This window comes from Streptomyces bugieae (assembly GCF_036352915.1).
GTDB classification, from domain to species: Bacteria; Actinomycetota; Actinomycetes; order Streptomycetales; family Streptomycetaceae; genus Streptomyces; species Streptomyces endophytica.
In genome coordinates this window covers 1-87006 of sequence record NZ_JAZBJP010000034.1, presented here as the reverse complement: position 1 = coordinate 87006, position 87006 = coordinate 1, and the positions used below count along the sequence as shown (strand labels likewise).

At 73.2% G+C, this 87006-nt stretch carries 79 protein-coding genes; 44 read left to right on the top strand and 35 right to left on the bottom strand.

Annotation, left to right across the window (positions count from 1 at the left end; all coding sequences use genetic code 11):
- Positions 1-231: 231 nt before the first annotated feature.
- Positions 232-573 carry a chorismate mutase gene (locus tag V2J85_RS33580; RefSeq protein ID WP_261954796.1) on the bottom strand — a complete coding sequence of 114 codons (342 nt, stop codon included), beginning with the start codon at positions 571-573 and terminating at the stop codon, positions 232-234.
- Between the two features lie 217 nt (positions 574-790).
- On the opposite strand from V2J85_RS33580, the gene fdhD reads away from it, so the two are divergent.
- A complete protein-coding gene (gene fdhD, locus V2J85_RS33575) occupies positions 791-1639 on the top strand; it encodes a formate dehydrogenase accessory sulfurtransferase FdhD (protein WP_330823680.1) in 849 nt (282 codons plus the stop codon).
- 6 nt (positions 1640-1645) lie between these two features.
- On the opposite strand, the gene V2J85_RS33570 is transcribed toward fdhD, so the two are convergent.
- Positions 1646-2092, bottom strand: a complete 447-nt coding sequence (locus V2J85_RS33570; protein WP_330823679.1) for a MarR family winged helix-turn-helix transcriptional regulator — start codon at positions 2090-2092, stop codon at positions 1646-1648.
- A 135-nt stretch (positions 2093-2227) separates the two neighbouring features.
- Between V2J85_RS33570 and V2J85_RS33565 the strand changes: the two genes are divergently transcribed.
- A complete protein-coding gene (locus tag V2J85_RS33565) occupies positions 2228-3169 on the top strand; it encodes a quinone oxidoreductase family protein (RefSeq protein ID WP_330823678.1) in 942 nt (313 codons plus the stop codon).
- 235 nt (positions 3170-3404) lie between these two features.
- A complete protein-coding gene (locus V2J85_RS33560) occupies positions 3405-5381 on the top strand; it encodes a sialidase family protein (protein WP_330823677.1) in 1977 nt (658 codons plus the stop codon).
- On the opposite strand, the gene V2J85_RS33555 is transcribed toward V2J85_RS33560, so the two are convergent.
- Positions 5264-6406 carry a bile acid:sodium symporter family protein gene (locus tag V2J85_RS33555; RefSeq protein ID WP_330823676.1) on the bottom strand — a complete coding sequence of 381 codons (1143 nt, stop codon included), beginning with the start codon at positions 6404-6406 and terminating at the stop codon, positions 5264-5266. The genes V2J85_RS33560 and V2J85_RS33555 overlap by 118 nt on opposite strands.
- Before the next feature lie 215 nt (positions 6407-6621).
- On the opposite strand from V2J85_RS33555, the gene V2J85_RS33550 reads away from it, so the two are divergent.
- From V2J85_RS33550 to V2J85_RS33515, 8 genes are all read left to right on the top strand, one after another.
- Positions 6622-7485 (top strand): LysR family transcriptional regulator, encoded by an 864-nt coding sequence (locus tag V2J85_RS33550; RefSeq protein WP_261954802.1) that lies wholly within the window; start codon positions 6622-6624, stop codon positions 7483-7485.
- Positions 7486-7746: 261 nt separating this feature from the next.
- Positions 7747-9573, top strand: coding sequence for an AMP-dependent synthetase/ligase (locus tag V2J85_RS33545; RefSeq protein ID WP_261954803.1), 1827 nt, complete (start codon positions 7747-7749; stop codon positions 9571-9573).
- Positions 9574-9682: 109 nt separating this feature from the next.
- Positions 9683-10690 carry a hypothetical protein gene (locus V2J85_RS33540; protein ID WP_330823675.1) on the top strand — a complete coding sequence of 336 codons (1008 nt, stop codon included), beginning with the start codon at positions 9683-9685 and terminating at the stop codon, positions 10688-10690.
- Positions 10691-10704: 14 nt separating this feature from the next.
- A complete protein-coding gene (locus V2J85_RS33535; protein WP_315975434.1) occupies positions 10705-11538 on the top strand; it encodes an aldo/keto reductase in 834 nt (277 codons plus the stop codon).
- A 180-nt stretch (positions 11539-11718) separates the two neighbouring features.
- The gene (locus tag V2J85_RS33530) at positions 11719-12510 is read left to right on the top strand and encodes a VOC family protein (protein WP_261954805.1); all 792 of its coding nucleotides are present in this window, start codon (positions 11719-11721) and stop codon (positions 12508-12510) included.
- A 117-nt stretch (positions 12511-12627) separates the two neighbouring features.
- On the top strand, positions 12628-13725 hold the full coding sequence (locus V2J85_RS33525; RefSeq protein ID WP_419836859.1) for a DUF1266 domain-containing protein: 1098 nt from the start codon (positions 12628-12630) through the stop codon (positions 13723-13725).
- A gap of 30 nt (positions 13726-13755) precedes the next feature.
- Positions 13756-15135: a cryptochrome/photolyase family protein gene (locus V2J85_RS33520; RefSeq protein WP_330823673.1), complete on the top strand. Its 1380-nt coding sequence runs from the start codon at positions 13756-13758 to the stop codon at positions 15133-15135.
- A 118-nt stretch (positions 15136-15253) separates the two neighbouring features.
- Positions 15254-16198, top strand: a complete 945-nt coding sequence (locus V2J85_RS33515; protein WP_261954808.1) for a YihY/virulence factor BrkB family protein — start codon at positions 15254-15256, stop codon at positions 16196-16198.
- A 40-nt stretch (positions 16199-16238) separates the two neighbouring features.
- Here V2J85_RS33515 and V2J85_RS33510 read toward each other — a convergent pair whose 3' ends face one another.
- The gene (locus V2J85_RS33510; protein WP_261954809.1) at positions 16239-16550 is read right to left on the bottom strand and encodes a 4a-hydroxytetrahydrobiopterin dehydratase; all 312 of its coding nucleotides are present in this window, start codon (positions 16548-16550) and stop codon (positions 16239-16241) included.
- Positions 16551-16677: 127 nt separating this feature from the next.
- On the opposite strand from V2J85_RS33510, the gene V2J85_RS33505 reads away from it, so the two are divergent.
- Positions 16678-17496 (top strand): helix-turn-helix domain-containing protein, encoded by an 819-nt coding sequence (locus tag V2J85_RS33505; RefSeq protein WP_261954810.1) that lies wholly within the window; start codon positions 16678-16680, stop codon positions 17494-17496.
- 12 nt (positions 17497-17508) lie between these two features.
- On the opposite strand, the gene V2J85_RS33500 is transcribed toward V2J85_RS33505, so the two are convergent.
- The 6 genes from V2J85_RS33500 to V2J85_RS33475 all read right to left on the bottom strand — a co-directional run bounded on the left by V2J85_RS33500 (position 17509) and on the right by V2J85_RS33475 (position 23789).
- Positions 17509-17883, bottom strand: a complete 375-nt coding sequence (locus tag V2J85_RS33500) for a nuclear transport factor 2 family protein (RefSeq protein ID WP_261954811.1) — start codon at positions 17881-17883, stop codon at positions 17509-17511.
- 136 nt (positions 17884-18019) lie between these two features.
- The gene (gene rfbB, locus V2J85_RS33495) at positions 18020-19000 is read right to left on the bottom strand and encodes a dTDP-glucose 4,6-dehydratase (RefSeq protein ID WP_330823683.1); all 981 of its coding nucleotides are present in this window, start codon (positions 18998-19000) and stop codon (positions 18020-18022) included.
- Between the two features lie 48 nt (positions 19001-19048).
- Complete coding sequence (locus V2J85_RS33490) at positions 19049-20437, bottom strand: amino acid permease (protein WP_261954812.1); 1389 nt, start codon at positions 20435-20437, stop codon at positions 19049-19051.
- Between the two features lie 342 nt (positions 20438-20779).
- A complete protein-coding gene (locus V2J85_RS33485; RefSeq protein ID WP_261954813.1) occupies positions 20780-21940 on the bottom strand; it encodes an MBL fold metallo-hydrolase in 1161 nt (386 codons plus the stop codon).
- Between the two features lie 70 nt (positions 21941-22010).
- On the bottom strand, positions 22011-23225 hold the full coding sequence (locus V2J85_RS33480) for an aminotransferase class I/II-fold pyridoxal phosphate-dependent enzyme (RefSeq protein ID WP_330823672.1): 1215 nt from the start codon (positions 23223-23225) through the stop codon (positions 22011-22013).
- Between the two features lie 117 nt (positions 23226-23342).
- Entirely contained in the window at positions 23343-23789 is a 447-nt protein-coding gene (locus V2J85_RS33475) for a GNAT family N-acetyltransferase (RefSeq protein WP_261954815.1), read from the bottom strand.
- A 48-nt stretch (positions 23790-23837) separates the two neighbouring features.
- Here V2J85_RS33475 and V2J85_RS33470 point away from each other — a divergent pair, with 48 nt between their 5' ends.
- The 3 genes from V2J85_RS33470 to V2J85_RS33460 all read left to right on the top strand — a co-directional run bounded on the left by V2J85_RS33470 (position 23838) and on the right by V2J85_RS33460 (position 26744).
- Positions 23838-25319 carry a bifunctional phosphatase PAP2/diacylglycerol kinase family protein gene (locus V2J85_RS33470; protein ID WP_261954816.1) on the top strand — a complete coding sequence of 494 codons (1482 nt, stop codon included), beginning with the start codon at positions 23838-23840 and terminating at the stop codon, positions 25317-25319.
- A gap of 123 nt (positions 25320-25442) precedes the next feature.
- Positions 25443-26258 (top strand): class I SAM-dependent methyltransferase, encoded by an 816-nt coding sequence (locus V2J85_RS33465; RefSeq protein WP_330823671.1) that lies wholly within the window; start codon positions 25443-25445, stop codon positions 26256-26258.
- A gap of 126 nt (positions 26259-26384) precedes the next feature.
- The gene (locus V2J85_RS33460; RefSeq protein ID WP_261954818.1) at positions 26385-26744 is read left to right on the top strand and encodes a VOC family protein; all 360 of its coding nucleotides are present in this window, start codon (positions 26385-26387) and stop codon (positions 26742-26744) included.
- 67 nt (positions 26745-26811) lie between these two features.
- Here V2J85_RS33460 and V2J85_RS33455 read toward each other — a convergent pair whose 3' ends face one another.
- Both V2J85_RS33455 and V2J85_RS33450 read right to left on the bottom strand, forming a co-directional pair.
- Complete coding sequence (locus V2J85_RS33455; RefSeq protein ID WP_261954819.1) at positions 26812-27735, bottom strand: NADP-dependent oxidoreductase; 924 nt, start codon at positions 27733-27735, stop codon at positions 26812-26814.
- 97 nt (positions 27736-27832) lie between these two features.
- Positions 27833-29962 (bottom strand): DUF5107 domain-containing protein, encoded by a 2130-nt coding sequence (locus V2J85_RS33450; protein WP_330823670.1) that lies wholly within the window; start codon positions 29960-29962, stop codon positions 27833-27835.
- A 284-nt stretch (positions 29963-30246) separates the two neighbouring features.
- Between V2J85_RS33450 and V2J85_RS33445 the strand changes: the two genes are divergently transcribed.
- Positions 30247-30582: a DUF6204 family protein gene (locus V2J85_RS33445; RefSeq protein ID WP_330823669.1), complete on the top strand. Its 336-nt coding sequence runs from the start codon at positions 30247-30249 to the stop codon at positions 30580-30582.
- Positions 30583-30604: 22 nt separating this feature from the next.
- Here the strand turns inward: V2J85_RS33445 and V2J85_RS33440 are convergent, their stop codons facing one another.
- The 5 genes from V2J85_RS33440 to V2J85_RS33420 form a co-directional block, all read right to left on the bottom strand.
- Entirely contained in the window at positions 30605-31024 is a 420-nt protein-coding gene (locus V2J85_RS33440; RefSeq protein ID WP_330823668.1) for a glyoxalase superfamily protein, read from the bottom strand.
- 5 nt (positions 31025-31029) lie between these two features.
- On the bottom strand, positions 31030-31611 hold the full coding sequence (locus V2J85_RS33435; protein ID WP_261954823.1) for a GNAT family N-acetyltransferase: 582 nt from the start codon (positions 31609-31611) through the stop codon (positions 31030-31032).
- Between the two features lie 58 nt (positions 31612-31669).
- On the bottom strand, positions 31670-33139 hold the full coding sequence (locus tag V2J85_RS33430; protein WP_261954824.1) for a CoA transferase: 1470 nt from the start codon (positions 33137-33139) through the stop codon (positions 31670-31672).
- A 135-nt stretch (positions 33140-33274) separates the two neighbouring features.
- On the bottom strand, positions 33275-33514 hold the full coding sequence (locus V2J85_RS33425) for a hypothetical protein (protein ID WP_261954825.1): 240 nt from the start codon (positions 33512-33514) through the stop codon (positions 33275-33277).
- 161 nt (positions 33515-33675) lie between these two features.
- A complete protein-coding gene (locus tag V2J85_RS33420) occupies positions 33676-34245 on the bottom strand; it encodes an RNA polymerase sigma factor (RefSeq protein WP_261954826.1) in 570 nt (189 codons plus the stop codon).
- A 130-nt stretch (positions 34246-34375) separates the two neighbouring features.
- Between V2J85_RS33420 and V2J85_RS33415 the strand changes: the two genes are divergently transcribed.
- Positions 34376-34513 (top strand): hypothetical protein, encoded by a 138-nt coding sequence (locus tag V2J85_RS33415; protein WP_199812519.1) that lies wholly within the window; start codon positions 34376-34378, stop codon positions 34511-34513.
- 9 nt (positions 34514-34522) lie between these two features.
- On the opposite strand, the gene V2J85_RS33410 is transcribed toward V2J85_RS33415, so the two are convergent.
- Entirely contained in the window at positions 34523-35419 is an 897-nt protein-coding gene (locus V2J85_RS33410; protein WP_330823667.1) for a DUF2867 domain-containing protein, read from the bottom strand.
- A gap of 45 nt (positions 35420-35464) precedes the next feature.
- On the opposite strand from V2J85_RS33410, the gene V2J85_RS33405 reads away from it, so the two are divergent.
- The 3 genes from V2J85_RS33405 to V2J85_RS33395 all read left to right on the top strand — a co-directional run bounded on the left by V2J85_RS33405 (position 35465) and on the right by V2J85_RS33395 (position 37683).
- Positions 35465-36070, top strand: a complete 606-nt coding sequence (locus V2J85_RS33405; RefSeq protein WP_261954828.1) for a TetR/AcrR family transcriptional regulator — start codon at positions 35465-35467, stop codon at positions 36068-36070.
- A 195-nt stretch (positions 36071-36265) separates the two neighbouring features.
- Positions 36266-37453, top strand: coding sequence for a cytochrome P450 (locus V2J85_RS33400; protein ID WP_330823666.1), 1188 nt, complete (start codon positions 36266-36268; stop codon positions 37451-37453).
- Positions 37454-37488: 35 nt separating this feature from the next.
- Entirely contained in the window at positions 37489-37683 is a 195-nt protein-coding gene (locus V2J85_RS33395) for a ferredoxin (protein ID WP_030412947.1), read from the top strand.
- Between the two features lie 120 nt (positions 37684-37803).
- Here the strand turns inward: V2J85_RS33395 and V2J85_RS33390 are convergent, their stop codons facing one another.
- The 4 genes from V2J85_RS33390 to V2J85_RS33375 all read right to left on the bottom strand — a co-directional run bounded on the left by V2J85_RS33390 (position 37804) and on the right by V2J85_RS33375 (position 44053).
- Complete coding sequence (locus V2J85_RS33390) at positions 37804-39675, bottom strand: CocE/NonD family hydrolase (RefSeq protein WP_419836858.1); 1872 nt, start codon at positions 39673-39675, stop codon at positions 37804-37806.
- Between the two features lie 118 nt (positions 39676-39793).
- A complete protein-coding gene (locus V2J85_RS33385) occupies positions 39794-41821 on the bottom strand; it encodes a S9 family peptidase (RefSeq protein ID WP_330823664.1) in 2028 nt (675 codons plus the stop codon).
- A gap of 44 nt (positions 41822-41865) precedes the next feature.
- Complete coding sequence (locus tag V2J85_RS33380; RefSeq protein ID WP_261954832.1) at positions 41866-43227, bottom strand: M20/M25/M40 family metallo-hydrolase; 1362 nt, start codon at positions 43225-43227, stop codon at positions 41866-41868.
- Positions 43220-44053 carry a M55 family metallopeptidase gene (locus V2J85_RS33375; protein WP_261957352.1) on the bottom strand — a complete coding sequence of 278 codons (834 nt, stop codon included), beginning with the start codon at positions 44051-44053 and terminating at the stop codon, positions 43220-43222. Before V2J85_RS33375 ends, V2J85_RS33380 begins: the two co-directional genes overlap by 8 nt.
- A gap of 349 nt (positions 44054-44402) precedes the next feature.
- Here V2J85_RS33375 and V2J85_RS33370 point away from each other — a divergent pair, with 349 nt between their 5' ends.
- The gene (locus V2J85_RS33370; protein WP_261954833.1) at positions 44403-45284 is read left to right on the top strand and encodes a helix-turn-helix domain-containing protein; all 882 of its coding nucleotides are present in this window, start codon (positions 44403-44405) and stop codon (positions 45282-45284) included.
- 308 nt (positions 45285-45592) lie between these two features.
- Positions 45593-46483, top strand: a complete 891-nt coding sequence (locus tag V2J85_RS33365) for a class A beta-lactamase-related serine hydrolase (protein WP_261954834.1) — start codon at positions 45593-45595, stop codon at positions 46481-46483.
- 33 nt (positions 46484-46516) lie between these two features.
- Here V2J85_RS33365 and V2J85_RS33360 read toward each other — a convergent pair whose 3' ends face one another.
- From V2J85_RS33360 to V2J85_RS33350, 3 genes are all read right to left on the bottom strand, one after another.
- Positions 46517-47311 carry a PAS domain-containing protein gene (locus tag V2J85_RS33360; protein ID WP_330823663.1) on the bottom strand — a complete coding sequence of 265 codons (795 nt, stop codon included), beginning with the start codon at positions 47309-47311 and terminating at the stop codon, positions 46517-46519.
- A gap of 147 nt (positions 47312-47458) precedes the next feature.
- Entirely contained in the window at positions 47459-50008 is a 2550-nt protein-coding gene (locus V2J85_RS33355; RefSeq protein WP_410011245.1) for an MFS transporter, read from the bottom strand.
- Between the two features lie 326 nt (positions 50009-50334).
- Positions 50335-50778, bottom strand: a complete 444-nt coding sequence (locus V2J85_RS33350) for an SRPBCC family protein (RefSeq protein ID WP_330823662.1) — start codon at positions 50776-50778, stop codon at positions 50335-50337.
- A 174-nt stretch (positions 50779-50952) separates the two neighbouring features.
- On the opposite strand from V2J85_RS33350, the gene V2J85_RS33345 reads away from it, so the two are divergent.
- Positions 50953-52032: an Rv2578c family radical SAM protein gene (locus V2J85_RS33345; protein ID WP_330823661.1), complete on the top strand. Its 1080-nt coding sequence runs from the start codon at positions 50953-50955 to the stop codon at positions 52030-52032.
- An 18-nt stretch (positions 52033-52050) separates the two neighbouring features.
- Here V2J85_RS33345 and V2J85_RS33340 read toward each other — a convergent pair whose 3' ends face one another.
- Positions 52051-52410, bottom strand: a complete 360-nt coding sequence (locus V2J85_RS33340; protein WP_330823660.1) for a MerR family transcriptional regulator — start codon at positions 52408-52410, stop codon at positions 52051-52053.
- 123 nt (positions 52411-52533) lie between these two features.
- Positions 52534-53376: an SDR family NAD(P)-dependent oxidoreductase gene (locus V2J85_RS33335; RefSeq protein ID WP_419836857.1), complete on the bottom strand. Its 843-nt coding sequence runs from the start codon at positions 53374-53376 to the stop codon at positions 52534-52536.
- Between the two features lie 190 nt (positions 53377-53566).
- Between V2J85_RS33335 and V2J85_RS33330 the strand changes: the two genes are divergently transcribed.
- Positions 53567-54166, top strand: coding sequence for a GNAT family N-acetyltransferase (locus tag V2J85_RS33330; RefSeq protein ID WP_261957355.1), 600 nt, complete (start codon positions 53567-53569; stop codon positions 54164-54166).
- A gap of 67 nt (positions 54167-54233) precedes the next feature.
- Here the strand turns inward: V2J85_RS33330 and V2J85_RS33325 are convergent, their stop codons facing one another.
- Positions 54234-54920, bottom strand: a complete 687-nt coding sequence (locus V2J85_RS33325) for a HEAT repeat domain-containing protein (protein WP_261954838.1) — start codon at positions 54918-54920, stop codon at positions 54234-54236.
- 392 nt (positions 54921-55312) lie between these two features.
- Here V2J85_RS33325 and V2J85_RS33320 point away from each other — a divergent pair, with 392 nt between their 5' ends.
- From V2J85_RS33320 to pssA, 10 genes are all read left to right on the top strand, one after another.
- On the top strand, positions 55313-57133 hold the full coding sequence (locus tag V2J85_RS33320) for a 3-hydroxyacyl-CoA dehydrogenase family protein (RefSeq protein ID WP_330823659.1): 1821 nt from the start codon (positions 55313-55315) through the stop codon (positions 57131-57133).
- 136 nt (positions 57134-57269) lie between these two features.
- Positions 57270-58073, top strand: a complete 804-nt coding sequence (locus V2J85_RS33315; RefSeq protein WP_261954840.1) for a TetR family transcriptional regulator — start codon at positions 57270-57272, stop codon at positions 58071-58073.
- A 49-nt stretch (positions 58074-58122) separates the two neighbouring features.
- Positions 58123-60594: an AAA family ATPase gene (locus V2J85_RS33310; protein WP_330823658.1), complete on the top strand. Its 2472-nt coding sequence runs from the start codon at positions 58123-58125 to the stop codon at positions 60592-60594.
- A gap of 509 nt (positions 60595-61103) precedes the next feature.
- The gene (gene ccrA, locus V2J85_RS33305) at positions 61104-62441 is read left to right on the top strand and encodes a crotonyl-CoA carboxylase/reductase (protein ID WP_261954842.1); all 1338 of its coding nucleotides are present in this window, start codon (positions 61104-61106) and stop codon (positions 62439-62441) included.
- Positions 62442-62456: 15 nt separating this feature from the next.
- Positions 62457-64493: a protein meaA gene (locus V2J85_RS33300; protein WP_261954843.1), complete on the top strand. Its 2037-nt coding sequence runs from the start codon at positions 62457-62459 to the stop codon at positions 64491-64493.
- Positions 64490-65452: an HpcH/HpaI aldolase/citrate lyase family protein gene (locus tag V2J85_RS33295; RefSeq protein WP_261954844.1), complete on the top strand. Its 963-nt coding sequence runs from the start codon at positions 64490-64492 to the stop codon at positions 65450-65452. The genes V2J85_RS33300 and V2J85_RS33295 overlap by 4 nt, the downstream gene beginning before the upstream one ends.
- A gap of 5 nt (positions 65453-65457) precedes the next feature.
- Positions 65458-65982 carry a MaoC family dehydratase gene (locus V2J85_RS33290; RefSeq protein WP_261957356.1) on the top strand — a complete coding sequence of 175 codons (525 nt, stop codon included), beginning with the start codon at positions 65458-65460 and terminating at the stop codon, positions 65980-65982.
- Between the two features lie 5 nt (positions 65983-65987).
- Positions 65988-67193 (top strand): acyl-CoA dehydrogenase family protein, encoded by a 1206-nt coding sequence (locus V2J85_RS33285; RefSeq protein ID WP_261954845.1) that lies wholly within the window; start codon positions 65988-65990, stop codon positions 67191-67193.
- 169 nt (positions 67194-67362) lie between these two features.
- Positions 67363-68010 (top strand): phosphatidylserine decarboxylase, encoded by a 648-nt coding sequence (locus tag V2J85_RS33280; RefSeq protein ID WP_030412970.1) that lies wholly within the window; start codon positions 67363-67365, stop codon positions 68008-68010.
- Positions 67997-68857 (top strand): CDP-diacylglycerol--serine O-phosphatidyltransferase, encoded by an 861-nt coding sequence (pssA, locus tag V2J85_RS33275; RefSeq protein WP_261954846.1) that lies wholly within the window; start codon positions 67997-67999, stop codon positions 68855-68857. Before V2J85_RS33280 ends, pssA begins: the two co-directional genes overlap by 14 nt.
- 83 nt (positions 68858-68940) lie before the next feature.
- On the opposite strand, the gene V2J85_RS33270 is transcribed toward pssA, so the two are convergent.
- Positions 68941-70065: a glycerate kinase gene (locus V2J85_RS33270; RefSeq protein WP_261954847.1), complete on the bottom strand. Its 1125-nt coding sequence runs from the start codon at positions 70063-70065 to the stop codon at positions 68941-68943.
- A 184-nt stretch (positions 70066-70249) separates the two neighbouring features.
- On the opposite strand from V2J85_RS33270, the gene V2J85_RS33265 reads away from it, so the two are divergent.
- Both V2J85_RS33265 and V2J85_RS33260 read left to right on the top strand, forming a co-directional pair.
- Positions 70250-70762, top strand: a complete 513-nt coding sequence (locus tag V2J85_RS33265; protein ID WP_261954848.1) for an NUDIX domain-containing protein — start codon at positions 70250-70252, stop codon at positions 70760-70762.
- Between the two features lie 38 nt (positions 70763-70800).
- Positions 70801-71628 (top strand): nucleotidyltransferase domain-containing protein, encoded by an 828-nt coding sequence (locus V2J85_RS33260; protein WP_261954849.1) that lies wholly within the window; start codon positions 70801-70803, stop codon positions 71626-71628.
- A gap of 204 nt (positions 71629-71832) precedes the next feature.
- On the opposite strand, the gene V2J85_RS33255 is transcribed toward V2J85_RS33260, so the two are convergent.
- Positions 71833-72468, bottom strand: a complete 636-nt coding sequence (locus V2J85_RS33255; protein ID WP_261954850.1) for an NAD(P)-dependent oxidoreductase — start codon at positions 72466-72468, stop codon at positions 71833-71835.
- Between the two features lie 156 nt (positions 72469-72624).
- Here V2J85_RS33255 and V2J85_RS33250 point away from each other — a divergent pair, with 156 nt between their 5' ends.
- Positions 72625-73284, top strand: coding sequence for a TetR/AcrR family transcriptional regulator (locus V2J85_RS33250; RefSeq protein ID WP_261954851.1), 660 nt, complete (start codon positions 72625-72627; stop codon positions 73282-73284).
- Positions 73285-73643: 359 nt separating this feature from the next.
- On the opposite strand, the gene V2J85_RS33245 is transcribed toward V2J85_RS33250, so the two are convergent.
- From V2J85_RS33245 to V2J85_RS33230, 4 genes are all read right to left on the bottom strand, one after another.
- Complete coding sequence (locus V2J85_RS33245) at positions 73644-74189, bottom strand: methylated-DNA--[protein]-cysteine S-methyltransferase (RefSeq protein ID WP_330823681.1); 546 nt, start codon at positions 74187-74189, stop codon at positions 73644-73646.
- A gap of 19 nt (positions 74190-74208) precedes the next feature.
- Complete coding sequence (locus V2J85_RS33240; protein ID WP_330823657.1) at positions 74209-75681, bottom strand: AlkA N-terminal domain-containing protein; 1473 nt, start codon at positions 75679-75681, stop codon at positions 74209-74211.
- Positions 75682-75840: 159 nt separating this feature from the next.
- On the bottom strand, positions 75841-76839 hold the full coding sequence (pip, locus tag V2J85_RS33235; RefSeq protein WP_330823656.1) for a prolyl aminopeptidase: 999 nt from the start codon (positions 76837-76839) through the stop codon (positions 75841-75843).
- A gap of 318 nt (positions 76840-77157) precedes the next feature.
- Positions 77158-77991 (bottom strand): NAD(P)H-binding protein, encoded by an 834-nt coding sequence (locus tag V2J85_RS33230; protein WP_315975436.1) that lies wholly within the window; start codon positions 77989-77991, stop codon positions 77158-77160.
- 258 nt (positions 77992-78249) lie between these two features.
- On the opposite strand from V2J85_RS33230, the gene V2J85_RS33225 reads away from it, so the two are divergent.
- Genes V2J85_RS33225 through V2J85_RS33205 form a run of 5 tightly spaced genes read left to right on the top strand, consistent with a single transcriptional unit; the run spans position 78250 to position 84077 of the window.
- Positions 78250-79035, top strand: coding sequence for an SDR family NAD(P)-dependent oxidoreductase (locus V2J85_RS33225; protein WP_261954854.1), 786 nt, complete (start codon positions 78250-78252; stop codon positions 79033-79035).
- A 38-nt stretch (positions 79036-79073) separates the two neighbouring features.
- Positions 79074-80045, top strand: a complete 972-nt coding sequence (locus V2J85_RS33220; protein WP_261954855.1) for an aromatase/cyclase — start codon at positions 79074-79076, stop codon at positions 80043-80045.
- Between the two features lie 34 nt (positions 80046-80079).
- Positions 80080-81384, top strand: a complete 1305-nt coding sequence (locus V2J85_RS33215; RefSeq protein ID WP_330823655.1) for an activator-dependent family glycosyltransferase — start codon at positions 80080-80082, stop codon at positions 81382-81384.
- A 48-nt stretch (positions 81385-81432) separates the two neighbouring features.
- A complete protein-coding gene (locus tag V2J85_RS33210) occupies positions 81433-82785 on the top strand; it encodes an activator-dependent family glycosyltransferase (RefSeq protein WP_261954857.1) in 1353 nt (450 codons plus the stop codon).
- Positions 82767-84077, top strand: coding sequence for an activator-dependent family glycosyltransferase (locus V2J85_RS33205; protein WP_330823654.1), 1311 nt, complete (start codon positions 82767-82769; stop codon positions 84075-84077). The genes V2J85_RS33210 and V2J85_RS33205 overlap by 19 nt, the downstream gene beginning before the upstream one ends.
- Here the strand turns inward: V2J85_RS33205 and V2J85_RS33200 are convergent, their stop codons facing one another.
- A complete protein-coding gene (locus V2J85_RS33200) occupies positions 84078-84842 on the bottom strand; it encodes an NAD-dependent epimerase/dehydratase family protein (RefSeq protein WP_261954859.1) in 765 nt (254 codons plus the stop codon). It abuts the gene before it with no gap.
- A 213-nt stretch (positions 84843-85055) separates the two neighbouring features.
- Between V2J85_RS33200 and V2J85_RS33195 the strand changes: the two genes are divergently transcribed.
- Positions 85056-86015 (top strand): NAD-dependent epimerase/dehydratase family protein, encoded by a 960-nt coding sequence (locus V2J85_RS33195; RefSeq protein WP_330823653.1) that lies wholly within the window; start codon positions 85056-85058, stop codon positions 86013-86015.
- A complete protein-coding gene (locus V2J85_RS33190; RefSeq protein ID WP_261954861.1) occupies positions 86012-86839 on the top strand; it encodes a phytanoyl-CoA dioxygenase family protein in 828 nt (275 codons plus the stop codon). Before V2J85_RS33195 ends, V2J85_RS33190 begins: the two co-directional genes overlap by 4 nt.
- The last annotated feature ends 167 nt before the right edge of the window (positions 86840-87006 follow it).

The following is an 87006-nucleotide window of genomic DNA, read 5'->3' as shown; positions in this document are numbered from 1 at the left end:
TCACGGGAGGGGACGGGCCGGAGGGGCCGGTTGTGTGGACGTAAAGCGTCAGCAGTCCACACAACCGGCCCCGGAGGCCCGTCACCGCACCCAACAACCACCCAGCCCGCCGCAGGCGCAACGGCGAGCAAGACCCGCGGCGGGAGAGACGGGTACGTGGGAGGCGCCGCAAAGCGCAGCGCCCCGCGGCGGGACAGCCAGGTACGTGGGCGGCAAAAGCCACGCGCAACGTCACGCGTGGTTCTGTCGGGCGATCGCCTTATGGTGGCGGACCACTTCATCGATGATGAAGTTGAGGAACTTCTCCGCGAACGCCGGGTCCAGCCGGGCGTCCTCGGCCAGGCGGCGCAGGCGCTCGATCTGGGCCGCCTCGCGGGCCGGGTCGGCGGGCGGCAGGCTGTGCCGGGCCTTGAGTTCGCCGACCTGCTGGGTGCACTTGAAGCGCTCGGCGAGCAGATGCACCAGCGCGGCGTCGAGGTTGTCGATGCTGCCGCGCAGATAGCGCAGTTGCTCACGGGCTGCCTGGTCGGCGACGCTGGCCGCTTCGCCGGCCGCCGGTGTCCCTTCGCTCATGTGCCTCTCGCCATCGTCGGTACTTCGCTGGTGATCGGATGCAGATTACCCGGCCGAGGGGCGCCGGCCGGGTACGGTCTCGCGGATCGGACCACCCGGGACGTGGTCGGTCGCCGCCAGGCGTCCGTGCGTTCACGGCCGGGGTGCGTCGTGCAGGACAATGAGGTCGTGAAGCGCTTCGACCACCAGCACATACCGAACCGGGACTGAGGACGACATGGGACGAGTCACGGAGCGACGCAAGGTCATCCGCATCCGGGACGGGGCGGTCTCCACCCGTCCGGACACGCTCGTCGCCGAGGAACCCCTGGAGATCCGGCTGAACGGGAAGCCGCTGGCGATCACCATGCGCACCCCGGGCGACGACTTCGCGCTGGCGGCGGGATTCCTGGTCAGCGAGGGGGTGCTGGGCGGCGCCGGCGATCTGCAGAACATCCTGTACTGCGCGGGCGCCACGGCGGACGGCGCGAACACGTACAACGTGGTGGACGTGAAGACCGCGCCGGGCGTGATCCTCCCCGACATCACCCTTGAGCGGAACGTCTACACGACCTCGTCCTGCGGACTGTGCGGCAAGGCGAGTCTGGACGCGGTGCGTACGACGGCCCGCTGGCCGATCGACGACGCCCCGCCGCTACGGCTGGCGCCGGAGCTGCTGGCCGGACTTCCCGACCGGCTGCGGGCGGCCCAGCGGGTCTTCGACCGGACCGGGGGGCTGCATGCGGCGGCCCTGTTCAGCGAGGACGGCGAGCTGCTCGACATACGGGAGGACGTGGGGCGGCACAACGCCGTCGACAAGCTGATCGGCCGGGCGCTGCAGAACGGGCAACTGCCGCTCTCCCGGGCGGTTCTGCTGGTTTCGGGCCGGGCGTCGTTCGAGCTGGCGCAGAAGGCCGTGATGGCGGGGATTCCGGTGCTGGCCGCGGTCTCGGCGCCCTCGTCGCTGGCCGTGGACCTGGCGGCCGAGACGGGTCTGACCCTGGTGGGCTTTCTGCGGGGTGCGTCGATGAACGTGTACGCGGGTGAGCACCGCCTCGCGCTGCCGGCGACGGCCGCGACGGGCTGAGGCCGGTCACCGGTCCGGCGCGGCGATCTTGCCGAGCAGGGTGATCAGCTGGGCGCGTTCGTCGGGGGTCAGGGACGCGGTGAGTTCCGCGTTGGCCTGATCGCCGAGCTGCTGGGTGCGGCGGAGCCGCTGTCTGCCGGTGGTGGAGATCTCGACGGCGTTCTTGCGCCGGTCCTTGGGGTCGGGGGTGCGGGTGACCAGTCCGTCCCTCTGCAGGTCGTTGACCAGCGTGACCATGTCCTTGGGGTCGATGCCGACGGTCCGGCCGAGTTCCGCCTGGGAGACCGGGCCGAGCTCGTCGACCGCCGACAGGACGGCGTGGTGCATCATCCGCATGCCCTCGGTGGCGAGGGCGTCGGCGACCAGGCGGTGGCCGCGGGCCGCGGCGCGGCCGAGCAGCCAGCTGGGGAGGGCGCGGATACGGCTGGGGGCGTACGGGGTGTCGTCGGACATGGGACCACCGTAGCGAATTCCGTGGGGAGCACCAACGAAAAAACGTTGGCACCCCCCACGGTTTGTGGTTATCGTTGGGGCACCCAATGAAACCGGCCGGCGCTCGTCGGCCGACTCTCCTGGAGGTGCCGGCCCATGCGCCGAGTCCGATTCCATTCCTACGGCGGTCCCGAGGTCCTGCGCGTCGAGGAGGCCGAGGCGCCGGTGCCCGGTCCCGGTGAACTCCTGGTCCGCACCGAGGCGATCGGCGTCACGCTGCCGTGCGTGCGGCGGGTGCGCGGCGACGGCAAGGGCGGCGGCGATCCGCTGCCCTCGATGCCCGGCGGGGAGATCGCCGGCGAGGTCGTCGCGCTCGGTCCGGACGTCACCGGCTTCGCCGTGGGCGACCGCGTCACCTCGGTCACCCTCACCGGCTCGTACACCGAACTCGCCCTGGCGCCCGCCTTCCTGGCGAGCCGGATACCGGACGGGGCGAGCGCGGTGGAGGCGGTGGCGCTGGTGCGCAGCGGGCATGTCGCGCTCGCCGCACTGAGCACCGCGAACCCGCAGGGCGCCGAGTCGGTGCTGATCACCGGTGCGGCCAGCGGCACCGGGCACCTCGCGGTCCAACTGGCCAAGTTGCAGGGGGTGCCGCGCGTGGTGGCCGCCGTCAGTTCGGCCGCCAAGGCGGAGTTCCTGTACGGCCTGGGCGCCGACGAGGTGGTGACGTACGACCAGGAGTCCTGGGGCGAACCGGTGGACGTGGTGCTGGACGGCGTGGGCGGTGAGGTGCTGCCGTGGGCGCTGGCCGCGGTGGCCGAGGGCGGCCGGCTGGTCTTCTTCAACTCCGGTGGCGGGACGATCCCGGCGTACGAGCTGCTGGCCGGTTCCAGGACCGTCATCGGGCTGACCATGCGCCGGTTCACCACCGTCCACCGGGAGCGGTACGAGGCCCACCGCGAGCAGCTGTGGGAACTGGCCGGTTCCGGGCGGCTGCGGGCCGTGGTCCATGCCGAACTCCCGCTGGCGGACGCCGCGAAGGCGCACGAGATCATCGAGGGCCGGACCAACCTCGGCAAGGTCGTGCTGCGGCCGTGAGCACCGGCGACCGGCGAGCTCGCAGGCCGGGAGGGCGGCGGATGCACGGCCCGGAGGGCGGGGCGGAGAGCGGGGCAGGTGCGGCCGGGCGGGTGAATTCCGGCTGGGGCAGGGAGAACCGTCGCACGCTCCTTGTCGCGGTCCGCACGCGGCAGTAGCTTCCGTCAGGGATGCACATAGGACGTGGGATGTCCTGATGACCCGACCGCCGATCCCTCGAAGGGCAGGCCGGACCATGACGTCAGTTCTCCGCGCACACCCCAGCCCCCGCCGCAGATCCAGGCGCCGCCGCGCCGCCCTCCTGCTCTCCGCGCTGACCGCCGCGGCCCTCTCCCTCCTGCCGAACTCCCCCGCCCAGGCCGCGCCTGACGCGGCGTCGGACGCGCCCGGTTCCGCCGTGGCAGCGCCGCCGGCCGGCGGCTTCGAACAGCAGGTCCTCTTCAAGGCCGCCCAGGAACAGGGCTACTTCTGCTTCCGGATACCGGCCGTGGTCAGGTCCACCCACGGCACCCTGCTCGCCTTCGCCGAGGGCCGGCGGCACGACTGCGGCGACTCCGGCGACATCGACCTCGTCCTCAAACGCTCCACCGACGGCGGCCGCACCTGGGGCCCGCTCCAGGTCGTCAACCGCGGCGGCGGCGACACCCACGGCAACCCGGCGCCCGTCGTGGACCGCCGTACCGGCCGCATCGTCCTCGCCGAGACGTACAACAAGGGCCGTACCGACGGCCTCAGCTGCGACGTGCCGTGCGATCGCACCCCGCACCTCCAGTACAGCGACGACGACGGCGCCACCTGGTCCGCGCCGCGTGATCTGACGTCCGACATCCGACCTGCGCAGTGGAATTCCTGGTACGCCACCGGCCCCGTGCACGGCATCCAGCTCACCCGCGGGCGGCACGCGGGCCGGCTGGTCTTCGGCATCAACGCCGAGAGCTACGCGGGCAACCGGGTCACCGCCAACCACGCCGCCCTGGTCCACAGCGACGACGACGGGGACACCTGGAAGGTCGGCGCGCTCGACACCTGGCCGATCGCCGCGGACGGCACCTTCCGGCAGAAGCCCTCGGAGATGACGCTGCTGGAACGCTCCGACGGCGCGATCTACGTCAACGGCCGCGAACAGGACGGCACGGACCTGGGACATCGGACGTGGGCGGTCAGCCGCGACGGCGGCGACTCCTTCGCCGCCCCGTTCCGCGCCCTCCCCGACCTCTACACGCCGATGGTGCAGGCCTCCGCGCTGCGCCTGCCGCACTCGTCCGCCGCCGGCGGCCGCAGCCGCACCCTCTTCGCCGCGCCCGCCGACCCCGACCGCCGCCGGACCATGACCATCCGCTCCTCCTGGGACGAGGGCCGCACCTGGGAGGGCGTCGACCGGGGTGCCCGGGTCACCACCGACTGGTCCGGCTACTCGGACCTGGTCGCCGCCTCCCCCGACGTCACCGGCCTGATGTACGAGGGCGGCCGGGTCGACGCCCGGGACGAGATCCGCTTCGTCCGCTTCACCGAGGAGTGGCTCGGCCCGCGCCGCGGCCCCGACCCGACGACCCGCGACACCGCCCCCGGCGCCCGGCCCGCGCTCGTCCTCGGCGGTCCGCGGCGCACCGACGGCCGGTTCGGCGGGGCGCTCGACTTCGACGGCAAGGACGACGCCGTACGCCTGCCGTTCCGCACCTCCCTCCCGCTGGGCACGCACGACTTCACCTGCAGCCTGTGGTTCCGCTACGAGGCCGGGACCGGGGAGCAGCCGCTGCTGTGGATGGGCGGCGTGGGCACCAGGGCGCCCCAGGTCGCGCTGGAGGGCGATCCGGCGAACGGCAGGATCGTCGCCCGGCTCACCGCCGTCGACGGCGCCCAGCCGGCCGCCACCGCCCAGGCCCTCACCAACGATGCCTACAACGACGGCGACTGGCACCATCTGGCGCTGCGCCGCACCGGCGGCCGCCTGCTGCTCACCGTCGACGGCACCGAGACCACCGTCGTCCCCGACGTCCCGGGGTCGGTCAGCCGTGGTTCGGTCTTCGGCGTCCACCTCGGCCAGAAGCCGGACGCCCGCGCGCAGTTCACCGGCGCGCTGGACGAGGTGCGGGTCTACCGCCGGGCGCTGACCGACGCGGAGCTGTCCGGCGTCCGCGAGGACGACGCCTCGGTGCCCGCGCCGCTGGTGCTGGGGCTGTCGTTGGACCGGGTGACCGGGCCGGGCAGGTAACTGCCGCCCTCGGCCGCCGCGGCGGGATCGCCCTCCCGCCGCGGCTCCGGTTCCGGTTCCGCGCCCCACCGCCGGGCCACCACCGCACACACCATCAGCTGCATCTGGTGGAAGAGCATCAGCGGCAGCACCGCCAGGCCGGCCTGGGCGCCGAACAGCACGCTGGCCATCGGCAGACCGGCCGCCAGGCTCTTCTTGGACCCGGCGAAGGTGATCGCGATCCGGTCCGCGCGGCCGAAGCCGAGCCGGCGCGCGCCGTACGACGTCCCGGTCAGCATCACCGCGAGCAGCACGGCCTCCACGCCCAGCAGGCACAGCAGCCGCAGCGGCGAGACCTGGTGCCAGATGCCCTGGACCATCCCGGTGCTGAAGGCGCTGTAGACGACGAGGAGTATCGAGCCGCGGTCCACGTAGCCGAGGGCCTTCTTGCGGCGGGTGAGGAACGGCCCGATCCAGCGGCGCAGCAGCTGCCCGGCCAGGAACGGGAGCAGCAGCTGGCAGACGATCGAGACCAGCGAGCCGGCCGAGAACCCGCCGCCGTCCCCGTGCAGCACCAGCCCGGCGAGCAGCGGGGTGACGACGATGCCGACGAGGCTGGAGAAGGAGCCGGCGCAGATCGCGGCCGCGACGTTGCCGCGGGCGAGGGAGGTGAAGGCGATCGACGACTGGACCGTCGAGGGGACCAGGCACAGGAACAGCAGCCCGGTGTAGAGGGCGGGCGGCAGGACGTACGGGACGAGCCCGCGGGCGGCCAGGCCGAGCACCGGGAAGACGGCGAAGGTGCAGGCCAGGACGGTCAGGTGGAGCCGCCAGTGACGCAGGCCGGCCATCGCCTCGCGGGTGGAGAGCCGGGCGCCGTAGAGGAAGAAGAGGAGCCCGACGGCTCCGGTGGAGGCGCCGTCGGCGACCGTGGCGGCCGGTCCGCGGGCGGGCAGCAGTGCGGCCAGGGCGACGGTGCCGACCAGCGCCAGGATGTAACCGTCCACGGGCAGCCACGAGGGCGGCTTGGGCAAAGGGCGGCGCATGGTCTCTCTTCGGTGGTCCGGCGGCTGGCGGGCGGTGCGGGGCGGACGGTGCCCCGTCCAGGGTGCCGGGCAGTGCGGCGATCGGGAAGCCCTCTTACCGTGGTCACTGTCATCATGGATCGCGATGGGGCTCGGATTGCGATGGGCCCGGTGGCCCGATGGTGTGCGGGTCCCTGATCCCCGGGCGCCGGCCGCCCCCGTCCCCTGGAGGCGTCATGTTCGAGCCCATGCAGCTGCGCACCTTCCTGGCGGTGGCGCAGACGCTCAGCTTCACGCAGGCCGCGCAGCGGATCGGACTGCGGCAGTCCACCGCGAGCCAGCACGTGCGGAAGCTGGAGGAGGCGGCCGGGCGGCGGCTGTTCGTCCGGGACACCCACGGCGTGGAGCTGACCGAGGACGGCGAGGCGATGCTCGGGTTCGCGCGCACGATCCTGGAGGCGAACGAGCGGGCCGCGAGCTTCTTCGCGGGGACCCGGCTGCGCGGGCGGCTGCGGTTCGGCGCGTCCGAGGACTTCGTGCTGACCCGGCTGCCGGAGGTCCTCGAAGGGTTCCGGCGGGACCACCCCGAGGTCGATCTGGAGCTGACCGTGGAGCTGTCGGGCACGCTGCACGAGCTGCTGGCGGCCGGGCGACTGGATCTCGTGCTCGCCAAGCGGCGACCGGAGGAGACCGGCGGCCGGCTGGTGTGGCGCGACCGGCTGGTGTGGGTGGGCGCCGAGCGGCTGCGGCTGGATCCGCAGCGGCCGGTCCCGCTGGTGGTCTTCCCGCCGCCCGCGGTGACCCGGGCCCGGGCGCTGGAGGCGCTGGAGCGGCAGGGCCGGGAGTGGCGGATCTCCTGCACCAGCGGAAGCCTCAACGGGCTGATCGCCGCAACCCGGGCAGGTCTGGGCGTTATGGCGCATACCAAGGGCATGATCCCGCCAGGCCTGGTTCAGATTCCGCCACGGTCGGGTCTGCCGGAACTGGGAGGCGTGGATTTCGCTCTTCTCCATGGGCGGCGCGATCGCGCGGCCCGGGGTCCGGCGGAGGCACTGGCCGAGGCGATCCTGGCCGGCGGCGACCGGCTGCAGCTTCCGTAACGGCCTGACCACGGATGTTCCGCGAACAGCGCGGGTGATCCGGTGTCAGGTGCAGAGATTTGGTGCAGATATGGTCCCGGCGTCGTGATCGTACGGCGTTGAACAGCCCGGATCGTGTCCCTGCTTCTCCGAAGTCATCCGTTTTCTCCTCTTGGCGCGTTCCCGCGGGGACACCTGCGCGCCATGGCAGGGGCCTGCCGGACCTCGTCCCCGTGGGGTACGGTCGCGGCCTTGTGAGCAACACCACGAGGAGCTAGGTCATTGCGCGAGTTCACCGTCCCCCCTCTGGCGACCGCGCCCCGGGTCGGCGGGCTGGCGGATGCCGTGTACGACAACGCCGAGGCCGATCCCGGACGCGTCGCGCTGGCCCGCAAGGACGACGCGGGGAACTGGCAGGACGTCACCGCCGCCCAGTTCCGGGACGAGGTGATCGCGCTGGCCAAGGGCCTGCTCGCGCAGGGCGTCCGGTTCGGTGATCGGGTCGGCATCATGTCCCGCACGCGCTATGAGTGGACCCTGTTCGACTTCGCGCTGTGGTCGATCGGCGTCCAGTCCGTGCCGCTGTATCCGACGTCCTCCGCCGAGCAGGTCTTCTGGATGCTGCACAACGCGGGCGTCTCGGCGTGCCTGGTGGAGCACGAGGACCACGCGATGACCGTCGGCTCGGTCATCGACCGGCTCCCGCAGCTGCGCAAGCTGTGGCAGCTGGACGCCGACCCGGTGGCCGAACTGACCGCGGCGGGTGCGCACATCGACGACGACGTGGTGCACCGCCACCGGATGGCGGTCACCCCGGACGCCACCGCGACGATCATCTACACCTCGGGCACCACCGGCCGACCCAAGGGCTGTGTGATCACCCACGCCAATTTCATGGCCGAGTCCGACAACATCGTCATGCGCTACGAGACGGTCTTCACCTCGAAGCCGAACGACGAGGCGGCGACCCTGCTGTTCCTGCCGCTGGCGCACGTCTTCGGGCGGATGGTGCAGGTCGCCGCGGTCCGCGGCCGGGTCAAGCTGGGCCACCAGCCCGAGCTGGCGGCCCGGGCGCTCCTGCCCGACCTGCAGACCTTCCAGCCGACGTTCATCCTGGCGGTGCCGTACATCTTCGAGAAGGTCTTCGCCGCGGCCCGGCGGAAGGCCGAGGCGGAGGGCAAGGTCGGGCCGTTCGACAAGGCCGTGGAGATCGCGGTCCGTTACGCCGAGGCGCAGGAGAACAAGGCGTTCGGCACCGGCCCGGGCCCCGGCGCCTCCCTGCGGATGCAGCACCAGCTCTTCGACAAGCTGGTCTACAGCAAGGTCCGTACGGCGATGGGCGGCCGGGTGCGGCACGCGATGTCCGGCGGCTCGGCGATGGGGCGCCGGCTCGGGCTGTTCTTCGCCGGTGCCGGGGTGCGGATCTTCGAAGGCTACGGCCTGACGGAGAGCACCGCGGCGGCCACCGCCAACCCGCCCGAGCGGACCCGCTTCGGCACGGTCGGCACGCCCGTCCCCGGCACGACCGTGCACATCGCGGAGGACGGCGAGATCTGGCTGTACGGCGGGCAGGTCTTCCACGGCTACCACAACGACCCCAAGGCGACCGACGCGGTGCTGCACGACGGCTGGTTCTCCACCGGTGACCTGGGCGCCCTCGACGAGGACGGGTATCTGACGATCACCGGCCGGAAGAAGGAGGTGCTGGTCACCTCCGGTGGCAAGACGGTCTCGCCGGTGTCCCTGGAGGAACGGGTGCGGGCGCATCCGCTGGTCGCGCAGTGCATCGTCGTCGGCAACGACCGGCCGTTCATCGCCGCGCTGGTCACCCTCGACCCGGAGGCCGTCGCGCACTGGCTGACCATGCGCGGCAAGCCGGAGATGCCGCCGTCGGACCTGGTGCGCGACCCGGACCTGGAGACCGAGATCCGGCGCGCCGTGGTGGCCGCCAACACGCTGGTCTCGCAGGCCGAGTCGATCCGTACGTTCCGGATACTGGCCCACCAGTTCACCGAGGAGCACGGGCTGCTGACGCCGTCGCTGAAGCTCAAGCGCAAGGCGATCGAGACGGCGTACTCGGTGGAGGTGGACGCGCTGTACAAGGGCTGAGGCGTCCCGGGCCGGGGGGGTCGGCCCGGCCCGGCTCCCCCGTGCGGCGGAGCCGGATCGGTCCCGGGCACGAGGACCCGCGGGCCGGCGGCGCAGCAGACTCCGCCGCATGGACTCTCGCCGTCTCCCCCTCCTCGGCCGGATCGCGGTCGTCGCCTGCCTGCCCTATCTGGCGCTCAAACTGCTGTGGGTGCTGGGTTTCGACGTCGGTGTGGTCGACAACCACCGCATCGGCCGCGCCGCCTGGTTCGCGGCCAACCTCTTCACCTTCCTGCTCGACGCGGTCGCGGCGGCGGTGGCGCACACCCTGACCCGCCCGGGCGGCCGGCGTGCCCCGGCCTGGCTGCTGGCCTTCCCGCTGTGGATGGCCTCCGGGCTGCTGGTGCCGCTGCTGACGGGGCTGGTGGGCGGCAGCGTCGCCGGTCTCCTGACGGGCCGGCCGAATCCGCTGGCGGCCGGGGACTTCCTCGCGCCGTGGGTCTTCGGGGTGGTCTACGGCGGCTTCCTCGTGGAGGGCGTGACCCTGCTCGGCGCCTTCGCGGTGTACGCGCACCAGCGGTGGGGCGGTCTGCTGCGGCGCCCGGTGGACGCGCTGCCGGACACCGGCAGCCGGGCGCTGCAGCGGATCTTCCTGGTGCCCGCGGCGGTGCTGCTCGCCGTACTGGGCGGGGTGCGGGTGCTGTGGGGCGCGGGCTCGACGCTCGGGGTGCCGGCGGGTGACGCGGCCGGGCGTACGGTGCTGAGCGCCGCGGCGGACTGGTCGCAGGGCCTGCTCTCGCTCGCCGGCGCGGCCGGGCTGCTGCTCCTGGTCCTCCCGCGGCTCGGGCCCCGGCTGCGGGTGCGGGTGCCGCTCGCCCTGGCCTGGACGGGCGGGGCGTCGGCGTTCGCGTGCGGCGGTTGCCTGTGGCTGGGCCGGGCGGTGGCCGACGGCCTCTCCCCCGGTGCGCCGGCGGTCTCCGGCGGGCTGCCCGGCCTGGTGGGTGCGCTGGAGCTGTTCGCCGGGGTGGTGGTGCTCTGCGCGGGGAGCTTCACTCTCGGCGAACTCACGGCCGGCGTGCGCGGGAATGCGCCGGGGCGGATGATCGTTGAACGATTCGGAACACGAACGTCGACGTAAGGACCGATCCCCCCGTGAGCAAGGTTCCGTCCATCACGCTCAACAACGGCATCGCCATGCCGCAGCTCGGCTTCGGCGTCTGGCAGGTCGAGGACGACCAGGCGTTCACCGCCGTCGGCCAGGCCCTGGACGCCGGTTACCGCAGCATCGACACCGCGGCGATCTACGGCAACGAAGAGGGCACGGGCAAGGCGCTCGCCGCCTCGGGCATCCCCCGGGACGAGCTGTTCGTCACGACCAAGCTGTGGAACTCCGACCAGGGCTACGACGCGGCGCTCCGCGCCTTCGACGCCTCGCTGACCAAGCTCGGCCTGGAGTACGTGGACCTCTACCTCATCCACTGGCCGGTCCCCTCCAAGGACGCGTACACCGAGACGTACAAGGCGTTCGAGAAGATCCTCGCCGACGGCCGCGCCAAGGCCATCGGCGTCTCGAACTTCCTCCCCGGGCACCTGGAGCGGCTGCTGGGCGAGACCTCCGTCGTCCCGGCCGTCAACCAGATCGAGCTGCACCCGCATCTCCAGCAGGAGGAGTCCCGCGCCTTCCACGCCCGGCACGGCATCGCCACCGAGGCCTGGTCGCCGCTCGGCCAGGGCCGGGGCCTCCTCGACGACCCGACCATCGGCCGGATCGCCGCCAAGCACGGCAGGACGCCGGCCCAGGTGGTGCTGCGCTGGCACCTCCAGATCGGCAATGTCGTCATCCCGAAGTCCGTCACCCCCTCGCGGATCGTCGAGAACATCGACGTGTTCGGCTTCGAGCTGGACGGTGACGACCTCGCGACGCTGGCCGGGCTGGACACCGGCGAGCGCCTCGGCCCGGACCCGGCCACGTTCGACGTCGCCTGAGCCCCGCGCACACGGCGCCTCCCGGACTCCCGGGCGGCGCCGTGTGGCGTGCCCTCCGGCCCGAGTGGCGGGGTCGGCGGACGGCAGGAAGTGTGGAGGGATGAGCGTGCGGCGTCTCCCGGGCGCACCCGGCGGGCGGTTCGCGCGGCCCGGACCGCCCCTGCCCCCGAGGAGGCCACGATGCCCGACGTCACCTCTCCCTACCAGCCCGGGACCCCCTGCTGGGTCGACCTCGCGGCCCCCGACCAGCAGGCCGCCATCGATTTCTACGCGAGCGTCTTCGGCTGGACCGGTGAGATCGGGCCTCCCGAGACCGGCGGTTACGCGGTGTGCCGGCTGAAGGACAGGCCGGTGGCCGGCATCATGGCCGCGATCGCGATGGACAACCAGCCTCCGCCGCCCACGGTGTGGACGACCTATCTCGCGGCCGACGACGCGGACACCGCAGCGGAGGCGGTCAGCAAGGCCGGCGGCACGATCCTGATGCCCGTCACGGACGTGATGTCGCTCGGCCGGATGTGCATCGCGGCCGATCCGACGGGCGCGGTGTTCGGCGTCTGGCAGGCCGTCGACTTCCCCGGCGCGGGCATCGTCAACGAGCACGGCGCGCTGATCTGGAACGAGCTCAACACCACCGACCGTTCCGCCGCGGCCGCCTTCTACCGGGCCGCGCTGGGCATCGAGGACGTCCCCCTGCAAGGGGCTGACAACTATTACGCGCTCAAGGTGCACGACCGTGCCGTGGGCGGGATGCAGCCGATGTCCGAGCAGATGGCGCCCGATACGCCGTCGCACTGGCTGGCGTACTTCTCGGTGGCGGACACCGACCGGACGGTCGAGAAGGTGACCGCGGCCGGCGGTGCGGCGCTCCAGCAGCCGTTCGACATGATGGCCGGCCGGATGGCCGTGGTGACGGACCCGCAGGGCGCCACCTTCGCCGTGATCACCCCGAATCCGCTGAACCAGGGCTGAAGACCCCGGCCGGGCCGTCGGGTCGGGGTCGCAAGCGGCCTTGCCGGGCCGGCAACCCCGAAGTCCACGGCGCGCGGCGGTGATCGTAGGGTCGGAGCCGTGGCAACTCCTGGATGGATGCCGCCGACGGACACCGAGCGGCGGCTGTGCGAAGCGACGGCGCGTGGTGACGGGGACGGACAGGTCGCCGCGATCGCGGGCGAGGACCTGTATCTGGCGGCCCCGCAGCAGGGTCAGGACCCGCTGCCCGTCTACGACGATCCGGCGGTGGGCGGGACGTGCATCCCCGTCCTGACCCGCGGCATGCTGCCGCCGTGGCAGCCGCAGCAGTTCTTCGACCGGGTGTCGCTGGAGGAGCTGGCGCAGGACTGGCCGAACGACAAGTGGCGGCTGGCGGTCAATCCGGGCACGCCGTGCGCCGCGTACCTGGCGGCCACGCCCGCCCACCGGGCCGGCTGGCTGCGGATCCGGGCCCAGGTCGGGGTGCGGCCGGGCGGGCTGCTGGTCACGCACTTCGGCGGTCCGCTGCACGGGCCGGTGGCGCGGGGGCTGGCGTGCGGCGCACCGCTGGCGGTGCACCACAGCGTGCCCTGGAACGAGCTGGGGACCGCGTTCCTCGACCCGGCGGCGGATGCCGCGACGCTGCGCGAGCAGTGGTCGGTGACCGATCCGGTGGGCTGGCAGCAGCGCCTGGAGGAGCTGCTGGCGGGCCGGTTCGCGCCGGCGGACGCCGAGGCGGCGCTGCGCGCCCGGGCGGACCGGCGCGGCGCGGACGGCGGGGACGGGGACGGGCACGGGGAACGGGAGGCGGCGGACGCCGCGCCGGCCGCCGCCGGCCTCACTGCCGCGCCGGGCCTGCCCGAGCTGGTGACCCGGTACGAGGAGCGGTTCCGTGCCGACGGGCTGCTGCCGGCCGGCGGCCAGGTGGTGTCCGTGGTGGCGCTGGACCTCGCCCATGCCGTGGCCCTGGTCCGGTGGGGCCTGGGCGCCCGGCTGTGCGCGCCGCCGCAGGCCGAGCAGGCGGTCCAGCGGGCCGCGGCACGGGCCGGGGAGGTGTACGGCTCGTGGGAGGAGTTCGCCGCGGGCTACGCGCTGGGCCGGGTGCTGGCCTTCGACAACGGCTGGTTCGGTGCCGCGTACGCGGAGACGGTGCATCTGCACCGGGTGCTCACCCAGGACGCGTCCTCGCCGTGGCGGGGCCTGCCGTTCGCCTGATCCCGCCGCGGCCCGGTGTAGAGATGGGCCATGGATGTGGCGATCTGTCTGTTCAGTTCCGATCTGCGGGTGCACGATCAGCCGGTGCTGCGGGCCGCGTTGCGGGCCGCCACGCGGGTGGTGCCGCTGTTCGTGGTCGATACCGGCATCGCGCGGGCCGGGTTCGTGGTGCCCAACCGGGCCGCCTTCCTGGCCGGTGCGCTGGCGGACCTCGATGCGCAGCTGCGTGAACGGGGCGGCCGGCTGGTCATCCGTACGGGGGACGTGGTGGCCGAGACCTGCCGGGTCGCGGCGGAGACCGGGGCCGGGGAGGTGCATCTCGCGGCCGGGGTGAGCGGCTATGCGCAGCGCAGGGAGCGGCGGTTGGCCGAGGCGCTGGCCGGGGACGGGCGGGCGCTGGTCGTCCACGACGCGGTGATCACCGCTGTGCCGCCGGGTGCGGTGCTGCCCACCGGACCGGGCCGGGACCACTTCGCGGTCTTCACCCCGTACTTCCGGCGCTGGCGGGCCGAGAGGCCGCGGGCGGTGCTGCCGGCCCCGCGGTCGGTGCCGGTCCCGGACGGGGTGCGGTCCGGGGCGGTGCCGTCGGCGAAGGAGCTGTGCCCGGGCGGGTGGCCGTCGCCGGCGCTCCCCGAGGGCGGCGAGCGGGCCGGCCGCGGCCGGTTCGCGTCCTGGCAGCGGTCCGGTCTGGCCGCTTATGAGGAGCGGCACGACGACCTCGCGGGCGATGCCACCTCGCGGCTCTCGCCGTATCTGCACTTCGGCTGTCTCTCGCCGGTGGAGCTGGTGCACAAGGCGTCCGGGCGTTCCGGGGCCGGGCCCGAGTCCTTCGTACGGCAGCTGGCCTGGCGGGACTTCCATCACCAGGTGCTGGCCGCCCGCCCGGACGCGGCGGCCGCCGACTACCGCGCCCGGGGTGACCGGTGGCGGCGGGCGGACACGGAGGTGGCGGCCTGGCAGGAGGGCCGCACCGGGATCCCGGTGGTCGACGCGGCGATGCGGCAGCTGCGGCACGAGGGGTGGATGCACAACCGGGCCCGGATGCTGGTGGCCAGTTTCCTGACCAAGACCCTGTACGTGGACTGGCGGGTGGGCGCCCGGCACTTCCTGGACCTGCTGGTGGACGGCGATGTGGCCAACAACCAGCTGAACTGGCAGTGGATGGCGGGGACCGGGACCGACACCCGGCCCAACCGGGTGCTCAATCCGCTCGTGCAGGCCCGGCGGTTCGACCCGGAGGGTGAATATGTGCGGCGCTGGGTCCCGGAGTTGGCGGACCTCAAGGGGGCCGCCGTGCACCGGCCGTGGCGGCTCGACCCGCCCGCGCGCGCCGCGTACGACTACCCGGAGCCGCTGGTGGACCTGGCGGACGCGGCGCTGCGGTTCCGGCGGGCGCGCGGGCAGGAGTAGCCGTACGGGCGGGAACATCGCCGCGCCGCGGCCCGGTGGGCGGCGGGCACCGTGGCGTGGACGGTCCCGCCGCCGGGGGATGATGCAGGACGTACCGACGGAGAGGACGGATGACGACATGGGCGACAGCGGGATGCGTCGCGGGATGGACCGGACACTGCTGGACCGGGCCCTGGGGGCGGCCGGGCCCCGGCAGCCGGCCACCCGTCCCACCTGGGCCCAGTGCCGCAACGCGCTGCGCCGGACACCGCTGTCGGTGTGGCACGACGACGTCACGGACTGGGCGGCGAGCCTGACGTACTACTCGGTGCTGGCGCTGCTGCCGACGCTGATCCTCACGGTGTCCCTGATCGGCCTGGCCGATCCGGCGGCCACCGAGCAGCTCGTCGACCAGATCAGTTCGCTGGCGCCGGCCGGGTCGGGCGGGACCGTGCACCGCGCGCTGGCCACCATGGCGCGGCAGCGCACCGCGGCGTGGGTGGTGGTGGGCGGTGCGCTGGTCAGCGCGTTGTGGTCGTCGTGCAGCTATCTGGCGGTGTTCCGCCGGGCGCTGCACGCCATGCACCGGACGAAGGACGACCGGCCGCCGTGGCGCAAGGCGCCGCGCATCCTGGCCACCGCGCTGCTGCTGATGGCGCTGCTGATCAGCAGTGCGGTGGCGCTGCTGGTGAGCGGGCCGATCGCGGCCTGGGCGGGCCGGGCGCTCGGGCTGGGCGATGCCGGTGAGGCCACCTGGAACCTGCTGAAGTGGCCGCTGCTGCTGGTCCTGGCGGCCGTGCTGGCCATGGTGCTGTTCCGGTCCGGGCCACCGAGTTCGCGCGGGGTGCGGCGGGCGGCTCCCGGCGGGGTGGTCGCGGTGCTGCTGTGGCTGGTGTCGTCGGCGGGCTTCGCCGTCTACGTCGACTGCGTCGGCACCTTCAACCGGCTCTACGGCTCGCTGGCCGGGCCGGTGGTGTTCCTGATCTGGCTGTGGTTCTCGCACCTGTCGCTGCTGTCGGGCGCGCAGTTCAACGTGGAGCTGGCCCGGGCGGGCCGGGTGGTGAAGCCGCGCTCGGGCGACTGAGCGCGGCCCGCCCGGGGGGGCACGCGGGTGCCCGCGCCGGTCAGTGCGCGCCGTGTGCCCCGGCGATCTCCTCGATGCGGCGGGCCAGACCGAAGTCGAGGTCGGTGACCCGGCCGCCGATGCTGTGGGTGTTCACCGCGACGGTCAGCCGGTTGTAGCCCAGCGTCAGATCGGCGTGGTGGTCCAACTCCTCCTGGATACGGGCGATGTGCATGACCATCACGGCCGCCGGGAGGTGTCCCGGGAAGTGGTAGCTGCGGCGCAGCAGGTCGTCCTCGACCGACCAGCCCGGCAGCTCCGCAAGCCGCTCCTCGATCTCCTTCTCACCGAGCGGTTCCACCTGGGCGCCCATCGCGTTCCCCTCTCACCGGTGCCGTCGTGCCGCCGCCCGGCGCGATGACGTCCCGTCACCACGGTCCGCGGACGGTTCCTGACAATTCGATCGTACGTCGGACCGCCGATCGATTACGGTCATCGCCATGACGACTGTTGCCGCGCCGGCCCCGCCGGAGACGAGCACGGGTGTGGGCGCGCTGCTGCGCGAATGGCGTGACCGGCGCCGGATCAGCCAGCTGGAGCTGGCGCTGCGCGCCGACTCCTCCGCCCGGCACATCAGCTTCATCGAGACCGGCCGCTCCCGCCCGAGCCAGGAGATGGTGCTCCGCCTGGCCGAACACCTCGACGTGCCGGTCCGGGAGCGCAACGCGCTGCTGATCGCCGCCGGCTACGCCCCCACCTTCCCCGAGACCCCGCTGGACGACCCCGCCATGGATGCCCTGCGCTCCGGTCTGGACCGGCTGCTGTCCGGCTACGAGCCGTTCCCCGCGCTGGTGGTCGACGGGCTCTACACCGTCCAGGCGGCGAACCGCGGCATCACCATGCTGCTGTCGGACGTCGACCCGGCCCTCCTGACGCCGCCGCTGAACGCCATGCGGATCACCATGCACCCGGACGGCCTGGCGCCCCGGATCCGCAACTACCTGGAATGGCGCGAGCATCTGCTCGGCCAGATGGAGCGCCAGCTGGCCCTGATGCGGTCCGCCCCGCTGCGCGCCCTCTACGAGGAGGTGAGCGGCTATCCGCTGCCCCCGGGCGGCCGCGAGCGGGCGTCCTTCGGCGGTCACGCCCCGTTCGCCCTGCCGATGATGATCGAGCACGACGGCCGGGTGCTGTCCTTCATCTCGACCATCGCGACGTTCAACACCCCGATGGATGTGACCGTTTCCGAACTGGCGGTGGAGACCTTCCTCCCCGCCGACCCGGAAACGGTCAGTTATCTGCGGACACAGGCCGGATAGCGGGCCCGCCCGTCACATGGCGGGCACCCGGTCCAGGAAACCCACCACGGTGCGGATCCGCCCGTCGTCGGCCAGCCGCACCACGTCGAACCCGGCGACCGGCGCCGTGCCGTCCGGCGCCACCAGCTCCCAGCCGAACCGCGCCACGTCGTGGTGCCCGTCCACGTCCCCCAGCTGCCGGAAGACGAACCCCGGGAACTGCGCGTGCGCCCCGGTGATCACCGCCGCCAGCCCGTCCTGGCCGGCCACGTCGGCCAGCGGGTCGGTGTAGGTGGCTCCCTCGTCGAACGCGGCGGCGACGGCCTTGCCGAGCGCCTCCTCCTCGGTCGCGTTCCACGCCTCGAAGTAGCGTGCCACCGCGTCCGCGTACCGCTGCTGCTCCGTCATGATCTGCTCCTCGTCACGTTCGCACCACGAATGGGATCCCGGTTCGCGGGCCGGAGTGCGCCGGCTCGTGAACCGATGCCCTCAGCTTGCCGGGCGGCGCGGCCGGGGTCGATGACGTCCGAGGTAATGGCCCTCGTCAGCGGGGGTGCGGGGCGCGCAGCGGCTGCCACCAGCCGGGGTTGTCGCGGTACCAGGCGACGGTGCGCAGCAGTCCGGTGCGCAGCGGCACCTCGGGGGCGTAGCCCAGCGCGCGCAGCTTGCGGTCGTCGAGGGCGTAGCGGCGGTCGTGGCCGGGCCGGTCGGCGACGTGGCGGATCCGGTCCGGGCCGGCGCCGCAGGCGTCCAGCAGCAGCTTGGTCAGGTCCAGATTGGTCAACTCCTCGCCGCCGCCTATGTGGTAGACCTCGCCGGGGCGGCCCCGTTCCAGTACGAGCTGGATGCCGCGGCAGTGGTCGTCGACGTGCAGCCAGTCGCGGACGTGCCGGCCGTCGCCGTAGAGCGGCACGGTCCCGCCGGACAGCAGGGAGGTCACGAAGAGCGGGATGACCTTCTCCGGGTACTGGTACGGCCCGTAGTTGTTGCTGCAGCGGGTGATGCTCGCGTCCAGCCCGTGGGTGCGGGCGTAGGACCGGACGAGGAGGTCGGCGCTCGCCTTGGTCGCCGCGTAGGGCGAGTTGGGCAGCAGCGGGCTCTCCTCGGTCCACGCGCCGTCCTCGATGGAGCCGTACACCTCGTCGGTGGAGATCTGCACGAAGCGCGGCACGCCGGCCCGGCGCACCGCTTCCAGGAGGGTGTGGGTGCCGAGCACGTTGGTGCGGACGAAGGCGTCCGCGCCGGCTATGGAGCGGTCGACATGGGACTCCGCGGCGAAGTTGACCACCGCGTCGTGCCCGGGCAGCAGGTCGGCGAGCAGCGGGCCGTCGCAGATGTCGCCCCGGACGAAGGTGAAGCCGGGGTGGTCGCGCACCGGGGCGAGGTTGGCGGGGTTGCCGGCGTAGGTGAGCTTGTCCAGCACGGTGACCCGGACCTCCCCGGCGCCGGGGTACGCCCCGCCCAGCAGGCCGCGCACGTAGTGCGAGCCGATGAATCCGGCGGCACCGGTGACCAGCAGGCGCATCACGGTGTCCGCTCCGTCGGGGCGTCCGGGGCAGGGGCCCCGGTGCGGTCACCCGGCAAGGCGCGCGGGCTCCTGGTCGTCCGTGCGGGCGGCTTCGGGGCCCGCCGCATCGGCCGTGGGGGTCTGGCGGGCGGTGCGGCGGGCGGCCATCCAGGCGTAGACGAGGATGCCGGCGAAGAGGAACAGCACGCCCTGGTAGATCGCGGCGTAGCCGGCGCCGGCGACGAGCCAGAAGGTGAAGCCGAAGGCGGCCAGCGCGAGGGTCAGGTCGCGGGCGAAGCGGGCCGGGCGGACCTGGTCGCGGCGGCCGGTGAGGAGGAAGTAGACCTGGGCGCCGGCGGCGAGGAGGTAGGGGACGGTGGCGGAGAAGGTGGTGATCAGCACCAGGATCTGGAAGACGCCGCCGGTGCCGAGGACGTAGTTGACGACGGTCAGCGCGCTGGCCAGGATGCCGGCGGCGAGCACGCCGAAGGTGGGGACGCCGCGGCGCTTGATCAGGAACGGCGCGGGGAAGAGGCCGTCCTTGGCGGCGGCGTACGGCGACTGGGCGCTCATCAGCGTCCAGCCGTTGAGCGCGCCGATGATCGAGACGACGGCGGCGCCGGCGACGAGCGTGCCGCCCCAGTGGCCGCCGAACATCGCGTTCACCGCGTCCGAGAAGGGCGCCGTGGAATTCACGAGCTTGGTGTGCGCGACGGTCCCGAAGACCGCGACGGTGCCCAGCAGGTAGACGACGGCGGCGCCGACGGTGCCGAGGACGGTGGCCCGGCCGACGTTGCGCTCCGGGTCGCGGACCTCGCCGGCGCTCATCGCCGCGGACTCCACGCCGACGTAGGAGTAGAGCAGGAGCGCGGCGGCGGCGGACATCCCGCCGAGTGCGCTGCCGTGGCCGGCGTGGAACGGGCCCAGGTTGTGCGGGTCGAAGAAGAACAGGCCGACGACCGCGATGAAGAGCAGCGGGACGAACTTGAGGACCGTGGAGACCAGTTGGACGGCGCCCACGTAGCGGGTGCCGGCGAAGTTGGCGAGGGCCGGGAGCCAGAGGGCGGCGAGCGCGACCAGGAGGTCGGTGCCGGCGGAGGCGTGGCCGGGGACGAGGACGTGCACATAGCCGACGGCGGCGACCGCGAGGGCGGCGTTGCTGACCCAGGTCATCGTCCAGTACGACCAGGCCGAGAGGAAGCCGGCGAAGTCGCCGAACGCCTCGCGCGCGTAGACGTAGGGCCCTCCGGTGTCCGGGTGGCGCTCGGCGAGCCGGCCGAAGACCAGGGCGAGGGCGACCGCACCGAGGGTGAGCACGCCGAAGGCGACCAGGCTGACGGTGCCGAAGGGGGCCACGGAAGCCGGGAGGAGGAAGATGCCGCCGCCGATGATGTTGCCCATCACCAGGCAGGTGGCGGTTCCGAGACCGAAGCGGCGGGTGTGCCGGTCGTGCATGGCGTGGTGGGCCTCTCGTCGTGCGCGGTTCACCCGGGGTTACCGAGCACCGGTAATGGTCGGTGATCGAACGGCCGGGGCCCAAATCAACGGGATTTGTGCGGCGGAGGGTGGTCCGGCGCGGCAAAACCTTCGGGGGGCGGGACGTCGGGCCGTAGTTCGTCCGCGGTGGCACCGTCCGGGCCGGCCGGCAGCCGGCCCGCACGAGGTCGCCCGGGCCGGTCCCGTGGCGCCGTGGGAAGACGTCGGCGTGGATCGCGGTACGGCCGGCGATCATGTCGCCGATGACCGCCGCGACGCACGGGGGGCCGTCCCGCCGCGGTCCCGGCCGTACCGTCCCGGTCAGCGCTCCGCCAGTACCCGGGACGCCCCCACGGCCAGGTCCCACAGGTCCTCGCGGGGGCGGCCGGTCGCCTCCCAGGCGGCGCGGACCCGGCGCAGCGGTTCCAGCGGCGGCTCGCCGGAGAGCAGGAACGTCGACCAGTGCATCGGCACCAGGGCCCGGGCGCCCAGGTCCTGGCAGGCCCGGACCGCCTCCTCGGGGTCGGTGTGCACCGGGCGCAGCATCCAGCGCGGGTCGTAGGCGCCGATCGGCAGCAGGGCCAGGTCGATGCCCGGGTAGCGGCGGCCGATCTCCTCGAACCAGTGGCCGTAGCCGGTGTCCCCGGCGAAGTGGACCCGCCGGCCGTCGGGGGCGGTGAGCAGCCAGCCGCCCCACAGGGAGCGGCAGGTGTCGGTGAGGGTGCGCTTGCTCCAGTGGTGGGCGGGGACGAAGTCGAGGCGCACCGGGCCGCCGGGCGCGGGGAGTTCGACCGCCTCCCACCAGTCCAGGTCGGTGACGTGGCCGAAGCCGCGCCGGCGGGCCCAGCAGGCCAGTCCGGCGGGCAGCAGCAGCGGGGTGTGCCGGGGCAGCCGCTTGAGGGTGGGGATGTCGAGGTGGTCGTAGTGGTTGTGGCTGATGAGGACGGCGTCGATCGGCGGCAGGTCCTCCCAGCGGACGCCGACGGGGGTGACCCGGGGCGGGGTGCCGAGGATCTTGCGGGACCAGACCGGGTCGGTCAGGAGGGTCAGTCCGGCGATCCGGATGACCCAGCTGGCGTGGCCGGCCCAGGTGAGGGCGACGGTGGTGGGGCCGGCGGCCGGCAGCGGACCGGGCTCGAACGGCAGCTGCTGGATCTCCCGCAGGGTCTCGGGGGCCGGGCGCAGCTTGCCCTCGCGGGCGATCCGGGCCAGCGCGCGGACACCGGGCAGCGGGGCGGTCAGCCGGTCGGTGAAGTCCCGGGGCCAGGTGCGGGTTTCGCCCAGCGGGCGGGGCTCGGACAGGGGCGACGGGGTGTCGGTGACCGGTGCCCGGCCGGCGGCCGCGCCGGGGGCCGGGGCGATGCCGGTGGCCGCTCCCCCGTCCGGTCCCCCGCCCGGTCCGGCTCCGGTGCCCGGTCCGGTGCCGGTGCCGTCCCGGTCGGCGGACTGCTCGGCGAGGGAGCGCTCGGTCTGTTCGGTCATCGAGGGGCTCCATTCGGTGGACAGAACCGGGGCGGTTCGGAACGGGGTCGGGGCGCGCGGGTGCGGCGGATCAGCCGTCCCCGGCGGCCGTGAGCGCGGCCAGGGCACGCGAGAGGGCGGTCAACGCCTCGGTGATGTGCGGGAGTTCCAGCGGGTCGGGGGCGTCCAGGACGCGTTGCCGCAACTCCTGGTCGGCGCCCAGCAGGGCCTCGGCGCCCAGCCGGACCCGCAGCGCGCCCGGGTCGTCGCCGAAGCGGTGCCCGCCGCGCGCCGCCCAGGGCGCCAACGCCCGTTCCAGCGCGCTGGATTCGGCGATGCCGTGGGTGGTGAGGGGGCGCCGCAGCGGCTCCAGGTCGGCGTAGAGATGGCTGCCGGCGCGCGGTGGCCGGCAGAGGGCGCCCGCCTCGGTGAGGGTGTGGTGGAGGGCGGCGGTGAGCACGCCGTGGATCCGGGCGACGGTGGCCGTCCGGGCCCGTACGGTGTCGGGCTCGCCGAGCGCATGGGTCACGGCGCAGGCGAGCGGCCCCGGCAGCGGGGTGCGGAGCGCGCCGAGCGCCTCCAGGGTCGTGGTGCGCAGCTCGGCGCCCGGGCCGGTGTCCGGGAAGCGGGCCAGCGCGGCGGGCCAGGAGGCGGGCAGCAGCGTGGCCCGCAGGTCGCTGATCACCACGACCTCGCCGGGCAGCATCTCGGCGGGGCTGAGCAGCACGGTGTCGTGCGGTTCGTGCAGCAGATCGCGGCGGGTCTCGTCGCTGAGGACCCACAGCCCCTCCTCGGCCGCCGCCTCGCACACCTCGTGCAGCTGCTCGGGCGCGGGGCAGGTGCCGGTCGGGTCGTCGGGGACGGAGAGCACCAGCACCCGCGGGGAGTCGCCGTGCTCGCGGGCCCGGCGGACGGTCTCCAGCAGCGCGAACGGGTCGGGCAGCCCGCCGGACTCCGCGGGCACCGGCGCCCGGTGCACCGCCCGGCCGAGCAGCCGGGCGGGGGGTGCGTACGACTCGGAGCAGGGCCGGGGCAGGACCACGGCGCCGTCGGCGGCGGCGTACAGCGCGAGCAGCAGTGGGGCCGCCCCGGGCGCGGCGAGGATCTGGCCGGGGCCGGTGGCCAGGCCGCGGCGTTCCCAGTAGCCGGCGGCGGCGGAGCGCAGCGGGGCGCCGCCGCCGGGGGGTTCGGCGTCGGTACGGCCGGCGGCCGCGGCGAGGTGCGCGGCAAGGTCCGGCAGGACCGGCAGGCCCACCAGAGGGTCCGGGTCCGGCTCAGGCCGCGGATCGGGGGCGGTCCGCTGCATCCGTACCTCCACTCCACGACGGCGGGTCGATCGTGGGCCCATCACATGATGGGCGGCCCCGTCCACCTTCGCAGATCGCGCCGGTGCCGCCCGGGGGCGACACGTCAGCGACCGGGCCTAATGGCCGGTGCCGCCCGCTCGCTCGTAGCGGTGCACCGTCACCCTCTCCCCCGCTCCCCAGTCCTGCTGCTCGGTGGCGCGGCGGACCCAGCCGCGCCGCTCGTAGAGGGCGATGGCCGCGGTGTCGGTGGCCTTCACCTCCAGCACGGGGCGCAGGCCGCGGGCCGCCGCGGCGTCCTCGACGGCCCCGAGCAGACGTCCGCCGTGGCCCGCGCCGCGGGCTCCGGGGGCGACGTAGAGCCGGCTGACCTCGCGTCCGCACAGTGCGCCGTGGCCGACGATCCGGCCGGCCGACAGGGCGACCCAGGCGGCGGTCAGTCCGTCGGGGGTCAACCAGCGCGCCGGGTCGTCCGGCCAGTGGTGCGGATATCCGCTGTACGCGTGGACCTCGGCCAGAACGGCCGTGCACGCGTCGAGGTCGGTGGCCCTGCGTCTTCTCAGCACCGGAAGATGGAAGCACAGTTCCGGGCGGGAGGGGGTAGGAGGTGCCGCATGCGAACGCTCCTGAGCAACCTCGACCGGCGGACCTTCGACCTGATCGCCACCCGCCAGTGGCCCGGGGCCCAGCGGGTGCTGCCCCGGCTGACCCGCAGCGCCGATCACGGGCTGCTGTGGTTCGGCATCGCGGCGGGTGCGGCGGCGCTGGGCGGGCGGCCGGCGCGGCGGGCCGCGCTGCGCGGGGTGGCGTCCCTGGCCGTGGCCTCGGCCACGGTGAACACGCTCGGCAAGCGCTCGGTGCGCCGGCAGCGGCCGCTGCTGGACGCGGTGCCGGTGATCCGGCAGCTGACCCGCCAGCCGTTCACCTCGTCCTTCCCGTCCGGGCACGCCGCCTCGGCGGCGGCGTTCGCGACCGGGGTGTTCTTCGAGAACAAGTGGTGGGGCCTGGCGCTGGCGCCGGTCGCCGCCTCGGTGGCGTTCTCCCGCATCTATACGGGTGTGCACTATCCGGGTGATGTGCTGGCGGGTGCCGCGCTGGGCGCGGGTGCGGCGTTCGCGGTGCGGGGCCTGGCGCCGACCCGCGCGCAGCTGGCACCGCCGGCCCGGCCGCGTGCGGAGGCGCCCGCGCTGCCCGGCGGCCGGGGGCTGGTCGTGGTGGCGAACCCGAGCTCCGGGCAGCGCACCGGACAGCGCCCGGACCGGGCCGCCGAGGTGCACGCGGTGCTGCCGGAGGCCGAGGTCGTGATGTGTGACGGGCCGGACGGGCAGCCGATGGACGAGGCGCTGGAGGCCGCGGCGGAACGGGCCCGGGAGCTGGGCGGCGCGCTGGGGGTGGTCGGCGGGGACGGCACGGTCAACGCCGCGGCGACGGTCGCGGTGCGGCACGGGCTGCCGCTGGCGGTGCTGCCCGGCGGCACCGCCAACCACTTCGCCTACGACCTGGGGATCGAGAGCTTCGCGGAGGCGGCGCGGGCCGTGGAGAGCGGGGAGGCGGTCGCGGTCGACGTGGCGCGCTTCCGGACCGGCCCGCACCGGGAGGGCCGGTATTTCCTCAACACCTTTTCGGTGGGCGTCTATCCGGAGCTGGTGCGGATCCGGGAGCGCTGGGCGGGCCGGATCGGTGCCTGGCCGGCGGGGGTGCTGGCGGCGTGGGAGGTGCTGCGCTCGGCGGAACCGATGTCGGTGCGGATCGGCGGCGAACGGCGCTCGGTCTGGACGCTGTTCGTGGGCAACTGCCAGTACCGGGGCCTGGGTTTCGCACCGGTGCGCCGGCACGACCTGGCGGACGGGGTGCTGGACGTACGGGTGGTGCACGGCGGCCGGCTGGCCCGCACCCGGCTGCTCGCCGCGGCCCTGATGGGCACGCCGCGCCGTTCGCCGGTGCTCGGCGAGGCGCGGCTGCCGCGGCTGCGGATCGGCGGGCTCGGGGACACCGCGGCGGTCGCGTACGACGGTGAAGTGGCCATGTCGGGCGGCGAGTTGACGCTGGAGAAGGAGCGCGAGGCACTGACGGTCTATCGGCTGCTGCCCGACTGAGCGGAACCCGGCGGGGCGGTCGCGAACGCCCAGCTCGCCCGTATCCTGAGACGGGACTCTCAAGATACGAGATCGACGCGTACCGTGTGGGTGTCACACCGACGCATGCGAAGGAGTGCCCCCATGCCGCAGGAGTCCGCCGTCTACACGCACGGCCACCACGAGTCCGTACTGCGCTCCCACACCTGGCGCACCGCGGCCAACTCGGCCGGATATCTGCTGGATTCGCTGAAGCCGCACATGCGGGTCCTGGACATCGGCTGCGGTCCGGGCACGATCACCGCCGATCTGGCCGCGCTGGCGCCGGACGGCCAGGTCACCGGGCTGGAGCGGGCACCTGAGGTGCTGGACCAGGCTCGCGCCACCGCCGCCGCGCGCGGGGTCGACAACGTCCGGTTCGTGGTCGGCGACGTCCACGCACTGGACTTTCCCGATGACACCTTCTGCGTGGTGCACGCCCATCAGGTGCTGCAGCACGTGGGCGACCCCGTCCAGGCGCTGCGGGAGATGCGCCGGGTGACCAAGCCGGGCGGGATCGTGGCCGTCCGCGATTCGGACTACTCGGCGATGACCTGGTACCCGGAGGTCCCGGGCATGACCGACTGGTTGCAGCTGTATCTGCGGGTGGCCCGGGCGAACGGCGGCGAGCCGGACGCCGGGCGCCGGCTGCACGCCTGGGCCCGGCGGGCCGGCTTCGCCCCGGAAGCGGTCACCGCCACCGCGGGCACCTGGTGTTACCGGACGCCGGAGGAGCGGGCCTGGTGGAGCGAGCTGTGGGCGGACCGCACGGTCAGCTCGTCGTACGCCCGGCTCGCGGTGGACGGCGGGCACGCCACAGAGGCCGAACTGCGGCGGATCGCGGAGGCCTGGCGGGCCTGGGGCGCCGAGGAGGACGGCTGGTTCGGCATCCTGCACGGCGAGCTCCTGTGCCGGGTCTGAGCGCGCCCCCGGCCTCCGGGCCGGGGACGGCCTCGGGGAGGCCGCGCTGTCCCGGTGCGGGTGCGGAGGGTCCGATCACGGTCAGGTGATCGCGCACCGGCCGGGGGCCCAACTAGGGTGGTTCATATGGACATTCTGGGGACCTCGCTGCGGGTGTGCGTCGGTGATCTCAATGCCGCGATCGGCGTCTACGAACGGCTGACCGGCGCGGAGGCGATCCGCTTCCAGCGCGGCGGTGTGTCGGTCGCGGCCGTCGGCTGCTTCTTCCTGATGAGCGGCCCCGAGGCGGAGTTGTCGGTGCTGCGGAAGATCACCGCGACGCTCGCCGTGGCGGACGTGGACGAGGCGGTGGCCGATCTGACGGCGGTCGGCGCGGACATCATCGCCGGGCCGGTGCCGACGCCGATCGGCCGGAACGTGGTGGCCCGTCATCCGGACGGTGCGATCTTCGAGTACGTCGACCGCAAACAGGCCGCCGGCGCCTGACGGAACTCCCCCGGCGGCCTGTTCCCCGTCCGGCGCGCCCGCTCGGGACGGCCGCGCGCGGGGTCTCTCAGGACACCTCCAGGACGATCTTGCCGCGGGCCCGGCCCGCCATGCTCCGCCGCAGCGCCTCGGGCGCCTCGGACAGCGGGTAGACCGCGTCGACGGCCACGGTCAGCTTCCCGGCGTCCGCGAGGGCGCCGAGGGCGGTCAGGCGGTCGCTGTCCGGGCGCACCCACACCAGATGGCCGCCCTTCTCCTTGACCTCGCCGTCGGCGATGGACGCCACCCGGCCGCGGTCCTTGAGCAGCTCCTGCGAGACGTCCACCACGCCGCCGCCGACGAAGTCCAGGGCCACGTCGACGCCGTCGGGCGCCAGCGCGCGCACCCGGTCGGCGAGCCCGTCGCCGTAGCTGACCGGCTCGGCGCCGAGGGACCGCAGGAAGTCGTGGTTGCGCTCGCTGGCCGTACCGATGACGCGGAGGCCCCGGGCGACGAGGATCTGCACGCCGAGCGAGCCGACGCCGCCCGCGGCGGCGTGCACCAGGGCAGTCTCGCCCGCCTTGGCGCCGACCCGATCGGCGGCCTGATAGGCCGTCAGGCCCGCGAGCGGCAGCCCGGCGGCCTGCTGCCAGCTGAGCGAGGCCGGCTTGCGCGCCAGGGTCCGCACCGGCGCGGCGACCAGCTCGGCGTACGTGCCGTGCTGGAGGTCGTCCTTGCGGACGTACCCGATGACCTCGTCACCGACCTCGTACTCGGGGACGTCCGCGCCGACCGCCTCGACCACGCCCGCCACGTCCCAGCCGGGAATGAGCGGGAAGTGGACGTTCAGCATCGGGTCGAGATGGCCCGCGAGGGCCTTCCAGTCCACCGGATTGACCCCGGCCGCCCGGACCCGGATCAGGACCGAGTCCGGGGCCACCTTCGGGTCGGGGAGGTCGGCGTAGGTGAGGACCTCGGGGTCGCCGTAGCGCTGCGTGCTGATTGCCTTCATGACCGGGCACAACACGGGGCGGTCCGGGATGATTCCCACCCCGCGCACACATTCACCGGATCGGCGGACGAGTCCTGCGCACCCGTAGGAGGGCCGGCTACACCGGCCGCATCCGGTACTCGTAGCGGTCCGGGAGCGGATGCGCGGACCGGGCCGCGGCACGTACCTCGTCGGTGACCGGCCCGCCGGCCGCGGTCAGCCGCTCGGCGATCGCGAACCAGGTGTCGCTGAGCGTCTCGTCGCCCTCGCGCAGATCGGCGATCTCGAAGCCGGCGTCGAAGACCTCCCGGGCCGCTTCCGGCCGGTCCTGGGCGAGCAGCACCCGGGCGGTCAGCAAGCGGAAACGGCCGTCGGCGGCGACGCGCTCCGGCAGCGCGGCCAGCAGTCGCGCGGCCTCCTCGGTACGTCCGGCGGTGAGCAGTGCGGGCACCGCCTCCCGGACGAGGGCGGGCAGTGCGGCACGCCAGGTACGGGCGGCCGGACCGTCCCCGACGGCCGCCGCGGACGCGGCGGCGCAGACCTGCGCGTACCGGTCGGCGGCCCGCGCCGGTTCGCCCGCCGCCCACTCGGCGACGGCCAGGCAGTAGAGCGGCAGGACGGATGCCTCGGGGTGGCCGGGCGGGGCGGCTGCCTCGGAAGCGGTGGCACCGCGCTCGTGCTTCCCGGCTCCTGCCTCGGGGTCGGTGGCCCGGCCCGGACCCCCGACCCCCTGCCCGACCGCGCGTTCCCAACTGCGGACCGCCTGGGCCCGGTCGCCGGCCTGCCACTGGGCGAGGCCGAGGTGGTGGTCGGTGGCCGGGCCCGGTGGGGCGGATTCCAGCAGGTCGCGCCAGGCCGGTGAAGTCGGCGCCGGGCCGGGCAGCGGTCCGCCGGGCGGCAGTTCACCGGTCCGCAACAGGGCCAGCCAGGGCTCCTGTTCGGGCCCGAGGGTGGCCGGGGCGAACGGCGTACCGGGCAGCGCGAAACCGGCCCGGGCCACCTCCAGCGCACCCCAGCCCGAACCGGTGGCCAGCGATTCCTTCGGCTCCCGGTCCGCGTACGGCAGCCAGGCCGCGTACGCCGCGTCGACGTCCGCGCGCGGCAGGGCCGCCTCCAGCCCGGCGGCGACCGCCTCGCGGGCCGCCGTCCAGTCCGCGCCGTGCACCACCGCGGGATCGGCGGCCAGCGGCCCGTACGCCTCCAGCCAGGTGAAGGCACCGCCGGCGTCCAGGGGTACGTGCTCCAGCTGGGTACGGGCGAGCCCGGCCTGGATCTCGGCGTAGCCGCCGGTGCCCGGCTCGGTGAGCCACTGCTGCCAGCGCCGCCCGGCCCGGCCCGTGCCCCACAGGAAGAGCTTGCGGCCGCGCAGTGCGTCGGTGGACGTCTGGACCAGGCCCCGGCCGGCCGCGTCGAGCGAGGTGATCCAGCGGCGGGCGCCGTCGGGCACCTCGTAGAAGTAGTCGGCCGGGAACGCGCTGCGCAGCGGGTACGTGCGGTCGGCGCCGTCCGACTCCGGGACCGGGACCCGGCGCAGGGTCCGCTCGTAGCCGAAGTGCCAGGCCGCGTCGGCGGGGGCCAGGACGCGGCTGCCCTCCTCTTCGGGGACCGCGATGTTGGACCACCAGTAGGCGGGCACGGTGTGGTGGTGCGGATTGCGGATCCGTACGCCCACGTGGAGGAAGTCGGAGCCGTCCGGCAGCCACAGGTCCACCTGGAAGGGCAGATCGCGCAGCCGCTCCCATTCCCACAGCCGGAGCATCTCGCCGCCGTCCGGTGCCGGGACCCGGGCGGCGTGCAGCGGGGCGCAGGAGAGGGTGGTGTGGCCGGTGGCGCCGATGTTCCATTCGATGCCGCCGGAGAACCACGCCCCGTTGAGGGCGAACGCGGCGGGCTGGAGCACCGGGTTCCGGTAGAGCAGTTCGCGGTCGGTGGGCTTGTGGCGCAGGGAGTACACCCGGCCGCCCAGAGCGGGCAGGACGGTGGCGCGCAGCCGGTCGTTCTCGATGACCAGCGCGTCGAGGTCGGTGCTGCGGCGGGCGCGGCCGTATCCGTCGCGCCGCGCGACCGGCAGGATCGAGGTCAGCGGCCGGTATCCGATCTGGCGCGCCATGTCGGCGGGCAGCCCGGCGTCCCGGGGGATCCGCACGCGGTGGAGGTCGTGGCCGCCCTGGAGGGCGGGGAGGGGGTTGTCCGGACCGAGGGGGGCGGCGGGAAGGGTCAGGGTGGTGCGTCGCACGCTCGTGGCCACGGCTGCCTCGCAAGGGGGGACCGGCCACCTCGGCTACGGCGGCCTCCTGTTGACCATGGAACCGCCTCCCCGCCGGTCTGAACAGGGCTTCTTCCGGCCCGTGGGGTCAGGGTTGCGCAAAGGAGGTCCCGGGGAACGGCGCGCTGCGGGCCGGGGAACGGTGGCGATGCCGCCCCGGGGGCGGTGCGATGCAAGCGCATCGGAAAATCGGGGGCGCCGGCGGACACGGCGGCATAGCCTGTCGCTCCCGGCCCGCTGACACAGCGACAGGAGACCCGAAGACCATGGCGACCCAGCACACCTACCGGGTGATCGTCCGCGGCAAGTGGGACGGCCTGACGGCCGCGTCCCGGGCGAAGCTGCTCGCCGAGGCCGACCGACACGGGCTGTCGCAGTACAGGTTCACACCCGAGGGCGTGCTGGCCTACGACGCCGCGCTGCACTCGTTCAGCTACCGCTGCGTCATCGTCTCGGACGCCGCGGACGGCGAGGAGATGGCGGCCGCCCTCGGCGAGGAGAAGGCGGAAGCGGCGCTGACCGCGGCCGGCCTCGGCTGGCGCGACCTGCGGTCCACGGCCACCGACATGGACACCATGAAGATCAACCGCAAGTCCCGGTGACCGGGGGCGAGCCCGGAGCGGGTCAGGGCTCCGGCGCCGGCTCCGCCTCGGGCTCGGGCTCCGGCTCCGGCTCCGGCTCGGTGAACCGCAGCCGGTTGCCGAAGGGGTCGAGGAGGGTGAGGGACCACCCGGTCTCGTCGTGCTCCAGCCCGGGCCGCAGATACGGGTAGTCCTTCGCGGTCAGCTCGGCGTGGAGCGCGCGCACCCCGGTCAGCTCCGTGTACACCACCCCGCCGGGCGTCCCGTCACCGTGGTGCTCGGACAGGTGCAGCACGAGGTTGCCCCGTGAGACCTGGGTGTAGAGCGGCATGCCCGGCTCGAAGCGGTGCTCCCAGTCGACGGTGCAGCCGAGGTAACCGACGTAGAACCCATGGGCCTTGGCCACGTCGAAGATGCGCAGGACCGGCACGGTGCGGCCGAAGGTCACGTCGGTGCCGGGCACCGGCGTCACTCCGTCCCGTCCGTGGCCGGCTCCGCGTCCGTGGCCGGTTCCGTGACCATCTCGCTGGTGATCGCCCAGCGTTCGTGGTCGCGCCAGGCGCCGTCGATGAACAGGAAGTCCGGGGAGAACCCCTCCCGGCGGAAGCCGGCGCGCCGGACGAGGGCGAGCGAGGAGGCGTTGTCCGGCTGGATGTTGACCTCCAGCCGGTGCAGGCCCAGCGCGCCGAAGGCGTGGTGGAGCACCAGGCGCAGGCCCTCGCTCATCAGGCCGCGGCCGGCGGCGTGCGCGAAGGCGCCGTAGCCGATCGCACCGCAGCGGAAGGCGCCGTGCACGATGTTGTTGATCGTGAGGTAGCCCGCGATCCGGCCGGTGGTGAGCTCGCAGAACAGGAAGCCCTCGCGCTGGGGTTCCTGCAGCCTGAGCAGGTAGGCGTCGAAGGCGGCGGCTTCGGCCGGCGGGTAGAGCCACGGCTGGTGCAGCTCGGCGCTGGCGCGCACCGCGGCGGTGAACTCGTCCCGGTCGGCGGCGGTGAAGGGCCGGATGCCCACCCGCGGTCCGCGCGCGAGGTAGCGGTCGTTGATCGTCACCGGCAAATCGTACGGACGGTCGTGCGGTACGGCCAGCGATTACGGTCAGCGCCGCATCTCAGCGCCACACCGGGGCGTCCGTGGCCACCCGGCCGGGTGGGGTCGCCCAGGTGTCCGGCGCGCCCTCGAAGGAGACCGGCGGCAGGGCGTGACGCAGGCGCCCGAGCGGACTGCCGGTCTCCCGGAGGTGGTCCGCCGGGTCGTACCCGCGGCCGCCGGGCGCGGCGGCATCGGCCGGCACACCCATGGGCTCGCTCATGAACCCGTTCACGGGGCCGTCCTCCCCCGCCCCGCCCGCCAGGCCGTGCATCAGCCAGTGGGCGGTGCGGGCCAGGGCGAGGGTGGCGAGGAACGAGCCGCCCGTGCGGGTCTGTTCGGTCAGTGCGCGGAGTACCGCGGCGGCCAGCAGATAGCCGGTGCCGTGGTCGAGGGCCTGGGCGGGCAGCGCGCCCAGGGTCCCGTCCGCGCCCGCCTCGACGACGGCGATGCCGGTCGCCACCTGCACCAGGCTGTCGAAGCCGCGCCGCCCGCCCCAAGGGCCGTCGTCGCCCCACGCGGAGAGCCGGGCCACCACCAGTCCCGGGCGGCGGGCGGCCAGCTCCTCGGGGGCCAGGCCGAAGCGGTCGAGGGCGCCCGGACGATAGCCGGTGACCACGACGTCGGCGTGGGCGAGCAGGTCCTCGAAGGTGGCCCGGCCGGCGGCCGAGCCGAGGTCGAGGGCGGTGGACCGCTTGCCGAAGCCGGTGTCGCTGTGCGCGTCCTGGCTCTCCGGGAGCTGCGGGGCGTCGATGCGCAGCACGTCCGCGCCGAGCAGGGCGAGCGTGCGGGTGGCGACCGGGCCGGCGATCACCCGGGTCAGGTCGAGGACCCGCAGACCGGCGGCGGGCCGCACCGGGTGCCCCGCGAGCGGCGGGAGTGCGCGCGGCGGACCGCCGGCGCCGAGCGGGCCGAGGGTCAGCAGCGGACCGGCGGCCGCCGCCGCGCCCTGCGGATGCCGGGCCCACTCCCCCGGCGTACGTGCCGCGACGGCCAGCCCGCCGGCCGCGTACACGGTCTCCTCGATCTCCTCGGCCGCGCGTCCGGCCAGTTCGGCCGCGACCTCCGGCACCCCGGCGCCGTCCGGCAGGCCGAGCGCCCGGAGCAACCGGGCGCGGTGGTGCGGGTAGTTGGCGTGGGTACGCACCCAGCCGTCGGCGGCCCGCCAGAAGCGGGACAACGGCGCGAACGTCGACATCGGACGGCCGTCGATCCGGAGGTGCCGTTCGCTGACGAAGGCGGTGGCGACCGCCCCTTCGTCGACGCGTACGGCGGGTACCGGGCCGCCTCGGCGGGCCGCCGCCAGCTCGGCCGCGGCGAGCGCGCACACGGCGACCGTGCCCCGCGCCAAGGCGCCCACCGGGAGCCGCGCCGGCAGCAGACCGTCCGGCCCGCGGTACGCAACGCGCTCGATCAGCCCCGGCTCGCCCCCGAGCGCCGCCCACGCCGACGCGGTGCCGCGCCCGCCCCCACCACCCTGTCGTTGCCCCATACAGGCAGTCTGCCACGGCCCCGGCACCCCGCCGGAACGCGCTGCGGTTCGGCTCCGGGCCCCGTCAACTCCGCACCCGCACGCCCCCCGTGGAGTGCGCATACGGACTCAGGGCCATCGGTGGGCGACCGGCCGTCACCTGCTCGCCGCCGGTCGGCCGAGGCCCGCCTCGCGTCCGTCGTCGTACCAGGACGCCGGCGAGAGGTCGGCGGGCCCCGGTGGTTCGGTGGCCCCGCGGAGGTCGGCTGCCGCCGCGAGGGACCCGTATCGCAGGTCCCAGTCGTGCACGGTGCGGGTGTCCGGCGGCACGAGGCGGTCCCCCTCTCGGAGGTAGGTCAGCAGCCTCTCGTGCGGAGAGGACTGACGTTCACTCATGGATGCTCCCCATTTCGGATGTGAAGGACCGGGGCGGGATAGGTCCCACCCTGAAGCCGCGTTGACGCACGGCCTCGGGGCGGGATCCAGCCCGGCAGGCGGCGCCGGGACGGTGGACGGGCGGCGGCCGCCAGAGGGTGCGGCCGCCGGGAGCCCGGGACCTACGCCGGTTCCAGGTCCTCGTCCTCCCGCCAGAACTTGGCCTTCGCCTCGGCCGCGGCCAGCTGCCGGCTCACCGTCGCCGAGGAGATCTCCAGCAGCTGCGCGATCTCGGTGCCCTTCAGGCCCCAGACATGGGTGAGCTCCCAGACCGCCGCCTGCCGCTCGTCGGCGATCGCCGCCTTCACCGACTCCAGCAGCTCCAGGTACTCCAGGCCGGCGACCGGGTCCGGCCCGAACCGCCGCCCGTGCTCGGGCGGTTCGTCGTACGGCCGCTCGCCCGAGGAGCTCTTGCGCCAGTGGTCCCGGAGCTTGTTGCGGGCCACCACGGTCGCGAAGACCAGGACCGGCTTCTCGAACCTCGTGCCCTTGCGGAACTCCTGGAAGATGGCGATGCACACCTCCTGGGTGATGTCCTGGGCCAGGTGGTAGTCGTGGGTGACCCGCGTGACCGAGGCGATCAGCCGCGGCTCGACGGTCCGCAGCGCCTCCATCAGCTCGGCCTCGCGCTCCTTGGACAGCCGGCGGGGTGACTCCGCGGAGTCGCTGCCGCCCCCTGAGAGCTGCCTCATGTGTCGTCCCTCTCCGCTGACCGGGTACCGCTCGGGGGTCCCGGGCTCCCTGGAAGGTCGCGGTGGGGGCCGGAAGTTTTTCATCGGGCCCGGGATGAAAATTCCGGCGGCCCCGGCGGGACTTGACGGTATGGACACTCGCACCGCACTCGCCCTCGTGCTCGGCGGCCTCGCCGTCTACCTCGCCTACGTCAACCCGGTGCTCGGCGCCGCCCTCGGCATCGGCGTCGTCGTGGTCACCTTCCTGCTGACGCTCCTGGAGAAGTAGCCCGACCGGTCAGGTCCGCACCGCCGCCTCCCGCTCGGCCGCGGTCGGTGCGGCGAGGGCCAGGCGGCGGTGGATGCGGCGGAGCATCGTGCGGGCCATGAAGGGGTGGACCCGGCGGACCACGGCGAAGTAGAGCCGGCCGGCCGTGTTGTGGATGCGGACGACCGTGCCGAGGGTGACGGTGCCGTCCGCGACCAGGAGCGAGGCGCGGAAGTCGAGGTGCCGGGCGTCCTCGCCGAGCAGCAGCTCCTGGTCCGTCCGGCCGACGACCGGGAAGGGCGCCCCGCGCAGGACGCCCTGCCACGCCTCCGGGGTGTCCGGCAGGCCGGGCAGGAGGTCCATCTGCCAGGCGTCCTCGAAGTCGGTGCGCGGGAACGCCCGGTGCGCGAGCCGTGCGGCGGCGGGCAGTTCGACGGCCCGGGCGCGGTCCCACGCCAGGCGGTGGAGCAGGCGGATCCACGGGGAGCGGCGGGGCGGCGGTATCTGCCGTCCCGTGGCGGCCCGTTCGATGTTGTCGAAGAGCTCATGGACGACGGTGCGGTGCATCGCGCGGATCGCGAGGGACCACAACAGCCGTCGAATCGGCGGGCGTTGGGCCTCCAGAAGATGCTCTACGCGGCAGCGGTCGGGGCCGTCGGGGCGGATGGTGACTTCGTGCCGGCCGGTGCTGCCGTCGGTGAAGTCGAAGCGGATGCGGCGGCCGGGCTCGTACGCGCCGACGCGGTAGCGGACGAAGCCGTGGCCGCCGTCCGCGCCGATACCCAGCGGGCGGTCGAAGCGCATCGGGGGCCAGGCCGGTGCCGGGAAGAGCGGGTCGTGGTCGCTGCCGAGCCGGTCGAGCAGGGCGCCGACGGCCTCTGCCGGGGCCTGGACGGTGCGGGAATGGACGTCGCGGACGGTACGCACGGAGCACCTCCATACGGTGGCGTATGTTTGACCGTACGGTACCGTATGGATATGGCACGACAGCAGCGGACGAAGGAATCCGGCGGCGTCCCCCGGCAGCGGCTGACGGCGCAGGACTGGGCCGACGCCGCCCTCGCGGCCATGGGCGAAGGGGGTCTCGCGGCGGTGGCCGTGGAGCCGCTGGCCGCCCGGCTCGGCACGACGAAGGGCAGCTTCTACTGGCACTTCGCCAACCGGGAGGCGCTGATCGAGGCCGCCCTGGAGCGCTGGGAGCAGCTCGGCACGGAGGCCGTGATCACCGAGGTCGAGGCCGAGCCGGACCCCGGCAAGCGGCTGCGTCGGCTGCTGCTGCACGCCACGAACCGGTCCGCCGAGGACCCCTTGGAGGTCTCACTGCTCGCGACCGCGGGCCAGCCCAGGGTCGCGGCCGCCCTGGCCCGGGTCACCGAACGGCGGATCGGCTATGTCGCCTCGCTCTTCGCGGAGCTCGGCTTCCCCGAGGAGGAGGCGCGCCGGCGCGGACTGCTGGCGTACACCGCCTACCTCGGGCACACCCAGCTGGCGCACGCCGTCCCGCGGAGCCTGCCGGACGCGTCCGCGCGCGAGCCCTATCTGGACGGCGTGATCGACATGCTGATGCGTCCGCTGTGACGACCGGCGACAGGAGGTTCAGGTGACCGAACTCGACCGAAGATGAACCAAGTTGGCCGAACTGTGCGTAGACGCGCCATGTGTCCGAGGCATGAAGTGGAGATCAGCGCGGCGAATACGGCGCGCTTGTGCGTTGACATCGCACACGCGGGTGGTTCGAGCTCGCTCGAACCCCCTCGTAACGGGAGGCATGTCGTGACCGAAGCCATTTCCTACTTCCAGGACCGCACCTGTCCCTACCACCCGCCCAGCGCGTACCGACCGCTCCGGGAGGGCGGCCCGCTGGCCCAGGTGACCTTCTACGACGGCCGCAAGGTATGGGCGGTGACCGGCCACGCCGAGGCGCGGGCGCTGCTGAGCGATCCGCGGCTGTCGTCCGACCGGCAGAACCCGGCCTTCCCGATCCCCGTCGAGCGGTTCGCCGCGATCCGCCGGGTCCGCACCCCGCTGATCGGGGTGGACGACCCGGAGCACAACACCCACCGCCGGATGCTGATCCCCAGCTTCAGCGTCAAGCGGACCGCCGCGCTGCGGCCGGACATCCAGCGGATCGTCGACGAGCTGATCGACCGGATGCTGGAGCAGGGACCGCCGGCCGAGCTGGTCTCCGCGTTCGCGCTGCCGGTCCCGTCCATGGTGATCTGCTCGCTGCTCGGCGTCCCGTACGCCGACCACGAGTTCTTCGAGGAGCAGTCCCGACGCCTCCTGCGCGGCCGCACGGCCGAGGAGGCGGAGGCCGCCCGGAGCGAGCTGGAGGAGTACTTCACCGGGCTGATCGCCGACAAGGAGAAGCGCCCGGGCGACGGACTGCTGGACGAGCTGATCGAGGACCGGCTGCGGGCCGGCGCGCTGGAACACGACGAGCTGGTCCGGCTCGCCATGATCCTGCTGGTGGCCGGTCACGAGACCACCGCCAACATGATCTCGCTCGGCGTCTTCACGCTGCTCGAACACCCCGAGCAGCTGGCGCGGTTGAAGGCCGAGGAGGGCCTGATCCCGGCCGCGGTGGAGGAGCTGCTGCGGTTCCTGTCCATCGCCGACGGCATGCTGCGGGTGGCGAAGGAGGACATCGAGGTCGGCGGACAGCTGATCCGCGCCGACGACGGCGTGCTGTTCCCGACGTCCCTGATCAACCGCGACGAGGACGCCTATCCCGCGCCCGACCGGTTGGACTTCGAGCGGTCCGCCCGGCACCACGTCGCGTTCGGCTTCGGCATCCACCAGTGCCTGGGCCAGAACCTCGCCCGGGCGGAGCTGGAGATCGCGCTCCGTTCGCTGTTCACCCGGATCCCGGATCTGCGACTCGCCGTACCGGCTGCCGAGATTCCGTTCAAACCGGGGGACACTCTCCAAGGCATGATCGAACTGCCGCTGTCCTGGTAGCGGCCATGACGGCGGACGAACGAAAGGGGTCCGGCATGCGGATCACCATCGACCAGGACGTCTGTATCGGCGCCGGCCAGTGCGCCCTGACCGCCCCCGCGGTGTTCGACCAGGACGACGACGGCTTCGGCCTGGTGCGTTCCGGCCGCGAGGACGGCGCCGGCGACCCGCTGGTGCGGGAGGCCGCCCGGGCCTGCCCCGTGCAGGCCATCACGATCACGGACGACTGAGCCGACCTCCCCGCGGACGGCGCGGCTGACGCGCGCGGCGGCCGGACGGCTTCCGGTGCCCGCGGCGCGCCCGCACCGTACCGCCCCGATTCTTGTTTCCCACGGCATCCACCTCATCCGCTACCGCACCACCCCTTGGGTGACCGGCAGTTCGAGGACCCCGGTGTCCCCGGGCGCGCTGGTGACCGTCACCGGCTTCACCCCGCGATTGCCCGCGTAGGCGGAGTCGCTCGCGGCGAGGGTGAAGCGCAACCGGTGCCCCGGCTCGTAACGGTGCACGATGCCCGGCAGTTCCACGGTGAACCGCCGCGTCGCATCGGGCACCCGGGCCGGGGCCACCAACCGGTGCACCAATGTCTGCTTACCGTCCGGCGCGACGTCGTAGAGCTTCGCGAAGAGCACGAGCTTGTCGGCCGCGTCGGCGGAGTGCTGCACCCGCTCGGTCCGCGGCGAGACCACCTTCAGGGTCACCCTGGGCGCGCCCACCACGTCCACCGGCCGGCCCGTGACCGGCCCGGACGTCCAGTCCAGATGCGTTCCGCGGGCGTCGAACGGTGCCGGGTCGGGCAGTCCGAGCATCCCGGCCAGCGAACTCTCCGAATGGCTGGTGGCGATCCGCAGATTGCGGTACTCGCGGCTGCCGCGCACCACCTCGGCCCGGTTGCCGACGAGCTTGCCGTCGCCGGACAGATACAGCCGCCGGCTGCCGCCCGCCGGGAAGGTGGCGGAGGTGGCGTAGGTGTTCCCGCCGGTCACCCAGTCCCGGTAGTACGCGAAGGCCGGCCCGGTGCCGGTGTGCGTGCGGTGCCGCAGATAGCGGTCGAACCAGGCCAGGATCCGGCGCCCGACGTAGCTGTCCTCCAAGTTGCCCTTGGCCAGGCTCAGTTCACCCTCGGGCGGGTTCTTGATGCCGCCGCTGTGGCCCCAGTACTGCCAGATCATCTTCGCCGGGGTGCCCTGGGCGGTGAGGGCCCGGTAGGTGGCGGCGGCCTCGTTGAGAGTGAAGAGGGTGTCGGCCTGGCCCTGGACCAGCAGCGTCGGCGCCGTGACGGACTTCAGGTACGAGACCGGGGAGACGCTGCGCGCGTAGCGGAGCATGGCCTCGGTGCGGGCGGCCGGGTACTTCCCGGAGTCCAGCAGCCGCTTGGTCTCGCAGGCCCGCGCGACGAAGTGCAGACAGCCCGCGCCGCCGGTCCGGGACGGATCGATGCGGGGGTGCAGCAGCCCCTGCGCCTCGCCGATCAGGAAGAACCCGTTGGTCCACTGCCATTTGTAGGCACCCGGCACCGGCCCGCCGACGCCTTGCCTGCGGTCGGCGTTGTTGGGGTCGAGGGAGTAGGACAGGTCGTTCCAGGTGATCAGCGGGACCAGGGCGTCCACGCGGTGGTCGACGGCGGCCGTCGCCAGCTGGATCGCCCCGCCGTAGGACCCGCCGATCATGCCGACCCGCGGATCGCCCCGGCCGTCCATAGCGACGTAGTCGAGGCGCGTGCCGTTGTCGGCGGTCCGCGATCCGGCCAGCAGGTCGACGAGTTGACTCGCTGCCCGGCCGTCGATCCGGGGGCCGTCCAGGGAGATCGGGCAGCCGGTCTTGCCGAAGCCGAGGCCGGAGTAGGCCAGCGCCACATAGCCGCGGGCGGCGAACGCCTTGGCGAGCGCGTCGGTGGAACCGTCCGCCTTGCTGCCGCCGAAGCCGTTGGTGGTCAGCACGGCGGGCGCGGGGTGGCCCGCGTCCACGCCGGACGGGCGGTAGACATCGGTGTCGAGGGTGCAACTGCGGTCGCCGGCGCGGACGGTGACCTTCAGCGCGGTGACGGTGTACGCATCTCCGGCCGCGGCCGCGGCCGGAGGACCGGTCAGGACGAGGGGCGCGGCGAGGGCGGTGCCGGCCAGCAGGGCGAGGGACGTGCGGAGCAGCGGGCGGGACGCGCGGGGCACCAGGACCTCCAACGGGGACACGTCGTACCAACCAGTCGGTAGCGGCGCGTTCATGCTGTGACACGAGTAACGACGTGTCAACGTTCCTGACGCGGTTTCTCGTAAGGACGTCAGTTCGCCACCGTCCGCCGCACACACCCGAGTTGGGCGTGCGGCGGACGGGGCCTCCTGGTCAGTCGCGGAGCTCCAGCGGCGGGACGTCGTCGCGCGGGAAGCCGAAGGTCCGGGCGTAGAGGGCGAGTTCGGCCTCCAGGGTGCGCACCAGCGTCTCGGCGCGTCGGAAGCCGTGGCCCTCGCCGGGGAACGCGAGGTAGGCGTGCGGTACGCCGCGTCCGGCCACCTCGGCGAGGAAGCGCTCGCACTGCGCGGGCGGGCAGATCACGTCGTCCAGCCCCTGGAGCAGCAGGAACGGCGCGGTGATCCGGTCCGCGCGGTGCAGCGGCGAGCGCTCGCGGTAGCGGTCGGGGACCTCCGCGAGCGGGCCCACCAGCGACTCCAGGTAGCGGGACTCGAAGTCATGGGTCTCGCCGTTCGCCCAGCCGGTGAGGTCCAGGACGGGGTAGCTGATGGTGCCGCAGGCGTAGAGGTCGGTGGAGGTCAGCGAGGCGGCGGTGGTCCAGCCGCCGGCGCTGCCGCCGCGGATGGCGAGCCGGGCGGGGTCGGCGGTGCCCTCCTCCGCCAGCGCCCGGGCGACCGCCGCGCAGTCCTCGACGTCCACCACGCCCCACTGGCCGCGCAGCCGCTCGCGGTAGGCGCGGCCGTAGCCGGTCGAGCCGCCGTAGTTGACCTGGGCGACGCCGATGCCGCGGGAGGTGAAGTAGGCGATCTCCAGGTCGAGCACCAGCGGGGCGCGGCTGGTGGGGCCGCCGTGCGCCCAGATCACATAGGGCGGCAACTCGCCGTCCGACGTGGCGTGTTCGGGGTTGTGCGGCGGATGGATGTGGGCGTGCACGTCCCTGCCGCCGGGGCCGGTGAAGGTGCGGTGCCGCGGCCGCGGGTAGTAGGCCGGGTCCACGGCGTCGGTGTGCCGGCAGGCGATCGCCCGGGCGCGGCCGGTGCAGGTGTCCAGCTCGACGACCTCGTACGAGCGGTCCGGGCCGGCCGCGATGCCGACGACCCGGCTGCCGTGCGCGGCGAGCGTGGGCGTCCACTCCGTCCAGGGGCCGGCGGCGTCGACGAGGTCGCCGCTGACCGGGTCGAGGATGCCCAGCTTCAGGGCGCCGCGGCCGTGCAGCACCGCGAGGGTGCCGTTGTCCAGCGGCAGGAACCAGCGCTCGCCGACGTTCCACAGCGGGCCGCCGAACTCCTCCTCCCGGGCGGGGCACAGGCCGCGGCTCGCCACCACGCCGTCGTCCAGCGCACCGGGGCGGATGCGCTGGAGCTCCCACCAGCCGCCGGGGTCCGAGACGAACAGCAGCGAGCCGTCGGCGTCCCATTCGACCTGCACCACGGACTCACCGGTCGCGCCGCCGCCCGGTGCGGTCGGGCCGAGGTCGCCGACCAGCGGCCGGACGGCGGTGAACTCGCCCTTGCCGGTGATCTCGGCGAGCATGACCAGCGTGCCGTCCCAGGGCATCTGCGGGTGGTCCCAGGCGAGCCAGGCCGCCCGGTCGCCGTCCGGCGAGATCCGCGGACCGGTCACGAACCGGTGCCGGTCGTCGCTCAACTCCCGTACGGATTCCCGGTGTCCGGCCGCCGAGCCGTCGAGCGGGACGGCCGCGATCACCCGCCGCACGTCCGTCGGTCCCGCGCCGGTGAACTCCTCCAGCACGCACCAGACCTCGCCCAGCTCCGGGCGCAGCACCGGATCGACCCAGCGCAGGCCCTCCCCCACCTCGGAGCGCGGGGTGAGCGGGCGGGGCTCCCGGCCGCTGTCCGGTTCGAAGGCGTACAGCCGCTGGTCGGCGAAGTCGCAGAAGACGATCAGCGGTCCGCGCTCGGTGACGGTCCCGGCCCAGGGCAGGCCGCCGTACTCCAGCACCCGGCTGCGAACGTTCCACGGCGCGGGCAGCACCGTCTCCTCGGCGCCGTCCGCCCGCCGGCGGACCAGCGCCCGGCGGCCGCCCTCGGCGGGGCGCGGTTCGGTCCACCACACCTCGTCGCCGACCACACCGACGAACGCCGGCCGGCCGTCGTGCGCGGCGACCGTCCGGGCATCTATCGGGGACGTCCAGCTGCCGTAGGGGGCCGTGGTCACCATGGTGCGGATCCTCTCCTCCACCGGTCGGGCGGGGCGCGGGCCGGTCAGGCCGCGCGCAGGAAGTGGTCGAGGACCCGGACACCGAAGTGCAGTCCCCCGACCGGTACGCGCTCGTCCACGCCGTGGAAGAGCGCCTGGTAGTCGAAGCCCTCGGGGAGCTTCAACGGCGAGAAACCGTAACCGGTGATGCCCAGCCGGGAGAACTGCTTGGCGTCCGTGCCGCCGGACATGCAGTACGGGACGACATGGCCGTCCGGGTCGAAGCGCTCGACGGCGGCCCGCATCGCGGCGTAGGTCGGCGCGTCCACCGGCGCCTGCAGGGCGACCTCGCGGTGGTGGTACTCCCACTCCACCTCGGGGCCGGTCAGCTCGTCCATGGTGGCGCGGAACTCCGCCTCACCGCCGGGCACGACCCGGCCGTCGATGTGGGCGACGGCGGAGCCGGGGATCACATTGACCTTGTAACCGGCGGACAGCATGGTGGGGTTGGCGCTGTTGCGGACGGTCGGTTCGACGAGCTTGGCGGACGGGCCGAGCTTGCCGAGCAGCGCGTCGACATCGCAGTCCGGCGCGTCGACGTCCACGTCCAGGCCGTGCAGGGCGACCAGTTCGCGCAGTGCGGCCCGTACGGTCGGGGTGAGCCGGACCGGCCATTCGTGCTCGCCGATCCGGGCCACCGCGCCGGCCAGCCGGCTGACCGCGTTGTCGTGGTTGACCTTCGAGCCGTGCCCGGCCCGGCCGCGGGCGGTCAGCTTGAGCCAGGCGGTGCCGCGCTCCCCCGCCGCGATCGGGTACAGCTGCATCCCGCCGCCGGCGTGGAAGGTGAACGCCCCGGATTCGCTGACGCCTTCGGTGCAGCCGGCGAACAGCCCGGCGTGCCGGTCGGCGAGGAAGCCCGAGCCGTCCTCGGCGCTGGCCTCCTCGTCGGCGGTGAAGGCCAGCACGATGTCGCGGCGCGGCCGGACGCCGGCGCGCGCCCAGTGCCGTACGGCGGCGAGCACCATCGCGTCCATGTTCTTCATGTCGATGGCGCCGCGGCCCCAGACCACGTCGTCGACGACCTCGCCGGAGAACGGGTGCACGGACCAGTCGGCGGGTTCGGCGGGGACCACGTCGAGATGGCCGTGGACCAGCAGCGCGTCGGCCGCGGGGTCGGTGCCCTCGATGCGGGCGACGACGTTGGTGCGGCCCCGGGTGCGCTCCAGCAGGGTCGGTTCGATGCCGGCGTCGGCCAGTCGCTCGGCGACGTACTCGGCGGCCGGGCGCTCCCGGCAGGTGCCGTCGCCGGCGTTGCCGGTGTCGATCCGGATCAGGTCGGAGGTGAACCGCACCACCTCGTCCAGCGCCTGCCGGTCCACCCCGGACCCGTGGCCCGCGGCGCCTTCTCGCTCGGCTTTCTCAGCCATATTCTTCCTCCACGGCGGACGACACGACGGTGGTGACCGCCTTGAAGCACCGGATGGCTTCGTACATGTTCTGACTGGTATACGCGACCCGGCGCGCCGCGCTGCGCTCCACGCCGGGCACGCAGGTCGCGGCACCCACCAGATGCTCCGCGTCGAACTCCAACTCGACGTGGAACGGCCCCCGGCGGGCGGGTTCGTGACGGGCCGCCAGCGCCGTGCCCTGGGCGGCCGCGGCCCGGATGTCGGCGGCCGTACGGGCCGGTGGCCGGCAGACCGCGGCGTAGCGCGAGACGTAGTCCTTGACCGCCACGGCGGGCGCCTGCGGGGCGTATCCCTGGGCGTCCTGGCAGGTGCGGTCGTCGCCGGTGACCAGGACGACCGGCACGCCGTACTCGGCGACGACGAGGGAGTTGAGGTAGCCCTCGCTGGCGCGGGTGCCGTCGACCCAGACGCCGGTGAGCGTGTTGGCGAGGTAGGTGTGGGCGAGGACGCCCTCGGTGCCCGCGCCGGTGTGGTAGCCGACGAAGGCGATGCCGTCGACGTCGCCGTGCTGTACGCCCTCGACCATGCTGAGCGACTTGTGCCGGCCGGTGAGCATCTGTGCCCGTTCGTCGAGCTTCTCCAGCAGGAGGTTGCGCATCGACCAGTGGGCCTCGTTGACGAGCACCTCATCGGCGCCGCCGTCGAAGAATCCGGCGATCGCCGCGTTGACGTCGGAGGTGAACATGTGGCGGCAGCGTTCCCACTGCGGCTTGCCCGGCAGCACGTCCGCGGGCCAGGTCACGCCGGTGGCGCCCTCCATGTCGGCGGAGATGAGGATCTTCACGGTCACCAGTCCTATCGCAGGCAGCAGGCGGTATGCACGATTTTGGACATCACTCGTTCACAACGGTTTCGAGGCACCGAACACTCCCGGCAGCGCATGACACCTCGTCCGGCACCCTCCAGGACCGCCGAGTTGGCCGCAACACCGTGGCACCCCCGCAGACCGCGCAGGTGACTCGGGCACGCTCGTGTGGCACCGTATTCCACACAGTTTCTGTCGCAAAGCGGAAGGGCATCCGCCAGAATTCCGATGGAGTTCCGACGGACTTCTGTCAGCCGCCGACGCCCCCAGCCCGGTGGGATAGAACGTCCCGGACCGGCCTCCCACATGAGGAGACAGAGGCAGAATCATGAGCACAGCACGCAATACCAGCCCGTTAGCGCAACTCGGCGACCCGCAGGCCGACGGCGGCGAGGACCAGCTGGCCGTCCTCACCGAACTCGTCATCCGTTCCCTTTGCGAGCGCAATCCAGGCTTCCGAGAACTCCTGGAGCGGAACGACGGGGCGCAGGTCACCCGGCTGATCGCGGACGTCCTGCGGGCCGGCCGGCCGCTGCCGACCACCGTGCGGGCGGTCCGGCTGGCGACCGGCACCGACCTCCACCTCGTCGCCGCGGCGCTCGGCGACTGCCTGGTCAGCCTGCCGGACGGGGCGCCGGGCCTGCTGATCCCCGGCGCGCTCGCCGAGGGCGACGAGGGACGGGCCCGGCTGAAGGGCGTCCTGCGCCACCGCGCCGCCGCGGTCGGCCATGCCGTGCCACCACAGGACGCCGCCGCCTCGGTACGCGCCGCCTCCCGCCTGCTGGAGCTGGCCGCCCGGTGCGACGGCCCCGCCGCGGGCGTGGCGTTCGTCGACGACCACCTGTCCAGCCTGCTGCTCCTCCAGGACGAGTCGCTCACCCGCACCCTCATCGCCCGCCGGCTCAGGCCGCTCGCCGGCCTGTCACCGGAGCGGTGCGCGCGCCTGGAGGCGACGCTGCTGGCCTGGCTGGGCGGGATGGGCGCACCGGAGGTGGCCAAGGCGCTCAGCATCCATCCGCAGACCGTGCGGTACCGGATGCGCCAGCTGGAGAAGCTCTTCGGCGCCCGGCTGCGCGATCCGCGGGCCCGCTTCGAGATCGAGCTGGCCCTGCGCGGCCGCCGGCTGATGGCGGGCACCCACCGGCGGCGGGCCGCCGCGTCCCGCCGCCCCCGCCCCAGCCGCCTCCGGCAGCCGGTGGCCGGCCCCTAGGGGCAGCCCCCGGGGCGCCGCGCCCGCCGCCCCGCGTATCCCGCCCCGTCCGCCCCATCCGTGCCATCCGCCCTGTCCGCCCCGTCCGCCCCTGTTTGGCGAATCTCACACCCGAGCCGCACCCCTTCAAATACGGACATAGCGCCCCATATTGCCGGGGTGCCCTCTGACCTGCCCCGTATCGTCACCGTGACCCATGAAGGGCGCACACGCCGCCGCGCGCGGCCGCGCCGGCCCGACCGCCTCCGGTCACCCGAGGCCGACCGCCACCGGCGGGGCCCCGATACAGCGGGACAGGAACCACCCCCATGCACGGATCACGCCTCCACGGACGACGCCTCGCAACCGGCACGCGCCGCGGGCTGGCCGCGCTGGCGGCCGCCGGATCACTGCTCACGGTGCTCACCTCGGCGACCCCGGCCGCGGCCGGCACCGCCAGCGCCCCGGTGGCCGGCGCCGAGGTCGTCTGCAGCTCCAAGAAGCCCGGCCTGGCCCCGGCCCTGTCCCACGACATCGCCGACGCCCTGCACGGCCGGCGGAGCGCCTCGGCGCTGGCCTTCTACGACCGCCCCACCGGCACCCGCTGCGCCTTCAGGCCCGGCACCCACTTCGACTCGGCGAGTGTGGTGAAGGTCACCGTCCTCGGGGCGCTGCTGCGGCAGGTCGAGGAGGCGCACCGGAAGCTGACCCCGCACGAGGTCAAGCTGACCACCGCCATGATCACCAAGTCGGACAACGACGCGACCAACGCCCTGTGGCACCAGATCGGCCCGGCCGGCGTGCGGCGCTTCCTGGACCTCGCCGGGATGCGGGACACCGTGCCGGGCAGCGGCGCGTCCTGGGGCCTCACCCAGGTCACCGCCGCCGACCAGCTCACCCTGATGCAGCTGCTCACCACGGACGGGGCGGTGCTCGGCCCGGCCTCCCGCGGCTACGCGCTCGACCTGATGCACCGGGTCGCGCCCGACCAGCGCTGGGGCGTACCGGCCGGCGCACCGTCCACCGCGACCGTCCACGTCAAGAACGGCTGGCTGCCGCGGGACACCGGCGGCTGGCGGATCAACAGCGTCGGCACCTTCACCGGCCACGGCCACGACTACGGCATGGCCGTCCTCTCCACCGGCAACGCGACCATGGACTACGGAGTCGCCACGGTCGAGGGCGCCGCCCGCGTCATCCACCGCGACCTGCAGCGCTGAGCCGGCCGCCCACGGGCAGCCGAGGCACCTGTCCTACGCGAGCTCGGCGGAAAGGCCGTCCCGACGGCTGATCTCCAGCACCGGAGCGCCCAGCTCCAGGACCCGCGCGACGATCCGGGCGCGCAGGACGGGACTCAGGTCCGGCATGAACTCGGGGAGCCGGCAGGCCGGTTCGGCGACGGCGCCGGGGAGAGCGGTGTCGGGAAAGTCGGCGTCGGTCACGAGGGTGTCGGTCACGTCGGCGTCGGTGGGGTCCGTGTCGGTCACGTCGGCGTCGGTGGGGTCCGTGTCGGTCACGTCGGCGTCGGTGGGGTCCGTGTCGGTCACGTCGGTGTCGGTGGGCCGGGCGAAGCCGGGCATCCAGCGTTCCGCTGCGGCGCCCGGCCCGCACGGGCCGTCGGGCAACAGGGCGGCGTCCGCGGCGAGGACGAGAGTCGCCCCGGGGCCGGGGGCGGCGAGCGGGTACGCCCACCACAGCAGCTCCACGGGGCCCGCCCCGCCGGTCGCCATCCGGGCCCGGCCCGCGGTGGGGTAGGACGTCCGACCTCCCGACGAGGCGTGCAGCCCGCCGCACCCGTCGCCCCCCTCCGCACCGCTGTCGCCGAGGGCGCCGGTGACCGGCATCAGGTCGAGCGCGGGGGCGCCCACCGCCTCTGCACGGCCGGTTCCGAAGAGCCGGTGGGCGCCGCTGCTCCAGTGGGAGATCCGGCCGTCCGCGGCCACCAGGACGACCGCAAGCGGAATCCGTCCCGGCAGCGCGCGGCGCGACGCGGCCACCCGGGCTGCCGTACCCGACCTGCCGGCGCCGTCCAACGGATCGCGCACCATGGGCGGTTGCTTCCTCGTACCCCGATCGTGCCTCACCGCCATCACGGTACGGCCGCCGGCGGATGCGGTGGGCGGCATTTCCCGAAGAGGCCGAACAGGTGGTATGGCCGTGCAACGGGCGCCCGGTCACCGCCCCTTGGCGCGCGGTCAGTCCTCGTGTCCGAGCTGGAGGTCGCGTTCGGTGCGGCCGCCGCCGGCCACCTGGAGGACGGTGGCCACCGGCGGGTATCCGGCGGCGACCACGGTGTACTCACCGGCCGCGAGGTCCACGAAGCGGAACAGCCCGTCGGGTCCGGTGACGGCGGTGTCGACCACGTTGCCCGCGACGTCCAGCAGGGTGACCCGGGCGTCCTCGACGGGGCGCCCGCCACCGGCCCGTACGGTCCCGCGCAGCACCGCGCCGCCGGCGAGTTCGATGTCCTGGCGGGTCTCCCGCGACGCCTGCACGGTGACCGGCAGCGCGGCCGGCCGGTACGCCGGTGCGCTGGAGGCCAGGGTGTACTCCCCGGCCACCAACTCCCCGATGACATAGCCTCCTTCACGCCCGCTGCGGGTGGTCGCGACGACCTCGCCGCGCACGTCGGTGAGGGTGACCATGGCATCGCGTACGGGGGTGCCGTCGGCGGTGGTGACGGTGCCGGCCAGCCGACCGGCGCCGCCGAGGACGACGTCCAGCTCGACCGGCCGTTCGCCGACGGTCACGGTCACGGCCTGCGGCTGGTGGCCGCCGGCGGCCGCGATCAGCACGTAGGAGCCGACCCCGGGGGTGCTCAGGGCGTACCGCCCGTCCTCGCCGGAGGCGCCGCGGCCGATCTGCCGCCCGGTGACGTCGATGAGGGTGAGCGCGGCCCGCGGCACGATGGAGCCGTCGTGGTGCCGCACCGCCCCGCACACCGGGATGCCCGGGTGCCCGCCACCGGAGAGACGGGAACCACGGCGGTAACCCCCCGTGGGGTACGTCGAGTTGAGGGGATCCGGGTCGGCGGCGGAACGGGCCTGCGGCACGGCGGCCGGTTCGGCGGATGCGGCAGGTCCCGCCGGTTCGGTCGGCTCACCGTAGGAGGTGGGCCGGTCCGACGTCGGGGAGGTCTGCGGGGCGTGGGAGGCGTGGGACACCAGTGGTTTCTCTTTCCGGAAGAAGGCGAGCACGAGGCCCAGGACGAGCACCGGCACGAGGTAGCAGAAGACCCTCGGCACGGCGTGGGCGTAGGCGGCGACGTGGCCGTCGCGCAGGGAGGCGGGCAGCACGCGCACCAGCTGCGGGGCGATCGACTCCGGGCCGGGCAGCCGCCCCGACGCCGGCAGCCGGTCGGCGAACCGGCGGGCCAGCCGGTCGACGGCAAGAGTGCCGAAGAGGGCCACGCCGACGCTGCCGCCGAGGTGCCGGAGGTAGTGGTGTGCGCCGGGCGCGGTGGAGAGGTCACGGGCGCGTACGGAATTCCGGGCGGCGAGCACCAGCACCGGCATCACGAGGCCGAGGCCCAGGCCCACAAGGCCCGTCCAGAGGCCGTAGGTCTCCCGGGAGGTGTCCGGCGCCGGCCTCGACAGCAGCCACATCCCCGCGGCGGCCACCGCACAGCCCAGGACGGGGAAGACCTTGTGGTGGCCGGTGCGGCGGATGAGCCGGCCGGAGGCGCCGGAGGCGAGGGCGAGGCCGCCCAACAGCGGCAGCATCAGCAGTCCGGACTCGGTGGCCGAGGCACCGTCGGCCCTCTGCAGGAAGGCCGGCAGACAGCCGGCGGCGCCGAAGAGGGCGATGCCGACGGCGGCACCGATCAGGCCGGTGAGGCTGAAGAGCGAGTCACGGACCAGCCGCAGCGGGACGATCGGTGCGGTGGCGAAATGCTCGACGGCGAGGAAGAGCAGCGCGCTGCCGAGCGCCCCGGCCCCCAGCCCGAGGACGACCCGCGAGTCCCCGGCGTACTCCGTGCCGCCCCAGCCGGCCAGCAGCACACAGCAGAGGGAGAACGCGGCGAGCAGCAGGGCGCCCGCGAGGTCGGGCCGGGGCCGGTGGAGCGGCCGCGGCAGCTTCAGCGCGAAGGCGATGACGAGGAGCGCCAGGGCACCGAACGGGACGTCGAGGGAGAAGCACCAGCGCCAGGAGGCGTGGTCGGCGGAGAAGCCGCCGACCAGCGGTCCGGCCACGGAGGCGAGGGCGACGGCGGCGCCGATCAGGCCCGTGGAGCGGCCACGGGCCCGGGGCGGTACGACGTCGGCGACGAGGGCCTGGACGCCGATCATCAGTCCGCCGCCGCCGAAGCCCTGAACGGCCCGGAAGGCGACCAGTTCGGCCATGGTGTGCGACCAGCCGGCCAACGCCGAGCCGGCGGTGAAGACCAGGAGCGCGGAGAGGAGGACCGGTTTGCGGCCGAAGAGGTCGCCGAGTCTGCCGTGGAGGGGCAGGCCGAGGGCGGCGGCGAGGAGGTAGGACGTCACCGGCCAGGACATCGCGGCCACGCCGTGCAGCTCACCGACGATCTTCGGGAGCGCGGTGCTGACGACGGTCTGGTCGAGGGCCGCGAGCAGCAGGGCCGGCAGCAGACCGACGAAGACCAGACGGGTCCGGCGGGTGCCGAGCGGCACCGGCGCGGCGCCGTCCGGTGCACCGGCCCGGCCCCCGGTGGCCGGGGCCGGGGCCGTGCCGGGTGCCGGTGGGCCGGTCCGCCCGGCCGGGTCGCTCAGGGTGGTCCCGCCCACGTACTGCTCCCCTCGTCACGCCTGTTGCCGCCCAATTTCTCGCATTGGGCGACAACAGCGTTCAAGCGCGACGAAAGGGGTCGGGCGGTGCCGGAACGGACGTCAAGTGCCTTGTCGGGCAGGCCCCTTGGGCTCCCATCAGGGCTTTCCGTGCGGAACGGGTCCGACGGCCGGGGCGCCTCGGTGCGACCGAAACCACCCGAACCGGTGAGCGTGACGGAACGCGCCCAGGGTGACGCATGTGACGTCCGCGCTCAGCGCAGGAAGCAGCTGACACGCATGACGCACATGACGCACATGACGCCCAGGGGACGTATGACGTCCGATCACTTCTCCATGCGCGCCGCGAGGTTGGCGAGGATGGTGTCGTAGATCCGGCCGAGGCCCTTGGGGGCGAAGGTCCGCTCGAAGAAGCCGCCGATACCACCCGCGCCCTGCCAGGTGGTCGTGACGACGACCCTGGCGCGCTTCTCGCCGGCCGGCGTGACGACCCAGGTGGTCACCATGGAGGAGTTGCGATCCTTCTCCACGAGCTGGCCGTCGGTGGGCTCGTCGACCTCCAGCAGGCAGTCGCGCACCCGCTTGCTCGTGGCCTGGAGCTTCCAGTGGACGAGGGTGCCCTTGCCGTCGCCGCCCTCGCAGACCTCGTACTCCGAGAAGTGCTCGGGCAGCAGCTGCTGGCGCGTGCCGCTGTAGTCGGCGAGCGCGTCGAACACGTCCTCCGGGTCCGCCGCGATCTCGCGCTGCGTGGTGGCCTCGACCTGACCCATGTGTGTCTTCCTCCAGTAGTCGGCTGCCGGTCCTGCGGTGCGCCGCCAAGCCAACCACCACTGGGGGGCGCGCCCAAAATCCGCCCGAGCCCGTCTTGACGGACGAGAAGGGAACACGTGTTCTATTATGGTGGGCGGGGGCTCGACGGCATGCAGCATGCAGAAGGAGGCCCGATGCGCTGGGACAACCTGGGTGACGGCCCGGCCGCACTGTTCGGTGCGGACGTGGTCAGCCGGACGTTCGACACCCCCGAATTCCGCGGCATCACGTTCCACGAGGTGCGCGCCCGCTCCCTCGTCAACCGCGTCCCGGGCGCCTCCCGGATGCCGTTCGAATGGACGGTCAACCCCTACCGCGGCTGCAGCCACGCCTGCGTCTACTGCTTCGCGCGCAAGACCCACAGCTATCTGGACCTGGACACCGGCCTCGGCTTCGACACCCAGATAGTGGTGAAGGTCAACGCTCCCGAACTACTGCGCCGCGAACTGGCCGGGCGCCGCTGGCGCGGCGACCACATCGCGATGGGCACCAACGTCGACTGCTACCAGCGCGCGGAGGGCCACTACCGCCTCATGCCCGGCATCCTCACGGCCCTGCGCGATCACGCCAACCCGTTCTCGATCCTCACCAAGGGCACGCTCATCCTGCGCGACCTGGAACTGCTGCGGCAGGCCGCCGAGGTCACCGACGTCGGCATCTCGGTCTCGGTCGGCTTCCTGGACCACGAGCTGTGGCGCACGGTCGAGCCCGGCACGCCCGCCCCCGAACGCCGGCTGGACGTGGTGCGCACCCTCACCGCACACGGCATTCCCTGCAGCGTGCTCATGGCACCCGTCATCCCGTTCCTCGGCGACGCGCCGGAGCAGCTGCGCGCCACGGTCCGCGCCCTCGCAGAGGCCGGCGCGGGATCCGTCACGCCGCTGGTGCTGCACCTGCGCCCCGGCGCCCGCGAGTGGTTCCTGTCCTGGCTGGAGCACCACCATCCGCATCTCGTACGGCGCTACACGACGATGTACGCGGACGGCGCCTACGCCCCCACGTGGTACCAGCGCCGGATCACCCGCCAGGTCCACGAACTCGCCGCCGAGTACGGCATCGGCCCCGCCCGCTCGGGCGAGGCCCGCCGCATCCGGCCGCCGTCCGGGGACGCCGACGCCGCCGGGGACTCCGTGCCCGTGGCGGTTTCCCCGCCCGCGGACGATCCCGCGCCTGCACCCGTGCCCTCGGGGCCGACCCAGCTGACCCTCATCTGAACGGGCCGGACCGGCCGCTCACACCGAGGCGGCCGGGACGGCCTCCAGGGCCCGCGCCAGACGGTCGCGGGCCTCGGTCTGGGCGGCGATCCGCTCGTCGATGACGGCGAGCCGCTCACGGGCGATCCGCAGCCCCTCGGCGGACGGCGGAGCGGTGGTCATGTCGCCGTCCAGGCAGGGGGTGAAACAGCGGACGTCGGCGAGCGTGAGCCCGGCCGCCAGCAAGTGGCGGATGTTGCGCACCCGTACGGCCGCGCCGGCGTCGTAGACCCGATACCCGTTCGCCTCCCGGACGGAGGCGATCAGCCCCTCCCGCTCGTAGTTCCGCAACGCCCGCGGCGTCGCCCCGGTGACCTCCGCCAACTCCCCTATCCGCACGGGCCGTTCCCTCCCTCGACTCCGGCCTCGCGGCTCGATTCCCGCGCCGCGTCCCGCATTGTGCCGCGCGCCTCGTCCGGGCCGGGACCGCGGGGGCAGGGGAGCCGGGGGGCCGGGGCGGGCTCAGCCGACCACCGCTCCGCCGTCGACCGGCAGGATCACCCCCGTGACGAACGAGGCGGACGGGTCGGCCAGGTGGGTGACGGCCCAGGCCACCTCCTCGGGGCGGCCGATCCGGCCCAGCGGCGTGTGCGCGATCTGCCACGCGCGGTGCGCCGCCCGCTGCTCCTCGGACAGGCCCTGGTGGAGTGCGATCGGGGTCTCCACGGCACCGGGGGCGACCGCGACCACCCGCACCCCGCGCGGTGCGAGCTCCACCGCCCAGCTGCGGGTGAGCAGTTCGAGCCCCGTCTTGGTCGCGGCGTAGACCGCGTTGCCGGGCCAGCCGCGCTGGCCGATCGAGGTGCTGATGTTGACCACCACCCCGCCGGTCCGCTCCAGATGGGGCACCGCCTCCTGCGTCAGCAGTACGGGCGCGACGAGGTTCGTCGCCAGTTGCGGCCCCATCCGCTCCTTGGTGTGGCTGCCGAGCGCTCCGCTGCCCACGATGGCCGCGTTGTTGACCAGGACGTCCAGCCGGCCGTAGGTCTCGATCGCATGGCGGACGAGGGCCGCGGGGACGTCGTCCGCGGTGATGTCGGCGGCGTACGGGACGATCTCGCCGTCCCCCTCGGCGCCCGCCGCCGTCTCCGCCAGCGGCTCGGCCCGGCGGCCGACCGCCAGCACCCGTGCGCCCTCCGCCGCGAAGGCCCGGGCGGCGGCCCGCCCGATGCCCGTACCGGCGCCGGTGATGATCACCACCCGGCGGGGCGGGGCGTCCGTGGGGTGACTGCCGGTTCCGGTGGCGTTCGTCCCGGGCTGCTGCTGCGTGGGCGCGGTCCGCCCGCTGTGCGTGCTGTGTGCCATGCCGGAAGTCTCGAACCCTGCCCCCAGGGGCAAGGTCAAGCGCACGGCGCCGGAACCGCGGGAGCCCGGCAGCGGGAAAAACCCCGGAAGCCCCCTTGACCCGGCCCCTACCCTCTCCCCCATGGACACGGGCAGGGACAAGGGCAGGGGCAGGGACAGGAGGCCGGCAGGACCGCTCCGGATACGGGAGATGGGCGAGGCCGACGTCGAGGCGGTCTCGGCGGTGCGGGTCCGCGGCTGGCAGGCGGCGTACCGGGGGCTGATGCCGCAGGCGTACCTGGACGGGATGAGTGTGGCGGCGGACGCCGAGCGGCGACGGTCGTGGTTCGGGCGGCGGTCGCCGGACGTGGTCGACCTGGTGGCGGAATCGGCCGGTGAGGTGGTCGGCTGGGCGTCGGTCGGCCCGGCCCGGGACCCCGATGTGGCCCCGGGCGCCGAGGAGTTGCCCGCCCCGCGCCCGACCGCGGGTGAGCTGTTCGCGCTGTACGTCGCGCCCGAGCGGATCGGCACCGGCGTCGGCCGCGCCCTGATGGCCGCGGGCACGGACCGCGCACGGCAGAGCGGATACCGCGCGCTGTATTTGTGGGTGGTACGCGGCAACGCCCGCGCCCAGCGGTTCTACGAGCGCGCCGGCTTCGTACCGGACGGGGCGGAGGAGACGTACAAGGTGGGCGGCAGCAACGTCCCCGAGCTGCGCTACTGGCGCCCGCTGTCTCCGTGCTCCCCGGACCTCACGTCGTCTCCTCCCGACCCGACGTCGGACGTCCCATGTGCCCGGGACGCCCCTTGACCCCCGGGGTTGCCCCCTGGGGTCTGTGTTGACCTCTGGGAGTTGGGTTGGCCTCTGGCGGACCGCTTCAGGCGCCCGAGCCGTCCTTCGCGGCGTCTCGGCCCTCCTTCGCGGCACCCGCTCCCCCGTCGCCCCGCCCCTCGTCCCCCGGAAGCTCGTGCACCCCCAGCCGGGCCAGCGAGGCCGCCGCGGCGGCGGCCAGGCGGGGGTGGCCGGTGGCGGCGGTGAGTGCGGGCACGGCGCGGCGGTCGCCCAGGGCGCCCAGGCCCTCGACGCAGGCGAGTGCCACCCGCCAGTAGGGGTTGTGCGGGGTCAGCAGCCGCTCCAGGGTGGCGACCAGCGCCGGTACGGACTGCGGCGCGCGCAGCTCGGCGAGCAGCCGCACCGGGTGCAGGGCGTACGCGGTGCGCAGCGGGTTGGTGGCCAGGGCGGCCGCGGCGCGGGCGGTGCGCGGGTCGCCGAGCCGGCTCAGGGCGTGGGCCGCGGTGGCGCAGCGCACCGGATCGCGGTAGTTCAGCAGCAGGACGAGCGTCTCGAAGGCGCGTTTGTCGCCGGCGCAGCCGAGGATGAAGGCGGCGATCTCGCGGGCCCACAGGGGGCGTTCGACGGCGACCAGCATCCGGGCGAGTTCCTCCCGTCCGGCGGGGGTGTTCTTGCGGGCGAGGCCCAGCAGGCGCTCGTAGGCGACCAGATCCTGTGGGGAGCGGAGTTCGGCCCGCACCCGGTCCGTCAACTCGTGGAATTCGTCTTCCATTTGCCGCTTCCCTCCCGCCGGGGCGCCCCGGTTACCGAGACGTGGCCTGCACCACAGACTAATGACCCGGACTACCCCTGGCGCTGCGGTTACCCACGGGTTAACCTGCTGGGACGAGCAGCACCCCTGCTCGGGCGGCCTGGTGACGCAGCCGCCACAGAGTGAAGTCGGTTCGGCACCGCAACAGCACGACATCAGTACGGAGCACGGCACGGCCCCGGGACAGGGCCCCGCCGCAGCTCCCGCACCGCCGGCGCTGCCAGCAGCGCTGCGGCCTCCGCGGCCCCGCCGCGCCCGGCCGCCGCGTATCCGCTGCCCCTCGCGTCCGCGCGGCCACCCCTCAGTCGTCACTTCTCCCCTGCCCTTCAGGGGAACACCCTCAGGAGTTCGCGATGGGCCCTTCGTCCACCCCTGATGTCTCCCCCGACATTTCCCCACTGTCCCTCTCCACCGTGGCCGTCGTCGGCCTGGGCACCATGGGCACCGGCATCGCCGAGGTGCTGGCCCGGGCCGGCCGCGAGGTCATCGGCATCGACGTCGACGAGGCCGCGGCCCGGCATGCCGTCGCCGCGCTGGAGGCCGCCACGGCCCGCGCGGTGCGCCGCGAGCGGATCACCGAGCGCGAGCGGCAGGACGTCCTGGCCCGTTTCCGCACCTTCACCGATCTGCAGGCCGCCGCGGAGGCCGATCTGGTCATCGAGGTGGTCCCCGAGGACTACGAGCTCAAGCGGCAGGTCTTCGCCGAACTGGACGCCGTGGTGCGGCCGGATGCCATCCTGGCCACCGGCACCAACGCCCTGTCGGTGACCCGGCTCGCCGCCGATTCGCAGCGTCCCGAGCGGGTGCTCGGGCTGCACTTCTTCAACCCCGCACCGGCCATGAAGCTGGTCGAGGTGGTCTCCTCGGTGCTCACCGCGCCGGCCGCGGTGGCCGGGGTCACCGAGCTCGCCCGCGACCTGGGCAAGGACCCGATCGCGGTGGGTGACCGGCCCGGTTTCGTCGCCGACGGCCTGCTGTTCGGCTATCTGAACCAGGCCGCCGCGATGTACGAGTCGCGGTACGCCACCCGTGAGGACATCGACGCCGCGATGCGGCTCGGCTGCGGCCTTCCCATGGGCCCGCTGGCGCTGCTCGACCTGATCGGCGTGGACACCGCCCGGACCGTCCTGGAGGCGATGTACGCCGAGTCCCAGGACCGGCTGCACGCCCCGGCGCCGATCCTGGGCCAGCTGGCCGAGGCCGGGCTGACCGGCCGCAAGGCGGGCCGCGGCTTCTACTCGTACGAGGCGCCGGGTTCGGCCACGGTCGTGCCGGACGCGGAGAGCCCGGCGGTCACCGGTGAGGCCGCGGCCGGGCGCACGGTCACCCGGGTCGGCGTGGCCGGTTCCGGGACGATGGCCAGCGGCATCGCCGAGGTCTTCGCCAAGGCGGGGTACCAGGTCGTGCTGGCCGCCCGCAGCCCGGAGAAGGCGGAGAAGGCGAAGGCCCGGATCGCCAAGTCGCTGGGCCGGTCCGTGGACAAGGGCCGGCTGACCGCCGAGGCCCGGGACGCGGCGCTGGCGGCGATCACCCCGGCCGGGACGCTGGACGCGTTCGCGGACGTGGACCTCGCGGTCGAGGCGGTGGCCGAGGACCTGGCCGTCAAGCAGGAGCTGTTCCGGACGCTGGACAAGGTCTGCAAGCCGGGCGCGGTCCTGGCCACCACGACCTCGTCGCTGCCGGTCGTGGCCTGCGCCCGGGCCACCTCACGCCCGCAGGACGTCATCGGGATGCACTTCTTCAACCCGGCGCCGGCGATGAAGCTGGTCGAGGTGGTGCGGACGGTCCTGACCTCCGACGAGGTGCACGCGACCGTGCGGGAGGTGTGCGCCAAGGTCCGCAAGCACCCGGTGGACTGCGGCGACCGGGCCGGCTTCATCGTGAACGCGCTGCTGTTCCCGTACCTGAACAACGCGATCAAGATGGTCCAGGAGCACTACGCCTCGCTGGACGACATCGACGCGGCGATGAAGCTCGGCGGCGGCTACCCGATGGGCCCGTTCGAGCTCCTCGACGTGGTCGGCCTGGACGTCTCGCTGGCCATCGAGAAGGTCCTGCACGCCGAATTCCGCGACCCGGGGCTGGCCCCCGCGCCGCTGCTGGAGCACCTCGTCGCGGCGGGGTGCCTCGGACGCAAGACGGGCCGCGGCTTCCGTGAGTACGCCCGGCGCTGACCCGTGGGGGCGCCCCCGCCCGGACGGGGCCGGCTGGGGTGGACTGCTGGAGCCGGACGGCGGTCCACCCCCGCTCACAAGGGCGGAGGCGGGACCTCATGCCGCAGGCCGGGTAAATATGCAGTACCGTCCCCACATGTCCCAGCCCGCTCGTACGCAGCCCTCCGACGCCCCCGACAGCAGCACTCCCGGCACCCGCCGCGCGGCCGCGCAACGGCTCAAAATGCGCCGCGAATTGTCGGCGGCGGCCATGGAGCTGTTCGCGACCAAGGGCTACGAGGCGACGACGGTCGACGAGATCGCGGCCGCCGCGGGCGTCGCCCGGCGGACGTTCTTCCGCCACTTCCGCTCCAAGGAAGAGGCGATCTTCCCCGACCACGACGACACCCTGGTGCGCGCCGAGGCGGTCCTGGACGCCGCCCCGCCGCACGAGAACCCGCTCGACACGGTCTGCCGCGGCATCAAGGAGGTCATGCGGATGTACGCGGCCTCGCCGGCCGTGTCCGTGGCCCGCTACCGGCTGACCCGCGAGGTGCCCACCCTCCGCGAGGCCGAGATCGCCTCGGTGGCCCGCTACGAGCGGCTGTTCACCCGCTATCTGCTGGGCCACTTCGACGAGGGCGCGCACCGCGAGGGCGATGACGACCCGCTGCTGGCGGAGGTCGCCGCGTCCGCCGTGGTCACCGCGCACAACCACGTCCTGCGCCGCTGGCTGCGGGCCGGCGCGGAGGGCGACGTGGAGGCCCAGCTGGACCACGCCTTCGAGATCGTCCGGGAGACCTTCGGCGCCGGGATCGGCGCGGGCCGCACCACGACGGGCGAGCAGCCCCCGGCGTCCGTCTCCCGGGAGGGCGAGGTGCTGGTCGCGGTGGCCCGCACGGACGCCCCGCTGGAGGAGGTCATGCGCACCATCCGCAAGGCGATCAAGGACCGGAGATGATCCCGTAACGGCCTGACGGGCCCGGCTCGCTCGTGCTATCCACTACGGCGTGGCGGACGCGAGCGAGGCGGGGCCGGCTCCGGCCACCCACAACACGATCAGCGGCGGGCAGGCCCGCGACGTCATCCAGGGCGGCGTCGTCCAGATCTACCCGGCGCCCGCCCCGGTCCGCTCCCTGAACGCGCTGCCGCCCCGTCCGGCCGCCCTGCTCGGCCGCTCCGGCCCGCTCGCCACGCTGCTGGCCCTGCTGAAGCCCGGCGACCGCGCCGGGGCGCCCACCGCGATAGCCGTCACCGGTGAGGGCGGGGTGGGCAAGTCGGCCCTGATGGCGGCCGCCGCGCACGAGGCGCACAGGTGGTTCCCCGGCGGGGTGCTCTACGAGGACGCCCGGGCGCACGGCGGCGGGGAGCCGATGAGCATCGAGGAGCTGCTGGGCACCTGGCTGCGGGCGTTCGGCATCCCCGGCGACCAGCTCCAGCCGCACCGGGCCGGGCTGCTCGGCCAGTTCCGCAGCCGGCTCCGGGAGGCGGAGGAGGCGCTGCTGATCCTGCTCGACGACGCCGCGCCGGACGAGCACCTCGTGCCGCTGATACCCCCCGACAGCCGCCACCGCCTCCTGGTCACCGTCCGGACCGCCCCGGAGGACGCGCGGGTCGCCGTGCTGCGGCTGGACACGCTCAGCCCGAAGGATTCCCTGGCGCTGCTGGAGGCCGCCGCCGGCGAGCCGGTCCCGGCGGCGCAGCTGGACGAGATCGCCGCGCTCTGCGGCCATCTGCCGCTGGCGCTGGACGTGGTGGCCGGCCGGCTGCGGGACGGCGACGACAGCGCGCAGCGCATCCTGTCCGCGTTACGCCCGCCCGGTGAGCGGTTGGCCGAACTCGACCCGGTACGGCAGGCGTTCGAGGCCTCGTACCAGGCGCTCGACGACCCGGACGCGCGGATGCTGCGCCGCCTGGGGCTGCACCCGGGCACCGAGATCGACGCCGAGTCGGCCGCCGCGCTGGCCGGGGTCTCACCGGCGGAGGCGGACCGTGCGCTGCGCCGCCTGGTCAGGGCCCAGTTGCTGCGCCCCACCGGCCGCGAGGGCCGGGTCCGCTTCCACGACCTGCTGCAGCTGTTCGTCGGTGAACTGGCCTCGCAGGAGCCGGAGTCGGCGCGTGGTGCGGCGCTGGAGCGGCTGATGGCCCACTACGGCGAGCGGGCCGCCACCGCCGACGACGCCTGGTTCGACCGGGAGCGCGGGGCGGTGGCGGCGGCCCTGGCGGAGGCGGTGGACCAGGGCCGGTACGAGCGGGTCGCGCCGGTGGTGGACCACCTGGTGGCGTATCTGCTGCGGCGCACCCGCACCGTGGACGCGCTGTTCGTGCTGCGGCAGGGCGTCCTCGCGGCCCGGCACCGCGCCGACCACCACCGGGAGGCGGAGCTGCTGCGGATGATGCGGCGCCACTACCGTGCGCTGGAGCGCTGGCCGGAGGCCCGGTCCTGCGCGGAGGCGGGCCATCTGGCGCGTATCCGGGCCGGTGTGCGCTCGCCGGAGCTGGACGACGACCTCGGCGAGCAGGCGGCCGAGCACGATGACCACGGGGCAGCGGCGCACCACCACGGGCGGGCGGTGCGCGGCTGGGCGCTGCGGGGTGACCGGCACCGGCTGGCGGCCTCGCTGCTGGCGCGGGGGGACGCGGAGGAGCGGCTGGGGCGCGCCCGGGACGCGGCGCTCTCGTACCGCCGGGCGGTGGCGACGGCGCACGACGGCGACCTCACGGTCGTGGCGCACGCCTGGCTGAGGCTGGCCGGGTGCGCGGCGTACCGGCACGACCAGCGGCAGGTCCTGGAGCTGCTGCGCCGCGGGCTGGAGGTGGCGCGCAGGTCGGGGGACGTCCGGGTGACGGTCGAGGCGCTGGCGCTGCTGTTGGAGGCGGAGCAGGAGGCGGGGCGGCCGGGGGCGGCCGAGCAGCTGCTCCGGGAGGCGCTCAGCGAGGCCGGGGCGCACCACCTGCCGCTGCTGCGGGAGCGCCTGCTGGCGATCAAGTGGCCGTGGCTGAAGCTGGCCGCGGAGCCGGAGGCCGCCGCCGCGCCCCGTACGGGGACGGACCGCGCCCCGCAGGAGCCGCCGCCCGCCGTGCCGGGACCGCCCGTGGAGCAGGCGGCCCGCCATGTGCGCCCGGTGCTGCTGCGGCTGCTCGCCCTGCCGTTCTGCGGGGCGCTCTGGGCGCTCGGCTGCCTGACCGTGGCGCTGCTGGAGGGCGGGCCGGTGGCCCTGTGGCCGGCGCAGCTGGCGCTGGCCGGCGGCACGGCCTGGGCGGCCCGGCGGGTCTGGCAGCGCAGCCGCGGCAGCCGGCTCGGCGATCTGGCCGCGGTCGGCCTGCACCGCTTCCACGCGGTGGGCGCGGCCGGGCTGCTGGTGGCCGGGGTCCGGGCCGGTGCGCCGGGCGGCAGTGCCGTCGCCGCGGGGCTGCTGGCCCTGCACACCGCGGCGCAGCTGTGGCCGGCCGCCCGGGATCGCCTGAGGTCCCGGGCCTGACCGGGACACGACCCACCCGAACGGCGTAACCACACCACTGCTCACCTGCTGTGATTTCGTGATTCCGGTGTGTCACCGCCATGCCCCCTATCGGCCCATCTGCCGCTCATACGTGCCGGCCAAATGACATCTGAGAGAAATTCTTGGCACTCAGTGTCTTGTCGACTGGCACGCGGTGTCATACGTTGAGGGTGTCCGGGCGACCGGCGGACGAGGCGATCCTCGTGCGCCGGCTGTCCCAACAGCCCTCCCCGGCTGCCGCCCGGACGCCTGCGTCACAGGCACACCGCCCGGCACCCGCCGGGCTCCGCGCTCACCAAGGCGCTGCCAGGCACCACGGCCGACGCCTCCGCGACACCGGCGGAGACGGCGGCGGCGGCGCCACCCCGGCCGAACCGACGGCACCACCTCCCGCACCACCCCCGACGTTCCCTCAAGCCGTTCTCAACGAATCCCCTGGCTCTCGGCTTCGCTCGAGCAGGGGAGGCTGCACCCGCCGGAGGCACACCGTGAACGAGATCCTGGACGCAATCCTTGCGCCTGACACCACCAGCGCCGACTTCGCCGCGCTGACCATCCCCGAGTCCTACCGCGCGGTGACCGTGCACAAGGACGAGGCCGAGATGTTCGCCGGCCTGCCCAGCAAGGAGAAGGACCCGCGCAAGTCGCTGCACGTCGACGACGTCCCGGTCCCCGAACTCGGCCCCGGCGAGGCGCTGGTGGCCGTGATGGCCTCCTCCGTCAACTACAACTCCGTCTGGACCTCGATCTTCGAGCCGCTGTCGACCTTCGGGTTCCTGGAGCGCTACGGCAAGCTCTCCGAGCTCACCAAGCGGCACGACCTGCCGTACCACGTCATCGGCTCCGACCTGGCCGGCGTCGTGCTGCGCACCGGTCCGGGCGTCAACGCCTGGCAGCCCGGCGACGAGGTCGTGGCGCACTGCCTGTCCGTCGAGCTGGAGTCCTCCGACGGCCACAACGACACCATGCTCGACCCCGAGCAGCGCATCTGGGGCTTCGAGACCAACTTCGGCGGCCTGGCCGAGATCGCGCTGGTCAAGTCCAACCAGCTGATGCCCAAGCCCCAGCACCTGAGCTGGGAGGAGGCGGCGGCCCCGGGCCTGGTCAACTCGACCGCGTACCGCCAGCTGGTCTCCCGCAACGGCGCCGGCATGAAGCAGGGCGACAACGTCCTGATCTGGGGCGCCAGCGGCGGCCTCGGCAGTTACGCCACCCAGTTCGCGCTGGCCGGCGGCGCCAACCCGATCTGTGTCGTCTCCAGCCCCGAGAAGGCCGACATCTGCCGTGCCATGGGCGCCGAGGCGGTCATCGACCGCAACGCCGAGGGCTACAAGTTCTGGAAGGACGAGCGCACCCAGGACCCGAAGGAGTGGAAGCGCTTCGGCAAGCGCATCCGCGAGTTCACCGATGGCGAGGACATCGACATCGTCTTCGAGCACCCGGGCCGCGAGACCTTCGGCGCCTCGGTCTACGTCACCCGCAAGGGCGGCACCATCACCACCTGCGCCTCCACCTCGGGCTACATGCACGAGTACGACAACCGCTACCTGTGGATGTCGCTGAAGCGCATCATCGGTTCGCACTTCGCCAACTACCGCGAGGCGTGGGAGGCCAACCGCCTGATCGCCAAGGGCAAGATCCACCCCACCCTGTCGAAGACCTACACCCTGGAGGAGACCGGGCAGGCGGCGTACGACGTGCACCGCAACCTGCACCAGGGCAAGGTCGGCGTGCTGGCGCTCGCGCCCGAGGAGGGCATGGGCGTGCGCGACGAGGAGATGCGCGCCAAGCACCTCGACGCCATCAACCGCTTCCGGAACGTCTGAGGCCGGGAGGCACCCATGACAGAACGTCACCCTCAGTCCCAGGGGCGCAGGGAACGGGACCGGCCGTGGCTGATGCGCACGTACGCCGGTCACTCCACGGCGGAGGCGTCGAACGAGCTGTACCGGCGCAATCTCGCCAAGGGCCAGACCGGTCTGTCGGTGGCGTTCGACCTGCCGACGCAGACCGGCTACGACCCCGACCACGTCCTCGCCCGCGGCGAGGTCGGCCGGGTCGGGGTCCCGGTCTCCCACCTCGGTGACATGCGGCGGCTGTTCCAGGACATCCCCCTGGACCAGATGAACACCTCGATGACCATCAACGCCACCGCCATGTGGCTGCTGGCGCTCTACCAGGTGGTCGCGGAGGAGCAGGGCGCGGACATCACCAAGCTCCAGGGGACGACCCAGAACGACATCGTCAAGGAGTACCTGTCGCGCGGGACGCACGTCTTCCCGCCGGGGCCGAGCCTGCGGCTCACCACCGACATGATCACGTACACGGTGGCCCACATCCCCAAGTGGAACCCCATCAACATCTGCTCGTACCACCTGCAGGAGGCCGGGGCGACCCCGGTCCAGGAGATCGCGTACGCGATGAGCACGGCCATCGCCGTCCTCGACGCGGTGCGGGACTCCGGGCAGGTGCCGCCGGAGAAGTTCGGCGACGTGGTCGCCCGGATCTCCTTCTTCGTGAACGCCGGTGTCCGGTTCATCGAGGAGATGTGCAAGATGCGCGCCTTCGGCCGCATCTGGGACCACATCACCCGCGAGCGGTACGGCATCGAGAACCCCAAGCAGCGGCGCTTCCGCTACGGCGTCCAGGTCAACTCGCTCGGGCTGACCGAGGCCCAGCCGGAGAACAACGTCCAGCGGATCGTGCTGGAGATGCTGGCCGTGACGCTGTCCAAGGACGCCCGCGCCCGGGCGGTCCAACTCCCGGCCTGGAACGAGGCGTTGGGCCTCCCCCGGCCCTGGGACCAGCAGTGGTCGCTGCGCATCCAGCAGGTCCTCGCGCACGAGAGCGACCTGCTGGAGTACGAGGACATCTTCGCCGGCTCGCACGTCATCGAGGCCAAGGTGGACGCGCTGGTCACCGACTGCCTGGCCGAGATCGAGCGGATCCAGGAGATGGGCGGCGCGATGGCCGCGGTGGAGTCCGGCTACCTCAAGTCGCAGCTGGTGTCCGCGCACGCCGAGCGGCGGGGCCGGATCGAGGCCGGCGAGGAGAAGATCGTCGGTGTGAACTGCTTCGAGTCCACCGAGCCCAACCCGCTCACCGCGGACCTCGACACCGCCATCATGACCGTCGACCCGGCCAACGAGGCGCGGGTGGTACGGGGGCTGCACGACTGGCGGGACAACCGTGAGGAGGGCCGCGCCCAGGAGGCGCTGTCGGCGCTGAAGAAGGCGGCGGCCGGCGACACCAACCTCTTCGCGGCGACCCTGGAGTGCGCACGTGCCGGTGTGACGACCGGCGAGTGGGCCTGGGCCCTGCGGGACGTCTTCGGCGAGTTCCGGGCACCCACGGGCGTCTCCAGCGCCCCGCTGGCGGTCCCGGCCGAGGAGGGCAGCCCGCTGGCCGCGGTCCGCGAGAAGGTCGCCAAGACGGCCGCCGAGCTCGGCAGCGGCAAGCTGCGGCTGCTGGTCGGCAAGCCCGGGCTGGACGGGCACAGCAACGGCGCCGAGCAGATCGCCGTACGCGCCCGCGACGCCGGCTTCGAGGTGATCTACCAGGGCATCCGGCTGACGCCGGAGCAGATCGTCTCGGCGGCGGTCGCCGAGGACGTGCACTGCGTGGGCCTGTCCATCCTGTCCGGCTCGCACACGGAGCTGGTGCCGGACGTGCTGGCCCGGCTGCGGCGGGCCGGCGTCGACGACATCCCGGTCATCGTCGGCGGCATCATTCCCTCCGCCGACGCGACCGCGCTCCGGGAGGCCGGAGTGGCGGCCGTCTTCACGCCGAAGGACTTCGGTATTACGGAGATCATCGGCCGTATCGTCGACGAGATCCGCACGGCGAACCAGCTCGACCCCTTGGAGGTCCCCGCATGACGGTGGTGAACCGGCAGCGACCGAGGCGCTCCTGCCTCGCGGTACCCGGCAGCAATCCGCGGTTCCTGGAGAAGGCCCAGGGCCTGCCGGCGGACCAGGTGTTCCTGGACCTGGAGGACGCCTGCGCGCCGCTCGCCAAGGAGGGCGCCCGGCACACCGTCGTCGAGGCGCTGAACGAGGGCGACTGGACCGGCAAGACCCGGGTCGTGCGGGTCAACGACTGGACGACGCACTGGACGTACCGGGACGTCATCACGGTCGTCGAGGGCGCCGGGCCGAACCTGGACTGCATCATGCTCCCGAAGGTCCAGGACGCCCAGCAGATCGTGGCGCTGGACCTGCTGCTGACGCAGATCGAGAAGACGATGGGCTTCGAGGTCGGCCGGATCGGCATCGAGGCGCAGATCGAGAACGCCAAGGGCCTGGTGAACGTCGACGCGATCGCCGGCGCCTCGCCGCGGCTGGAGACCATCATCTTCGGCCCGGCCGACTTCATGGCGTCGATCAACATGAAGTCCCTGGTGGTCGGCGAGCAGCCGCCCGGCTATGGCGCGGACGCGTATCACTACATTCTGATGCGCATTCTGATGGCGGCACGGACCTACGATTTGCAGGCAATCGACGGCCCGTACCTTCAGATCAAGAACGTGGAGGGGTACCGGGAGGTCGCCGGCCGCGCCGCCGCTCTCGGCTTCGACGGCAAGTGGGTGCTGCACCCGGGCCAGGTCGAGGCCGCCAACGAGGTGTTCTCACCGTCCCAGGAGGACTACGACCACGCCGAGCTGATCCTGGACGCCTACGAGTGGCACACCTCGGAGGCGGGCGGCAAGAAGGGATCCGCCATGCTCGGTGACGAGATGATCGACGAGGCGAGCCGGAAGATGGCGCTGGTCGTCGCCGGCAAGGGCCGGGCCGCCGGCATGATCCGTACATCCAAGTTCGAAGCCCCGGAGGCATGAGCGCGATGCAGTTCGGCCGCACCTATGAAGAGTTCACCGTCGGCGATGTGTACAAGCACTGGCCCGGGAAAACGGTCACCGAATACGACGACCACCTCTTCTGTCTGCTCACGATGAACCATCACCCGCTGCACATGGACAGCAACTACGCGGAGCGGACCACCGACTTCGGCAAGAACGTCGTGGTCGGGAATTACATCTATTCGCTGCTGCTGGGCATGTCGGTGCCGGACGTCTCCGGAAAGGCCATCGCCAATCTCGAGATCGAGTCGCTGAAGCACGTCGCGCCGACCTTCCACGGCGACACGATCTACGGCGAGACCACGGTGCTCGACAAGACGCCCTCGAAGTCGAAGTCGGACCGCGGGATCGTGTACGTGGAGACCAAGGGCTACAAGCAGGACGGCACCCTGGTCTGCGTCTTCCGCCGCAAGGTCATGGTCCCCACGGCCACGTACATCAAGGAGCGCGGCGGCGAGCAGCCCGGCCGCCCCGAGCTGGCGGCCCCCGCGGCCAAGAAGGAGAAGTGACCGCCATGACCCGTCTTGCGCAGACCGAGGGCCTGACCGACATCCAGCGGGAAATCCTCTCCACCGTCCGCGACTTCGTGGACAAGGAGATCCTGCCGGTCGCCACGGAGCTGGAACACCGCGACGAATACCCGGCGCAGATCGTCGAGGGCCTGAAGGAACTCGGCGTCTTCGGCCTGATGATTCCCGAGGAGTACGGCGGGCTGGGTGAGTCCCTTCTCACGTACGCGCTGACCGTCGAGGAGATCGCCCGCGGCTGGATGAGCGTCTCGGGCATCATCAACACCCACTTCATCGTGGCGTACATGCTCAAGCAGCACGGCACGCAGGAGCAGAAGGACTATTTCCTGCCGAAGATGGCGGCCGGCGAAATCCGGGGCGCCTTCTCGATGTCGGAGCCGGCGCTCGGCTCGGACGTCTCGGCCATTTCCTCCAAGGGTGTCCGGGACGGCGACGATTACGTCCTCAACGGCCAGAAGATGTGGCTCACCAACGGCGGTTCGTCCACGCTCGTGGCGGTGCTGTGCCGTACCGACGAGGGGCACCCGGAGGGCACCGCTCCGCACAAGTCGATGACGACCTTCCTCGTGGAGAAGGAGGCCGGCTTCGGTGAGGTGCGGCCCGGCCTGACCATCCCGGGCAAGATCGACAAGATGGGCTACAAGGGTGTCGACACCACCGAGCTGATCATGGACGGGCTGCGCATCCCGGCCGATCGGGTGCTCGGCGGCCAGACCGGACGTGGCTTCTATCACATGATGGACGGCGTCGAGGTCGGCCGGGTCAACGTCGCCGCGCGGGGCTGCGGCGTCGCCCAGCGCGCCTTCGAGCTGGGCGTTTCGTACGCGCAGCAGCGACACACCTTCGGGAAGCCGATCGCCCAGCACCAGGCGATCCAGTTCAAACTGGCCGAAATGGCGACAAAGGTCGAAGCCGCCCATGCAATGATGGTTAATGCCGCTCGCAAAAAGGACTCCGGTCAGCGAAACGACCTGGAGGCGGGCATGGCGAAGTACCTCGCCTCCGAGTACTGCAAGGAGGTCGTGGAGGACGCGTTCCGCATCCATGGCGGGTACGGATTCTCCAAGGAATACGAGATCGAGCGCCTCTACCGGGAGGCCCCGATGCTCCTGATCGGTGAAGGTACCGCCGAGATCCAGAAAATGATCATTGGTCGCCGGCTACTGGAGGAGTACCGAATCCAGGCATGAACGTCCGGTTTGGGCCGTTTTGGCCTAGACGAAGATCACACCCCGTCATTGTTCTTCGGCCACGGATTGGCTCTGGCTCTTGGCCAGTTGCCGCTCGCAACCGATAGCATCCGGGAAAGCCGCCGTCCCCCGTATCCCTACGCGGCATCCTCCGCTACGAAGGTCATCCATGCCCCACAGCCAATCCTCTGCACAACGCGGTCGCGTCCGCCTCGCGCGCGGAGCGTCGCCGTGGCTCCTGCCGACCGTTGCCACGGCGGCGGTCAGCCTGGCCCGGTCCCGCCGGTCGGGACGCTGGGCCGCTGTTGCCGTGCCCACCACCGCACTGGCGGCGGGCATGCTGTGGTTCTTCCGCGACCCGGAGCGGGAGATCGCCCAGGGCCGCGTCATCTCTCCGGCCGACGGCGTGGTGCAGAGCATCATGCCGTGGAAGGACGGGCGCACCCGCGTCGCGATCTTCATGAGCCCGCTGAACGTCCACGTCAACCGCGCGCCGCTGGCCGGCACGGTGACGTCCGTGGAGCACATCCCCGGCGGATTCGTCCCGGCGTTCAACAAGGAGAGCGAGAACAACGAGCGGGTCGTCTGGCACTTCGACACCGAGCTCGGCGACATCGAGATGGTGCAGATCGCCGGCGCGGTGGCCCGCCGCATCGTCCCCTACGTGCCCCAGGGCACCAAGGTGGAGCAGGGCGAGCGGATCGGGCTGATCCGCTTCGGCTCGCGCGTCGACGTCTACCTCCCGGCGGGCGTCGAGGTCGCGGTCGAGGTCGGCCAGGCCACCACCGCGGGGGTGACACGCCTTGACCGTGATTGATCCCGAGACGCAGGCGGGCTGGGCGCCCGAGACGGACGAGGACGAGGACGACATGCCGCTGTCCACGCGGCTGTCGATAGCGGACACCCTCACCCTCGGTAACGCCATCTGCGGCTTCATGGCGGTGTACTTCACCACCACCGGTGTGCTCATCCCGCACCTCACGGGGACCGAGGACGGCGGGATGGCCCGGCACAGCGCGGCCATGGCCGTGATCCTGATGCTGTTCGCGTCGGTCTTCGACCTCTTCGACGGGCTGGTGGCGCGCAAGCTGCGGGCCTCGGCGATGGGGGCCGAGCTCGACAACCTCTCCGACCTGATCAGCTTCGGGCTGGCGCCCGCGTACTTCGTCGTGACCTGGGGCATGGTCGCCCAGGACGCGCACCAGCGGGTGTCGGTGGTCGCGGCGGTGGTGGTGCTGCTGGCGGTGGTGCTGCGGCTGGCGCGGTTCTCCTGCGTCACCCTGCGCGACGGGATCTTCCAGGGCATGCCGAGTCCGTTCGGCGCGCTGACCGTCGTCGCCATCGTGCTGCTGGAGCTGCCGTTCCTGCCGACGCTGCTGGCGATCATCGGGGTGGCCTGGCTGATGGTGAGCCGGGTCGAGTACCCCAAGCCGCGGGGCCGGCTCGCGGTGGCGATGCTCAGCTGGATCGTGCTCAGCATGGGCATGCTCGCGGCCTGGGCGCTGGACGCGCCCGGCGGCCAGCTGCTGCTGCAGACCGGCTGCTCGCTGCAGATCGTCCTGGGTGCCATGATCCCGGTCTTCGCCACGGCGCGCCGGGTCAACACCTTCCGCGACAACCGCCGCGAGTCCCGCGCCGAGTCGCGGGCCGCGCAGCTCCGCTAGCGGGGCCGCGCCTTCGCACAGAACGCCGGGAGCCCCGGGCGAACGATTCGCCCGGGGCTCCCGGCGTTCTCGCGTGCCGCGGGTCAGAGCAAAAAGTCGCGGGCGAGGTTCTCCGCCGCCCGCTCCAGCAGCGGGCCCGCCTCGGCCATGCAGCGGGCCGGGTCGGACTCCAGGTCGGTCAGCGCGTAGGCCCGCTGGATACCGGCCCGGGTGAGGGCCTCCTGCGGCAGCTGGAGCCGGCCGCAGACCGCGACCACGTCCAGGCCCGCCGCCCGGGCTGCGGCGGCGACACCGGCCGGGGCCTTGCCGTGCAGGGTCTGCTCGTCCAGCGAGCCCTCGCCGGTGATCACGAACGTGGCGCGGGCCAGCGCCGGCGCGAAGCCGAGCACCTCCAGCATCACGTCGATACCGGCCCGGAACGTCGCGTCCAGGCCGACCAGCGCGCCGTAGCCGATCCCGCCCGCCGCGCCCGCACCGGGCGCCAGCGCGTACTCGGCGGCCTTGGGGCCGACCGCCCGCTCCAGCACCTGGGCGTAGTGCGCGAGCGCCGCGTCCAGTGTGGCGACGTCCTGCTCACCGGCGCCCTTCTGCGGGCCGTAGACCGCCGGGGCGCCCTTCGGGCCGGTGAGCGGATTGTCCACGTCGCTGGCGAGCACGACCTCCGTCCCGGCCAGCCGGGGGTCCAGGCCCGACAGGTCGGCCGTGGCCAGCTCGCGCAGCGGGCCGCCACCGGGGGCCACCGGATTGCCGTCCGCGTCCAGGAACCGGGCGCCCAGCGCCGCGAGCATGCCCGCGCCGCCGTCGGTCGTGGCGCTGCCGCCGACGCCGAAGACGATCGTGGTCGCGCCCGCGTCCAGGGCCGCGAGCAGCAGTTCGCCGGTGCCGTACGTGGTGGCCGTCAGGGGCGCGAAGACGCCCTCGGGGAGGTGCTGGAGGCCGGACGCCTCCGCCATCTCCACCACCGCGGTGCCGTCCTCGCGCAGCGCGAAAGTGGCCGTCACCGGGGTGCCGGTGGGGCCGGTGACCCGCGCCTCGTGGCGGGTGAAGCCGGCCGCGAGCGCCGCCGCGACGGTCCCGTCACCGCCGTCCGCGACCGGGACGGCCGCCACGTCCAGACCGGGGACCACGCGCCGCAGACCGGCCGTGACGTGCTCGGCGACCTGGACGGCCGTGAGCGAACCCTTGAACTTGTCCGCGGCGATCAGCACATGTGCTGTGTTTGTCCTTGCTGCGTCCGCCACCGTGTTTCCCCTTGCTTTCGAACTGGCAGTCGCGCCGCTGTGACCTTATCCGGCGCGCGGCGATGCGAACAGAGCACTCCGGTACGCGGACGCTTCGAGCGCCCCGGAATGCGCCTCGAAGATCCCCCGGGCAGGCTCTAGGCTCGCGCCCGTGACGACCTTGGATTACGCCAGTTACCTCGCCGGCCTGCCCCGCGTGCTCGCGGGCGCCGGCGCCCTCCTCCGTGACGCGCAGGGCCGCATCCTGCTCGTGGAGCCCAACTACCGCGACACCTGGATCCTGCCGGGCGGCACCGTCGAGTCGGACGCCGGCGAGTCGCCGCGCCAGGCCGCCCGCCGCGAGACCGCCGAGGAGATCGGCCTGGACGTCGAGCTGGGCCCGCTGCTCGCGGTCGACTGGGTCCGCGGGCAGGGGCGGCCGCCCCTGGTGTCGTACCTCTTCGACGGCGGGGTGCTGGACGCGGACCGGTTCGCCGCGATCCGGCTCCAGGAGGAGGAGCTGCTGTCCTGGCGCCTGGTCGACTGGGAGGAGGCCCGGACCCTGGTCAACCAGGAGTTGGCGCTGCGCATCGGCGCCGCCCTGAAGGCCCTCGCGGACGGCGGCGGCCCGGCGGAACTGGAGGACGGCGTCCCGCCCGCGGGAGCGGCCGCCGCCCGGAAATGACGTGAGCGCCGGCCGCCCGTCTGCCTAGGGTGGCCGGCATGGATGAGATCGCCGCGGAGATCGCGCAAGTACCGGGAGTCGTCGGGGTGATGCTCGGGGGGAGCCGGGCACGGGGGACGCACCGGGCGGACTCGGACTGGGACCTGGGGGTGTACTACCGCGGCGAGCCGGATCTGGCGGCGCTGGAGGCGCTGGCCGCCGAGGTGACCGGCGGGCCGGTCGAGGTGTTCGGGCCGGGGGCGTGGGGCCCGTGGGTGAACGGCGGGGCCTGGCTCGTCCTGCCCGACGGCCGCCACGTGGACTGGATCCTGCGCGACCTCGACCGGGTGCGGCGGGTCTGGAAGGACTGCCGGGCGGGCCGTTTCGAGACCGGTGTGCAGCCCGGCCATCCGCTCGGGTTCTGGTCGCCCGCGTACCCGGGCGAGGTGGCACTGGGCCGGGTGCTCGCCGACACCGACGGGGAGCTGTCCGCCCTCAAGGAGGAGGCCCGCGCCTATCCTCCCGCGCTGCGGACGTCCCTGACCGGCGCGGCGGTCTGGGACGCCGGGTTCTCGGTGGCGATGGCGGGCAAGTCGTCCGCGGCGCAGGACGTGCTGCACGCGGCCCTGTGTCTGTCCCGGGCGATCGGCCAGCTCGTCCAGGCCCTGTACGCGCACCACGGCGCCTGGTGCCTCAACGAGAAGGGCGCCCTCGCCGCCGTCGCGGCCCTGCCGGACACCCCACCCGGTTTCGCCGACCGCGCCACCGCCCTGCTCGCCCGCCTCGGCCGTACGGGAGCGGAGCTGCGGGGCTCGCTGGCGGAGGCGGAGCGGCTGGTGGACGAGGTGCGGGGCGTGGTGGGGGCGGAGTCTCCGGGGCGCGGGTGAGGGGTGGGGGCGCGGCCGCCTCTCCGGGGGCGCGGCCGCCTCTCCGGGCCGCGGCCGCCTCTCCGGGCCGCGGCCGCCTCCCCGGGGGCGCGACCGCCTCCCCGGGGGCGCGACCGCCTCTCCGGGGCGCGGCCACCTCTCGGGGGCGCGACCGCCTCTCCGGCGCGCGGGTGAGCCCTCGGCCGTAGCCGTACGGGCCCGCGGTCAGCGGCTGACGCCGACGGCGTGCCCGTAGGTGCGGGGGTCGGTGACGAGGTCGAGCATCGCCCGGGCCACGTCGGCGCGGGCGATGACGGAACCGGCCGGTCCGGCCTCGACGGCGTGGCGGTAGCGGCCCTCACCGGGGGTGTCGAGCAGCCGGGGCGGGCGGACCGCGGTCCAGTCGAGTCCGCTGTCGCGCAGCACCGCCTCCATCCGCGTCAGGTCGGTGTAGACCTCCTTGAGGACCGCCCACAGCAGGGGCCCGAACACCCGGTGGCTGAGGAACGGCTGACCGGCGCCGGTGCGGTTGAGCGGGCCCGCGCTGACCACCAGGAGGCGCCGTACTCCGGTGGCGGTCATCGCCTCGACCACGGCCCGGGCCGAGGTGGACGCCGGGCGCAGCGGATCGTGCCGGCCGGCCTGGCCGATGCCGGAGAGCACCGCGTCGGCGCCGTCGACCACGGTCTTGAGGGAGGCGGGGTCCAGCGGGTCGGTACGGACGACCGTCAGCCGCTCGTGACGTTCGGTCAGCTTCTCCGGGCTGCGCAGCGCGGCGGTCACCTCGTGGCCGTCGGCCAGCGCGTGGGTGACGAGCTGCCGGCCGACACCGCCGGAGGCACCGAGCACGGTGAGTTTCATGGTCCCTCCCGGGACGAAGTAGGGCTGCGGAGCGAGCAGGAGAACGGGCACGAGCGGACGCACACCCCCCGTGGTGAGGGGGCGTGCGAGGGTGAGTGAGCACTCACCCACCAGAGTGAGTGAGTATTTACCCACCTGTCAAGGTAGGCTCGGCCCATGACCTCCGACGCCGCCGCTCCCCTGACCGGAGGCGCGCTGACGCGCTCCCGCATCCTCGACGCCGCCGCCGCACTGATGACGACCGTGGGCCTGACCCGTACGACGACGAAGCAGATCGCCCGGGAGGCCGGCTGCTCCGAGGCGGCGCTCTACAAGCACTTCCGCAACAAGGAAGAGATCTTCGTCCGGGTGCTGCACGAGCGCGCACCACGGTTCTCGGACGCGCTGCGGCGGCTGCCGGACGCCGTCGGGGACGACCGCGGCCCGGCCCGGCACCTGGAGGAGGTGGCGCTGACGGCCCTGCACTTCTACCGGCGCTCGTTCCCGATCGCCGCCTCGCTGTTCGCCAGCCCCGAGCTGCTGGACACCCACCGGCGCAAGCTGGACGAACTGGGCACCGACGGGCCGCAGAACGCCGTCCAGCACCTGGCCGCCTACCTGACGGCCGAGCAGAAGCTGGGCCGGATCACCTCCGGCATCGACCCGCACGCGGCCGCCACGCTGCTCGTTGGCGCCTGCTTCCACCGCGCCTTCCTCGACCTGTTCTTCGACGCCAAGGCGCCCGCCGGCGCGCTACTCCCCCAGGACGAGCGGGAGTTCGCGACCGAAACCGTCCGCGCACTGCTGGACGGCCTCCGGCCACCGGGTGCCCGGTAGGAACCGCTGCCGGGTGCGCCGCAGGACCCCACGTGCACCGCAAGGTCCGCCGCCGGGTGCGCCGCAGGGCCCCGCCTGCACCGTCAGGTCCACCGCCGGGTGCGCCGCAGGGCCCCGCCTGCACCGTCAGGTCCACCGCCGGGTGCGCCGCAGGGCCCCGCCTGCACCGTCAGGCCCGCCGCCGGGTGCGCCGCAGGGACCGTTGCCGGGTGCCGTGGAGGGACCACCGCCAACGGAATGCGCCGCACCCCCACCGCGTTGTGGCCCCGCAGGGGGTGCCTGCGTCCCCTAGTAGGTGATCTGTTCGCCCGCCCCCTAACTAAGGCCCCGTCACCCTCCCGAGCCCGCCGCGGCCCCCGTCAGCCGCAGGCCGCCTCCGGGAAGAGTCCCTCCTCCGCCCGTTCGAAGGTCAGCAGCCGTCGCTTGCGGTCCAGGCCGCCGCCGTAGCCGGTCAGGCTGCCGTCGGCGCCGACCACACGGTGGCAGGGGACGATGATGCCGACCGGGTTGCGCCCGTTGGCCAGGCCGACCGCGCGGGCCGCGCCGGGCGTGCCCAGCTGCGCGGCGAGCTGCCCGTACGTCCGGGTCTCCCCGTAGGGGATCGTGCACAGCGCCGCCCAGACGCGCCGTTGGAACGGTGTGCCGCGCAGTGCCAGCGGCAGGTCGAAGGTGGTCAGCTCACCGCGGAAGTACGCGCGGAGCTGGGCGGCGGCCGCGGCGAACGGCGGGTCGTCGGGGTCCGCCGGCACGCCGAAGGTCTCCTGGGGCGGGCGGTGGCGCTGGTCGGTCATGTAGAGGCCGGTGAGGGCGTCGCCGGCGGCGACGAGGGTGAGCGGACCCACCGGGGTGTCGTCGAGGGCGGTGTGGGTCAGGGGCGCGTCGGGCGCGGGGGCGTGCACGGTCATGGCAGTCATGTCAGCGGGCTCAGTCCGTCGGAAGGTGGTTGATGGGGTGGTCGTCGGTCGCCCAGAGGTACTGGACGGCGTAGGCGCGCCAGGGCCGCCAGATCGCGGAGTGCCGGATGAGGGCGGCCGGGGTGTGCGGCAGGCCCAGGCCGGCGGCCGCGCGGCGCAGGCCGAGGTCGGTGGGGGTGAAGGCGTCCGGGTCGCCGAGCGCGCGCATGGCGATGCATTCGACGGTCCAGGGGCCGACGCCGGGCAGCGCGGCGAGCCGGGCGCGGGCCTCCTCGCGGTCGCTGCCGACGCCGAGTTGCAGTTCCCCGGAGGCGAGCGCGGCGATGACGCCGAGGAGGGTGGCCCGGCGGGTCCGCGGCATGGCCAGCGACTCCGGGTCCAGTCCGGCGAGCGCGGTGGCGGGCGGGAAGAGGTGGGTCAGCCCGCCGCCCGGGTCCTCGACCGGGGTGCCGTGCGCGCGGACCAGCCGTCCGGCGTGCGTACGGGCGGCCGCGGTGGAGACCTGCTGGCCGAGGACCGCGCGGACGGCGAACTCGTCGGCGTCGACGGTACGCGGCACCCGGCGGCCGGGCGCCTTGTCGACCAGTGGTGCCAGCCCGGGGTCCTCGCGCAGCAGCCCGTCGACGGCCTCCGGGTCCGCGTCCAGGTCGAGCAGCCGGCGGCAGCGGGCGATGGCGCCGGCCAGGTCGCGCAGATCGGTGAGGGCGAGCCGGCAGTCGATGTGGTCGGGGCGGGGCGCGAGGGCGACGATGCCGTGCCCGTAGGGAAGGCGCAGGGTGCGGCGGTAGGCACCGTCGCGCCACTCCTCGACCCCCGGTACGGCGGTGGCGGCGAGGTGCCCGAAGAGGTTGTCGGGGTTGAGCGGCCGGCGGAACGGCAGCCGCAGCGCGAGCGTGCCCGGGACGACCGCCCGGCGGTCCGGCCGGGCGCGCTGCCGCAGTTCGGTCGGGGCGAGCGCGAAGACCTCCCGGACCGTCTCGTTGAAGCTGCGGATGCTGGCGAATCCGGCGGCGAAGGCGACCTCGGCCATCGGCAGCTGCGTCGTCTCCACCAGCAGCCGGGCGGTCTGCGCCCGCTGGGCCCGGGCCAGGGCGAGCGGCCCGGCACCCAGCTCGGCGAGCAGCTGGCGTTCGATCTGCCGGGTGCTGTAGCCGAGCCGGGACGCGAGGCCGGGGACGCCCTCGCGGTCGACGATGCCGTCGGCGATCAGGCGCATGGCGCGGGCGACGAGGTCGGCCCGCTCGTCCCACTGCGGCGACCCGGGGCTGGCGTCCGGCCGGCAGCGCTTGCAGGCCCGGAAACCGGCCTGCTGCGCCGCGGCCGCGCTCGGGTAGAAGCGCATGTTCCGGGGCTTGGGCGGCACCACGGGACAGCTGGGCCGGCAGTAGATGCGGGTGGTGAGCACGGCCGTGTAGAACCACCCGTCGAAGCGGGCGTCCTTGGACTGAACGGCGCGCACACAGCGCTCGGTGTCGGTGTGCATGCCTTCAGGATTCCGCAGCGAGGAGGCCCGGGCTGGCGGAAATCCGACATCAACGTCGGGCTACCAGGACCGCCGCAGATCGCTCGCCCCTCGCGGAACCCTGTGCCTCCGGCCCACCACGCGAAACGATCGGGCCCCACCGCACGAGGCGATCGGGATTCACCGCGCGAAGCGGTCCAGCGCCCCGATCACCTCGGCGCGGGTCCGCCCGCTCCCCTTGTGCCCGGCGTCGTCGATCACGATAAGCCGGGCGTCGGTCCAGGTCCGGGCCAGCTCCCAGGCGGTGTCCAGCGGACTGCTCAGGTCCTGGCGGCCGTGGATGAGCACCCCGGGGATGCCCGCGAGCCGCCCCGCCTCGCGCAGCAGCACGCCCTCCTCCAGCCACGCACCGTGCGAGAAGTAGTGCGCGCAGATCCGGACCAGCGCCAGCCGCGCGGCCGTGGGCCGGTCCCCGTAAGGGTTGGCGGAGCCGTGCGGCTCCATGGAGAGCACCGCGTCCTCCCAGGCACACCAGTCCGCGGCGGCCCGCTCCCGTACGCCCGGATCGGGATCGTCCATCAGCCGCGCATACGCCGCGACCAGATCCCCGCCCCCGGCACCCGCACTCTCCACCCGCTCCCCGCACCGCGCTCCCTGCGCCGCCCCGTCCCGGAAGCGTTCCCACGCCTCGGGGAAGAACCGGCCGACGCCCCGGTACAGCCAGTCGGTCTCCGAGCGCCGGGTCGTGGTGACACCCGGGATGACGATCTCCGAGACCCGTTCCGGGTGCCGTTGGGCGTACGCCAGGATCAGCGTGGAGCCCCATGACCCGCCGAACAGCAGCCAGCGCTCGATGCCCAGGTGCCGGCGGAGCCGTTCCATGTCGGAGAGCAGATGGGGGGTGGTGTTGTGCCGCAGGTCCGTCGCCGGGTCGCCGGCGTGCGGGGTGGAACGCCCGCACCCGCGCTGGTCGAAGAGCACCACCCGATAGCGGTCCGGGTCGAAGTACTGGCGCGCCGAGGCCTTGCACCCCGAACCCGGCCCGCCGTGGACGACCAGCGCGGGCTTCCCCCGCGGGTTGCCGCACGCTTCCCAGTACACGAGGTTGCCGTCGCCGACGTCGAGCATCCCGGCGTCGTACGGCTCGATGGGCGGATAGGGCTCGCTCGGTGGACGCATGGCGGCACGCTAGCGGGCCCGGACCGGGGTCCACGTCTCGGCGTCGCTGTCGGGTTCGTCCCGCCTCGCCTGCAGGTAGCTGCGGAGGGTGGCGGGCGCCGGGTGTCGGTTGTCGCTGCGCCAGATGAGGGAGTGCGGGTAGACCGGCGCCGGGTCCTGTACGGGAATGCGGCGGAGGTCCTGGCGGCGGGCCGGACGAGGCGGGTCCGCGCGGCGACGAAGGTGGCCGGGACCGTGGAGTCGGCGACACCTGCTGCGGCGTGTTCAACCCCGTATGCGCCACCTACCGGCTCGGCCACACGGACACCGACCGGGGGCTCACGCCGGTGCGAAGTCGGCACGGTGGTCGGCCACCCACTGCGCGAAGGTGCGGGCGGGTCGGCCCGTCACCTCGGTCGCCGTGGGACCCACGACAGCGTGCTCCGCGGGGGGCTGGGTCAGCCAGTCCGCCACCTCGGCCGGCACGCCGCGGTCCAGCCAGCGCTGCCGGGCCTGCTGGGGGGTCAGTTCCTCGAACACGATGTCCCGGTCCAGCACTTCGGCCAGCGTGCGCACCTGGTCCCTCTTGGTCAGGACCTGCGGGCCGGTGAGGGAGTACACCGCACCGGCGTGCCCCTCCCCCGTCAGCGCCTCGACGGCCACCTCGGCGATGTCCGCCTCGTGAACCATCACCGAGGGGGCCTCTCCGAACGGCTCGCGGACCACGTTTTCGTCCTGGACGGCCGGCGCCCAGTTCACCACGTTGGCCATGAATTCGCCGGGACGGACATGGGTCCACTCCAGGCCGGAGGCCTCCACCGCCTTCTCCACCGCCCGATGATGGTCGCCGCTGAAGTCGCCGCTGTTGTACCCGGCCGAGATCGACGACAACGTCACGATGTGCCGCACGCCTGCCTCCCGGGCCATGCCGGCCACGGCCTCCGCGGTTTCGGGCACCGGAAAGAGGTACAAACGGTCGACCCCGGACAGCGCGGTCCGCAGGGTGTCCGGGTCCTCCAGGTCACCGCGGAAAACCGTCACACCGGCCGGCAGCCCGGCGCGCTCGGGCGTCCGGGTCAGCGCGTGCACCGAAGCACCTGCGCGCACGAGGCCGTCGACCACATGCCGTCCGACCGTTCCCGTCGCCCCTGTCACCAGGACCGCCACGCTCACTCACCTCATCGTCCCGACCGTGTGGATTCCGGCGCACCACTGTTGCTGACCATTCAGGGCGCCATCGGTCGGTGAGTCTATTGGCCGGTGTGTCGCAGGCGATCGCGAAGCGCTCAAATTCCGCTGGTCTGCCGTGGCGTGGGGCGGTGCGGGAGATCAAGCGACTCGCGAGGCGCAAGTGCCAGGGTGCACCCGGGAAACGAAGCGCGATGTGGCGGCATCGCACGGAATTCTCATCGATGGTTTCGAGGAGGGCTTATGACCGGCGGAGACCGGCGGGTTGCCATTGTCACCGGTGCCACCAGCGGTATTGGGCGGGCGACTGCCGGCCACTTGGCCGCACTCGGCCTGCGGGTATTCATCTGCGCACGCAACGGCGACGCCGTGACCGACACGGTCAAGCAGCTGCGGGACGCGGGCCACGAGGTGTCGGGAACGGCCTGCGATGTGCGTTCCACCAGTGAGGTGGGCGCGTTCGTGCGGGCCGCCGTGGACCGGTTCGGCCCCGTTGATGTGCTGGTCAACAATGCCGGCCGCAGCGGTGGCGGGCCCACCGCGCAGATCACCGATGAATTGTGGCTGGATGTCATCGACACCAACCTGCACAGCGTGCTGCGGGTGAGCCGGGAAACCCTCACCACCGGAGGAATGCTCGACCGGGGGCACGGCCGGATCATCAACATCGCGTCCACCGGCGGAAAGCAGGGCGTCGTGCTCGGGGCTCCGTACTCCGCTTCCAAGCACGGTGTCATCGGTTTCACCAAGGCCCTCGGACTGGAATTGGCCAAGACCGGAATCACGGTCAATGCGGTATGCCCCGGATATGTCGAGACGCCGATGGCGCAACGGGTGCGGGAAGGGTACGCGAAGGTCTGGAACACCACCGAGGACGCCGTACTCGAACGGTTCGAGGCGAAGATCCCGCTCGGCCGCTACAGCACTCCGGAGGAAGTCGCCGGGCTGGTCGGCTACTTGATCAGCGAGGCCGCCGCCCCCATCACCGCACAGGCGATGAACGTCTGTGGCGGGCTGGGGAATTACTGACACCCGATCACGCACCTCGACGCCCGGACGGGAGGACCATGTCTCACCCTGCACCGCACCGAGCCGAGCACGGCATCTCGGTGGCCGCTCCTGCGCAACGGGTCTTCGACCTGATCGCGGAGGTCGGCAACTGGCCCCGGATATTCCCGCCGACGGTGTACGTGGAGTACGCCGAGCACGGCCCGACCGAGGAGCGGATACGGATCTGGGCCACCGCCAATGACGAGGTCAAGTCCTGGACCTCGCACCGCGTGCTCGACCGTGACCGGCTGGTGATCGGGTTTCGTCAAGAGGTGTCCCAGCCGCCGGTCGCGAGCATGGGTGGGCAGTGGCTCATCGAGCCGCTGGCCGCGGACCGCACCCAGGTCACGCTGCTGCACGACTACCGAGCGGTCGGCGACGACCCCGCCAACGTGGACTGGATCGAGCGTGCCGTCGACCGCAACAGCCGGGCCGAACTGGCCGCTCTGCGTGCCGCGGCGGAGCGGTCGGGGAGCCCGGACGGTCCGGAGTTCTCGTTCGAGGACGCGGTGCACGTGGCCGGCTCGGCCACGGACGTCTATGCCTTCCTCCACGCGGCAGAAGGCTGGCAGGAGCGGCTGCCGCATGTCCGCCGGGTCGTGCTCCAGGAGGACGTCCCGAATGTGCAGACGCTGGAAATGGACACCGCCGCGCCGGACGGCTCGATCCACACCACGAAGTCCGTGCGGGTCTGCTTCCCCTTGGAGCGGATCGTCTACAAGCAGTTGCAGACGCCGGCCCTGATGTCCGTGCACACCGGTGAGTGGCGGGTCCGCGAGGAACGGGACCAGCTCGTCGTGACCTCGGCGCACACGGTGGTCATCCGGCCCGAAGCAATTCCCCAGGTCCTCGGGGAGGGTGCGACGGTCGGCGATGCCCGTGCCTTCGTCCGTGCCGCCCTGAGCCGCAACAGCACCGCCACGCTGCATCTGGCGAAGGAGCACGCCGAGCGCCTCGCCCGGCCGGCCGGCAGCCCCGACCGGTCGTGATCAGCCCTGCCCTACGGCCGTCCAGGAGGACAGTGTGCGCGTCTTGTTCACCTCGCTGCCCTTCAAGGCGCACCTCTACCCACGGGTACCGGTGGCGTGGGCGCTGCGAGCCGCGGGCCACGAGATATGCGTCGCCAGCAGTCCGGACCTCTTGGAGGACATCACCGACGCGGGTCTGCCGGGCGTGGGCATCGGGCCGCCGCTGGCGCCCGCGGAGACAATGGCCGCGATCCGGGAACGGCAGGAGGCGGCCGAGCGGCAGCCGGACGGGGCACCGGACCCCGAAGTGCTGCTCCGGATCGAGGAGACCCGCCCCGATCGGCTGACGTACGACTCCATGCACGGGCTGTTCACGGTGATGACCACGCTCGTCTTCCGCAACCACTCCCAGCCCCGGTTCACCGAGGAACTGGTGGCGTTCGCCCGTCGCTGGCGCCCCGATCTGGTCATCTGGGATCCCTTGGGCTTCGCCGGGCCGGTGGCCGCCAAAGCGGTGGGCGCCGCGCACGCACGGCTCATGTACGGCCTGGACCTGATCGGCCAGATGCGCGAGCGGTACCTGCGGGCCCTGCAGGCGCGGCCGACGCCGCTGCGTGAGGACCCGTTGGAGGAGTGGCTGGCCCCGGTGCTCGCCGAGCACGGCAGTGCGTTCGGCGAAGACGTCGTCACCGGCCAGTGGACGATCGACCCGGGGCCGTCCTGGATGCGCCTGCCGGTCAACCGGCGCTGCGTGCCGGTGCAACATGTGTCGTACAACGGGCGGGCCGTGGTGCCCGAATGGGTCAAACAACCCTCGCAGCGGCGCCGGGTATGTCTGACGCTCGGTCTGTCGCACCGCGAGGTGCTCGGCGGCAACCGACTCTCCGTTGCCACGCTGCTCGACGCGGTGGCCGACGTGGACGCCGAAGTGGTGGCGACGCTGAGTGCCGATCAGCTGGGCTCGGTGACGCAGGTGCCCGACAACGTACGGGTGGTGGACTTCGTGCCACTGAACGAGCTGCTGCCCTCGTGTTCCGCGGTCATCCACCAAGGAGGCACCGGAACGATGCAGACGGCACTCGCGCTCGGGGTTCCCCAGGTGATCGTCCCGGGGGACCTGTGGGACACCAAGCTCAAGGCGCAACGACTGCACGACTCGGGAGCGGGCCTCGCGGCGGCCGACGCGTCCCGGATCTCCGCGAAGGAGCTGCGGGACATGCTGGTCAGGGTGCTTGAGGAGCCTTCTTTCGCCCGGACGGCGTCGGAGCTGCGCAGGCGGTCGCTGGCGGTGCCCACCCCGGCCGGCATCGTGCCCGTGCTGGAGAGGCTCACCGCGCTCCATCGCCGTCCCGCCGGCTGAACTCGGCGCCCACTTCGGAAGTCCACCACAGAAGGGCAAGGCGGCACCATGCGCGTTCTGTTCACGACGGTCCCCACGAAGGCTCCGGGCTTTCACCGGACCGCGCTGGCGTGGGCCCTGCGAGCGGCGGGGCACGAGGTGTGCCTGGCCAACCGTCCCAATCTCGTGGAGGACATCACCCGTACCGGCCTGACCGCGGTGCCGGTGGGCACGCCGTTCCACCCGGACGACTACCTCGCGGACAGCGAGCGACAGCTCGCCGAAGCAGGGGGCGAGGGGGATTACCCGGACCCGGAGCAGCTCATGCACATGGACGAGCTCCGGCCGGAGCTGCTCGACTACACCTACATGCAGGGCGTCTTCACCACCATGACGACGTTGGTCTTCCGTCCCTTCTGCCCCACCGAAGTAGTCGACGAGCTGGTGTCCTTCGCCCGTGAATGGCGTCCCGATCTGGTGCTCTGGGATCCCTTCGTGTTCGCCGGGCCGGTGGTGGCCAAGGCGGTCGGTGCGGCCCACGCCCGGTTGCTGTACGGGCTCGACCTGATCGGGCACATGCGGGAGCACTACCTGGACGCGGTGCGCAAGCGGCCGGCGGAGCTGCGCGAGGACCCGGTCGAGGAATGGCTCGGCCCGGTCCTCGACCGCTACGACACCGCCTTCAGCGAGGACGTCGTCACCGGCCAGTGGACCATCGACCCGGTCCCCACCTCCATGCGACTACCGGTCGACCTCCCCTACCTCCCCATGCGCCACATCCCCTACAACGGCCGCGCCGTCATCCCCCACTGGCTCACCGAACCCCCCGAACGCCCCCGGGTGTGCCTGACCCTCGGGCTGCCGCATCCAGAAGTGACCGGCGGAGACCGGCTGCCGGTCGAGCCGGTGCTGGAAGCGATGGCCGGTGTGGACGCCGAAGTGATCGCGGTGTCCGAGACCGGGCGCCTGGCAGGGGTGAGGGCCGTCCCGGACAACGTCCGGCTGGTCGACCATGTGCCGCTCAACGAGTTGCTGCCGAGTTGCTCGGCGATTGTTCACCAGGGCGATGTGTGGACCCTCCACACCGCGTTCGCGCACGGTGTTCCGCAGGTCGTACTGCCGGGTGACCTCTGGGACATCCCCATGAGGGCGGACCAGGTGCAGGAGGCGGGGGTCGGTCTGCGGCCCTTGGACGTCGCGGGAGTCACGGCCGGGGAGGTGCGCGAGATGGTCGTCCGGGTCCTGACCGATCCCGCGTTCGCACGCCGTGCCGCCGCACTGCGCGACGAGATGGTGGCCACTCCGGCACCCCGCGACCTCGTGCCCGTACTGGAGAAACTGACCGCCGAACACCGAGGCGGTGGGCGCCCGCACGGCGACCGGGGCCGCCGGAAGGGAACAACGTGCGAGTCCTCTTCTTGACCCTGCCGGCCAAGGCCCATCTCTATCCACAAGTACCGCTGGCCTGGGCGCTGCGGGCCGCCGGGCACGAGGTGTGCGTCGCCGGCAACCCCGACCTGACCGCGGAGATCGCCCGCACCGGCCTGACCGCGGTGCCGGTGGGGGCCGCGCTCGACCAGGCGGGCATGGTCGAGCAGAACCAGGAGCGGGAGCGGGAGCAGTCGGCACTCAGCGGGGATGGTCCGGATCCCGAAGAGCTGTTGAAATGGACCGAGTTGGAGCCCGGCGCCCTGGACCACACCGCGCTTCAGGGACTCTTCACCGTGGCCACCACTTTGGTGTTCCGCACCTACTCGCCCGATCGCACACTGGACGAGTTGGTGGCCTTCGCCCGTGAGTGGCGCCCGGACCTGGTCATCTGGGACACGCTGGTGCTGGCGGGGCCGGTGGTGGCCAAGGCGGTCGGTGCGGCACACGCCCGGTTGCTGTACGGGCTCGATCTGATCGGGCACATGCGGGAGCAGTACCTCCACGGTCTTGATGCCCGGCCGTTGCCGCTGCGCGAGGACCCGGTCGAGGAATGGCTCGGCCCGGTCCTCGACCGCTACGACACCGCCTTCAGCGAGGACGTCGTCACCGGCCAGTGGACCATCGACCCGGTCCCCACCTCCATGCGACTACCGGTCGACCTCCCCTACCTCCCCATGCGCCACATCCCCTACAACGGCCGCGCCGTCATCCCCCACTGGCTCACCGAACCCCCCGAACGCCCCCGGGTGTGCCTGACCCTCGGGTTGTCGTTGCGCGAGGTGCTGGGGGGTGACCGTGCTTCGGTACGGACTCTGCTGGACGCCGTGGCGGATCTGGACCTGGAGGTGGTCGCGACCTTGGACGCCGAGCAGCTGTCGGGGGTGTCCCGTCTGCCGGACAACGTCCGGGCGTTCGACTTCGTCCCTCTCAACGAGCTGCTGCCGAGCTGCTCGGCGATCGTGCATCAAGGAGGCTTCGGCCAGGTGCAGACCGCGCTGGCGCATGGCGTCCCTCAGCTGAGTCTGCCCAACGGGCAGTGGGACACGGTGCCGCGCGCACAACAGATACAGGACAGCGGAGTGGGACTGCGCGCGGCGGACGTGGACCACTGCAAGGCCGGAGATCTGCGGCAGATGCTGGTCCGCCTGGTGGAGGAGCCGGCGTTCGCCCGCACCGCCGCCGCCGTGCGGGGCGAGATGCTGGCCACCCCCGCCCCTCACGACATCGTGCCCGTACTGGAGCGGCTCACCGCGGAACACCGCCTGCCGGCGGGACCGGCCTGATCACCCGGCCGGGCCCGGGACAGCGGCCCATTGGCCCGTCTCCCGCAGGTAGCGCTCGATCGCGAGCCGGTGGTAGCCGGGCCCGAACCGCAGGTCCCAGGCCTCCGGCACCAGCCTCTTCAGCTTGGCGACCGAGGCGCAGTAGGAGAGCGCTTGCGCCTCGACGATGCGGTGCTCGGCCACGACGCCCAGACAGCGCTCGACGTAGTCGATGACCTGAGCGATGTCGGCGCAGTCACCGGAGGCCACATTGACCACCTCGTTGCGGATCCCCGCCCGCAGCAGGCGTTCGAAGAGGATCACGAAGTCCGCGACGTGCAGCATGTCCCGGCGTGCCCCGCGATGGACGTCGACGCGGCCGCTGCGGATCTGCCGGATCAGCGCAGGCAGCAGCCGGAAATCGGGACCGTACGGCCCCATGACGTAGGCCAGCCGCAGGATCAGGTGGTCCACCCCGGAAGCCCGTACGACGCCCTCCAACTCGTACTTGTGCCGTCCGTACCGCGTGGAGGGGACGACCGGATCGTCCTCGCGCCCGCGGCAGCCCGGCCCGCCGTACATGCTGACCGTCGACAGGAACACCAGGGTGCGGCCACCGGACCGGCATGCCCGCACCACGTCCCGGACCAGGGCGGCCTCGCGCTCGTGCGCCGAGTCGGGGAGGTGGTGTCGGGGCACACCGGCCGCCACCACACTCACCTGCGGATACGCGGCCCGCAGCGGTGCGAGGTGCCGCGCCAGGAACCCATTCCCGATGATCTCCATATGGCCGCCCACCATGCCGGTCCGACTGTCGGGCGCCACGCTAGGGCGGAGCAGTAGCGCGGCACTTGGCTTCCCCTCGCAGGCCGATGGGGCGGCGGTCGGCCCCCGTTCCAGTGAGCTGCGAGCGGTCACCAGGATGCTGGTCCCCGCGATCGCCCGACGTCTCCGGAGAATTCCATGCAAAATCGGCCTAGACAGCCCAGGAACGCCGTGGTGTTGGGCGGCACGGGCTGGGTCGGCAGGCACATCGTCGATGCCCTCAGAGCACGCGGGGACCACGTCCTCGTCGTGGCCCGCCACCGGGCCCCGCACGTTCCGGAGGGCATGTTCAGGGCGTTCGACCTCGCCACGGCGACACCCGGGACGATCGCGGACCTCCTGCGCCGCACCCGGGCAGGTGTGGTGATCAATGCCACCGACGGGGCCAACACGAACGACGGCTGGGACCGGCCGGAGAGCGCCCTGGCCCGCGTCAACGTGCACGCGGTGCACTGCTTGCTGGCCGGAATCGGCCTGCTGCGCCGGCGGCCACGCCTGGTGCAGATCGGGACGATTCACGAGTACGGCCCGGTCGCCCCGGGGACGCTCATCGACGAGACCGTGCCGCCGAGGCCGTCCAGTGCGTATGCGGCCACCAAGCTCGCCGGCTCGACAGCGGTGCTGGAAGCGGCCCGCAGCGGAGCCGTGGACGGTCTGGTGCTGCGCCTGGCCAATGTGTGCGGCCCGCACCCGTCCCCCGCGTCCTTCCCGGGGAAGCTGCTGCGCCTGGTGCTCTCGGCGGGTGCGGGAGCTGAGGTCACGCTGCCGCTCGCGGCCGCCAGTCGCGACTTCATCGACGTCCGGGACGTGGCGGTGGCGTCACTCAGGGCCGCGGACGCCGGGGTGACCGGCCGGGCACTCAACATCGGCAGCGGGGTGGCAGTGGAGATCCGGGACTTCGTCGCCCGCTTCCTCGCGGTCGCCGGACTGCGACCGGGCGCGCTCAACGAAGAACAGCTTCCCGTACCGAGCATGGGAGGGGACTGGGTCAGGACCGACATCCGCCTGGCGGAGCAACTGCTGGGCTGGCGACCGCAGATCGGCCTCGAGGACTCCCTGCGCGAGATGTGGGAGGCAGCCCGTCCCGGTTCGCACACCGAGGTCCGGCCTTCCGCCCGGAGAGCCGGGCGGTGACCGCCACGAAGGGAGGCACCACTGTGGACGGCAACGCGCCCACCAGCGCCGAGGATCTGTCCCCGGAATGCGTCGAACGGTACCGCCGCGAGGGCTTCGTCCATGTGCCGGGTGTGCTCACCCCGGCAGAGGTCGAGGAGTTCCGCACCGGCGGGACGGAGCTCCTGGGCCAGGACGACAAGACCCATTGGGGGGACCGGAGCGGCACCGTTCTCGACTTCGTGGAGCATGCCCAGCTCCGCAGTGCGGCGATGCTGCGGCTCGCCCTGCATCCCCGTGTGGCGAGCCTCGCGGAGCGCCTGGCAGGCACCTCGCTGCGGCTCTTCAAGCTCGAACTGCTGCGCAAGGGGACCGGAAGGTCCAAGCCCACCGAGCCGCACTTCGACGCGTTCGCACTCCCCGTGGACGAGGCGCCGGCGACGCTGACGGCATGGGTGGCACTCGTGGACGTGCCGGTCGAGCGCGGCTGCATGACCTTTGTGCCGGGCTCCCATCTGCTGCCTCCGCCGGAGGTGACGGCCCATGCCTGGGCGGCGTACGACCGGCCCGAGGTGGCCTGGCTCCCCCGGGTCACGGTCCCGCTGCGAGCCGGTGACTGCACCTTCCACCACGCGCGTACGGTCCATGCGGCCGGCGCCAATGCGTCGGACGCCCCGCGCATCTCGGCGACCACGGTCTATGCGGACGCCGGCGCCGTCTACCGCCCCACCGGGAACCAGGGGCTCGACGAGCTGCCCGGCGCCGGCCTCCTCGTACCGGGACAGCGGCTCGACGACGACCGTTTCCCGCTGCTGAGCCCCGGTGTGCACCGGCCGGCCGACTGACCGGGATCGGTGCGGGACCACGGGCGTCGGGGCGTACTCCCGGGCGGTGGGGGGGGGGGGGGGGGGGGGGGGCCGGGGGTGGGACGGGTGGCCGGGCCGGCGGTCGAGGTGCTCATGTCCGTATCTCCTGGGGGTGTGGCCCCGGAGCCGATGATCGAGGTCCGGAC

Coding starts and splice junctions, on each gene's coding strand:
- V2J85_RS33255 (WP_261954850.1), bottom strand. CDS start 72,468: ATGAAACTCACCGTGCTCGGTGCCTCCGGCGGTGTCGGCCGGCAGCTC.
- rfbB (WP_330823683.1), bottom strand. CDS start 19,000: ATGCGCCTGCTGGTCACCGGTGCCGCCGGATTCATCGGCTCGCACTAC.
- V2J85_RS33580 (WP_261954796.1), bottom strand. CDS start 573: ATGAGCGAAGGGACACCGGCGGCCGGCGAAGCGGCCAGCGTCGCCGAC.
- V2J85_RS33320 (WP_330823659.1), top strand. CDS start 55,313: ATGGGCCCTTCGTCCACCCCTGATGTCTCCCCCGACATTTCCCCACTG.
- V2J85_RS33465 (WP_330823671.1), top strand. CDS start 25,443: ATGCCGCAGGAGTCCGCCGTCTACACGCACGGCCACCACGAGTCCGTA.
- V2J85_RS33555 (WP_330823676.1), bottom strand. CDS start 6,406: ATGCGCCGCCCTTTGCCCAAGCCGCCCTCGTGGCTGCCCGTGGACGGT.
- V2J85_RS33405 (WP_261954828.1), top strand. CDS start 35,465: ATGGATATGGCACGACAGCAGCGGACGAAGGAATCCGGCGGCGTCCCC.
- V2J85_RS33290 (WP_261957356.1), top strand. CDS start 65,458: ATGCAGTTCGGCCGCACCTATGAAGAGTTCACCGTCGGCGATGTGTAC.
- V2J85_RS33315 (WP_261954840.1), top strand. CDS start 57,270: ATGTCCCAGCCCGCTCGTACGCAGCCCTCCGACGCCCCCGACAGCAGC.
- V2J85_RS33430 (WP_261954824.1), bottom strand. CDS start 33,139: ATGGGGCAACGACAGGGTGGTGGGGGCGGGCGCGGCACCGCGTCGGCG.
- V2J85_RS33250 (WP_261954851.1), top strand. CDS start 72,625: ATGACCTCCGACGCCGCCGCTCCCCTGACCGGAGGCGCGCTGACGCGC.
- V2J85_RS33415 (WP_199812519.1), top strand. CDS start 34,376: ATGGACACTCGCACCGCACTCGCCCTCGTGCTCGGCGGCCTCGCCGTC.
- V2J85_RS33390 (WP_419836858.1), bottom strand. CDS start 39,675: ATGAACGCGCCGCTACCGACTGGTTGGTACGACGTGTCCCCGTTGGAG.
- V2J85_RS33420 (WP_261954826.1), bottom strand. CDS start 34,245: ATGAGGCAGCTCTCAGGGGGCGGCAGCGACTCCGCGGAGTCACCCCGC.
- V2J85_RS33445 (WP_330823669.1), top strand. CDS start 30,247: ATGGCGACCCAGCACACCTACCGGGTGATCGTCCGCGGCAAGTGGGAC.
- V2J85_RS33565 (WP_330823678.1), top strand. CDS start 2,228: ATGCGCCGAGTCCGATTCCATTCCTACGGCGGTCCCGAGGTCCTGCGC.
- V2J85_RS33520 (WP_330823673.1), top strand. CDS start 13,756: ATGGATGTGGCGATCTGTCTGTTCAGTTCCGATCTGCGGGTGCACGAT.
- V2J85_RS33380 (WP_261954832.1), bottom strand. CDS start 43,227: ATGGCTGAGAAAGCCGAGCGAGAAGGCGCCGCGGGCCACGGGTCCGGG.
- V2J85_RS33210 (WP_261954857.1), top strand. CDS start 81,433: ATGCGCGTTCTGTTCACGACGGTCCCCACGAAGGCTCCGGGCTTTCAC.
- V2J85_RS33570 (WP_330823679.1), bottom strand. CDS start 2,092: ATGTCCGACGACACCCCGTACGCCCCCAGCCGTATCCGCGCCCTCCCC.
- V2J85_RS33395 (WP_030412947.1), top strand. CDS start 37,489: ATGCGGATCACCATCGACCAGGACGTCTGTATCGGCGCCGGCCAGTGC.
- V2J85_RS33490 (WP_261954812.1), bottom strand. CDS start 20,437: ATGCACGACCGGCACACCCGCCGCTTCGGTCTCGGAACCGCCACCTGC.
- V2J85_RS33365 (WP_261954834.1), top strand. CDS start 45,593: ATGCACGGATCACGCCTCCACGGACGACGCCTCGCAACCGGCACGCGC.
- V2J85_RS33510 (WP_261954809.1), bottom strand. CDS start 16,550: ATGGGCGCCCAGGTGGAACCGCTCGGTGAGAAGGAGATCGAGGAGCGG.
- V2J85_RS33540 (WP_330823675.1), top strand. CDS start 9,683: ATGGACTCTCGCCGTCTCCCCCTCCTCGGCCGGATCGCGGTCGTCGCC.
- V2J85_RS33295 (WP_261954844.1), top strand. CDS start 64,490: ATGACGGTGGTGAACCGGCAGCGACCGAGGCGCTCCTGCCTCGCGGTA.
- fdhD (WP_330823680.1), top strand. CDS start 791: ATGGGACGAGTCACGGAGCGACGCAAGGTCATCCGCATCCGGGACGGG.
- V2J85_RS33385 (WP_330823664.1), bottom strand. CDS start 41,821: ATGGTGACCACGGCCCCCTACGGCAGCTGGACGTCCCCGATAGATGCC.
- V2J85_RS33345 (WP_330823661.1), top strand. CDS start 50,953: ATGCGCTGGGACAACCTGGGTGACGGCCCGGCCGCACTGTTCGGTGCG.
- V2J85_RS33225 (WP_261954854.1), top strand. CDS start 78,250: ATGACCGGCGGAGACCGGCGGGTTGCCATTGTCACCGGTGCCACCAGC.
- V2J85_RS33470 (WP_261954816.1), top strand. CDS start 23,838: ATGCGAACGCTCCTGAGCAACCTCGACCGGCGGACCTTCGACCTGATC.
- V2J85_RS33560 (WP_330823677.1), top strand. CDS start 3,405: ATGACGTCAGTTCTCCGCGCACACCCCAGCCCCCGCCGCAGATCCAGG.
- V2J85_RS33245 (WP_330823681.1), bottom strand. CDS start 74,189: ATGACCGTGCACGCCCCCGCGCCCGACGCGCCCCTGACCCACACCGCC.
- V2J85_RS33360 (WP_330823663.1), bottom strand. CDS start 47,311: ATGGTGCGCGATCCGTTGGACGGCGCCGGCAGGTCGGGTACGGCAGCC.
- V2J85_RS33550 (WP_261954802.1), top strand. CDS start 6,622: ATGTTCGAGCCCATGCAGCTGCGCACCTTCCTGGCGGTGGCGCAGACG.
- pip (WP_330823656.1), bottom strand. CDS start 76,839: ATGCGTCCACCGAGCGAGCCCTATCCGCCCATCGAGCCGTACGACGCC.
- V2J85_RS33330 (WP_261957355.1), top strand. CDS start 53,567: ATGGGCGAGGCCGACGTCGAGGCGGTCTCGGCGGTGCGGGTCCGCGGC.
- V2J85_RS33515 (WP_261954808.1), top strand. CDS start 15,254: ATGGGCGACAGCGGGATGCGTCGCGGGATGGACCGGACACTGCTGGAC.
- V2J85_RS33455 (WP_261954819.1), bottom strand. CDS start 27,735: ATGAAGGCAATCAGCACGCAGCGCTACGGCGACCCCGAGGTCCTCACC.
- V2J85_RS33285 (WP_261954845.1), top strand. CDS start 65,988: ATGACCCGTCTTGCGCAGACCGAGGGCCTGACCGACATCCAGCGGGAA.
- V2J85_RS33200 (WP_261954859.1), bottom strand. CDS start 84,842: ATGGAGATCATCGGGAATGGGTTCCTGGCGCGGCACCTCGCACCGCTG.
- V2J85_RS33240 (WP_330823657.1), bottom strand. CDS start 75,681: ATGCACACCGACACCGAGCGCTGTGTGCGCGCCGTTCAGTCCAAGGAC.
- V2J85_RS33370 (WP_261954833.1), top strand. CDS start 44,403: ATGAGCACAGCACGCAATACCAGCCCGTTAGCGCAACTCGGCGACCCG.
- V2J85_RS33530 (WP_261954805.1), top strand. CDS start 11,719: ATGCCCGACGTCACCTCTCCCTACCAGCCCGGGACCCCCTGCTGGGTC.
- V2J85_RS33460 (WP_261954818.1), top strand. CDS start 26,385: ATGGACATTCTGGGGACCTCGCTGCGGGTGTGCGTCGGTGATCTCAAT.
- V2J85_RS33480 (WP_330823672.1), bottom strand. CDS start 23,225: ATGCAGCGGACCGCCCCCGATCCGCGGCCTGAGCCGGACCCGGACCCT.
- V2J85_RS33500 (WP_261954811.1), bottom strand. CDS start 17,883: ATGACGGAGCAGCAGCGGTACGCGGACGCGGTGGCACGCTACTTCGAG.
- V2J85_RS33335 (WP_419836857.1), bottom strand. CDS start 53,376: ATGGCACACAGCACGCACAGCGGGCGGACCGCGCCCACGCAGCAGCAG.
- V2J85_RS33260 (WP_261954849.1), top strand. CDS start 70,801: ATGGATGAGATCGCCGCGGAGATCGCGCAAGTACCGGGAGTCGTCGGG.
- V2J85_RS33220 (WP_261954855.1), top strand. CDS start 79,074: ATGTCTCACCCTGCACCGCACCGAGCCGAGCACGGCATCTCGGTGGCC.
- V2J85_RS33425 (WP_261954825.1), bottom strand. CDS start 33,514: ATGAGTGAACGTCAGTCCTCTCCGCACGAGAGGCTGCTGACCTACCTC.
- V2J85_RS33485 (WP_261954813.1), bottom strand. CDS start 21,940: ATGACCGAACAGACCGAGCGCTCCCTCGCCGAGCAGTCCGCCGACCGG.
- V2J85_RS33280 (WP_030412970.1), top strand. CDS start 67,363: ATGCCCCACAGCCAATCCTCTGCACAACGCGGTCGCGTCCGCCTCGCG.
- V2J85_RS33525 (WP_419836859.1), top strand. CDS start 12,628: ATGCCGCCGACGGACACCGAGCGGCGGCTGTGCGAAGCGACGGCGCGT.
- V2J85_RS33300 (WP_261954843.1), top strand. CDS start 62,457: ATGACAGAACGTCACCCTCAGTCCCAGGGGCGCAGGGAACGGGACCGG.
- V2J85_RS33505 (WP_261954810.1), top strand. CDS start 16,678: ATGACGACTGTTGCCGCGCCGGCCCCGCCGGAGACGAGCACGGGTGTG.
- V2J85_RS33350 (WP_330823662.1), bottom strand. CDS start 50,778: ATGGGTCAGGTCGAGGCCACCACGCAGCGCGAGATCGCGGCGGACCCG.
- V2J85_RS33325 (WP_261954838.1), bottom strand. CDS start 54,920: ATGGAAGACGAATTCCACGAGTTGACGGACCGGGTGCGGGCCGAACTC.